Origin of the sequence: Mycobacteroides saopaulense, from assembly GCF_001456355.1 — a bacterium.
Taxonomy (GTDB): Bacteria; Actinomycetota; Actinomycetes; order Mycobacteriales; family Mycobacteriaceae; genus Mycobacterium; species Mycobacterium saopaulense.
The window spans coordinates 3,460,913-3,573,584 of record NZ_CP010271.1; the positions used below are offsets into that span (position 1 = coordinate 3,460,913).

Consider the following 112,672-nt stretch of genomic DNA (forward strand, 5'->3'; position numbering starts at 1 on the left):
GAGCTACTCAGAACCTGCCTCAACATAGAGTGTCGGACGTGAGGGCGCCGGATCCCGAGTTCTATGTGGCCTTGATGGCGGCGGTGAGCGGAGGCATCTGCATATTCGCAGAACCACGCGAGAGCGTTCTCCAGAAATGGCTCTATTGGGCGGTCGCCCCGCTAGTCGCCATCGTATGTATCTCACTAGCCCTCAAGAGCGTGGTCGCAGGATTGGGGCTTGGAGTCTTCGTGGTGTTGTTTCTTGCCATGGGGTACTTCCGATACAAGCTGTAGCACCCCGTCGCGTCGAACACTGCACGCCTTGCCGCAAGATAGTGGGGTGTTTCGCGTGATATTCCATGAGCCACGGATCGCTCCCAACACCGGGAACGCGATCCGGATGGTGGCGGGCACCGGGTGCGAGCTGCATCTGGTGCAGCCGCTGTTCGATCTGTCGGAGGCCAAGGTCCGGCGCGCCGGCCTGGACTATCACGACATGGCGTCGGTGACGGTCCACGAGAGTCTTTCCGCTGCTTGGGAATCACTGAGACCACAGCGGGTGTATGCCTTCACCGCGCATGCCGACGTCAGCTACACCGATATCGCCTATCAGCCGGGCGATGTGCTGCTGTTCGGTCCCGAGCCCACCGGCCTGGACCCCGAGGTCCTGGCCGATCCACACGTCACCGAGAAGGTACGCATCCCGCTGCTGCCCGGGCGTAGATCACTCAACCTGTCCAATGCCGCGGCCATCGCGGCGTACGAGGCTTGGCGTCAGCACGGATTCGCAGGGCAGGCGGTTTCCACGCCGCCGAGATGACATCCATGCTGGTCGCTACCCGCAATTCACCAGCGCCAATGTCATCTCGGCAGGGGGTCAACGGAAGTCCCGCGAGGTGGACCGAATCCGAAGATCCAATGGCCGCAGCTGGTCGGCCACCACGGAAATGGCGCCGCTGGCGTTCTGGACCTGGCCGCGGATGATCAACGCCTGCGCGCTCACCGCCAGCTTGCGGTGGCGCGCCCACAGGCCCACCGAGCACACCACGTTCACCATGCCCGTCTCATCCTCAAGGTTGATGAACGTTACCCCGGCAGCCGTGGCCGGTCGTTGACGGTGGGTGACCGCCCCCGCCACCAACACCCGCGACCCGTCCGGAACGTCGAAGAGCCCCTTGGCCGGAACAACACCCAACTCGTCGAGCCGCTCCCGAAGGAACTGGGTGGGGTACGCGTCGGGGGTGACCCCGGTGGCCCACACGTCGGCGGCAGCCTGTGTCACCTCACCCATCGCCGGAAGTTCCGGAATCCGTGAGGACACCCCGACTCCGGGCAGTCGATCAGGGCGTTGCGCGGCCGCAGCGCCCGCCACCCACAGCGCCTCACGCCGCGACATGCCGAAGCAGCTCAGCGCCCCTCCGGTGGCCAGAGCCTCGACCTGTGCCGTGGTCAGCTGGATGCGGCCGGTCAGGTCGAGCAGGGAGGCGAAGGGACCATGCATTTTTCGTTCCTCGACAATCGCCTTCGCCAGATCGTCTCCGATATGGCGAACGGCGCCCAGGCCGATCCGCACCTCCAGCCCTGCGTTCTCCAACGTCGCATACGACAGGCTGGCGTTCACATCGGGGCCGTGCACGGTGACACCGTGCCGACGCGCATCGGCCACCAGGGACTGCGGCGAGTAGAAGCCCATGGGCTGTGCGCGTAGCAGGGCCGCGCAGAACGCGGCAGGATGATGCAGCTTGAACCAGGACGAATAGAACACCAGCGAGGCGAAGCTCTGCGCGTGACTCTCCGGGAAACCGAAATTGGCAAAGGCGTAGAGCTTTTCGTAGATCCGATCGGCCAGCTCACCGGTGATGCCGTGCAGGTCCCGCATGCCCTCGTAGAACCTGGCCCGAAGGCGCTCCATCCGTTCCGGTGAGCGTTTGGACCCCATGGCCCGGCGCAGCTGATCGGATTCGGCGGGACTGAAGCCGGCCACATCCACCGCGAGCTGCATCAGCTGCTCCTGAAACAGCGGCACCCCCAGGGTCTTGTCCAGCGCGGCCGCCATGGAGGGATGGTCGTGCTTCCAGTCTTTGTCGATCTTGTTGTACCGCCGTATGTATGGATGCACCGATCCGCCCTGGATGGGCCCGGGCCGGATCAACGCCACCTCCACCACCAAGTCGTAGAAACACTTGGGCTTCAACCGGGGCAGCGTGGCCATCTGAGCGCGCGACTCCACCTGGAACACCCCCACCGAATCGGCACGGGCCAGCATCTCGTAGACCGCCTCCTCCTTCAGGTCGATGTGAGCCAGGTCTACCGCGATGCCCTTGTGCTCGCGGACCAGGTCGATGCAATAGTGCAGTGCCGAGAGCATGCCGAGCCCGAGCAGATCGAACTTGACCAAACCCACTGCCGCGCAATCGTCCTTGTCCCATTGCAGCACGCTACGGTTCTCCTTGCGCGCCCATTCGACAGGCACCACATCGGCCAGCGGGCGATCACAGATGACCATGCCACCCGAATGGATGCCCATGTGCCGGGGAAAATTCTTGATCTGCTGAGCCAGGTCGATCACCTGCGGCGGAATGCCGTCGACCTCCGCCGCATCGGCCGTACCGCCCCAGTGCCCGAGCTGCTTGCTCCAAGCGTCCTGTTGCCCCTGCGCGAACCCCAGGGCTTTGGCCATGTCTCGCACGGCCATTCGCCCACGGTAGGTGATCACGTTGGCCACCTGCGCCGCGTACTCACGGCCGTACTTGTTGTAGACGTACTGGATGGCCTGTTCCCGCTCGTCCGATTCGATATCGATGTCGATGTCCGGCGGCCCATCGCGAGCCGACGACAAGAACCGCTCGAACAACAGCCCGTTGGCCACCGGGTCCACATTGGTGACACCGAGCGCGTAGCAGACCGCCGAGTTGGCGGCGGAGCCACGCCCCTGGCACAGGATGTCGCTGCGACGGCAGAACTGGGTGATGTCGTGCACCACCAGGAAGTAGCCCGGAAAATTCAGCTGCGCAATGATTTCCAGCTCGCGCTCGATTTGAGCGTAGGCTTTCTCCGCGCCCACCCGGGGACCGTATCGGCGTGCGGCACCTTCCAGAGCCAGGTGCCGCAACCAGCTGTCCTCGGTGTGACCGGGCGGAACATCGAACGGCGGCAACTGCGGAGCGATGAGCCGCAGGTCGAAGGCGCACGCCTCTCCCAGCTCAGCGGCTGCCGTCACCACCTCTGGGCAGTGAGAAAACAACCGCGCCATCTCATCGCCGGAACGCAGATGTGCCCCTCCCATCGGAGCCAGCCAGCCCGCCGCGTCATCGAGGCTCTTGCGTGCCCGCACCGCCGCCATCGCCATGGCCAGGCGGCCGCTCTCGGGTGTGGCGAAATGCGCTGCCGTGGTGGCGATGACGCCGAGACCGAACCCCGGAGCCAGCACGGCAAGCTCTGCGTTGCGCTCATCCTCGTCCGGGTGGCCATGTCTGCTGAGCTCGACGCTGACGCGATCGGCACCAAATCGGTCGACCAGATCCGCCAGCGCCCGCTTGGCCGCGACGGGCCCGCCGTGGGCAAGCGCCCGTCGCACGTGCCCCTTGCGGCATCCCGTCAAAACGTGCCAATGCCCTCCTGCCGCCTCGGCGAGCACATCAAGGTCGTAGCGCGGCTTGCCCTTTCGATCTTTGGCGGTTCCGCCCGACAGGTGCGCGGCCGCCATTTGTCGCGACAACCTCCGATACCCCTCCTGGCCGCGCGCCAACACCAGCAGATGTACCGAGTCCTCCGTGTTGCCTTGCCCGCCAAGGGATAGCTCCGCCCCGAACACGGTAGGCAGGCCGAGTTCCTTGGCGGCTTCCGCGAAACGGACCACCCCGTAGAAACCGTTGTGGTCGGTGATGGCCAGCCCCCTGAGATCCAGGCGCGCGGCCTCCTGCGCCATCTCCTCCGGCAGGCTGGCACCGTCGAGAAAACTGAACGCCGAATGCGCGTGTAACTCCGCATAGGGCACCGTCGACCGTCCGCGTTCCCGAGTGGGTGGCTCATAGGGCAGGCGCTTTCGACTCCACGCCGGACCGTCCCCACCGTCGCCCGGCGGGGCATGAGGATTGAGGCGCCCATCGAGCACCCGCTCCATTTCCGCCCATGTCGGGGGACCATGCGACCAACCCACCCCGCCAGTGTATCGAACATTTGTTCGATTATCTGCCGTGCGAAATTTTGAGTCAGCAAGGTAACTAACTAGATACATACTATGTATGCTGGTGTCGTCAGAACACGCCCGATAGGCGACAAGCACCTCGCCCGAGAACCCGGAGAAGCGAATGCCACACCACGGCAACTACACACCCGAAAAGGTCACCTTCCCCTCGCATGGCGAGGACATCGTCGGTGTCGTCCACCGCCCTCACGGCGACGGCCCCTTCCCTGCCGTTGTCCTGCTCGGCCCCTATTCGTTCGAGAAGGAACAAGCTCCGATCCACTACGCCACCCGGCTGGCCGACGAAGGCTTCCTGGCTCTGGCGTTCGACCCACGCACCGTGGGTGAGAGCGGCGGCACCCCACGGCGCCTCGAGAACCCGAAGATGAAGAACGAAGATGCCGTCGCCGCCATCGACTACCTACTGACGCGCGACGACGTCGACGCATCGCGCGTCTTCGGCGCAGGCATCTGCCAGGGCGGGCCCGAGATGTTGGACATCGCCTCGTACGACGACCGGATCAAGGCTGTCGCAGCGGTAACCGGCTACTACCGCGATCGCGAAACCGACCTGTTCATGATTGCCGCCGGTGTCAGCGAGAACCCGTTCGACCCGGCAACCGCGCCCACCACCGAACAGCTGGAAGCACTCCTGGAGGCCAGGCTTGAACGGGCCCGCGATGCCAAGGCACGCTATGAGGACACCGGCGAGGTCATCTACGCACCCTTGGTTTCCCCCGACCTCGGTGACCCGGTCGCCGGGTCCGACGCCGGGCTACCCGGACCGTTGGTGTGGAGCTGGTACGGATCCTGGACGCTCAAGGGCTGGGAAAACCGCTACGCCATCATGAGCGACCTGGACCATTTCGACTACACCACCGTGCCCGGCGCCGCCGCGCTGCACAAGCCCGCGCTGGTCGTCCACTCCGACACCTGCATGAACCCGGCAGCGGCACGACGGCACTTCGAATCGATTCCCACCGCCGACAAGAAGCTCATCTGGGAGAACGGCACCAACCACTTCCAGTACTACGACCAGCCCGACATCGTCGACCGCACCGTCGGCCATATCGCCGACTGGTTCAACAGCCACCTGGCCTGACGGGGGGCGCACCGGCAGGGATCAGCCGCTGCCCTGGCCGGTGCGCTGCCGAAATGATGTGGAGGGCTACCTCTACGCTCATGACATGCCGCCCGATGCCTCCGCGACCAAGAAGCGGCTGCTCGATGCCGCGTTCGCGGAGTTCGCCGAGCACGGGCTGGCCGGGGCGCGCGTCGACCGGATCGGAGCGGCCGCGGAGGCCAACAAGCGTCTGCTGTACGTCTACTACACCAACAAGGAAACGCTGTTCGACACCGTCGTCGCGCATTCCATACAGCGAATGTCGGACGCCGTTCCGTTCACTCCCGACGATCTACCGGGATACGCGGGCGCCCTGTTCGACCACCTGATCAAGCATCCCGAACACCTGAGACTCGCCACCTGGGCCCAGCTGGAACGGCCCCTCGCAGGCCCCGCCGAGACCGCCGCCTACGCCGCCAAAGTCGAAGCCATCGCCCAGACCGTGCCGGCGGCCGATGTGGAGCCGGCCGATATTTTGGCCCTCACCCTCGGGCTGACCACCGCCTGGCTGGGCGCATCTCCGGCCCTGCGCGGCCTCGCCGACTCCGAGCCCTTCTCTCCCGAACGGCTGTCCGCTCATCGCGCCGCGCTCATCGCAACCGTCGAGGCCCTGGTCGGCGTCGCCGCACGATGACCACCTCTGACGCCGCATTCCTCGGTTCCGTCGCCGATCATCTGGCGGCGCTTCCCTCGGTCGAAGCGGTGACTCTGGGCGGCTCCCGCGCACAGGGAACCCACCGCCCGGACAGCGACTGGGACCTGGCGATCTACTACCGTGGCACGTTCAATCCCGAGAACCTGCGCCAGATCGGGTGGGAGGGCGAGGTCTCCGAAACCGGCGCATGGGGCAGCGGAGTATTCAACGGCGGCGCCTGGCTACACATCGAAGGCCGCGGTGTCGATGTGCATTACCGCGACCTGGCGGACGTCAAGGAACAACTGGTGCGCGCGGAGCGCGGCGAGTTCCACATTGAGCCGCTGATGTTTCACCTCGCGGGAATCCCCAGCTACCTGGTGGTGGGCGAGCTCGCCATCAACAAGGTGCTACACGGCATCCTTCCGTGTCCGGATTATCCTGCGGCGCTTCGTGAATCAGCACCCGATGTGTGGTCGGCACGCGCCGCACTGAACCTGCACTACGCCCAGGAGAACCATGCACCGCTCGGCCGGGTGGCCCAGTGCGCCGGGCTGCTGGCGGTGGCAGCCTTGGAGTACGCCCATGCGGTGCTGGCCGCGCGCGGCGAATGGGTGACCAACGAGAAGAGCCTGCTCGACCGCGCCGGATTGTCCGGCGTGCACACGATTCTCGCCGGCCTGTCACCCGACCCGGAAACGTTGATCCGAGCCGTCCGCGAAGTTCGCGACCTTGGTGAAAGCAGCGATTAGCCGACGATCTTCGCGCGGAACGGACCGCCCACGCTGTTGAAGAGCAGATCCCCGTTGGGCATGCCTTCGATCAGCGCATAAGCACCGTTACCCAGGTTTGATTGACCGAATATGGTGCGGTGCACGGTTTCTCCCGTCTTCCAATCCAAGCCGGTGACTTCCCAGCCGTCGGCCTTGGTGTAGCCGTTGAGGAAGACAACGCCCGAGCTGGTGGAGACCGCCGGCACCATGGACGTCGACACCACGTCTCCCCTGGCCCACGCCGAGGCCCAATGATGCTCCTTCGGGTCCCATTCGAATCGTTGCACACCTTGTGGCGCCGGGGATACCGGGCCGTTGGCCAACACATCGACCAGCCGGTCCGGAGCTCCGCCGGCGCCGATGTTCTGCACCACGAAGGCCCCATAGCCGTTCACCACCACCGACTGCTCACTCTGGATGAACTCCGGCAGTGGATCCTTGAGTCCTGCGGTGACCTGGATCTGGTCGGCGATCCGGTTGGACTTGGCTCCCGGCTTCTGCTGGAACCCATCCGGGATCTTGTTGCGCCAGAAGGCAACCAACTTCATCCTGTCGGCACCATCGGTGATGACCACCAGCTCGTCGGAGTCTTTTCCGAAGCCCATCAGGGTCGGCGTGGACCCCGTGCCGATACCGAACTTGACCGCCGGGGGCTGCCGCCCGAAGTCGTAGGGGGACGACCACGCGCCATCTGCCTCGTCGGTCGACAGCTTCGATCCCGTCCAGACGATCTTGCGCATCAGCTTGTCCGAGGCCACGTAGACGCCATTCTTGTCGTCCACGGCAATCGAATTCGACACGGTCTCGTCGTCGCCCAACCGGACCTGTTGGATGGGCGGAGCATCGAGGTCACGGTCGAGAACCGCTAACGACCGGTTTGACTGCACCAGCAGATGTCCGTCATAGGTCATCGATACCCCGACGATGCTCTCCGGGATGCCGAGTGTCGTCATACCGGTGCCCAGATAGGGCTTGAAGTCGTAGGTCTTCTCGACCTTGATGCCCGCGGCCGGATTGTCCTTGTCCTCAAGTCCGAACTTGAGGATCTCAGCGTTCTGCGTCACGTAGTAGAGCTCATTGTCCTTGTCGACCGCGCCGTATACGCCGTTGGTGAGCCGCTTCCAGGTGGCCCCACCCCAATGATCCCGGATGGCGCCTTCGATCTGCTCGACGCTGTCGAACTTCTGATTGAGCACCAGATCGAGGTCCTGCGCCGAGATAAGTGGCACCCCTGGGGTCTCCAGCGCAGCCACCTGACGGAAACCACCGTTGGACACATCCACGTACCGAACCCCCGAGGACGAGCTCACCCACATGTACTGCGGTGACGTGGAGGCCATGGTGATGATGTTGACCGGGCCACCGGGCACGCGGGGCATCACAGACGGGTCGACGTGGAAGGTCCCCCGCGGGATGGGATCGGCGAAGCTGTCAGTCTGCGCGGAGTCGATGTGGGTGATGCCGTACTTGTCCGCCGAGAGATACGGGTTACGTGCCGGCCCGTCAGCGCGGGTGCTCTCGGGTACCGCACCCGGTCCCGAATCGTGTGCGGTCTCGGTGCCGCAGCCCGCCAGGACAAGTAGCGCCGAACAAGCGATGGCCGCCCGGCCCCGTGTCCAGCCCTGTTTCCGCTTCATCAGCCCGCTCCCATGCTGAGCCCAGTTAACACCAGAATTATTGTCGGAGAACATATTTAGTCGGCGACAGCGATGCGATGCTAACACTCAGGACCACGCGACGGACATGGAACCGTCACATCATTGATAGAGCGAAGCCTCGTCCACCAGGCCGAACAGTCTCTCGACGACATCCCGCGCGGCCTCGGTATCCAGCCCCACGATCCGCAGCTCGCCTTGATCGGCCCGCACCACGACCGTCGCCAGCCCCAGCGATCGCGACAGCGGGTCTTGTCGTAGTTCCACGGTCCGCACCAGCGCACACGGGATGACCCAGAAAGACCTGAGCCACAATGTCTTCGACGCGATATACAACAGGCTGTCGTCCAGGACGCCCCACCGGTATTCCCGGTAACGCTGCAGCGGCCGAAGCACCACCCACGCCACCGCACACGCGATGCACAACAACCCCAGCGCGCCCACCACGTGCTCCAACGGGGTGCTGGCATGGGCGGGCAACGCGGTCACCGCCCACACTGCCGCGACGACGACAACCAGGGGGATGCTCGCCAGTGCGTAGTGGATGGCCCAAAGCACCGGCGCCGATCTGCTGGCACCGAGCCCCGGCGGCGCGATCGGCACCACAGGCTCGGTCGACACCGTATCGATCACCGCTACTTCCCCACCGCCGGAGCGAACCGGATCATCCACACCTGCCGTGTCGCAATGGCCGCAAGCACGAACACCAGCACCGCGGTCGGCGACCAGACGATCGTACGGTCGAGGCCACCGAACGCATAGACGATCAAGCCCAACGAAACGAACGGCATGACCACCGACACCACGGCGGTCCACCGCCGAACGACGGCCAACTCGACGACGGCCGCGATCACCACGGCACAGAAGGCGATCCATGCGATCACGCCCACCAACTGCACGGCGGCGGGCTCGAACGGCACATAGTCGGCGTACCGGCGCGGCATGCCGTCGGTCAGCGGAGTGTAGGCGGTCCACCCGTAGTCCCAGCCCTGCGGGTTCAGCCCCCGGTTCACCAAGGCGGCAACCACGAACACCCACCAGGCAGTGTTGCCTGCGGTCCGGGCAGCACTGAACACCTGGATACGCGACATTCCTGGAGTATCCCCCATGGCTAACTCTGCCCTGACGAACTTGTCACACATCGTTGACGAAATACCCCAAAACGGCAACGATGTGTCCAAACGGGCCGATAAGCGGCCTAACAGTCTCAGGGGTAGCACGTGAAATACATCGTCACCGGCGGCACCGGATTCATCGGACGGCGGATTGTGACCCGAATCCTGGAGACCCAGCGGGGGGCCGAAATCGCCGTACTGGTGCGACGCGAGTCCCTGGCCCGCTTCGAGAAACTCGCCGAGCAGTGGGACGACCGCGTGCAGCCGCTGGTGGGTGACCTCACCCAGCCCGATCTGGGCCTGCCCACCGAGGGCGATCCGGTCACCGCCGATCACATCGTGCACTGTGCTGCGATCTACGACATCACCGTCGACGACGAGGCACAGCGCGCCGCCAACGTCGAGGGGACGCGTTCGGTCATCGGTCTGGCCAAACGCACCGGCGCCACCCTGCACCACATCTCCTCCATTGCGGTCGCCGGAAGCTACGAGGGCGAGTTCACCGAGGAGGACTTCGACGTCAACCAGGATCTGCCGACGCCGTACCACCAGACCAAGTTCGAGGCCGAGTTGTTGGTGCGCTCCGAACCCGGTCTGCGCTACCGGATTTACCGACCCGCCGTCGTCGTCGGCGATTCCAAGACCGGCGAGATGGACAAGATCGACGGCCCGTACTACTTCTTCGGGGTCTTCGCCAGGCTCGCCAAGCTCCCCCGGTTCACACCAATGATGTTGCCCAAGGCCGGGCGCTCCAACATCGTTCCGGTCGACTACGTCGTCGACGCGACCGTCGAGCTGATGCACCAGGACGGACGGGACGGACAGGCCTTCCACCTGACCAATCCCGAGGTGACCTACCTGCGTGATATCTACTCCGGCATCGCCGCCGCAGCCGGTCTGCCGCCCGTGCGCGGTTCACTGCCCCACGCGGTGGCCACTCCGTTCCTGCGGGCACGCGGCACGCTCAAGGTCTGGCGCAATATGGTGGTCACCCAGTTGGGCATCCCGCCCGAGGTCATCGACATCACCGAGATCATGCCCACCTTCGTCTCCGAGGCGACGCAAGAAGCGCTGCGTCCCAGTGGAATCACCGTTCCGCCGTTCGGTAGCTACGCGGGCAAGCTGTATCAGTACTGGCGCAGAAACCTGGACCCCCAGCGGTATCGCCGCGATGATCCCGCCGGACCGCTGGTCGGCCGGCACGTCATCATCACCGGCGCCTCCAGCGGCATCGGCCGCGCCGCGGCCATCGCGGTCGCCCAGCGCGGCGGCACCGTCTTCGCCGTGGCGCGCGATGTCGCGGCCCTTGACAGTCTGGTCGCAGAGATCCGGGAGGACGGCGGCAAGGCGCATTCGTTCCCCTGCGATCTGACCGATTACTCGGCCGTCGACGACACCGTGAAGAGCATCCTCGGACAGTTCGGGCATGTCGACTACCTGGTGAACAATGCCGGACGCTCCATCCGCCGCTCAGCGGTGAACACCGTCGATCGATTCCATGACTACGAACGCGTCATGGCGATCAACTACTTTGGCGCCGTCCGGTTGGTGTTGGCGCTTCTTCCCCATTGGCGGGAAAGGAAATTCGGCCACGTGGTCAACGTGTCGACGGCCGGTGTGCAGACCCGTAACCCCAAATATGCGTCGTACATCCCGACCAAGGCGGCGCTGGACGCCTTCTCCGATGTGGTCGCGACCGAGACGGTATCGGATCACATCACCTTCACCAACATCCATATGCCACTGGTGAAGACCCCGATGATTCAGCCTTCCCACAAGCTGAACGTGGTGCCCGGGCTGACCCCCGAACATGCCGCCGCCATGGTCATTCGCGGTCTTGTCGAGAAGCCGACCCGGATCGATCACCCCATGGGGACCTACGCCGACATCGGCAGATACATGACCCCGAAATTGACTCGGCGGATCATGCACCAGATGTACCTGGCGTACCCCGATTCTCGCGCCGCCCGAGGTCTGGAGCCCGTCGACGAACGCCGGGACGTCTCGACCTCTCGCCGTCGCCCCAAGGCGGCCAAGCGCGTTGCGGCCGTGTCGAAGCTGCGCGTTCCGCGCCCCGTCAAGAAGGCGGTGCGCCTGATCCCCGGAGTGCATTGGTGACCTCCCGGGCCGCCCGGATACCCGCCTCGATCGCCCCTTCGAGATAACCCGCGTGATCGCTTGCCGTTTCGGTGCCCGCCCAGTGGATGTCGCCGACCGGCACCGACTGTAGCGGCATGAACCATTCGGGAACACCGATATCCCGGGTAGGGCGGTGCTCTACGGCTTGTCGAATCCGCCTGCGGAGCTAACTGCCGGTAGGTTGACGTCCATGGTTCCCGTTTTTGCCGACGTCGATACCGGAGTGGACGACGCACTGGGATTGATCTATCTCCTCGCTAGCGAGGGTGTGGAGATCGTCGGCATCGCCTCTACTGCGGGCAATGTCGCGGTGGACCATGTCTGCGCGAACAACCTGGGCCTGCTGGAGTTATGCAAGGCACCACAGATCCCTGTCGCCAAGGGTGTCGCCGAGCCGTTGAGCGCGGCCCTACGCACCGCGGAAGACACCCACGGCCCCACCGGGCTAGGGTATGCCACACTGCCGGACACCGCGCGCACGCTCACCGAGTACGACGCGGCCGAGGCCTGGGTGAAGGCCGCACACGCACATCCCGGTGAGTTGGTGGGCCTGGCCACCGGCCCGCTCACCAATCTGGCACTGGCCCTACGTACCGAGCCCGAGTTGCCCAGACTCCTCAAACGACTCGTGATCATGGGCGGTTCCTTCGACTACCCGGGCAACACCACACCGGTGGCCGAATGGAATGTGGTGGTGGACCCGGGTGCCACGGCGGAGGTGTACGCCGCCTGGGGAGCCGCTGGCGTACAAGAGCTTCCGATCGTGTGCGGGCTCAATCTCACCGAGACGATCGCCATGACGCCGGAGCATCTGACCAAGCTGGCCGAGACCGCAGGCGCCACCACCACCCCGCTGTCGGTCTTGGACCTTCCGTCCAGCCGCTCGGCGGCGAGCAACTCGCTGCTGCGGTTCATCGAAGACGCGGCGCGTTTCTACTTCGAGTTCCACATGAAGCAGGACGAAGGCTTCTTGGCCCACATGCACGATCCCTTTGCCGCCGCGGTGGCACTGGATCCGTCACTCGTGCAAACCCGTTCCGCAACTGTCGATGTCGAGCTGACCGGCGATCTGACGCGCGCCATGACCATCGCGGACTGGAAGGGCCAGTGGGGCCAGAAGCCCAACGCGCAGATCGCGGTGGAGACCGACCCCGAAGTGTTCTTCGGGCGGTTCATCGAGCGGGTGGGTGCGTTCGCGCGAAAACTCGACGGAGCCAGCTGACTTCCGCCCGTCATTCATATACGCCCTCCACATACCAACGCTGCCTGCGGAAGTGCAGGAGCAGCGCCCGGCCCCCGCCTTTGTCTTCCAGCAGCACCTGCGCTCGCGCCGCCACCGAAACCTCCCGCTCCTCCCACCATCTCTCGTCGATCGGCCATGGCCCGGCCCACCAACTCAATTCCCAGCGGCCATCGCCGCGACGAACCCTGGCCGGTTCCCCCGAAAACATGCCCCGCCCGGTCACCGTCACCGGCGCTCCGTCGACATCCAACAACTCCACCGGTTCATCGGATAACACCACCGGCGCCGGATCGGGAAACCGCCCGGGCCACGGGGCATCGGGGTCTGCCCGCGGCTTCAGCTCATCCCCCAAGGGCACCAAGGTGATTCGCTCGGCCGGACCGCGCCCACCGCTGATCACACCCACCTGTACCGACTCCTCTCCCAACAGATCCTGAACTCGCGTCAGCGCGCGACGTGCCCGCTGCCGTTCTTCGGCTCCCACCGCTCCCCACAACGTCAGCTGCAACGCCTCGGCGGTCACCACCTCGACCGGTTCCAGCCTCAGCATCGCCACCGGCCCATCCAGAGACCGGCGGCGGGCAAGCCAACCGTCAAGCTGCCAACGCACCCGATCGGCGGTCGCCTCCTCGGTGAGCGGTTCGGCACACCGCCACACCCGCGACAGCTCCTGGCCATCCACCGTGACGGCGTGAATGGCCAACCGGGAACAGGCCACTCCCGCCGAGGACAGCCTCTCGTGCAGATTCACCGCCAGCGTCCGCCCCGCGAAAGCCGCCGCATCCACCCGATCGACCGGCGGATCACACGACAGCTCGACCCCCAGCTCGGCCGGGACCGCGTGCCCCGCGGGCGGCCGCTGCGGTTCCGCCCGCGCATGGCGGTGTGCCTGCACCGCGTCATCGTCGAACCGCGAGGCAACATCCGAGCGCTCCAGCTCTGCGAAAGCCCCTATGGTGCGAATACCCATGCGCCACAGCAGATCCACCAGGTCTTCACGCTGCGGATGACACAGGCTGGGTTCGGCGGCCATCTCCCTGATCGACAAGGAAGCCAGGAACCGCGCGTCTTCACCGGGTGGCACCAGCGCCGCATGCCGCGCGGCATACACCGCCGTGGATATCTGATCGGCGATGCCCACCTGACATTCGGCCCCGGCCACCGATACCGCATCGGCCAGCCGCTCCGCCGCGGTCTGCTCGCTGCCGAAATACCGGGCGGCACCGGTTACCGGCAATGCCATCAATCCGGGGCGCAGGATCTCGGCCCCCGGAACCAGATCGTCCACCGCGGCGATCATCGGCTCGAAGAACCGCGCGTCGCGATCGGCGTCGGCCACCGCGACATGCAGTTGCGGACAACGTGCTTGAGACTCGCGCCGCCGCATACCTCGGCGCACTCCCAGCGCCCGGGCGGCGGCGGTGCATGCCGTCACCCTGTTGGCCAGAGTCACCGCCACCGGCCGGGTCGCAGGAAGATCAGCCATCGCCGCGGCGGCCACCGCTGGCCAGTCGGGGCACCAGATAGCCAGCACCCGTGGCGCTTTGCGCCGTCCTTTTCCCGGCCTTTCAGGCGGACCTGATCGTGCCATGGCTGCCACGCACCTCCCGCCCCCCACGCCCACGCGCCCGCACCACCGTCCGCACCCCGCGAATCCGGCCCAGACCGCAGGCCGACATCCCGTCATAGCCCGTCACCCACGCCTGCAGCCGCACCGCGGCGCCTTCCCAGTCCCCGTCGACGGCCAGCAGTGTGCATCCGTTGCTGTGCGCCCGGGCCACTATCGCGCGCGCCGACGTCGAGACCACCCTTCGGCCGCCCAGGCCCAGCACCACCAGATCCATGCCGTCCATGAGCACCGAGGCCACCTCCACCCCGCTCAGTCCCGGGTGGGGAATCAACGCCAAGCGGCTCAGGTCCGCTCCCCGCTCCACCGCGGCCAACACGCTCACATCGGGCATGCCCACGATCGCGGCGTAGCCACCCGCCGCTGTCACCGAGGCCACCACGTCCAAGGGCAGCGATCGGGCCCCGCCGGCCACCGCGACCGTGCCACGTCGCAACACGTGACCTATCGAGCTGGCCAGCGCTTCGGATCCCGGCAGCAAAGATTGTGTATCCGGCAGAGCTTCCTGAAACCGCCCTGCCGCCGACCTGTCCCCGCCTACCTTCCCCGATATCGCCGCCATCTGCTGCCGGAGCTTTCGCAGCTGGTCAGCACGGTTGACCAGCTGTTCATCGGCGGCCGCCACTGCCGTCACAACCGCACCTCCAGACACGCCCAACTAGAACATATGTTCGATGCCTGGAGTAAACACCTCGCCACCGACAACCGTCAAGGTGGCAGGTGCGGACCGGGAGGAGCGACAGCCCCATCTGCCGACACGCCGCAGTGTGGTGGATTCGTGTCGCACATGGACGCCATGAGGCGGCGTGTCGACGGACCTAGAGCGTCAGTCGAGCTGGCGGGTGTGCGCCCACCGGGTCAGCGCGTTGCGATTGGACTGCTGGGTCTTACGCAGCACATTGGAGGCGTGCGTCTCCACCGTCTTGACCGAGATCACCAGATCCTCGGCGATCTCCCGGTAGGTGTACCCGCGGGCCAGGAGCCGCAGCACCTCGAGCTCACGCGGAGTCAACGAATCCAGCTCCGGATCCAGCGCAGGCTCCGGAGCATTCGACCGTCCGGTAAACGAATCGAGCACGAATCCGGCCAACCGCGGGCTGAACACCGCATCGCCACCGGACACCCGGCGCACCGCATCGGCGAGCTCGCTGCCCGAAATCGTCTTGGTGACATAGCCTCTGGCCCCAGCCCTGATCACCGCGATGACATCCTCGGCAGCATCGGACACACTGAGCGCAAGAAATACCGGCCCAGAGCCACCGACCCCGTTGATGACGGCAACCCCGCCGCCCGCGGGCATGTGCACGTCGAGTAACACCACATCCGGCGCACTGGCGCGGATTCCGGCCACCGCCTCGGCCACCGAACCCGCCTCGCCCACGATGTCGATATCCGACTCGCCCGCCAGCTCTGCCCGCACGCCGGACCGGAACACCCCGTGATCGTCGACCAGGAATACCCGCAGCATCACTCTTCTTTCTCGTCGACGTCGTTGGTCTTGTACGGCATGATGATTCGCACCTCAGTGCCCTTGCCGATCTCCGACTTGATCTGTACCTGCCCGCCCCGGCGCATCACCCTGGCCTTGATGGAGCGCACGATGCCCTGCCGATCTTGAGGCACCTCTTCGGGATCGAACCCCTTACCCCGATCCCTGACGAAGACACTGATCTGACCGGGCTCCACCTCGGCATACAGGTTGATGTCCGATTGCCCGGAGTGCTTGGCAGCGTTGACCAATGCCTCACGGGTGGCCCCGACCAACGCGCGCCCGGTCTCCGGCTCCAGTGCCAGGTCGACATCACCGACGATCACCGAACTGACCACCACGGTGTGCGTGTCCTCCACCTCTCCGGCCACGGCGCGCAGCTCCTGCGCCAGCGACGAATCCGAGGAAGCCCCCGAGGAGAACAGCCAACTGCGCAGTTCCCGCTCCTGGCTGCGCGCCAGGCGCAACACCTCACTGGGGTTGTCGGTGCGCTTCTGGATCAGCGCCAGCGTCTGCAGCACCGAATCATGCAGATGCGAGGCGATCTCGTCGCGCTCCTCGGTGCGAATGCGAGCGGCACGCTCGATACCGAGCGCACGCCACAACCGCAGCCACAGCGGCACAGTCAACAACACCGCGCCCACCAGGGTGGCTGCGATGGCCACCAGTGAGTCACGCAAGGAAGACAGGTCCACATTGCGCAGGACCACCACCGCGATCCCACCGAAGACCAATGCCGCACCGGCGATCACCCGGACCAAGGTGAGCATCGAAGGTCTGCCGGGCGCTCCAAGCACCGCCAAACTTGGCCCCTGCGCATCGAATTCGCGCCACACCACCGCGAGTCCCGTCAGCGCGAGCACGGTCGGGAAGACCAACGACGCCGTCGAACCACTGACGGTCGACATCAAGATGATCAGCGCGGCAAGGCTTAACAGCAGCAGCCCGGTTGCCCGTCTGCGGTCGGTAGGACTGACGGCTGCGATGTCATCGCCCGGCGGCATCAGCATCCACAGCAGCCCGTACGCCACGATGCCCATTCCGCTGGCCGCGCCGAGTACCGCGAAGGCCAATCGCACCCGGAAAACCGGCACGTCGAGATGGTCCGCGAGTCCTCCGGCGACACCGGCCACCACTCGCCCACCGGTACGCCGACGCAACGGCGGGGCGGCGGTCAGCCGATTTCCGCCGGCGAACGCATTCCGGAACCTGGGACTCATCTCTGCGATACTGCCATGGCAAAGTTCCCCGTGACATCGGGCTTATCCCTGAACCCCGTATTGCAAAGATCAGGGTGAATCCTGATGGCGGACATGCCTGCGGCTGGGCAACATGGCTGTCATGGACACCGATACGACCACCCGGCGGACGCCTTCGTCCACGCTGGGAGACATGTGGCGGACTCGCCCGTTGCGACTGCCCGGACACGGCAAGCTCGCCGGTGTTGCCGCGGGAATCGGCTACCGCTACAACGTGGACCCGCTGCTTGTCCGCGTAATTTTCGTGGTCACAACGCTTTTCGGCGGTGCGGGCGCCATCATGTACGTAGCGTGCTGGCTGTTGATGCCCACCGCCCGCTACAGCACGCCGTACCACGAGTCCAAGGTCAAGATGGTCTTCTGGATCATCGTCCTGCTGCTCATCGGCGGGCCGTTCATCGACCCCGACCGCGACCCGTGGGGATTCGTCAGCGCCGCGGTGCTGCTCGGAGGCTGGTATCTGCTCTATCAACGCCAGACCGAACCGCCGTCGGCCCCGGCAGCTTCTGCCGATCAACCACCCCTGACCACGGATGACCAGTCCGACATCGCGACGGCACCTGTCGGCCCGACCAAGCCGGAGACCGACCCACTGTCGGTACCCCTGCCCCCACCCCCTCCGACCTGGAATCCGCCGGGGATGTCGCCCTTCACCTGGGATCTGCCCGAATCGACTCCGCTGCCGGCACCGCCGGCCAAGCCCAAGTCCCGCGTGACCCCGGTGACCATTGGCGCCGCGCTCATCGTCAGTGCGCTGCTCGTGGCCATCGGACTGCTCGGCGGCAGCTGGGTGACACCGGTGGTGGTCAGCGCGACGGCGCTGGTCATTCTGGGGGCGGGCATGCTGGTGGGCGCATGGCTCCGCCGCGGTTACGCGCTACTCTTGCTCGCCATTCCCCTGGCCGGATTCGTCATCGTGGCGTCCTCGATAGGACCGTTGGAGGTTTCTCTCAATGTCGGCGATCAAAGCTACCGCCCCACAGAAGCTTCCGATCTCGACGACTACTACGAGATCGGTATCGGCACCATCACCCTGGATCTGACGCAGGTCACACTCGCCGGCGACAAGACCGTGAACATCGACGCCGGGATGGGCGATATCCAGGTGCTGGTTCCAACAACCATGAACGTGCGCACCAAATGTGAGGTGAGCGTCGGCAGCTTCGACTGTTTGCCCTCACCCATCGGCGCCGGGCCGGTGCTGACCATCAACGCCACTGCCAACGTAGGAAGTATTGAGGTGCAACGTGTCTGAGAATATCAATGACCCCGCGACCGAAGTCGCCGAGACAACTGCCGAAGCGGAGAATCAGACGGAAGCCCCACTGCCCACCACTGGCGATGAGAAGAGCAGGCCATCGATCATTCTTGGCCTGTCCGGACTCATCGCAGTGCTCGTCGGAGGCTGGGCACTCACCGGCGAAGACTTCGTCGCGCTGATACACAGCGACCTGCTCGGCTGGGTTGCGATCACCATCGCGATCGCCATCGGTGTTGCGCTAGTGGCGGTTCCGACCCGGCGCAACCGCAGCTAGCGGATCACTCCCATTCGATGGTGCCGGGTGGCTTGCTGGTGATGTCCAGCACCACCCGGTTCACCTCGGGGACCTCGTTGGTGATCCGAGTCGAGATTCGCTCCAGCACTTCGTAGGGCAAGCGAGTCCAATCCGCAGTCATCGCGTCCTCACTGGACACCGGCCGCAGCACGATGGGATGCCCGTACGTGCGTCCGTCACCCTGCACCCCGACCGAACGCACGTCGGCCAACAGCACCACCGGGCACTGCCAGATGTTGCGATCCTGGCCGGCGGCGGTAAGTTCCTCGCGCGCAATGGCATCGGCACGGCGCAGGGTGTCCAACCGGTCGGGAGTGACCTCGCCAACGATCCTGATGGCCAGACCCGGCCCCGGGAAAGGCTGGCGGCCAACGATTTCCTCGGGCAGGCCCAATTCCCGACCCACCGCGCGGACCTCGTCCTTGAAGAGCAGCCGCAACGGTTCCACGAGGGTGAAGGTCAGATCCTCGGGAAGCCCACCCACGTTGTGGTGACTCTTGATGTTGGCAGTACCGCTGCCACCACCCGACTCGACGACATCCGGATACAGCGTGCCCTGCACCAGGAACTCGATTCCCGCAGTGTCGTCGCGCCGCGAATCACCGACGACATCGGAGACGGCTCCCTCGAACGACCGGATGAACTCGCGGCCAATGATTTTGCGCTTGGTCTCCGGGTCCGTCACCCCGGCCAGCTCGCCCAGGAAGGTCTCCGAGGCGTCGACGGTCACCAGCTTGGCGCCGGTCGCCGCGACGAAATCGTGCTCCACCTGCGCCCGCTCGCCGCTGCGCAGCAGACCGTGATCGACGAAGACACAGGTGAGCCTGTCCCCGATCGCGCGTTGCACCAGCGCGGCCGCCACCGCGGAATCCACGCCACCCGACAGTGCGCACAGCGCGCGTCCGTCGCCGATTTGCTTGCGGACCTGCTCGATCAGCGTCTCGGCGATATTGGCCGCCGTCCAGGCGGATTCGATGCCCGCGAACTCGTGCAGAAAACGGCTGAGTATCTGCTGACCATGCGGCGAATGCAGCACCTCGGGGTGATACTGAACCCCGGCCAGGCGCCGCGCGCGGTTCTCGAACGCCGCCACGGGAGCGCCCTCGCTGCTGGCGACAACGGTAAAGCCCTGCGGCGCTTCGGTAACCGCATCGCCGTGGCTCATCCACACCGGCTGAACGCTGGGCAGACCCTCGTGCAGATCCCCACCCGCAACCTTCAGCTCGGTGCGACCGTACTCGCTGGTACCGGTATGCGCGACGGTTCCGCCCAGCACCTGCGCCATGGCCTGGAAGCCGTAGCAGATGCCGAAGACCGGAACATCCAGATCGAAAACGGCGGGGTCGAGCTGGGGGGCGCCCTCTTCGTAGACACTCGACGGACCACCGGACAGCACGATGGCCCGGGGGTTGCGCTCCTTGATCTCGTCGATGCTCGCCGAGTGCGGGATCACCTCCGAGAACACCCGCGCCTCTCGCACCCGACGCGCGATCAGCTGCGCGTACTGTGCCCCGAAATCGATGACCAGTACCGGTCGGTCGCCATGCTGCTCCGTTTGCGCCACCGGCCTAGTTTAGTGGCGATGGGGGCGCGCCCCCACACGTGGGAGGTACCCCCCACTCGCGTGCGGGAACTAGCTGACCGACCGCACCGGTTCGATCGGCAGACTCCGCAATGCGCCGGGTGCACCTGCCGGCACCACCGGGTGCGCCGGCGGCACCGGCGCCATCCGCTGATACGGCAGCCCCTGTTCCGGGCGCAGATCCGTCTCGCCCTTGTTGGGCCACAACGACGCCGCCCGCTCAGCCTGTGCGGTGATGCTCAGTGACGGGTTGACACCCAGATTCGCCGAGATGGCCGCACCATCCACGACGTACATGGTCGGGTAGCCGTACACCCGGTGATAGGGATCGATGACACCGTCCTCCGGGCTCGTCCCGATGACGGCTCCACCCAGGAAATGCGCGGTGAGCGGAATGTTGAACAGCTCACCCCAGGTGCCACCGGCCACCCCGTCGATCTTGGCGGCAAGTCGCCGGGTGGCCTCATTACCCGCCGGGATCCACGTGGGGTTGGGCTCGCCATGGCCCTGCTTGCTGTCCAGACGCCGCCAGAACAGCGTCTTCTTGGTGAAGGTGGTGATCGAGTTGTCCAGGTGCTGCATGACCAGTGCGATGACGGTCCGCTCGCTCCACTGCGTCACGTTCAGCATGCGCAGGGTGCCCCGCGGATCTGCACGCGCGGCCTCGACGAGCTGGCGCCACCGAGACTTCTCGCCGTCGCCGTCGGTCATCAGGGTTTGCAGCAGACCCATCGCGTTGGAGCCCTTGCCGTACCGCACCGGCTCGATATGCGTATCGCTGGTCGGGTGGAACGAAGACGTGATGGCCACACCATGGGTGAGGTCCAGATCGTCCTTGTATTCCAATCGGCCCGCACCGACGATGGATTCTGAATTGGTGCGGGTCAATACGCCCAGGCGCTGTGACAGCTTGGGCAGCAGACCCTTGTCCTTCATCTTGAATAACAGGTTCTGGGTGCCCCACGTGCCGGCTGCCAGCACCACGTGCTTGGCCGTGTAGGTCTTCCGACGCTTACGCACCCAGCGGCCGGTGGTCTTGGTCGACACCCGCCATATCCCGTCGGCGCCCTCTTCGATCGCGGTAACGGTGGTGAGCGGAATGACCTGGGCTCCACGGGATTCCGCCAGCCCCAGGTAGTTCTTGACGAGAGTGTTCTTGGCGCCGACCCGGCAACCGGTCATGCAGGAACCGCACTCGGTGCAGCCCACCCGGTCGGGGCCGGCACCGCCGAAGTAGGGGTCGGCCACCTTGACTCCGGGGGCCTTGGTGCCGTCGGGCCCGAAGTACACGCCCACGGGCGTCGCGACGAAGGTGTCGCCGGCACCCATATCGTCGGCCACCTCCTTGATGAGCCGGTCCGCGTCGGTGAAGGTGGGGTTCTTCACCACACCGAGCATCCGTTGCGCCTGCTCGTAGTGGGGCGCGAGCTCGGAACGCCAGTCGGTGATGCCCTTCCACTGGGGGTCGTTGAAGAAGGGGTCCGGCGGCACGTACAGGGTGTTGGCGTAGTTCAGCGAACCACCGCCAACCCCGGCACCCGCCAAGATCATGCAGTTGCTCAGCAGATGGATCCGCTGAATCCCGAAGCACTTGAACATGGGCGCCCACAGGAATTTGCGCAGATTCCACGATGTTTCGGCGAATTCCTCGTCCGAGAACCGGCGGCCGGCCTCTAGGACGCCCACGCGGTAACCCTTTTCGGTCAACCGCATGGCGGTGACGCTTCCGCCGAATCCGGATCCGACGATGAGGACGTCGAAGTCGGTATCTGCTTCGTGCTTCACAGGGACTGCTACCGGTGATGACATCGTTGGCCTACCTCCGCATGGTCACGTTACCGACCAGTATGGAATACAACGAGGGGGGTAATGTAAATTAGGTCACCCTAAGTAGACACACGTCTAAGAGTTGACGGTCAGCCCGACCTTCTGGAATTCCTTGAGATCGCAATACCCGGACTTGGCCATCGAACGACGGAGCCCACCAACAAGATTCAACGTGCCGAACGGGTCGTCGGACGGCCCGGCGAGCACCTCGCTCAACGGCGGCCGCTCCCCCACCGCGACCTGCAACAGCGCACCACGGGGTAGCGAGGGATGCGCGGCGGCATTCGGCCAGAACCATCCGTCACCGGCGGCCTCCTGCGCCGCCGCCAGCGGTGTACCCAGCACGACGGCGTCGGCACCGCAGGCGATGGCCTTCGCCAGATCTCCCGAGGTGTGGATGTCGCCGTCGGCCAGCACGTGCACATACCGGCCGCCGGTCTCGTCGAGATACTCGCGACGGGCGGCGGCGGCATCGGCGATGGCCGTAGCCATGGCGACGCTCACGCCCAGCACCTCACCGCTGGTCGTCGCACCCGCCGTCTGCCCGTATCCGACGATGACACCCGCGGCCCCGGTGCGCATCAGATGCAACGCGGTGCGGTGATCGATCACGCCACCGGCGACAACCGGGATATCCAGCTCGGAGATAAAGGTTTTCAGGTTGAGTGGCTCCCCGTCGCGGGCCACTCGCTCGGCCGAGACGATGGTGCCGTGGATGACCAGCAGGTCGATACCGGCGGCGATCAGATGCGGGGTGAGCAGTTGCGCGTTCTGGGGACTCACACGGACCGCGGTGGTGACACCGGCCCCACGAACCTCGGCGATGGCCGCCGCCAACAGCTCGGGATCGATTGGCGCTGAATGCAATTGCTGCAGCAAACGAATCGCGGAGGAAGGCTCCGGTTCCTTCTGGGCCACCTCCACCACCTCGGCGATGCGGGCCTCGACATCAGCGTGCCGGCCCCACAACCCCTCGCCGTTGATGACGCCGAGCCCACCGGCCCGCCCCAGTTCGATGGCGAATCGCGGCGAAACCAGCGCATCGGTCGGATGCGCCACCACCGGGATCTCGAAGCGGTAGGCATCGAGCTGCCATGCGGTCGACACATCCTGCGAGGAACGCGTACGACGGGACGGAACGATGTTCACATCATCGAGCTCATAGGTGCGGCGGGCGGTTCTGCCCATGCCGATTTCGACGAGGTCACGCATGTTGACTTCCTTTGCCGTGCAGACTGTTAACGCACGTAGTAGTTCGGCGCTTCGGCCGTCATGGTGATGTCGTGCGGATGGCTTTCCTTGAGCCCCGCCGCCGTGATCTGTACGAACTGAGCGCGCTGCAGCTCCTCGATGCTCGACGCCCCGGTGTACCCCATGGCGGCACGCAGGCCGCCCGTCAGCTGATGCATGACCGTCGACAAGGGACCACGGAAAGGAACCCGGCCCTCGATGCCCTCGGGCACCAGCTTGTCCTCCGACAACACATCGTCCTGGAAGTAGCGGTCCTTCGAGTAGGACTTGGCCGCGCCGCGTCCCTGCATGGCCCCCATGGACCCCATACCCCGGTAGCTCTTGAACTGCTTGCCGTTGACGAAGATCAGCTCACCCGGCGACTCGGCGGTACCGGCCAGCAGCGAGCCCAGCATCGCCGTCGACGCACCGGCTGCCAGCGCCTTGGCGATATCGCCCGAGTACTGCATGCCGCCGTCGGCGATGACAGGCACACCCGCCAGATGGCAGACCGCCGATGCCTCCAGAATCGCGGTGATCTGCGGCGCTCCCACACCGGCCACCACACGGGTGGTGCAGATGGACCCTGGGCCCACACCGACCTTCACCGCGTCGGCACCGGCCTCGATGAGCGCGGCAGCACCCGACCGGGTCGCCACGTTGCCGCCGACCACGTCGACGCGCTCGCCCACCTCGGCCTTGAGCTTGCCGACCATGTCCAGCACCTTGCGGTTGTGCGCGTGCGCCGTGTCCACGATCAGCACATCGACACCCGCGTCTACGAGCGCCATGGCCCGCGTCCAGGAGTCATCGCCCACACCCACCGCCGCGCCGACCAAAAGGCGTCCGTCGCTGTCCTTGGTGGCATTGGGATGCTGCTCGGTCTTGGCGAAGTCCTTCACCGTGATCAATCCGGTGAGCCGTCCCTCACCGTCGACGATGGGCAGCTTCTCGATCTTGTTGCGCCGCAACAGTCCCAACGCGGCATCGGCGGTGACGCCCTGGCGCGCGGTGATCAGCGGCGCCTTGGTCATCACCTCGGCAACCGGCTTGGAAAGGTCGGCCTCGAACCGCATGTCCCGGTTGGTGATGATGCCCACGAGCGCGCCGCCCTTGTCCACGACGGGCAGACCCGAGATGCGGAACCGCGCACACAACGCGTCCACCTCGGCCAGGGTGTTCTCGGGCGAGCAGGTCACCGGGTTGGTCACCATCCCGGCTTCGGATCGCTTGACGGTCTCGACCTGACCGGCCTGGTCTTCCAGCGAGAGGTTGCGGTGCAGCACACCCATGCCACCGGCACGCGCCATCGCGATGGCCATCCGCGCCTCGGTCACCGTGTCCATCGCCGAACTGACCAGCGGGACGTTCAGTCTGATCCGCTTGGTGAGCTGAGACGAGGTGTCCGCGCCCGCGGGCAGCACATCCGATGCCGCAGGCAGCAACAACACGTCGTCGAACGTCAACCCGAGCATGGCGACCTTGTGCGGGTCGTCGCCGCCGGTGTGGACGGACCCTGCCGCAATGGTCATTCAAGCCTCCATGCCAGATAGCCGTCGTATACATCCCAGGGGTGGAATGGAAAGGAGTAGATCCATCCTATCGGCTCGCTTCGGTCCCGATATCCCCGGACATGCCCCAGGTGAGCTGGCGCGCGAAGCCGCGAATTGCGTACTCTAAGGGTGTGCGCGACCACTTTCCGCCGGGATTGCCACCAGACCCCTTCGCCGACGATCCCCATGATCCGTCGGCCGCGCTCGATGCGATCGAGCCGGGTCAGCCCCTCGACCAGCAGGAGCGGATCGCGGTCGAGGAGGATCTGGCCGACCTCGCGGTCTACGAGGCGTTGCTCGCCCACAAGGGAATCCGCGGGTTGGTCGTTTGCTGTGACGAATGCCAGCAGGATCACTACCACGACTGGGACATGCTGCGCGCGAACCTGCTACAGCTGCTGGTCGACGGGACCGTCCGTCCGCACGAGCCTGCCTTCGATCCCGAGCCCGAAGCGTATGTGACCTGGGATTATTGCCGCGGGTACGCCGATGCCTCACTCAACGAGGCAGCGACCGACCGCGACGGTTTCCGCTGATCTGCTTGTTCTCGGCCTACTCGCCGGAGTGGGTGCCCGTTCCGCTTCCCTGACTCGACGACCCGCCTCCGGGGTTGGCCGGTGCCACCGGCACCGAGGTCATCGCCGGCATGTGTCGCGACGGACCATCGGATCCCGAACCCGCGCTTCCACCGATGCCCGGCGAGCCGTTGATGGTCCCAGCCCCTGGGACGTTGACCGGTGCCTGATAGTTCGGCACCGGGTTGTCGGGGGTGCGGGTAATCGGTGACGGCGCCTGGATTGTCGTCGGCGCGGTGATGACGGGGGTGTCGACGGCTCCGGGGCGGGTGGTGACGATGGTCACCCCCTCGGGGGTTGTGGGGACGGTCACGATCGCCGCCGTGGAGGGCGCCGTGGTGACGATGGTCGCCGTCGGCGCGGACGTGGTCACCCCTGGCACAGCAGTGGACGTCGCGGGTGCCGTCGATGTTTCCGTCGCTACGGACGACGTGGCCGTCGATGCCGAGCTCGGCGGTGTCGACGTGGCCGTCGCAGAGGTCGATGCGGACGTGGACGTCGAAACAGATGTGGAGCTCGTCGACGTCGAGCCGGACGTGCTCGGCGGCACGGAGGTCGAATTCGTGGTCTCCGTCGTCGAAAGAGAGGGAACCGTCGTCGTCTCGGACCCGCCGGTCGTGACGGACGTAGGGGAAACCGTCGGAGCTGTCGGCGACGTCGAATTCCCCAAAGGTGGAATCACGGGCGGCGACAACATGATTCGCGGAGTCTCGGTCACCATTTCCGGCGGCACCGTCGCCTCAGGGTTCTTGGCGTCGATCCTGACCTCGGCTTGCTGCACGCGGCTGGCCAATTCGGCCTTCTGCTGCGCGTCGCCGACCTCGTTGACGCGCGCGGCGGCCACACCGAGCTGCTCCTGCGCGCCCTCCCAATCTCCTTGGGAAATAAGCTTTTCCACCTGTGCGAGTTCGGTCTGCGCCGACAGCACCACCGGATCGGTCCGCACCGGCGGGGGCGCGCCGAACAACGAGGTACGCAGCCCATACAAGGCGTCACCGGGATGCGACTGGTACACCGCCGCGCCGAATCCGCCGAACAACAGTGTCACCGCGGCGGCCGAACCCACCGTCGTAGCCAGCAGCCGTGAACGGCCACCGCGCTCACGCAGCGCGTTACGCGCCTGCCCGAGCGTGGGTTTCGCAGGCATCGGCTCGCGGCCGACATCCTCACGCCACGCCGCCAACATCATCGCCACGGCGTACTCGTCGGAATCGGAGGTGGCCACCGGCAGATCCGCCGCGATGGCATCGATCATCCGGTTGGTGCGCCGCAGCGCCGCCAGATCCTCCGGGCCCTCGTTCTCCTGCCAGCCCTGCCCGCCGGGGAACCATCCACGTCCATCAGCCACGGTGATCACCCGCCCGGGTCATCTCAGCCTTGAGTCTCTGCAACGCCCGGTGCTGCGCCACCCGTACCGCACCCGCGCTACTGCCGACCGCATCGGCGGTCTCTTCTGCCGACAGACCGACGACGACGCGCAAGATGAGGATTTCGCGCTGCTTCTCGGGCAGCACCTCCAACAGGGCCTGCATCCGCCGCGCCGATTCGGAGTTCAGCGCCTCCTGCTCGGGACCGGCATGGCGGTCGAACTGCTCAGGGAGAGTCTCGGCCGGATCGGACTTGTCCCTGGCCATCGCACGATGCGCATCGGCCACCTTGTGCGCGGCGATGCCGTACACAAATGCCAGGAACGGGCGTCCCTGATCTTGGTAGCGAGGCAGCGCTGCGATCACCGCGAGACACACCTCCTGCGCTACGTCGTCTGCGGAGAGACCACTTCTTTCCGCCGTCCCGACCCGCGCGCGGCAATATCGCACCACGACGGGCCGGATGGCACTAAGTACCTCGGAAAGCGCGTCGCGATCGCCTTTGACGGCAGCAGCAACGACGTCGTCGAGCCCGCTCTCCGTACTTGTCATCGACTGCGCATTCCCCAGTGTTACGTGTGGTGCACCGTGGTGGTGCTGTTACCTAGGACAATAGCGTTGGACGCAGACGGGCAGCGCATTTAGTCCGCCACCTCCAGACGCCAGCGCCCGCCCGCATGGGCTATCCACGCGGCACATTCGCGGCGAATAGCAACGAGGTCTTCACGACGTTGCCCCGCCTCCTCAGAGGCGGGCAAGCTCTCCAGCATCGCCGCCAGCGCCCAGCGCAGCGGCACCAGTCCGTTCGCCCCCGCCGCCTGCAGGCCGCGTGCCGCGACGAGGGCGGATTCATCGAAATCGCCGGCACTACTGAGCGCCGCGGCGAGCACCATCGAGGTCTTGACCTGGTGCCTTACCGATGGCACGTCACGGGCGAGCTGTTCGGCGGTGCGGGCGTACCGCAGCGATCGCCCACCATCACCGGACACCATCGCCAGCTCGGCGTGCACCCAGGCCAGCCGCAGCGGTAGGCGCCACGGCCAACGAACATCGCCGCGCTCCGACAGCGGTTCGGCCCGTTCCAGTAACGCGTGAGCAAGCGGGAATCGCGCCAGCCCCAGTGCATCCGCCGCCAGCCCGATGAGCGCATCAGCGCGCGCCTCAGCGTCAGTACCGGCCATCGCCAGCGCCCGGCCGTCCAACCCACGTGCCTGCGCATGCCACCCGAGCTGACGCACGTGCGATGCGCGAGTACTCAGCACCAGCGAGGCCAGTCTGCCGGGACGCGAGACCGCGATGGCATTCAATTCGGCGTGCGCGGCGCCGTAGCGCCCCGCTCCACCGAGCGCCACGGCGCGCAACCAGGCATCCTCAGGTGTCGAGGCGGACACCAGCGGCCAAGTAGCTGAGCGCGGACCGAAGGCGGCATCGGTGAGCGCGGTCACTGCGGAGGTTCGGAAAGTCACCATGGGAGCGGCCACGGTATCAATTCCGTCAAATATGGCGTTAACAGTTGATGCTCCGCACGTTAAATCGGCGTCAACCAGAGCTGTGAACACTTCACCAACACAGCGTTAAGGAAACGGAAAACCCACGGCCAAAACCCGCTGACCACGCAGCTGAGCGAGCGTTACGTACCAGGCATGAGCAAAGGCGATGAACGTGATGTTAATTCTGGACCTAATGGTGTGATGTTGCCATGATCATCGCCTATTGACTGGATTTCTACCGCGCACCTACGTTGTTTACACCGCTTGTCATTGGCGACACGTCTGGTGCTACTTACTCACGCGCAGGTCGAATGCGCGCGCAGCGAGAGGGTTAACCACATGCCGCAGCCACAGCAATTGCCTGGGCCCAACGCAGATATTTGGGATTGGCAGATGAAGGGTGTTTGCCGAGGAGTCGATTCGTCGGTGTTCTTCCATCCCGACGGTGAACGCGGCCGTGCCCGCGCACAGCGCGAGATGAAGGCCAAGGAGATGTGCCGGGCATGCCCGGTGCTGGTGCAGTGCCGCGCACACGCGCTTGCCGTCGCCGAGCCTTACGGAATCTGGGGTGGACTCTCCGAGTCCGAACGCGAACTGATTCTGCGCCGCGGAGTACGCCGCTCCGCCTAATACGTGCAGCGAACATCGGGCCCCCGCACCCAGTTGGTGGCGGGGGCCCGATGTTTGCCCGGGGCCTTATGTGGTGGAGCTCGGCTGGTCGTCGACCTTCCAGTTGAAGGAGATCTTCGTCCCCTCAACACCGGTGGCCGTCACGGTGACACCGATCGTCTTACCCTCGCCGTCGACGACCGCACAGCGCTGTGTGGCCCCCTTCTCCCCCTTCAACGGCCCGTCGCAGCGGACTCCGGTGAGCGCGACACCGGTCTTCTCCGTGATCGCATCCTTGAGCCCGGTCTCCAGCTTCGCCTTGGCCAGTTCCGGGGACGATGACCCGAGGCTGAAATGCGCCTCGCAGCCCGAAAGCAGCAGCCCCACCAGGACAAGCGCCGCCAGCCGCGGCATGTGAATAGCCATCTGCTCAGTAAACCCCGTAGAGACGGAAACACCCCCGGCTTCGCAGGCCGGGGGTGTTGTCGTAGCGCTGTCTAGTGGGCGTGACCGTGGTGGCCGTGCCCGTGGTCGGCTTCTTCGGCCGGCTTGTCCACGATGGAGGTTTCCGTCGTCAGGATCATGCGAGCCGCCGAGGCCGCGTTGATGACGGCCGAGCGGGTCACCTTCACCGGGTCGATGACGCCCTCGGCGATCAGGTCGCCGTACTCCAGCGTCGCCGCGTTGAAGCCGTGCCCGGCATCCAGCTCGGCCACCTTGCTCACCACGACGGCTCCGTCCAGCCCGGCGTTGGTGGCGATCCAGAACAGCGGCGCGGACAGCGCGGCCTCGAACACGTCGACGCCCTTGGCCTCGTCACCCTTGAGCTCTGCACGCAAACGGTCCAGCGCCGAACGGGCCTGCACGAGGGCGCTACCGCCGCCCGCGACGATGCCCTCTTCCACGGCGGCCTTGGCCGCCGAGACGGCGTCCTCGACGCGGTGCTTGCGCTCCTTGAGCGCGGTGTCGGTGGCGGCACCCACCTTGATCACCGCCACACCGCCGGCCAGCTTGGCCAGACGCTCCTGCAGCTTCTCGCGGTCCCAGTCCGAGTCGGTGGTCTCGATCTCGGCCTTCAGCTGCGCGACGCGCGCCTTGATGGCCTCCTCCGAGCCGCCGCCCTCGACGATGACCGTCTCGTCCTTGCTCACCACGATGCGGCGGGCGGTGCCAAGCACCTCGATGCCGACCTCACGCAGCGACAGACCCACGTCGGGGTTGACCACCTGGGCGTTGGTCACGATGGCCAGGTCCTCCAGGAACGCCTTGCGGCGGTCGCCGAAGAACGGCGCCTTGACCGCGACGGCCTTGAGGGTCTTGCGGATCGCGTTGACGACCAGGGTGGACAGCGGCTCGCCCTCCACGTCCTCGGCCACGATCAGCAGCGGCTTGCCCTCCTTGGCCACCAGCTCCAGCAGCGGCAGCAGGTCGGGCAGCGAGCTGATCTTGTCGCGGTGCAGCAGCACCAGTGCGTCTTCCAGGATCGCCTTCTGCTCGTCGAAGTCGGTCACGAAGTACTGCGACAGATAGCCCTTGTCGAACTGCACACCATCGGTGATCACCAGTTCGGTGTTGATGGTCGAGGACTCCTCGACGCTGACCACGCCGTCGCCGCCGACCTTGGTCATGGCCTCGCCGACCAGCTCGCCGATCTCGGGATCGCGCGAGGAGACCGTGGCCACCTGGGCGATGGCGTGCTCGCCGGACACCGGCGCGGCCACCGTCAGCAGCCGCTCGGACACCGCGTCGGCGGCGCGGGCGATGCCGGCGCCGAGCGCGATGGGGTTGGCACCGGCGGCCACGTTGCGCAGGCCGGCCTTGACCAGCGCCTGGGCCAGCACGGTGGCGGTGGTGGTGCCGTCACCGGCAACGTCGTTGGTCTTGGTGGCCACCGACTTGACCAGCTGGGCACCCAGGTTCTCGAACGGGTCCTCTAGGTCGATGTCGCGAGCGATGGTGACGCCGTCATTGGTCACGGCGGGACCGCCGAATGCCTTGGCCAGCACCACGTGCCGTCCACGGGGACCGAGCGTGACCTTGACCGCGTCGGCCAGCTTGTTGACCCCGGCTTCCAGGGCGCGGCGCGCGGTCTCGTTGAATTCGATCAGCTTGCTCATGTGTTCTCTCTATTCGGCTGTTTCAGCACCGGACAGGAATGGGTAAAAACGCGTGCCGCCCCGGACATCGCCTGCAAAGCAGGTCGATTCCGGGGCGGTCACACGGTTCTGCTTGCTCGGTTATTTGCTAACGACAGCCAGCACGTCGCGAGCCGACAGGATCAGGTACTCCTCGCCGTTGTACTTGATCTCGGTGCCGCCGTACTTGCTGTAGATGACGACGTCGCCTTCGGACACGTCCAGGGGGATCCGCTTCTCGCCATCCTCATCCCAGCGGCCGGGGCCAACTGCGACGACGGTGCCTTCTTGCGGCTTCTCCTTGGCGGTGTCCGGGATGACCAGACCGGAAGCGGTCGTGGTCTCGGCCTCATTGGCCTGAACGAGGATCTTGTCCTCGAGTGGCTTGATGTTCACGGCCACAGTGATCCCTTTCCCTCTCAGGGTGGCTCGGTGGGCCTGCTGCCCATGAGCCTGGATTGTCAATGAATATTTCGGCGGCCGGATGAGTGTCGCGCCGTCGTCGCGGGTGCCGACACGACGTCAACCGATCGCCATCTAGCACTCTATACATGAGAGTGCTAGTGCTCAAGGCTGGGCTGTCACCTAACTGTCCAACGCCCCCGGATCCATGAGCAGATGAGCTGACACATCGCCGATCATCTCGACATCTACCCGCCGCGAGCTGAAGTACCAGCCCTGCTCGTCGCGGCCGAACGTGTCCCGATACCGGCCCACGACAATCGGCTGCAACGGCAACCTTTCGGTGGCCTGCACCACACAGAACGTCGAGCGGGCCGAGGCCGTGCCATCCCCGGTGACCTCGACGATCGGATTGAGCACCAGATGTCGGGTGCGCGGGGTGCCACCGGTCTCCCGATAACGGCGCGTGGTGGTGAAGAAGAGTTTGGTGATGCCGAGGCGCCGGACACGCTCCCCTGCTGCCCACCGAAGGTGCTACGGCCAAGCAACTCCCCAACCCCGTCGAAGTCCCCCGCGTCCATCAACTCGGCGTAGCGATACAGCAGATCGGTGATGGCCAGCCGGTCCGCGACGCTCATCAGCGCACCTGCCCCTTCACCACGGGCAGCCCCGGGTCGGCGGCGGCCTGCAGCGAGGACGGTTGCGCACCCGCAGCCACCAGATGCGCCGCGAAGGAGGCGATCATCGCGCCGTTGTCCGTGCACAGCCGCAGCGGTGGCACCCGCAGTGTCACGCCGGCCTGGGCGCACCGCTGCTCGGCCAATTCCCGCACCCGCGAGTTGGCAGCCACCCCACCGGCGATCAGCAGAGTCGACACCCCGAGGTCCGTCGCCGCGCGCACCGCCTTCATGGTCAGCACGTCGGCCACCGATTCCTGAAAGCCCGCCGCCACGTCGGCCGGCACGAAGTCGGGGTTCTTTTCCACATAGCGCGCCACAGCCGTCTTCAAGCCCGAGAAGCTGAAGCTGTGCCGATCATCGCGCGGACCCGTCATCCCGCGCGGAAATGGAACCGCTGACGAATCGCCTTGTTGCGCAAGCTCGTCGAGCACCTTGCCGCCCGGGTAACCCAACCCGAGCAGCCGCGCCACCTTGTCGTAGGCCTCGCCCGCGGCATCGTCGACGGTGGCACCGAGCTCCTCGATGGGCTCGGCCAGCGACCTCACGTGCAGCAGGCTGGTGTGCCCGCCCGAGACTAGCAGCGCCACGCACTCGGGCAGCGGCCCGTTTTCGAAGACGTCGGCGGCGATGTGCCCGCCCAAATGGTTCACCCCGTAGAAGGGCACACCCCAGGCCAACGCCAGACCCTTGGCGGCCGAGACCCCGACCAGGAGCGCACCGGCCAGGCCGGGACCGATGGTCGCGGCGACCACATCCGGCTTCTGCACGCCGGCGATGTCCAGCGCACGCCGCGCGGTGACTCCGAGCGCCTCCAGATGTGCGCGAGAGGCGATCTCGGGCACCACCCCGCCGAAACGGGCATGTTCGTCGACGCTGGACGCCACCTCGTCGGCCAACAGCACCACCGACCCGTCGGGGGTCAGCTCGGCGATACCCACTCCGGTTTCATCGCAGGAGCTTTCGATGGCAAGGATGACTGTCATGGCCGCATCAGCCTATTTCACGGAGCCCTGTGCAGGGCGTTTCATGGTGAAGGCGTCGGCTCCGCTGCCCGGGTAGTAGCGCTTACGCACGCCGACCGTCTCGAATCCGGTGCCGTGGTACAGCGCGATCGCCGCCTCGTTGTCGGTGCGCACCTCCAGGAACACCGGCCCCGGATCGCTGTCTGCGTGCGCGAGCAACGCATCCAGCAGGCGCCGTCCGATGCCCTGTTTCTGATATGCGGGATCCACGCCGATGGTGTGGATCTCGTACTCCGGTTCGTGACGCCCCAACCGGGAGATGCCGCCGTACCCCACGAGCGTGTGTCCGTCCCTCGCCGACAGGTAGAAGATGTGCGCCGACGCCAGCTCGGCGCGAAAGGCCGACTCGGGCCACGGATCGTCACCGGCGAACAGGATCGCCTCGAGTTCGGCGCACCGACCGGCATCGCGCCGTCGAAGCGGCTTCAGCGCGATCGTCATCGGCGGGGTTCTTTGGCGTCGGGACGACGCAGATACAGCGGCGTCAGAGTCCCCGGGGGCTGATCCCAGTCGACCACGCGCACCAACCGGGATGGGGACGGGTACTGGCGATCGAGCGCCGGCAAATCGAAAAGAGTTGTGTGGTCCGGCGATCCGGCCACATAGGAGTAACCCGAGACCGACACGTCCGCGGGTGCGTCGACGGCGGGGCCGCCGATGCGCGCACCGTCGCGATAGCCCGCCCAATACACCTCACGCCGGCGGGCGTCGGTGACGACGAGGACACTGCCCGTGGTGTCGTAGCCGATGGCGTCGAGGGTGCACACCGGGTACACCGGAACGTCGAGTGCCAGTCCCATGGCCGACGCGGTCGCCATCCCGACCCGCAGCCCGGTGAACGGGCCGGGGCCACAGCCGACCACGATCGCACCAAGCTCACCAACCGTGACGCCCGCCTCGGCACATGCCGCTGCGATATTGGGCGTGAGAGCCTCGGCATGCCCCTTGGCGCCCATGGTGATTCGTTCAGACAGTGTCTGCACCGATCCATCCGGCGCACGCCTCACCAAACCCGCGGTGATGGCGGGTGTAGCCGTGTCCAGGGCAAGTATCACGCTCACGGCTTACGACTCCAATGCCAGGTTGCGGTGCGTTCGTCGGAGTCGGGTGCACGTTGCAGCCGGATGTCCAGATGGTGTTCCGACAACCGCTCCGCCAACCCCTCGCCCCACTCCACGACCACCACCGAATCGTCCAGGTCGGTATCGAGATCCAGCGAGTCGAGCTCGCCGAGCAGGTCGGCACCGTGATGTTCCAGCAGCCGGTAGACGTCCACATGCACCAGTGCCGGTGCACCCGGGCGCCGTGCCTCGTGGACGCGCGCCAGCACGTACGACGGCGAGGTGATGGGGCCGTCGACATCCATGCCCAACGCAATTCCCTTGGTCAATGCGGTCTTTCCTGCCCCCAGCGGACCATCGAGCACGACGACGTCGCCCGCGGCGAGGTCATGCCCGATCCGCGCCCCGAAATCCAGTGTGTCCTGCAGCGTGGGCAATGCGATGCGTCCCGACTCATCGATCACAGTCCGGTCCGATCACGCAGACGCTGTTTGATGGCAGCGAAAAGTGTTGGGGTCGAGCGCCTGACAAGACGATCGATGCCGTCGTTGACGATTCCGGGATGTTCCAGTTGCACCAGATGCCCCGATTCGCGCACCAGGATCAGCTCGTCCAGTCCGCTGAGTCCCAATTGCGCTGCCATGGACTCCGATTGAGCCTGCGGGGTCAGCATGTCGGTGTCACCGCACACCACCAGGCTGGGCAGTGGCGCGATGGTCTGCAGCGCCGCGGTCTCGTCGTGCTCCTCCAGCGCACGAAGGAAATCCACGATAGTGGTGACGGGAGTCTGGTGAATCATCCGCTCGCTGAACCGCACCAGCGTGGGGCTCACCCGGTTACCCCCGTACGACGCGGCCTGCAACACCGGGCCCACCAGCGATTTGACCGCGCCGCGGCCATGGTGGGCCGGGCCAGGCGCGTAATGTACCGCCGCGCGCAGCACGCGCAGTGCGGGGTTGCGCAGGCCCTCGCCGATCGCGGTATGCGAAAGGCCCTCGGCCGCACTGGCGATCAACCCGACTCCGACAATTCTGCGGCCATACTGTTCGGGATGACGTCCGGCGTGCGCAAGGATGGTCATGCCGCCCATCGAATGCCCCACGAGGACCGCGTTGCCGCGGGGCACCAACACACGCAACACCGATTCGAGGTCGTCGCCGAGCTGCCTGATGGTGCACGACTTCGGGGACGGCCTGCCCGAACGTCCGTGTCCGCGTTGGTCATAGAAAACCATGCGGACGTTGTCGCCCCAACGGCTCGCGAGTTCACGACGCTGGAAGTGAAAGGACGCCATCTGCAGACAGAAGCCGTGCACGAATACGACGGTCAGCGGCGCTTTCGACGGACCTACCTCGCGAACCGCCAGCGGCACACCGTCATCTGTCATCACAATGCTGCCGCGATCGGTCTCCAGCAGGTCGAAGTCCTCGTCGCGATAGGGGTCATCGAGTCTGCGCCTGCCGATCGAACGCGCGGTACCGACACCGGCCACCGTGACCACAGCGCCCAGCCCCGCCACGCCCGCCAGCCAGGCGTTCGACTTATTGCTCAACGGCCCTGGAATCCCGATACGTCCGCACCACCCTGCCGCGTGGGCCGGTGACCACCTCATAGGCGATGGTGTCGAGCAGCTCGGCCCAGTCCTGCGCGGTGGGCTCGCCCGCTGTGCCCGGACCGAAAAGCGTTGCGACATCGCCCGCCCGCACCCCGGCCTCGTTGTCACCCAGGTCGACCACGAACTGGTCCATGCACACCCGCCCGACGTTCGGGTAGCGGCGTCCATTGATCGAGACCTCAAAGCGATTCCCCAATGCGCGGGTCACTCCATCGGCGTACCCGATTCCGATGAGTGCCGCGTTGGTATCGCACGGCGCCGTCCAGATATGGCCGTAGGACACACCTTCACCGGCACGGACCGGTTTGACCGAGGACACCGCGCACGTCAGCGACATCGCCGGGATGAGATCGGTTTCGACCTCCCCCGGCATCGGATTGACGCCGTACACCGCGATACCCGGACGCACCATGTCGTACCGCACATCGGGACGGGTCAAGGTGGCTGCTGAATTCGACAGGTGCGCAAGCTCATAACGCAATCCGAAGCTGCGCGCCGTCTCCAGCGCCTCGTTGAACCGGCCGATCTGCATATCGATGGTGGGGTTACCCGGCTGATCCGCATACGCGAAGTGGGACATGATGCCGCGCACCCGGATCGACTCCTCGGCCTGCGCCTTGGCCAACACCTCGAAGAGGTCGCGGGTGTACTCGGCCGGCACGCCGTTGCGATTGAGCCCGGTGTCCACCTTGACGGACGTGATCGCCTGCCTGCCGGTGGATCGCGCCGCATCCAATAACTCACCGAACTGCTCGCGCGAGGACACCGCCACCTCGACATCCGCGTTGAGCGCGGCGGCGTAGTCGGCTCCCGGCGCGTGCAACCAGGCGAGCAGCGGCGCGTCGATACCGGCGGCGCGAATCCGTAGCGCCTCGGTCAATGTGGTAACCCCGAGCTCGTCGGCTCCCGCGGCGAGCGCGGCACGCGCGACCGGCACCGCGCCGTGCCCATAGCCGTCGGCCTTGACGACCACCATCAGCCGCGCCGAGCCGGCGTGCCCACGAAGCAATTGAACGTTGTGCGCGATGGCACCGAGGTCGACGACCGCCTGCGCGGTCGCCTCACCCGTGTTCGGCGGGAGGCCGCCTGTTGCCGTCGAAGTTGTGGTCACCGGCCCCATTGTCCCATCCGCCTCAGTGGGCGAACGGCTGCACCGCGTCGAAGTGCCCATTCGGCTTCAGTTCGTCAAGACCCTTCAGCACGGTGACAAGGTCATCGCGCAGCGCCCTGGCCAGATCGGTCGAAAAACCTTCGCGCACCACCACACGCAGCACTGCGATATCGGTCACGTCATCGGGCATGGTGTAGGCCGGAACCTGCCAGCCGAAGGCTCGCAGCGAATGCGAGATGTCGAACTCGGTGTACGGGCGTTCGCCCTTCAGCCGGAACGACACCACCGGGATCTCCGAGCCATCGGTGATCACCTCGAAATGCTCACTCTTGTTCAGCTCATCGCCGAACCAGCGGGCGGTCTCCGATAGACAACGCATCACCTGCGCGTATCCGGCTCGGCCCAGTCGCAGGAAGTTGTAGTACTGACCGACGACCTGGTTACCCGGCCGGGAGAAGTTCAGCGTGAACGTCGGCATGTCACCGCCGAGGTAGTTCACCCGGAACACCAGGTCTTCGGGCAGGTGTTCCTTACTGCGCCACACCACGAAACCGATGCCCGGATAGGTCAGCCCGTATTTGTGCCCGCTGACGTTGATCGACACCACCCGTGGCAGCCGGAAATCCCAATGCAGTTCGGGATGCAGGAACGGCACCACGAATCCCCCGCTGGCCGCATCGACGTGCACCGGGACGTCGGGCTTGCCAGGCGTGGCCGCCAACGCGTCCAGGGCGGCGCAGATCTCGGCGATCGGCTCCAGCTCACCGGTGAAGGTGGTGCCCAGGATGCCGACAACCCCGATGGTGTCCTCGTCCACGGCGCCGAGCACCTGCTCGGGGGTGATGACATACCGATCCCTGGCCATCGGCAGGTAACGCGGCTCGACATCGAAGTACCGGCAGAACTTCTCCCAGACCACCTGCACGTTGGACCCCATCACCAGATTGGGTGTGCGCCCCTTCCAGCCGTCACCCACCTTGGCGCGCCAGCGCCACTTGAGGGCCAACCCGGCAAGCATCACCGCCTCGCTGGATCCGATGGTCGACACCCCGACTGCCGACGAAGGGTCCTCGGCAGACAGGTCGTCGGCGTGGAACAGGTCGGCCACTATGGCCACGCACCGCGATTCGATCGCGGCCGTCGCCGGATACTCGTCCTTGTCGATCATGTTCTTGTCGAACGTCTCGGCCATCAGCTTTTCGGCCTCGGGATCCATCCACGTGGTGACGAAGGTGGCCAGGTTCAGCCGCGAACTGCCGTCGAGCATGAGCTCGTCGTGAATGAACCGGTAGGCGGCCTGCGGGTCCATCGGCTCATCGGGGAGACGCAACGCCGGGACAGGGGCCGTCGACAACCGGCCGGTATAGGCGGGACTGAAAGACGAGGCGTTGATCTTGCCGGCGTGCGCCGAGAGCCTGAACTGATCGCGGGAATTCGACATAAACCGATTCTCACCCTATTTCGGCGATCGCCCACCGCAGATGTCCAAGAAGACGGGAAGCCGAAATGGGGGCTTTACCCGGACCGGGATCAGCCGCCGCGGCTGCGGCCGCGCGGGCGTGCACGTAAGCGCCCATGGCCGCGGCCCGGTCCGAAGGAATGCCGGTCGCCAACAGAGCACCGATCACACCCGAGAGCACGTCGCCAGAACCCGCGGTCGCGGCCCACGATCCATGTGCCCGATTCACATACGCGGTTCCGTCCGGCTGCGCGATGACGGTGACGTTGCCCTTGAGGAGCACCGTGGCGTTCAACCGAGCGGCCAGCGACCGCGCGGCACCGATCCGGTCGGAACCCGGCGCAGTGCCCGCCAGTCGCGCGTACTCACCGGCGTGCGGCGTCAAGACCGTCGGTGCGTCGCGCGTTGCCACCAGGTCGGTCAGATCGGGATGCTCGGCCAGAATCGTCAGGGCATCGGCGTCGACGAGAACAGGCAGGCCGCCGGAGAGCACCCGCCGCAGAGTTCGCGTCTGGCGCTCGGCGGTTCCGTACCCGGGACCGATCACCCAGGCCTGCACCCGACCGGCGGCCTCTTCCGTCTGTGTGGCAATGGTCTCCGGCCAGTGCGAAACCACCTCCGCGGCAGCAGTTCCGGCATAGCGCACCATCCCCGAGGTGGCGGCTACGGCGGCGCCGGAGCACAACACCGCCGCGCCCGGGTAGGTGCTCGATCCGGCCAGCACACCGGTGACGCCCTGGGTGTACTTGTCGTCGGCTGGTCCGGGGACGGGCCAAGCGGCCGTCACGTCGGCGGCCTCGAGTTCCCGGATCGTCGCCGCGGGTAGGTCCAGTCCGATGTCGATCAGCCTGACGTCACCGCAGTCGCCCAGAGCGTGTACCGGTTTGTACCCGCCGAATGTCACCGTGACCTCGGCACGAAACGCCGGACCGTCCACCGCTCCGGTGTGAACGTCGACGCCGCTGGGAATGTCCACCGCGATCACGGGGATGCCCTCGGCGGTGATCTGCTTGGCGATCTCGGCGGCTCCCGGGCGCAAGGGCCCGATGCCCGAAATGCCCACGACTCCATCCAGGACGAGGTCGATGTCGTCCGGCACGGCGGACACCACCCGGCCGCCGGCCTTACGGAAGGCCCGTAGACCCGAATGGTGCGCGCGATCGGGATTCAACAACACGGCGCTCACCGAGACTCCGCGGCGACGCAGGAATGTCAAGGCCCACAGGGCGTCTCCCCCGTTGTCTCCCGAACCCACGATGGCACAGACGCCCCGCCCGGACACCACGCCGGCCCGGCGCGACAGCTCATCGGCGACAACCGTGGCCAATCCGTACGCCGCGCGCCGCATCAACGCCCCATCCGGCAGCGAGGCCAGCAACGGCGCCTCGGCCTCCCGGATCTGTTCGGCGCTGTAGTAATAGCGCATCAGGCCGCCTCCACCGCATCCAGGAATTCATGGGTCACCACTGAAATCCTTTCCGGGAATTCACCGTTGAGCGCGTGCGACGCATCGCTCCATGTCTCGACCCGCGCCTGCGGCACGAGGGCTCGCGCCCGCGCGGCCGCCCGCCCGGGGTGATAGACGATGCTGCGCCCGGCGATCACGACGAGTACCGGTACCCGCAGCCCGCGCAACTGCGCATCGTCGAACGGACGCGGTGTGGGCAGAAACATCGCAAAATCCCGCATACCGGAGGAGATCAGTGCGGCCTCGGGCGCGCAGCCATCGACCGGCGCACCCCCCGATATCCAGCCCAACAAGCGATTCCGGATCCACTGCGGCATGGCGGGAATCACCGAGCCCAGCGACACCACAATCATCTTCCAGGTGATCCGCGCGAACGTCATCGCCGGATCGAGCAAGGTCACCGAGGCGAGCCGGTCCGGATAGCGGATGGCGTAGTTCACGGCATTCCAACCACCGATCGACAAGCCGAGTAGGTGCACGCGATCGAGCCCAAGCCCATCTAGGGCGTCCTCAAGCCAGGCGGCTTGATCCGCAGCATCGGCGATCACCTTGTGCTGCACACTCATCCCGGCCTCCCCGAGCAGGTCCAAGGTATAGACGCTACGCCGCGCGATCAGCGATACCAGGTTGGCGCGCCACATCGGAGTGGAGGCGTTCCGACCGGGAAGCAGCACCAACGGAGTCCCCGGCGCCGACCCGAATCTGTACGCCCGCACGGTGCCGAGTCGCGTGTCGACATCGGCGATCGAGCCCACCGCGGGTAGCTCGTCCATGCCGCGCAGATATGCCCGCACGAACCTGCCGAACGCCGCATCGTCGGTGAAATACCCCAGCCTCTCAGCAGCCCAGCGCTTTCCGACGCGATGCTCAGGTATCGCCACGGAGTTCATGCGGAGGGCCTGCGGCTGCCGCTATTCGACGGTTACCGACTTGGCCAGGTTCCGCGGCTTGTCCACGTCATACCCACGGGCCTGCGCCACCGCCGCGGCGAAAACCTGCATGGGAATGGTGGACAGCAGCGGTTGGTACAGCGTCGACACGGCCGGAATCTCGATGAGATGGTCCGCGTAGGGCCGGATCGTCTCATCGCCCTCTTCGGCGATCACGATCGTCCGTGCCCCACGAGCCTGAATCTCCCGAATATTGCTGAGCAGCTTCGAGTGCAGCAGTCCCATGCCCTTGGGCGAGGGCATCACCACGATGACCGGCAGGCCCTCTTCGATCAAGGCGATGGGCCCGTGCTTGAGCTCTCCGGCCGCGAAGCCCTCGGCGTGCATGTACGCCAATTCCTTGAGCTTGAGCGCGCCTTCGAGTGCTACCGGATAGCCGACATGTCGTCCCAGGAACAGGATGCTGGAGGACTGCGCGTACTGGCGGGCAAGGTCGGCCACCGGATCCATCACCGAGATGACTCGCTCGATCTGCTCCGGCATCGCCTCCAGCTCGCGATACTCACGGGCCACCTCGTCGGGGTACTTGGTACCGCGAGCCTGGGCCAGGGCAAGGCCCACAATGTAGTTGGCGGTCACCTGGGCCAGGAAGGTCTTCGTGGCGGCGACACCGATCTCCGGCCCCGCACGCGTGTACAGCACCGCGTCGCATTCCCGGGGAATCTGCGAGCCGTTGGTGTTGCAAACCGCCAGCACCTTGGCCTTCTGCTCCTTGGCGTGCCGCACCGCTTCCAGGGTGTCAGCGGTCTCGCCCGACTGCGAGATGGCGACGACCAGCGTGCTGCGATCCAAAACCGGGTCCCGGTAACGGAATTCGCTTGCCAGCTCGATCTCCACCGGCAGCCGAGTCCAGTGTTCGATGGCGTACTTGGCCAGCAGACCGGAATGGAACGCCGTGCCACAGGCCACCACGAACACCTTGTCGATATCGCGCAGCTCCTGATCGGAGAGCCGCTGCTCGTCGAGCACGATCCGACCAAGGTCGAAGTGCCCCAACAAGGTGTCGGAAACCGCTGCAGGCTGCTCGGCGATCTCCTTGAGCATGAAGTACTCGTAACCGCCCTTTTCCGCGGCCGACAGGTCCCAGTCGATGGTGAATACCCGTGCGTTGTCGGTGTCGTCATTACCGGCGAAGTCGGTGATCTGGTAGCCGTCGGCGGTGATGACGACTATCTGGTCCTGCCCCAATTCGACGGCGTTCCTGGTGTATTCGATGAACGCGGCGACGTCCGACCCGAGGAACATCTCGCCGTCGCCGATGCCGACCACCAGCGGGGTGGACCGACGTGCGGCCACAATCGTGCCCGGATCGTCACCGTGCGAGAAGACCAAGGTGAAGTGTCCCTCGAGCCGGCGCACCACGGCCTGCACCGAGGCCACGAAGTCACCGGCGGTGTCTCCCGACTCGTATTGGCGCGCCACCAAGTGCACGGCCACCTCGGAATCGGTATCGCTCGCGAACTCGACGCCAGCAGCCTCCAGCTCGGCGCGCAGCACCGCGAAGTTCTCGATGATCCCGTTGTGAACCACCGCCACCTTGCCGGTGGCATCCCGGTGGGGGTGTGCATTGCGGTCAGTGGGTGCACCGTGGGTCGCCCAGCGGGTGTGTCCCATCCCGGTGGTCGCGGCGAACGATTCGCCGGATTCCGCGATCGCGGCCTCCAGGTTCGCCAGCCGGCCCGCTTTCCGCTGCACCAGGAGTCCACCGCTGCCATCGGCCAGCGCAACACCGGCAGAGTCATAGCCCCGGTATTCGAGCCGCCGCAGCGCCTCGAGGACGACACCAAGGGCGTCCCGGTGGCCGACGTACCCGACGATTCCGCACATAGCCCACCAGGGTAGTTCAGTTCCCGCTGCGGTCCGCAGGCGCCAACGATCCGCTACGGTCATGCAATGGCGAGTACCCGCACGCTATTCAAAGCCCTGACCCGCCGTGGTCCGCACAAAGTGCTGCGCGGCAACCTGGCCTTCGCGGGGGTGACCGGCGTCGTCTACACACCGGATTCCGGCTTCAATCTGCCCGCGGTGGCGTTCGGACACGACTGGCTGACCGGCACGGACAAGTATCGCGCGACCCTCGAACACCTCGCGTCCTGGGGAATCGTCGCCGCTGCCCCCGATACCGAGAAGGGGTTGATCCCGTCACACCTGAATCTGGCCGCCGACTTGGCCACAACACTCGAGATCGTGACTCGAGTACGTCTGGGCGACGGCAAGATCAGCGTGCATCCCACCAAGCTCGCGCTCGTCGGTCACGGCCTGGGTGCCTCCGCGGCGGTTTTCGCGGCGACGCGTACCCCTGCTCTCGTGGACAAGAAGAATCGGCCCGTAGGCGCCAAGGCCGTGGCGGCGCTGTTTCCCAGCGCAACTCAGCCGCCGGTAGAAGACGGAGCCGCCGGCTTGACCATCCCCGGCCTGGTGCTGACGAGCGGCGATGACGCGCACTCGCTGCGATCCAATGCCGTCGCGCTCACCCGCGCCTGGCCGGGTGCCGAGTTGCGGTATATCGCCAAAGCGAAGTCCAGTGGACTGCCCGAGCACAGCTGGCTTCGTAGGTTCGTCGGCCTCGGCGGATCCAACCGGGCCACCCAGCGCAACACCCGCGCCCTGTTGACCGGATATCTGCTGTTCCAGCTTGCGGGTGACAAGCGCTACCGGGATTTCGCGGACCCGGCGGCCGAACTGCCGAACAGCTCGCCACCGGAAGCCGTCGAGCAGGAGATCAGCCAGCTCGATCGCGTGCAATCGCTGCTGAGATAGTCAGCGCCGCCACCGCTGCCAGCGGTAGACGTCGTCCTCGTCGAAATCTGATTCGGTCAGGTAGATCTGCGCTGGTACGCGCAGTTCGGCGCCCTGCCCGGAGGTCTGTTCTTCGACTTCTTCCCGAGCCGCATCCGCCTCGTCTCGCAGCTCGTCGAGCATGCTCTCGAAGTCCGAGACGATGCCTGCCAGTGCATCGGTGATATCGATCATCGTCCGGCCTTGGGCAGTTCGTCGGCAGCGATCTCACATGGCGTCTCACCGGTCTCCGTGCCTGCGGCCTGAGCCTTCGCAGACGGGCTTGCAGGTCCCGCGGACGGCAAGGGCGAGGGCTGCGGTGCGGCGGCAGGCTGTGGCTCGGGATGCGCAGTCGGGGCCGGCTGCTGAGCCTGAACCGGAGGCGGGTTCACCGGCGCGGTAGCACCGGCGGGCTGCGCCGACATACCGGGGGGCGGAACCGTGCCCGGCGGCGTGGTACCGAACGGCGCTCCAGGCGTCGTCTGGCCCGCCGGGGCGGGAGCGGCTTCCAGTCCTCCAGCGCCCGCCAATTGGACGCCCGAGGTCGGTGCGGGTTTGCCGTCCGTCGCGAACGTCGCCCCGGCATCCGTGCGTGCCTCCTGGATCGCGGCATCCTTGGCCGCCGCCATCTTGGTGTCCGGATCCTTCTTGTCGGTCTTGTCATCGACCTTGTCGGCAGCCTCGTCGGCCTTGCCGTCGATCTTGTCGTCCGGGCCCGGCTCGCCGCCCTGTCCCATCTGGTCGAATGGGATGTTGGACAGCCCCTCTGTGATTGCACTGACGATTCCGCTCGCCGCCTGACCGATCGATCCCAGCGCACCGGTCATCGCACCGGTCAGACCGCTGACGATCTGGCTCGGGTCCATACCCTGCTGCCCCTGCCCTTGCCCGGCGCCCTGCTGCTGTCCAACACCGGACATCTGCCCACCCTGGTTGCCCAGCGCAGACGCGGGGGTAGCCGTGCCTTGCATCCCGCCGCTCGCGGTGCCACCGGCCGATCCGCTGTCGCCACCGCTCTGGGCGCCACCGGTATCGCTGCCGCCGGGCGCCTCGGACTTGCCCTTGCGGTCTTTGTCCTTGGGCTTGGATTCAGAATTGTTGTCGGCGTCGTACTCCGGCCCGAACTGACCGGGCGGCGACTTGAACTCCGGAGGCAACTCCTGCTTGAGACCGTTGATCAGGGTGTCGTACGCCTCGCCGCCCTTGGCCCATGCCGTCTTCATGGCCGGCAGCCACTTGCCCTCGATGTTCTGCTGAACATGCGGACCGATCTTGGTGGCGTTGGTCTCGTCGGCGACGGATTTGTCGCCGGTCCCGGTCTTGTACGTCGCGACGGCGCTGTCGAACGATGCCCGGTCGGTCACCAAACCGTCGACCATCGTCGTGGCCTGCTTCTTCAGGTCGACGATGTTCCAGAGCGCCTCCCGCAACCCGTCCAGCCCGGTGGACACCTTCCCGAACTCTCCGGTCACGGCGTCGGCGGTGGAGTTGTGCGTCCTCAGAAACTGATTGGCGGCTTCCGAGCCCTTGCCTTCCCACATCCCCATGAGCTGCTGCAGCTGTCCGTGCTGCCGCTCGGCCGCGGACTTCATGGTGGTCACCGCACCCTTGAACAACTCAAGGTCCGCACCGAGCGCATTTAGGTCCATGCCGGCATCCATGTCGTACCAATCGAACAGCTGGCGCTCGTTGGCGGTCAGATCCGGGTTGGTGATCGTGACAGGCGACTTACCGTTCCCCCGGATCGCGGCCGTCGTGTAGTTCTGGGAGTTCGCGACCGCCTGGATTCCCTCGCTGCGGAGCGACTCGATGTCGTATCTACCGGCCATCGGCTGCCGCCATCCGTGCGGCGTTCTTGGCTTCCCGATCGGCATACCGCTGCGCCGTGGCCCGAAGTTGCTCGGCGATCACGGTGTTGGTGCGCTGCCAGTTCTCGAGATGAGCGACCACCTCGCGCAGCCCGGTCCTGACCGCATCGCCCTTGGCCGTGTGCCAACGCCCGGCCGACGCCCCGCCAAAAGACAAACCACGCAGCTGCTCTACTGCCTTTTGCAGCTCGTTGGCCACGTTGTCGAACTCTCCAGCGACCCCCCGGACACCAGCGACATTGATCGAGGTTTCTCCCATATTGACTACGACGGGTCCCTACCGATTCCGGTTCCATCTTTTTTCACCGATCTACCGCCCGATGCATCTTCCCGTTCAACCGCTTGGTCGGGTAGGGTCGCCGCATGCGCATTGGAACCACGCTGAGCTATGCCGGCGGATTCACCGAAGTTGTCGACGAGCTCGCTGAGCTGGAGAAAGTCGGACTGGATATCGCGTTCGTCGCCGAAGCGTACTCGTATGACGCCGCGAGCCAACTCGGGTACCTCGCCGCCAAGACGTCCACGGTGAAGCTCGCCTCGGGCATCTTCCAGCTCTACACCCGTACCCCCACCCTGCTGGCGATGACGGCGGCCGGTCTGGACTACGTCTCCAACGGCCGCTTCGTCCTCGGCATCGGAGCCTCCGGCCCGCAGGTCATCGAAGGATTCCACGGCGTGAAGTACGACGCCCCGCTGGGCCGCACCCGCGAAACCGTCGAGATCTGCCGCAAGGTCTGGCGCCGCGAACGCCTCGAATTCGAGGGCAAGTACTTCACCGTGCCGCTGCCCCCGGAGCAGGGCACCGGCCTGGGCAAGGCACTGAAGCTGATCAATCACCCTGTGCGTGACCGTATTCCGGTGCTCATCGCTGCGCTCGGCCCCAAAAACGTGGCGCTCACCGCCGAGATCGCCGAGGGCTGGCAGCCCATCTTCTTCCTGCCCGAGAAGGCCAACGACGTATGGGGCGCGGCCCTGGCCGAGGGCAAGGCCAAGCGCGATCCGTCGCTCGGAGATCTCGAGGTTTACGCCGGGCCCGCTCTGGCGATCGGTGACGACGTCGAGGCGCTGTACGGATTCGTGAAGCCAAGCCTGGCGCTGTACATCGGCGGTATGGGCGCCAAGGGCAAGAACTTCTACCACAACCTCGCGACCGCCTACGGGTTCGGCAAGGAAGCCGACACCATCCAGGAGCTCTACCTGGCGGGCAAGAAGGCCGAAGCCACCGACGCGGTGCCGGACGAGCTCGTCAGGAACGTCTCGCTCATCGGACCCAAGAGCTTTGTGGCCGAACGCGTTGCGGCCTTCAAGGAGGCCGGTGTGACCACCCTCAACGTGGCGCCGCTGGCAGCCGATGCGGCCGGTCGTATCAAGCATGTCGAGGCACTGCGCGAGCTGCTCTGATTCGCGCGTCGTTCGCATTGCGTTCGACGTGTGTTCGTCCTGCGCCCCGAAGGTAGAGGGATGACAGCCATCCCGCGCCGTACCGTCCTGCGCGCCGCCCTACTCGGGCTTGCGATAGCTCCGGCCACCGCGGCGTGCGGACCGGCACTGGTGACAACGCGTCCCAAGCTGACGCACGGGATCGCGAGCGGATTTCCTCGCCCCGACGGCGCGGTGATCTGGGCACGCTCGGATCGACCGGCCACCATGATTGTCGAAACGGCGGCCACCGAAAGCTTCTCGGATGCACGACGTTTCAGCGGTCCGGCGCTCACGCCGGACACGGACGGCACCGGGCGGTTTCGCCTCACCGGGCTGCCTGCCGACACCGAGGTGCACTACCGAGTGACCCTCGATTCGGACGGAACGCTGAGCGAGCCCGTCACCGGCGTCTTCCGAACGGCACCGGCATCCGCGCGAAATGTGCGGCTGATCTGGTCCGGCGACGTGGCGGGACAGGGGTTCGGCATCAATCCAGACCTGGGTGGGATGAAGATCTTCCGCACCATGGCGGACCGGAATCCGCAGTTCTTCATCCACAGCGGGGACACCGTCTACGCGGATGTGCCGATTCCGGAAACACTGACACTGCCCGACGGGAGGGTCTGGCGCAACGAGACATCGGAGGCGAAAAGCGCTGTCGCACAAACCCTCGACCAGTATCGAGGACAACACGCGTACAACCTCACCGACGCCAACTATCGGTACTTCAATGCGCGCGTGCCGCAGCTGGTGCAGTGGGATGACCACGAGGTGCTCAACAACTGGTACCCCGGCGAGATTCTCGACAGCGACAAGTACACCGAAAAGCGCGTCGACGTGCTCGCCGGGTACGGGCACCGGGCATTCCACGAATGGCAGCCGATCGAACCCCGCGAAACCGTGGACGGCCGCGTGTACCAACGAGTCTCCTACGGTCCACTGCTAGACGTATTCCTTCTCGACATGCGCAGCTACAAGGACCCCAACTCCCCCAACCGGCAACCGCGCGGCGCCATCTTGGGTGCCGCCCAGACAGAATGGCTGATCGACGCGCTGGCCTCGTCGAAGGCGGTGTGGAAGATCGTCGCCAACGACCTGCCACTGGCACTGGTGGTACCCGACGGAAAGACCGACTTCGAGGCCGTCGCGAACGGCGACGACGGCCAACCCCTCGGGCGGGAAACCGAGCTGGCGCATATCCTCTCACAACTCAAGGCACGACAGGTCCACAACGTCGTGTGGTTGACGGCCGATGTGCATTACACCGCGGCACATGAATACTCACCGACTCGGGCCGCATTCACCGATTTCGATCCGTTCTGGGAGTTCGTGTCGGGTCCGCTCAATGCGGGTGCCGGACAAGAGAAGCCACTGGACGCAACCTTCGGCCCGCGAGCCGATTTCGTCCACGCCGCCCCGGCCGATCAGTCGTCACCGCTGGACGGTTACCAACACTTCGGACAGATCGACATCGATGGCGGCAGCGGTGACCTGACGGTCACCCTGTGCGACGCCGTGGGCTCGGCGCTGTACACACGCACCCTGGCGCGCACCTAGACCGCGCCGACCACCTGAGCCACACGTTCGGCAAGACGCTGGGCGGTCGACTGCTCGTCGGCTTCCACCATGACCCGCACGAGCTGTTCGGTTCCGGAGGGACGCAACAGGATTCGACCATTGCCGGCAAGCTCGGATTCCACTGCGGCGACCGCGGCCAGCACCTCGGGCGCCTGTGCCACGGTGTGCTTGTTCGAGACCGGCACATTGATGAGCGTTTGCGGCAGGCTGCGCATGGCGGACGCGAGCTCGGCCAGCGACTTACCCGTCTGCGCCATGCGCGACATGAGACGCAGACCGGTGACGATGCCGTCGCCGGTGGTGGCCAGGGAAGGCAGCACGATGTGGCCGGATTGTTCACCGCCTAAAGCGAATTGGCCCGCGCGCAATTCTTCCAGCACATACCGGTCGCCGACACCGGTCACCTTGACGTCGATGCCCGCGGCGCGCATGGCGATATGCAGACCCTGATTGCTCATCACCGTGGTGACCAGGGTGTTGGCGGTCAGCTCGCCGGCTTCGGCCATTGCCTCGGCAAGCACGACCATGATGGCGTCACCATCGATGACGTTCCCATCGGCATCCACGGCGAGACACCTGTCGGCATCTCCGTCGTGCGCGAGCCCGAGATGCGCACCATGGGCGCGAACCGCCTCCTGCAGTGGACCGAGATGCGTTGACCCACAGCCATCGTTGATGTTGAGCCCGTCGGGGTCGGCATTGATGTCGACCACGAGAGCACCCGCCGCCCGGTAGGCCAGCGGCGCCGCGTCCGAGGCCGCCCCGTGCGCACAATCGACCACGACGGTGACTCCGCCGAGCGGGTGGGTGGAGGCGTTCTCGACGTGATGCAGATACCGGTCGAGGGCGTCCACCGCATCGCGCACCCGCCCGATCCCGCCGCCGGTAGGACGTATGGAAAGGGCTTCCAGCTGCGCCTCGATGGCCGCCTCTGCGTCATCGTCGAGTTTGTGGCCGCCGGCGCCGAAAATCTTTATTCCGTTGTCTGGCATGGGGTTATGCGAAGCCGAGATCATGACACCGAAGGCCGCGTCATACGCGCCCGTCAGGTACGCCACCGCCGGGGTGGGCAGCACACCCACGCGCAGCACGTCGACACCTTCTGCCGCGATACCCGCGACCACGGCTGCCTCCAGCATCTCACCGCTGGCACGTGGATCGCGGCCCACCACGGCCACGGCGTGCGCACGCCCGAGGGACCGTGCCGCAGCGGCGCCGAGGGCCATCGCAAGCTCAGCCGTCAGATCGGCATTCGCGACACCCCGCACGCCGTCGGTGCCAAACAAACCCATGCACTTAACCTCTCACACCCAATTGGGCCCAATAACGCGATTGCGCCGACACACAGGTGTGTGCCGGCGCAATACGCGGACGAACAGAATCGATCAGCGCTTCGAGTACTGAGGCGCCTTGCGGGCCTTCTTGAGACCGTACTTCTTGCGCTCGATCGCACGGGGGTCACGAGTCAGGAAGCCGGCCTTCTTCAGCACCGGGCGGTCCTCGGGCTCCACGATGATGAGTGCACGGGCGATGGCCAGGCGCAGCGCGCCGGCCTGGCCCGAGGGGCCGCCACCGGTCAGGTGGGCGTAGATGTCCACGCTGTCGAGGCGGTTCACCGAGACCAGCGGGGCCTTGATGAGCTGCTGGTGCACCTTGTTCGGGAAGTACTCCTCCAAGCTGCGGCCGTCCAAGTGGAACTTGCCGGTGCCGGGGACGAGACGAACCCGGACAACGGCTTCCTTGCGGCGGCCGACGGTCTGGATGGGCTTGTCGATGATGACCGGTCCGCGAGGAGCGGCCTTGACCTCGGTCTCGGCGGTCTCTTCAACCACGACCTCGACGAGCTCCTGGTCACCGCTTTCCACGGTGTTCTCGGCGTCTTCTGCGGGAGTCTGCTCTTCGGCGATATCGGTCACTGAGCCACCTGCTTAATCTCGAACGGGATCGGCTGCTGTGCGGCGTGCGGGTGCTCGGCACCGGCGTACACCTTCAGCTTGCGCTCGATCTGACGGCCGAGCTTGTTCTTGGGCAGCATGCCGATGATTGCCTTCTCCACCGTGCGAGTGGGGAACTTCTCCAGCTGCTCGCCGATGCTGCGCTTGCGCAGACCGCCCGGGAAACCCGAGTGACGGTAGGCGAACTTGTCGGTGAGCTTCTTGCCGCTCAGGGCAATCTTCTCGGCATTGATGATGACGACGAAATCGCCACCATCGGCATGGGGGGCGTAGGTCGGCTTGTGCTTGCCGCGCAGCAGAGTGGCTGCTTGAACGGCAAGACGGCCGAGCACCACATCCGTGGCGTCGATGACATACCAGCTCGTGGTGATGTCACCCGCCTTCGGCGTGTAGGTAGGCACAGTCTTTCCTTGTCTACTCGGGTGGATCCCCGGACGGTTTGAGCCGTTCAGGGGGCTGGTCGTGGCGAACGGTGGAGGTTGATCTCGGCGACCAGTGGTGACCCGAGCCTCGTGTGCATGACATACCGCACGCCAGCGGAGGAGTTTACCGGGACACGTCGCCGCAGGTCAAAACGCGGCCAAGCCCCTTGCATGGGACAGGACATCCAGTGGTCCCACAAACAAAACCGTGGGGCCTTGGTGGCTCTCCTCCACCAAGGCCCCACAGGGTCTTCAAACAACCGTCGGCGATTTAGCCGTGCCAGGCACCCGCGGCGCTCTGGTCGGTGTGCTGCGCGTCCTGGTTGCCCTGGTCAACCTTCGAGTTGAGCTGGGTCAGGATCTGGTTGAGGTCCTCAGCGGACTGGTGCCAGGCCTTCTGGTACTCCTGGTACGCAGTCGCTTCCTGACCCTCGGCCTGCTGGACCAAGGGCTGGATGTCGTGCTGCAGTTCCTCGAGACCGGCCTGGAACTTGTTGATGATGCCCTTGACATCCGCAACCAACGCGTCAATCTCGCCGTGGTTATAAGTAATCTGCATGGTCAATCCCCTTTGCTTGTGATGTCTTTGATGACTGGTACGAGACGCTTAGAAGGTCTGGCTCTCGTCCATCTCCTGGATCCGACGCTTGTTCGACTCCATGGTGTCGTGAATCCCGATCAGCACCTTCTGGATGTCGCCCATCTCCTGATCGAAACGAGCCATCGCCTCGTCAAAGGCGTGCCGCGCCTGACCCTGCCACGTGCTGGTGCCCACGGCTACGCGGTCCCGCAGCTGGGACTGCATCGCGGTGAACTCCTGGTACTTGCCGTCGATCTTCTTGGCAGTGGAATCGAGCAACGCCAGGTCATTCTGAAAAACAGCCACTTCAGTTCCTCCCTTGTCCCCAGGCCCGGCCAGTCACGGGTGTGACGTCCGGTTTCTGGCCGGTTTTGTCCTTACAACTAGATACGATGGCCCGACCGTCAGATCGGTTCCATCTTTTTCAAAGTTTTTTTCAGCAATCTTTCTAGCTACCCGACTTTACCGCACGAGCAGTACGAATTGCTAGTTCACAGGCCTGATTGACGTCAGAATAGCTACCTTTCTTGTATTGACAGCCAACGCCTATCCGCAGGTCGTTGTCGAGAAGAACCGTCCACGCGATGTCATGGCCTTCCCGAACCTCGGTATAGGTGACCGCCGGCCGCTCCATCTTGGTGTCGTCGGCCTTGAAATCCGTGAACACCCCCGGTGGCTCCTTCTGCATGGCGGCTCGCAATGTGTCGGCCGTGGCAGCCAAGGTCTCGCTGGACTTCACCCGCACCTGGGTCACATGCACCATCGCCTCGGGGTCCTTGGGCGAGATCACCTCGACCCGAGCCGATCCGGCGCCGCCCGCGGGTATCCGGCGCACCGCCCACTCGGCGGGCACCATGAGCTGCACACGACCCTCCACCAGCAGCGAGGTCGCCACCACGGGAGTCGTCGGTGCCGGCCGCTCCCGCGTGGACGCCACCGTCAGCACGACACCCGTCACCACGATCGCCGCGGCCAGCCCGATCGCGGCGGCCGGCCACCACCTGGGAAACCGCGGGGCAGATCTGGGAGGGCTTGCCGGTGTCCACTCGGAGGTCCTCGCAGCGGCAGGCTCCTCGGCGGCCTCGTCGGTGAACGCCGAGATGCGGGGAACCTGGCCGATATCGCGGAACACCGAATCCTCGGCCACCTGCGAAACCCCGGGAGTCAGTCCGATCCGGTCGATCGCGTCCACGATCGCCTCGCCCATCTCGGTGTCGGACGAGTCGACGAGGATCGCGGCGACGCCGGTGGGTTCGTTGCGAACCACTTCCTCGACCGCACGTCCCACCGCCCGTGCGACCTCGCCCGCGCTCTTGGTCTCCCAGGACCGATCTTCGAGATGACGAACCGTGGCGGCCGGCTCGCCATCGGACCCGTGTCCGACGACGGTGATGGCGACCTCGGCAGCTGCCACCTCGACCACGACAAATGAGCGGCCGGACAGATCGGCCCGCACGCCTCGCTCGGCGAGCGCAAAGGCCCGTGACCGGACCGTCAACGTCGCCGCCATCATCCGCGCGGCACTCGACAACAAGGTGCGCCGCCCGGAACTCCACGTCGTGGGGTGGATCAGCACCATGGAATCGAGGCTGACGGGCGCATTCCGGTCGGTGAGTAATGACTCGAACAACGCCGCCCACAGTGCGCGGGACGGAACCACACGACCGGGCAACAGAGCCATCTCGTCGTCGAGTGCGGCTACCGCCGACCGCACATCGGAACGACCGGCTTCTCGGACACCGTCATCGGTTCGCGCCCGGACGGCGGTCTCGGTCACCTCGATCGCTACCCGCGCCCCTGCCAGCGGGTCGCGATCGAGAATCACTGCGGATCGCTCCAAGCCACCTGGATCAGTTGTTGACCGCCCGAGCGCATGACCAGGGTGCCGCGGCCCGGTGGCTGCTCGCTCGGCCGAACCGTACCGAGCAGGACACCTTCATCCTTGTTACCGCTCATCTGCAGACCGATGCAGGAGAGGTCCTTCATCCGGGCCATCATCGGCTCGAACATGGCACGCGAAGCACCGCTGGTGCGGCGGGCGATGACGACGTGCAGGCCGATGTCCTTCGAGTGCGGCAGGTACTCGGCCAGCGGCAGCAGCGGGTTTCCGCTCGCCAGCGCCACCAAGTCGTAGTCGTCGACCAAGATGTAGATCTCGGGGCCCGACCACCAGGAGCGGTCACGCAGCTCTTGTTGCGTGACATCGGGTCCGGGCATCCGCGACTTGAGCAGCTCGATCAGTGCCGGTACCTCGTCCACCAGCGTGTTGCTCGACATCGCGTACTTGGCCAGATGCTCGGTCTCGACGACACCGAGCAAGGTGCGGCGATAGTCCACGATGAACAGCTGCACCTGCTGCGGGGTGGTGGTGCGGACGATCTCGCGGCACATGGTGCGCAACAGGCCTGTCTTGCCGCACTCGCTGTCGCCGAAGATCATCATGTGCGGCTGCTCGCCGAACTCCAGGTACGTCGGTGCCAACTCGGTCTCGTTGATGCCGACGAGGATGCGCAGGTTCGGTTGATCGTTTTGCGGCGCTTGTGGAACCAACGCGGCGTAGTCGATCTTGTGCGGCAGCATGCGCACCTGCGGGGCTTCCGCCGAGCTGCGCTGCCGCATGCTCGCCGCGGCCGCACCGATCGCTTCACCCAGGTCCTGATTGGACGACACACTGTCGACACGTGGCAGACCGATGAGCATGTGCCGACGGTCGCGGGTGATACCGCGTCCGGGCCTGCCATCCGGAACAAGTTGCGCCAACTTGCGATCGAAGTCCGAGTCCAGCGGATCACCGAGGCGAAGCTCGACGCGCGTGCCGATCTGGTCCTTCAGGGCGGGCCGGATCTCGGCCCAGCGTGAGGCCGTCACCACCGTGTGCACGCCGAAGCCGAGGCCCTGGGCCGCGAGTGCAGTGACCTGTGGCTCAAGAGCCTCGAACTCCTGACGCACGGTGGACCATCCGTCGATGATGAAGAACACGTCACCGAACGGGTCGCTCGCGAGCTGGGGGTCGCCGGCACCCTTGCGCCGCCGGTACTCGGCCATCGAGTCGATGCCGTAGGCGCGGAAGGCGTTCTCGCGAGACCTGACAATCGTCAGCATCTCGGCGAAGGTGCGCCGGATCAGGTCCGATTCCAACCGGCTCGCCACCGAACCGACGTGCGGTAGTTGCGACAGTGAGGTGAGCGTTCCACCACCGAAGTCCAGGCAGTAGAACTGCACCTGCGCCGGACTATGTGTCACCGCAAGCGAAGTCACCAACGTACGGACCGCCATCGACTTACCCGACTGGGGCGCTCCCACGATGGCGACGTTGCCCGCGGCAGCGGAAAGATCGACGATGTACGGGTCGCGCCGCTGCTCGTATGGCCGGTCCACGATCCCGATCGGAACGGTCAGGCTGCCGACAGCATCGAAGCCGGCGCGGCCGTGACGGGGAATCAGATCACCGAGAGTGGGCGAGTCGTCCAACGGCGGCAGCCACACCTCATGTGCGGGATTGCCGTGTCCCTCAACACGATCGAGAATTGTGTCGATGACCGATTTGCCGGTCGCCTCGGTGGTGGCGGCCGAATCGTCTTCGACCACTTCCGTGGGACGCATCTGCAACGCCACCGGCGCCGCGGTGAAAAGGCGCGGGGCGACACCCGCTCCCCCTGAGGAGACTGCTCGACGCGCCGGCCCGTAGGGCACATATGGACCGGACACGTACGAGGTTTGAAACCGGGTCAGCTCTCCCGAATCGTCCTTGAGATAGCAGGACCCCGGGGTGTTGGGCAGATGGTAGGCATCGGGCACACCGATGGCGGCACGGGATTCATTGGCAGAGAAGGTCTTCAGGCACAGCCGGTAGGAAAGATGCGATTCCAGTCCGCGCAGGCGACCCTCGTCCAGACGCTGCGAAGCAAGCAGCAGATGGACGTGGAGCGACCGACCCAGGCGGCCGATCGCCACGAACAGCTCCGCGAAATCCGGGTGCTGGCTCAGCAGTTCGGAGAACTCGTCGACGATGATGAACAGTGCGGGCAACGGGGCGAGAGACGCACCGGCGGCGCGGGCACGCTCGTACTCGGTGACATTCGCGAAGTTGCCCGCGGCGCGCAGCAGCTCCTGGCGCCGATTCATCTCACCGGCGAGGGCGTCCTTCATACGGGACACCAGGTTTGCCTCTTCGGCAAGGTTGGTGATGATGGCCGCGACATGCTGTGCCCGGTCCAGGCCCAGGAACGTCGCACCACCCTTGAAGTCCACCAGCACCAGGTTGAGCGCATCCGGAGAGTGGGTCGCGATCATGCCGAGCGTCAACGTGCGCAGGAACTCCGACTTACCCGAACCGGTCGCACCGATGCAGAGCCCGTGTGGACCCATGCCATTCTCGGCCGCTTCCTTGATATCCAGCTCCATCGGAGTGCCGTCGACGGCGATACCGATCGGAACACGTAGCCTGTCACGACCAACCCGATTGCGCCACACCACTTCCGGGTTGAGCAGCCCGGGATCGCCGATCCCCACGATGTCGGACCAGCGCGTGCTGACCTCGGTCTGGATCTGGACCTCATCGCCACTGCCGGTGAGTACCCGGTAGGGCGCCAGCCGGCGCGCACAGGCCATCGCCTCGGTGATGGTCAGATGGTCGGGGTGCGCGAAAACCTCGGACCCGACATTGCCCTTGGCGCCCAGGCCACGTTCGGTCAGCTCCAGTTGCATACCCCGACGGGCGGCCAGCGGATCCACCCTGGTACCGATCTCGACGAGGGTCACCGAGTCGATGCCGTGGTCGACGATGAGGCGTTCTGAACCGATCAGGGTGCCGCTGTCCACGATGATGAGGATCTGCGGCCGATCGGGTGAGGGCTGAGCGGTGCGCGAGAATCGCTCACGCTCGGTGATCAGTGATGCCAGCGATTCCTCGACCTCACCGAGCGAGTGGTAGACCAGTCGAGACGAGCCGACACCGTCGAATGCGCTCGGATGCTGGGCGTGCGGAAGCCATTTGAGCCAATCCCAGTGCGGTGCCGCGTGTCGGTTGACCACTGCCGCGACCAGGAACTGGTCCGGGCCGTGGAACATCGCCAGCTGGCAGATCATGGCGCGCAACATCCCTCGCGCCACCTCGGGCGAGCCATCGATGGTGACGGCGGCAAAACCTCTCAGGTTCAACGCGATCGGCAGCTCCGGCACCAGCGAGTGCGTCCGCACGAATCGCCGCAGCGCGACGGATGCAACCGGCTCGAGTTCCTCGACGGGCCCGATCTCCGGCGCCACCAGCTGGGCGGCCAGCCGCTGATCGCCGACTCCGACGCGCACATGGCAGTAGTCGCTGTCGCCGGGGCGCCGCTCCCACATCCGGCGGCCGCCTGCCAACGTCCACAGCGCGGACGGGTCCGGGTTGTTCCACAACAGTGCCTTGCGTTGCGCACCGCCGGTATCGGTGACGTTCTTGCGCACCACTTCGAGATACCGCAGGTAATCCTTGCGGTCCTCGTTGATTTCGCTGGTCTTGGCGCCCTTGCCGCCGCTGTTGGACACCATGCTGACCATCGAGACCATCATCATGATGGGGAACAACATGAACATCGGGCTGCGCATCATGCCACCGCCTGCGCCGCCACCGAAACTTCCCGAGGTGACGAAGAAGGCGATCATGCCCACCATTGCCACGACCATCACCAGCGGCATGATCTTGGCGATGATCGGCGAGGGCACCGGCCGCGGAATCTCCGGCGGTGGCTGCACGTTGACCTCGCCACCCGGTACACGTGGGACCGCAAGCCGGGGCCGACGAATAAAGATTGTGGTGTTCACTCGGCGCTCACCCCTGGCCCTCCGGTTCCCCCGCGTCACATCTCGTGGCAATTTGCTTTGCCCCACGCTACCGCCCCGCCCACGGCGGGCTACAGAATAGGGCCGTTATATCCGGTGCCGCAACGAATTCGCTCACAGGATCGCCGCAGTCGCTGGTAGCGGGGCCGGCGAGCACCCGGATGCGGCGAACCGCTGGCGGCGTTCTGCCGCGTTCGGCTAGTGTGCATGCGCAAAGATCAATGACGCAGGGGCCAGGCCGGGGGCCAGCTAGGGGGCACAGCATGACACATGCGCAGTCGGGCGCCGAGCAACGTTCGGCGGTACTCGAACTGTGCCGCGTTTCCATTCAGGCTGAGCGCACCCAGGTCGACCTGGCGCTGCCGACGAGTGTCCCGCTGGCCCTCTTGGTCGGTTCGATCGTCGACATCATCAACCAGCACGTCGGTGTCCCCGAGCTGACCAGCCCGGAGGATGCCGTGGAAACGCATTGGCGTTTGTCCCGGCCCGGTCAGCCACCGCTGCAGATGTCCAGCACCCTTGGGGAGTTGGAAGTCCGCGATGGCGATCAACTGATTCTTACCCGATCCGACGTCGCCGCACCCGATCCGCTGTTCGACGACGTCTTCCTCGCGGTGTCGACATTCCGCACCGTGTCTGCTCATCCATGGAGCCGAAACGCCGCCCGGATACTCGGCGCCGCGGTCTGCGGGCTGGCCGCCCTGCTCGGCGCGACGGCGCTGTTACGTGCCGGCGCCACGAATCCCGGCCTGCTGCTTCCCATCATCGCCGTGGCGATCGCCCTGGTGGCGATCACCGCCGCGGTGTTCGCGAACAGGGTCTACGACGATCCCCTGGCCTCGGTGATGCTGAGTCACTGCGCCGTCGGCTTTTCGGCGGTTGCGGGCGCCCTCTTCGTACCCGGCAAGTACGGCGCCCCACACGTCATGTTGGCGCTCATGGTGGCGATGGTGGTGTCCATCCTGGCCATGCGTGCCACCGGTACCGGAACGATGTCCCTGGTCGCGGTCGCCTCGGCGTCGTTTCTCGGGTTCGCAGCCGCGCTCGGTTACGTGCTGTTCGAGCCGCCGATTTACAGCCTGGGAGCCGTGCTGGGCGCGGTAGGAATCTGCTCGGTGGCACTTTCACCCCGGGTGGCGATGGTCCTCGCCCGGCTGCCCCTTCCCCCGGTGCCCACGCAGGGCGCTCCCTCTCGCCCCGAACATTCCACGGCGCCAATCGAAGCCATCGAGGGTCTGGATGGACTCGACACCGAGGGCGATGACGTCGAGGACGCTACGGCGCTGCCGCCGCTGCCCGACCTTCGCGAGAAGGCGCTGCGTGCGCACGCCGTGCTGACCGGGTTGGTGTGTGGAACGTCCTCCGTAACCGCGGTGGGCGCCATGCTCGCGGCGTTGACCTTCCCCGGCGCGGGTGAGCATCACCCCACCGGCGCGCACCGGTTCAGCGGTGTGCTGCTGGCCGGATTGATCGCGCTGGCGATGATGCTGCGCGCTCGCTCGCACGCAGATCTCGCGCAGACGGTGGCCATCAACCTGGGCGGCATAGCCATTCCCGCCGCGGGATTCGCCTTCATCGCGGTCGCCTACCCGGCAGCCGCGGTGTACACCACCGTGCTTGCGGCGATCGCGGCCGGATCGGCCATCGCGCTGGGCTTCTTGGTCTCGGCGCGCAAGTACTCACCCGTCGCCCGCCGCACGGTGGAGATCATCGAATACATCGCACTGTCTCTGATCGTTCCGATCGCCGTCTGGGTGTGTGGCGTCTACAGCGCCGTGCGGGGATTGAACCTGCCATGAGCCTCGGCGTGGTCCGCCGTAGCGCCACCGCTGCAGCCGTTGTGATGTTGGCGATGTCGTCGCAGCTGGCGACCGGTTCGATGCATGTGCTGGCGACGGCACACGCCTTCGCGCCCCTGCCGGTGGACCCGAGCATGCTCCCCGGCCCGCGTCCCGCGGCCCCGATCGAGCCCACCGAACAGAAGGAACTGTGCCGATTTCCCGGCATCGATCCCAAGCGCGACCTCAACAAGGTGCCCACGCAACAGCGCGGACTCGATCTGCCACTGGTGTGGCAGCTGTCGCGCGGCAGCGGCCAGACGGTCGCCGTGATCGACACCGGCGTGGCACGTAGCCCGAGACTGCCACCCCTGATTCCCGGCGGGGACTACGTCTTCGAGGGTGGTAACGGGACTCAGGACTGCGATGCGCATGGCACGATCGTCGCCGGAATCATCGCGGCCGCACCGGATCCCACTGGAGCAAGCGCCTTCAGCGGTATCGCGCCGGACGTCAGCCTCATCACCATCCGCCAATCCAGCGCGAAGTTCGCGGTGAAGGATAAGGGCGGCAACGACCGCGACGATCCCTCCAAGATCAGCGGCGTCGGAAATGTGGACACCCTTGCGATGGCGGTGCGTACCGCTGCCGACATGGGCGCGACGGTCATCAATATTTCCGAGGTGGCCTGCGCCTCCGCCAAACAATTCCTCGATGATCGGCCTTTGGGGGCGGCGCTGCAGTACGCCGTCGACGTCAAGAACGTCGTCGTGGTCGTCGCGGCCGGAAACGTCGGCGACGGGCAGTGCAAGAGTCAAAATCCGCCACCGGATCCTGCCCGCCCCAACACTCCCGACTGGGATTCCGTCCTGGAGACGGTGAGTCCGGCCTGGTACAACGACCTGGTCCTCACGGTGGGCTCGATCGGGCCCGACGGGCAGCCCTCCAAGTTCAGCCTCGGCGGTCCGTGGGTCGACGTATCCGCGCCGGGTGAAGACATCGTCTCTCTGGACCCGAACCGCGACGCGCTGACCAACGCCTACATGGGTGATCAGGGTCCGGTCCCCATCCAGGGCACCAGCTTCTCCGCACCGGTGGTCAGTGGCGTTGTGGCGCTGGTGCGTTCACGCTTCCCTCAGCTGAGCGCGCGCGAGGTGATGGATCGCATCAAGAACACGGCGCATCGCCCGCCCGGCGGCTGGGACCCATATCTGGGCTTCGGCGTGGTGGACGCGCTCGCTGCCGTCAGCGACGACCTCGGCACCACCAGCGACCTCGCACGGGCCAATGCGGCCAAGAAGCTGGTGTTGCCACCCGCTCCTGCGCCGCCGGACCCACGACCGCGACGCGTCGCGCTCATCGGAATAGCGATCTGCGCGGCATTTCTCGCGGCGGCGCTAGCGATGCTGGCGCCGGTTCGCCGGCTCCGGCAGGGCCGGGACAACCCCGAGGCGTAGCGCCGGTCCTCGATGTCGTCCTGACGTTCTCTAGGACGGCGCCTGGGTGGCCGATGTCGACGGATTGATCGCCAAACCGGTCTTGTCCGGCGGCATCCCGTCGTGCACGACGAGCGCGTCTTCCTTGCTCAGCCGGGGCCCCGGCGGCAGCAGTCCCACCACCGGCCATGGCGCGGGAACGGGATCGACGGTGAGCCCCAGGGCCTTGGCGGCCTCCAGATTGCCGATGCCGAAACGCACGCCGGTGTCGAGGATGAGATACAGAGACTCGGCCCGTCCGGTGTCCCCACCCAGGCCGGTGGAGCGGACGAAGGCGCTGTGGGCAGGCGGGATGTAGGCCGTGTCGACATTGGGGCCTTCCTTGTCGGCCTGCGCCAACACCACCGGCACCTGGTCGGTCTTCAACGGCAACGAGTTGCCCATCAAGAGCTTGGTGGAGGCGTGCTCCTGCGTCTTCTCCTGACCGGGCTTCCAGCTACTGCACAGCACCGACTTCTCGGGAACATCCACGATCTTTCCGGCACGGTCTGGAAATGTCTGCACCGCAAGCAGGTTCAGGCTAGGGTGCCCGGAGATGACATCCGGCGCAACGGTGACGATGTCCTGCGCGCCCTGCGAATCGGAGAACCTGATGAGGTCCGCGGTGACCTCGTTGACACGCTGCACCCCACCCGCGAGCACCACGTAGTACTCCGCGGAGTCCGCGCGGCTCATCTTGATGACCGACCCCACACGAACACCCGCAGTCGTAATCGGCGCCGCCGCACCGGCGTCCGGGATGGGCGGCGGAGCAATGGCCGGCACCTCGGGGATGGCGTTGAGCACCGACATCGAAATCGGCCGGGGCGTCACACCTTCCAGGCGCAGCGCACGGGTCACGGCGGGGTTCGTCAGGTCTACCGCGGCGCGCTTGCCGTCGTAGAGCAGGTACATCTGGCTGTTCACCGTCACCAGGGCATACCTGTCCTTCGGCATTTCCTGGTTGCCGTTCTCGAGGGTCACCTTGCCCGCGATCACGGTGGTGGTGACGGTGGAACTGGGCGGCGGCGTCGAGACGTCGCACACCGTCCAGATGATGTCGTCACCCGACAGCGTCCCGGGAATCGACGCCGGCGCGCCGGGAATCCCGACCAGCGGACCGCGGCGCGCCTTCGCCAGCTCCGAGTCCTTGACCGGCTTGGGGTTCTCGTTGTTCCCCGAGATCAACCGGGCCGACGCCAGGTTGAGCGCGGGATGAAGGGTGTCCTGAATCCGGACGTACACCGCACCGGTGTCCTTGCCCATCACGATGGGCTGATCGCCCAGCGGCATGTTGGGCCGAAAGAAGGCCAAGATCGCGCAGCCGGCAACCACGACGGTGGCCAGCACGATGCCGACCATGAGTGAGCTCGACTGCGACCGCATCGGGTCGTGGATCATGCGGACGTCACGGCGAACCAGGGCGTGCTCCATGCGCCGCACCAGGAACCGGTACCCGCTGACCTGCAGCCGGGTTGTCGGTTGTCGCGCCATCGTCCCCCCTCCAGGAAATCTACGACCTAGCCATAGCTTTAGGCCGGCCCCCAGATCTTGTTAGATCCTACGTACGGGCCACACGGCCATGCAGCCTATTGCAATACTGGGCAACCACGATAGGTTGCGGGTGGTAGCCACAAGGATCGGACGGGTCGCGCGGCGGTAACCACCGACGCTACGGCGTGACAGAGGGCGGGATGGAAGGGGAAACGTGACGTCGAGCGGGGCGGCTCCGGAACAGGTTCGTCGGGCGACGATGCCGATCCAGATCATGGTGATCTCACAGCTGCTGATTCTCGCCGCGGTCCTCATCTCGTTGTTGTTCAGCTGGCCGTGGTGGGCCGCGCTGTTGATTGCGATCGTGTCACTGGCACTCGTCCTGGGCCGGTGGGGCGGCCAGACGGTCAGGCACTGGGCGGTGACCGGGTTCAAGTACCTGACGGGCCGCACCTATCGCAGCTCGGGCAGCATTGCCGACACTCCCAGCAGCCAAGACAGCTGGACCGGAACTCGTTGGGAAAACGGCAAACTCATCACAGTGCTGGAAATCAGCGCCACCCAACAACATCCCTCGGTCATCACTCCGGATCACTGCGCCACAGATTCATTGGTGCCCTTGCGCGTTCTGCGGGAGTGCATGCATCAGAACGACATCGAACTGGAAAGCATCGACGTCATCAGCAACGGCCAGCGCACCGCTCAGGGCACGGTGCTGCGCGGTGGATACGACCGACTGGTGGGGCCCCTGCCCGCCGTCGCCATTCGCACCGTCTGGGTGGTGCTGAGGTTCGACCCCGGCGTGAACGTCGACGCGGTGTTCCGCCGCGGCGGCGGCCGACGCGGTGCGGAGAGATGCGCCGTCATCGCCACGGCTCGAGTAAGGCGTGCACTGGCCGCGGCCCACTGCGCCAGCACCATCCTGCAGGCCGGACAGATTCACCGAATCAGCGCCGAGATGCTGCGCCAGTACGCGGGCGCACCCATGCACGAGGAGTGGAGCGGGCTGATGCTCATCGACTCCTACAACGTCGCCATGGGCATCGACCCGTGGTACATCACCGACGCCACCCTGACGGGGCTGTGGGCTCGGCCGACGCTGGAGACCACGGTGACGGTGCGGCTGCGCCCCTCCACGAAGGGCCGCACGTCAGTCGGCGCACTGGTTCGGTGGGCCACCGACGAACAACTTCCGGTGCGCCGCTCCACCGGAATGACCTCGCTCAACGGGAGTCAGCGCGACGCGTTCTTCGCCGGACTCCCCGTGGGCGCCATCGGGCTGGAATACCTGACCCGCAGCATCGAGATGAGCAACGAGGAGCTCGACGGCATTCATCTGCCGACATCGGGCTGCGGACAGTTGATCGGATCGGACATGTCCGGGCGCGCCATCGCCGCGCGCCTGTCCGGGCAGGGCGTGCACACAGTGGTGGTGCGCGCCGAGCTCTACGTCTGCCAGCAGGTGGTGCTCAGAGCGGTCGCGATCGGAGCACTCGTGGTCGTCTACACCGACCGCCCCCACATGTGGGATGTCATGGTGACCTCGATCGGTGACGCCAACCGCATCCAATTTGCCAGTGGCCCAGGGTTTATCGATCCCCGATGCACCCTGGCCGTGGTGGACGGGATGCAGCCGACCGCGCTGCCCAGCAACTGCACGGCCCTGCACATCATCAGCAGCGAGTACGACGCCCTGCCCGCGCATCCGGATGTCATCATCGATCAGCCCAACGGCTATGGCGATCAGATTCTCCTGACGGCAGGCGGTGAGACCATCCAGGTCCGCCTGGTGACGGTGAGCGATGAGCTCGCCTACCTGGGCCGGCCCATACAGGCCTACGCGCAGTAGCACTTTCACACCGCTAGGGCTCGTCGCGCATGCGCTCGCGGTAGGCGGCCACGTGCTGCCGGTTGCCGCAGTTCCCGGTGTCGCAGAACATCCGGGACCTGTTGCGTGACAAGTCGACCAGCACAGCATCGCAGTCCGGGGCAGCGCAGGTCTTCAGGCGGCGCTGCTCGCCGGTGCGCACCAGATCCGCCAACACCATGGCCGTCTCCGCGCCAAGCCGATCCGCCAAGGGCGCATCACTGGCTGCCATGTGCAGATGCCAGTCGGGCTCCTCGGCGTGCCGAGTGAGCCACGGCGAGGCATGGGTATCGGCCAGCAGCGCGTTGACCTGGCGGACCACGTATTCCTCGTCGTTGATGCGTGCCCAGATATCGCCCAGCCGGGTGCGTAGGGCCTTGACGGCTCGTAGCTCGGCGTCGTCCCCATCCCGCCGGCCCGTCCAGCCGTACCGGTCCAGAAGCGGCGGCAACGCCGCCGGGTCCGGGAGCAGCTCCCGGTCATTACGCGAGGTGTTGATCAGCTCCGCGGCCGATCGCAGCCCCTGCTCAGTGTCATGAGTGAAAATCATTTGACACCTGACATCCTCCGCTTATACCGTCATGACCGTATTGAATTTTACTCATGACATGCGGGAGGTGCGGTGAACGACAAGGCCAATTTCCGGGCTGGCGTGATACTCGCCATCGCCTCGGCCGCCACCTTCGGGTTCTCCGGCCCCTTCGCCAAGTCGCTCATGGCGGCGGGCTGGTCGCTGACGGCCGTGGTGACCGCTCGCCTGGCCGCCGGTGCCGCAGTCATGGTGGTGGCCGCCTGCATCGTGGCACCCGGCTGGTTCTCCGAAGCTCGCCGCCACGCCAGGGTGGTCGTGCTCTACGGCATCATCCCCGTGGCCGGAGCCCAGTTCTGCTACTTCGGCGCGGTCAGACACATGTCCGTGGGCGTGGCGATGCTCCTGGAGTTCCTGAGCCCCATTCTGGTGATCGCCTGGACCTGGCTGTCCACACGGCAGCGCCCACACACCCGGGTACTGGCCGGTGCGGCCCTCGCCTTGGCGGGAATGCTGTTGGTGCTCAACATCTTCAGCGGATCCCGCGTTGAACCCGTGGGGGTGCTGTGGGGGCTGGGGGCAGCGGTATGCGCCGCGTACTACTTCATCTCGTCGCACCGCGCGGGCGGCAAGGCTCAAGGGCTGCAACCCATCACGCTGACCACAAGCGGACTGCTCGTCGGAACCGTCGCGGTGGGCGGCTTCGGCCTCACCGGGATCATGCCCCTGGCCTTCTCCACGCAGGACGTAGAGGTCGCGGGCTGGCACGCGCCGGTGTACGTGCCCATCCTCGTCCTCGGGGTGGTCACCACCGCGATCGCCTACCTCACCGGAATCGCCGCCATTGCCCGGCTCAAGCCGAGCTACGCGTCCCTCATCGCCCTCACCGAAGTGCTGTGCGCGGTGATCGCGGGGTGGGTGCTGCTCGGGGAAACCATCGCACCCATCCAATACGCGGGGGCAGCGGTCATTCTCGCCGGACTGGTTTTGGCACACCGGGGTGCGGATACCGCCTCGGAACCCGAATCCAGCACCGCGGGACTCCCAGCTGCTCTACCTGCGGGATTGAAATCACATGGCAGTGACAGCGAATTATCCGTAACCTCAGTGTGTGACGCTACAACCGAATCCACGCCCAGCCAGTAAATTGCTCACCGCCGCCGCTCGCGCGGCGGTCGTCTCGGTTGCGGCAATCATGTTGACCACTGGCCTGGCGGTCGTCATCCCGGCCACCGCCTCCGCCGCCTGTCCCAATGTCGAAGTGTCCTTCGCTCGCGGACGCAGTCAGCCGCCCGGCCTCGGCAACATCGGAGACGCGTTCGTCGGTGCGCTGCGCAATCGCGTGAAGAACGTCAGCGTCTACGCGGTGCGCTACGACGCCAACACCGACGTGGGCGGCGGCGCCAACGACCTGAGCGCACACCTGCAGCAGACCGCCAACAACTGCCCCGACACCAAGCTGGTCGTCGGCGGCTACTCGCTGGGGGCAGGCGTGGTCGACACCGCCCTCGGAGTGCCCGGCCCCGTGCAGATCGGCAACTTCTTCTCCTTCGACAACCCGGTGCCGCCGGAGGTGGGCGACCACATCCGCGCAATCGTGACGTTCGGCAATATCGTGAATCGCTTTGCGCCGGTGCAGAATCTGGCCGGTGCATACGGCGACAGGGTGCTGGATCTCTGCAACGACGGCGACCCGGTGTGCATGGATGGAAACCAGGACACCTGGAAGTCCCACACCACGTATCCGCCCGCGCTGATCAACCAGGCTGCGGACTTCGCCGCCGCCCGGGTGAACTAGCCTCCCCTGGGTGACTGTCTCCCAGATCACCCATCGTCAGCTGCCGGTCAATGGAATCGACATGCATGTCGCCGAGCAGGGTAAAGGCCCGGCGGTGGTGTTGTGCCACGGTTTTCCGGGTCTCTGGTACACCTGGCGTCATCAACTGGCAGCCCTGTCGGCGGCCGGATTCCGGGTCATCGCACCGGATATGCGCGGATACGGGCGCACCACGGCGCCACGTGAGGCTTCCGCGTACGACCGCAGCACCACGGTCGCCGATCTCGTCGGCCTGCTGGACGCGTTGGAATTACCGGATGCAGTGTTCTGTGGGCACGATTTCGGCGCACATCTGGTGTGGGATATGCCCACCTGGGCTCACGATAGGGTCCGCGCGCTGTTCCAGCTGTCGGTGCCACGCACTCGGCGCCTTCCGGTGAAGCCCAGTGTGGGATTCGAATACCTTGCCTCTCAACACTTCACACATCTGGAGTACTTTCAGGAACCGGGCGTGGCGGAAGCCGAGCTGGACGCGCAGCCAGAGGCATTCCTGGCCGCGCTGTTTCACTCACTCAGTGGCGCCAACCGATACTTGGATTGCTGGGACCATCCAGCGCAAGTAGACGGCAAACGCAACGGCTATCTGGACGTACTTCCGAGCCCCCCTGCCCTGCCGTGGAATTGGCTGTCCGAGGAAGATCTCGGCTACTACGCAGCCGAATTCACACGGACGGGATTCACCGGTGGCCTGAACTGGTACCGGGCGGAAGACCTGGTATGGGCGCAGAACGAGCACCTACACAACACCCCAATCGACGTACCGGTGGCCTTCGTCGCCGGTTCGGCCGACCCGGTCCTGGAAATGCTCGGCAGCGATCCGATGACCGTGATGGCCGACCTCGTCCCGGGCCTGAAGTCGGCCGTGATCGTCGAAGGAGCCGGGCACTTCGTACAGATGGAGCGCCCGGACGCGGTCAACAACGCGATGATCGAGTTCCTGAACACGCTTCCGCCCAGGTGACGAGGCCCATAGCGCACCGATATGACAACCAGGTTGACTTACCCGTAGCATTCGCCTGTGACGACGTACAGTGCTGTTTCACCTGCAATCTCGGACGTCCGGCGGCCCGTATACCTGCTCGCCGCCCTCCTCATGTTTACCGGCCTGGTGGCCCTCTCACAGCCCGCACCCGCCGCCGCGGATCCGTGCGCAGCCGTGGACGTCTCCTTTGCCCGCGGCCGTGACGAGCCTCCCGGTCTCGGTCGTGTGGGCCAGGCGTTCGTCGACGCCCTGGGGCCCAAGATCGGCAGCATGAACGTCTATGCCGTGAACTACAGCGCCGGCCTGCTCTCCACCGGAGAAGGTGCGGATGACCTTCGTGGTCACCTCAGTGACGTCGCGGCATCGTGCCCCAACACCAAGTTCGTGATCGGCGGGTACTCGATGGGCGCAACTGTCGTCGACGACGTCGCCAACAACCCGCCGCCGGACGTCGCCGGGCGGATTCGTGGGATCGCGACCTTCGGGAACATCGACCGCCGCGGAGGCGGCATGACCGGGCCTCTCGCCGGACGGTGGATCGACCAGTGCAATCCCGGTGACCCCGTCTGCCAGGAGGGCGGCCGCTCGTGGACGGCACATCAGACCTACGAGCAGACCAACCTGCCCGCGCAAGCGGCGTCGTTCGTGGCCGGCAAGCTGTAAAGCCCGGCAGACTTCGAAGAAACGGCGCGCGGTGGAACCCGCCGAGCCGTAGCATCGTGGGGTGACCACGCATCCGCGGGGCACGAGGGTCGGCGTTGTCCTGAGTTATCTTGTCGCCCTGACGGTGTTCGCGCTGTCAGCGGTGAATGTTGTAGGGCTTATCTATGCGGTGCCTCACGCATCGGCAGATCCGTGTTCGGATATCGACGTTTCGTTTGCACGGGGACGCAAGGAGCCGGTCGGTTTGGGCCGGGTCGGCGACGAATTCGTCGATTCCCTGACTCCGCGAATCCAAGCCACCGGGGCCACCATGAACGTCTATCCCGTCAACTACGACGCGGGCATCTTCTCGGCCGGCGGCGGCGCCAATGACCTCAGTAATCATCTGCAATCGGTCGCTGGGAGCTGTCCGCGAACCAAGCTCGTCATCGGCGGGTACTCGATGGGCGCCGAGGTGATCGACACGATCATCGGTGTGCCGAATGTGGGCATCGGGTTCAACAAGCCCCTCCCGCCCGCGGTGGGCGATCGCATTGTCGCGATCGCGACGTTCGGCAACGCCACGCACCGTACGGGCGGGCCGCTGAGCGGCATCGCCGGTGTGTACGGTTCGCGCGCAATCGATCTCTGCAATCAGGGAGATCCGATCTGCATGGCCGGGCCCAACAACAGTTGGGATGCCCATACCTCCTACGAGCGCACCGGATTGCCCGCCGAGGCGGCCGCTTTCGTCGCTTCGAAACTCAACCGGCACGGCGAGCAAGAAGCCGAGTAGGCGGAACCTCCCACGTGGAGAAAGGCTAGTCCCCCGTCGGCCGGACACGGATGTCACGAGTGATCAGCACGCGGGCAGCCATCTCCTCGTCCGGCGGGTAGTCGACCCCGACCAGCGTCAGCCCACGCGCCGGTGCCGCCGCGAAATCACTTGAACGCCTTTCCTTCTTCAGCAGGTCCGCACACCACCGCACCGGCCGCCTACCCTCGCCCACCGTCAACACCGCGCCGACCAGAGAACGCACCATCGACCAGCAGAAGGCGTCGGCGCTCACATGTGCGGTCAGTCGATACCCGTCCAGATCCCAATCGAATCGCTGCAACTCGCGGATCGTGGTGGCACCCTCGCGATGTCGGCAGAAGGCAGCGAAATCGCGCAACCCCAACAGATTCCGCGAAGCCTCGTTCATGGCACCAACGTCCAGCGGCCGGTGCCACCCGACGATGTCATGGCGCTGCAACGGCAGCACCCCGAAAGGTGCTGTAGACAACCGGTATTCATAGTGCCGACGCAGCGCGGAGAATCGCGCGTCGAAATGTGCCGGAGCACGGACTACCTGGAGCACGCGCACGTCGTTGGGCAGGAAGCGCGACAACCGCCGGGTCAGCCTGTCGAACTCCGGCGCGCCTTCGGGGCGGTACCGGCCCCGCAACTCGGGTAGGCACTCCGCCGGTACATCCAGATGGGCGACCTGGCCCGTCGCATGCACCCCGGCATCGGTGCGCCCGGCGGCATACAGCGCCATCGGCCCGCCCACGATGGTCGTGAATGCCTCGCCCAGCACTCCCGCAACGGTGCGCTGGCCTACTTGAGTAGCCCACCCCGCGAAATCGGTTCCGTCGTAGGCGATATCGAGCCGTAAACGAACCAGCCCGCCATCAGAGATGGCGGGCTGGTTGTCAGATGTGACCAACGGTCAGTCCTACTTGTCTGCATCCTCAGCAGCAGGAGCCTCGGCGGCATCGGCCGCGCCTTCGGCCTCGGCAGCCGCGTCATCGGTCGTGTCGGTCTCGACCTCGACGGCCTCTTCGGCGGGAGCCTCGTCAGCCTTTGCCTCTTCCGCAGGAGCCTCGGCCTTCTTCGTCGACGCGACCCGGCGAGCCCGGTCGGCCTCGGACGTGACGGTCTTCTCCTTCACCAGCTCGATGATCGCCATGGGCGCGTTGTCGCCCTTGCGGTTCTCGACCTTGATGATGCGGGTGTAGCCACCATTGCGATCGGCGTAGAACGGGCCGATCTCCTCGAACAAGGCGTGCACGACGTCCTTGTCACGGATCTTCTTGAGCACCTCGCGCCGGTTGTGCAGATCGCCCTTCTTGGCGTGGGTGATCAGCTTTTCGGCGTAGGGCCGCAGCACGCGGGCCTTGGTCTCGGTGGTCTTGATGCGGCCGTGCTCGAACAGCGCGGTGGCCAGGTTGGCCAGAATCGCCTTCTGGTGGGAAGACGACCCACCGAGGCGGGCACCCTTAGTGGGCTTGGGCATTGCGACTATCTCCTATTCGGGGCCGGCCCCCGTATCAGGTAGGGCCGGGACGGATTGTGTTTAGAGCTGCTCGGTCTCGGCGAAGTCCTGATCGCCATCGAAGTCGTACGAGCCGGTGTCCGACCAGGTGCCGGTGGCGACGTCGTATCCGGCGACCTCGGACGGATCGAAGCTGGTCGGGCTGTCCTTGAGCGACAGACCCAGCTGATGCAGCTTGATCTTCACCTCGTCGATGGACTTCTGACCGAAGTTGCGAATGTCCAGCAGATCCGACTCGGTGCGGGCAACCAGCTCGCCGACGGTGTGCACACCCTCGCGCTTGAGGCAGTTGTACGAACGGACGGTCAGGTCCAGGTCCTCGATGGGCAGCGCAAACGAAGCGATGTGGTCTGCCTCGGCCGGCGACGGCCCGATCTCGATGCCCTCGGCCTCGACGTTGAGCTCGCGTGCCAAACCGAACAGCTCAACCAGCGTCTTACCGGCCGAGGCCAGCGCGTCACGCGGGGTGATCGAGTTCTTGGTCTCGACGTCCAGCACCAGCTTGTCGAAGTCGGTGCGCTGCTCGACGCGGGTGGCCTCGACGTTGTAGGTCACCTTGAGCACCGGCGAGTAGATCGAGTCGACCGGGATGCGGCCGATCTCGGCACCCGAGGCCTTGTTCTGCACGGCCGGAACGTAACCACGACCGCGCTCGACGACGAGTTCGATCTCCAGCTTGCCCTTGTCGTTCAGGGTCGCGATGTGCATGTCGGGGTTGTGCACGGTCACACCGGCAGGCGGCACGATGTCGCCGGCGGTGACGGCGCCCGGTCCCTGCTTGCGCAGGTACATGGTGACGGGCTCGTCCTCCTCCGAGGACACCACGAGGCTCTTGAGGTTCAGGATGATGTCGGTGACGTCTTCCTTCACCCCGGGAACGGTGGTGAACTCGTGCAGCACACCGTCGATCCGGATGCTGGTGACTGCCGCGCCCGGGATGGACGACAGCAGCGTGCGCCGCAGCGAGTTGCCCAGGGTGTAGCCGAATCCCGGCTCCAGGGGCTCGATGACGAAGCGCGACCGGTTCTCGGCCAGCGTCTCTTCGGACAGGGTGGGTCGCTGAGAAATCAGCATTCTTTTCTATCTCCTTCTCGGCACCCGCTATTTGATGCCGGTCAGTGTTGGACCAGCCGGGCAGGCCGGTCCGCCTTCATCTCTTACTTCGAGTAGAACTCGACGATCAGCTGCTCGGCGAGCGGAACGTCGATCTGCGCGCGCTCGGGCAGCTGGTGCACCAGGATGCGCTGACGCTCGCCGACGACCTGCAACCAGCCCGGGATGGGCCGCTCGCCCGCGGTCTCACGTGCAACCTCGAACGGCAGGGTGTTCAGCGACTTCGGCTTGATGTCGATGATGTCGTACTGCGACACCCGGTAGCTGGGCACGTCCACCTTCACGTTGTTGACGGTGAAGTGGCCGTGGCTCACCAGCTGGCGGGCCATGCGGCGGGTCCGAGCCAGGCCGGCGCGGTACACGACGTTGTCGAGACGGCTTTCCAGGATCTGCAGCAACTGCTCACCGGTCTTACCCGAGGAACGCACGGCCTCGGCGTAGTAGCGGCGGAACTGCTTCTCCATGACGCCGTAGGTGAAGCGGGCCTTCTGCTTCTCCTGCAGCTGCTGGCGGTATTCGCTTTCCTTGATCCGCGCGCGGCCGTGCTGGCCGGGAGGGTAAGGACGCTTCTCGTACGCGCTGGAGCCACCGACGAGGTCGACGCCCAGACGACGGGACTTGCGAGTGACGGGTCCGGTATAACGAGCCATTTTCTAAATCTTCCTCTCGACCCAGTCCTAGACCCGCCGCCGCTTGGGCGGACGGCAACCGTTGTGCGGCTGCGGAGTGACATCGGAAATCGCGCCCACCTCGAGGCCGGCGGCCTGCAGCGAGCGGATGGCGGTCTCGCGGCCGGAGCCGGGACCCTTGACGAACACGTCGACCTTCTTGACGCCGTGCTCCTGCGCCTTGCGGGCAGCGTTCTCGGCGGCCAGCTGTGCGGCGAACGGGGTCGACTTGCGCGAACCCTTGAAGCCGACGTGGCCGGAGGACGCCCAGGAGATCACGTTGCCCTGGGGGTCGGTGATCGAGACGATCGTGTTGTTGAAGGTGCTCTTGATGTGAGCGGCGCCGTGCGGGACGTTCTTCTTTTCCCGGCGACGGGTCTTCTGTGCCTTCTTGGGCCCTGCGGCCCCTGGTTTCTTCGGTGCCATTCGGGGTTACCTGGCCTTCTTCTTGCCGGCGATGGTGCGCTTGGGACCCTTGCGGGTACGCGCGTTGGTCTTGGTCCGCTGACCGCGCACCGGCAGGCCACGACGGTGGCGCAGGCCCTGGTAGCAGCCGATCTCGATCTTGCGGCGGATATCGGCCTGAACCTCGCGGCGCAGGTCACCCTCCACCTTGAGAGAGGCTTCGATGTATTCACGCAGTTGCGTCACCTGATCATCGGTCAGGTCCTTGCTGCGCTGCTCGGGGCTGATGCCCGTGGCGGCCAGGATCTCCTTGGAGCGGGTCCGGCCAATGCCATAGATATAGGTGAGCGCGATTTCCATACGCTTATCGCGCGGTAGGTCGACGCCTACTAGACGTGCCATGCGGCAGTTCCTCTTTCATTCAACGAAGGTCTGTTCCCAGTCCGTCCCCTCTAGGTTGGGGCCCCGGCCTCCGTTCCGGGGGTGATCCGATTTCTCGGTAGCCGGCGTGCCCGGCTATTGGATCTGGGAGGTCATCATTCAGTTATGTAGCTGGTCAGCCAGGTCCTTGCGGAAGCCCTGACTAGCCTTGTCTCTGCTTGTGGCGGGGGTCCTGGCAGATCACCATGACCCGCCCGTGCCGGCGAATGACGCGGCACTTGTCGCAGATCGGCTTGACGCTCGGGTTGACCTTCACGTTCCCAATCCTGTTCTTCTGTTACTTGTACCGGTAAACGATCCGACCGCGGGACAGGTCGTAGGGAGACAACTCCACTACCACTCTGTCCTCGGGCAGGATGCGGATGTAGTGCTGCCGCATCTTGCCGCTGATGTGAGCGAGTACCTTGTGCCCGTTCTCCAGCTCAATGCGAAACATCGCATTGGGCAGGGGCTCGACCACCCGACCCTCGACCTCGATGGCTCCGTCTTTCTTAGCCATATCCTCCGCGATTCTGATTGCCTGCTCCGGCTGTCGCCGGCTTGGACACGGCAAACGTTACCGACCCTCGAACGTGAGCCGGTGACAGGAAAATCCAGGACTGGGCACGCAGATAGTCGGCACGAAAGCCGCACCGTTGGTCAAGGATACCCGCGTAGCGCCCCTAAACCAAACCGGCGAGGGGAGCCGTCATTCCCCGGTCGCCTCAGGACCAGGTGACTCCCGACCTGCTGATATGAGGAATCGCCGTGGGTCGCACCAGACCCGCCGTCAACCATGCTCCCGCGATCCATATATGCGGTGCGGACTTGGCGGCCACCGTGCGCCTGGCGCGCATCGAAACGTCCGATCCGTCCAGGACGCGCTGCGCCCGGGCAGACAGCATCCGGTTGCGCACGCCCGAGCGACGCCGCTCCCGGGCACTGCGGTTGATCGCCAACCACGCCTGGGCCAGATCGCTGGACTCACCCAACGCCTCCGCGATGGCCTCTGCCGCCGCGACCGCGTCGGCCACACCCGAGTTGAGGCTGCGTCCGCCCAGCGGAGCGAACTGATGGGCGGCCTCTCCCGCGAGCAGCACCCGACGATTGACGTCGGTGTAGCTGGCGGCCACACCCTGAACGGTCTGATGCACCTCGACCGACCTGATGTGGTCGGCGTACCAGTCGTCGCGGGCGAGCGCGGCCACCCAGGAACGCACCTGCTCGGGCGTCGGTGTCGCCTCGTCGTCCGGCAAGAGCTGGACATCCAGGCGTAGACCGTCGCGGTAGGGCAGACGAATCGCGTGCCGTCCGCCAAGGTCCGGGTGGTGGTACTGGATCTGCACGGGCAAATCCACCGTGAGGCCGTCCGGATGCGGCTCGACGTCGATCACCACACAGGGCGGCGACGGCGGGCGCTCGGACATACCGATGTGCAATGCCTGACGAATGGCCGACTTGGTGCCGTCCGCGGCGATCACGTAGCTCGCACGCACCCTGTCGCCGCTCGCAAGGGTGAGTCGCGCGCCGGTGTGGTCGGTGCTGATATCGGTGACGGCGATTCCCCGGTGGTACTCCACGCCCAGACCCAGCGCCTCGGCCAGGGTCTCGTCTTCAATGGTGCGCTGCGACAAGCTCATTCCCCATGCCGCGGGATTCCACGGGCCGGGAATCCGCGAGGGAGCGTACGAGGACATGACGAAGACCGGCCGGCCCTGATAGAAGGTCTGAACGCCGTGGACCGCCAACGCCGATGCACGCAGCCGGGCCCCCAGCTCGGGCGCCACGCGGTCATATCGCCGCAATGTCGAATGCCCGACGAACGTGGCGCAGTTCCGGTGCCGCTGGTGTTCTTTGGAACCCGCGGCTTCCAGCACAACCACGCGAATTGCCCGGCGCGCCAGCACCGTCGCGGCCAGCAACCCGACCGGACCACCGCCGACGATCACGACGGCGTCATCGGTGATGTCCCGGTGCGCGTCCGCCGAGACTGCCGCGAGGTGAGCCACCCCATGACGGTACCGCGCAACAGCAAGGGGGCGCCTGCTCAGGCCCGCGGACCGTAGCCAGCAGGACAGATTCGTGGTACCTATGTCGGTAATGGCGAAGATCGCCAGCAGCAACGGGGACAACGGGGAGGGGGTCGAGTGGACGGTCTGACGGTCGGGTACCTGGCGGCCTTCGCGGTCGGCGGGATCGCGGTGCTCTCGGCATTGCTTCTCACCGATATCGGCCACGGCGACGGAATGCCGTTTCTCAGCCTGACCTCACTGTCTGCCGCCTTGACCGGCGCGGGCGCGGGGGGATTCGCAGCCTCTGCCCTGGGCATCACCGCCGTGCCGTCGGCAATCATTGCCGCGGTGTGCGCGGTCGCGCTGGTGTTGATCCTGCAACTTTTTCTGACGTATCTGAGAGGCCAGCAGGCGAACTCGCACTCGGGACGCGCGTCCTACGTCGGCAGGCTCGGCACGGTGACTCTTGAGGTGCCCGCCGGAGGCGGCTGGGGCGAGATCGCCTTCACCGATGCCGACGGCAACCGGGTGCGTTCACGCGCGATCACCGACGAGCCCGAAGGACTGGCCAAGAACGCCGCCGTCTACATCGCCGATGTGGACTCCGACTACCTGCGCGTCGTCAGCATTCCCGACTCACCCACCGATTCGTACCGATAGTTCAACCACTAGGCCAACCACTAAGCCAACCACTAAGGAAGCCCGCATGAGCTCGCTCGTCATCATCGTCATCGTCGCCGTCGCGGCTCTGGTGCTCTTTGTCGCACTGCCGCTCATCTACGTGCGCAACTACGTCAAGGTGCCGCCGAACGAAGTTGCCGTGTTCACCGGCCGCGGGACGCCGAAGGTGGTCCGCGGTGGAGCGCGCTTCAAGATGCCGGGCATCGAGCGGGTGGACATCATGTCGCTCGAACCGTTCAACGTGAACATCAATCTGCAGAATGCATTGTCCAACAACGGCGTTCCTGTGAACGTCGAGGCCGTCGGGCTGGTGCGTATCGGCTCGAACGACGAGGCCGTCCAGACCGCCGTGCAACGCTTCCTGACCTCTGACCTGTCGGAGTTGCAGCGCCAGATCAACGAGATCCTGGCCGGTAGCCTGCGCGGCATCACCGCAACCATGACCGTCGAAGACCTGAACTCCAACCGCGATTCACTGGCGCGCAGCGTGGTCGAGGAAGCCGGCGGCGATCTCGCCCGAATCGGCATGGAGGTCGACGTCCTCAAGATCGCGGGCATCTCCGACCGCAATGGCTACCTGGAGTCCCTCGGCCAGCGCCGCATCGCCGAGGTGCGCCGTGACGCGACCGTCGGCACCGCCGAAGCCGAGCGGGATGCGCAGATCCAGTCCGCCCAGGCCCGCCAGGCCGGTGCCATCGCCCAGGCCGAGGCCGATACCGCCATCGCCACCGCGACCCAGAAGCGCGACGTGGAGCTCGCGCGGCTGCGTGCGCAGACGGAGGCGGAGAACGCTCAGGCAGACCAGGCCGGGCCGCTCGCGCAGGCCCGCGCCGAGAAGGATGTCGGCATCGCTCGTGAGCAGGCCGAGGCCGCGCGCGTACAGGCCCGTACCGAGGTGGAGCAGCGTCGTACCGAGCAGGCCCAGGCCGCATTGCAGGCAGATGTCATCGCCCCCGCCGAGGCGCGTCGCCAAGCCGACATCGCCCTCGCGGAGGGTGCCCGGCAGGCCGCCATCCTCAAGGCTCAATCCGATGCCGAGGCCGAGCGCCAAAAGGGTGCCGCCGAAGCCGACGCGCGCAAGGCGGCCGCCGACGCCTACCGGATCGAGCAGCAGGCCGCCGCCGACGGCGCCAAGGCCAAGCTCATCGCCGAGGCCGACGGCACGAAGGCCAAACTGCTCGCCGACGCCGAGGGCATCAAGGCCAAGCTGCTGGCCGAGGCCGACGGTAAGAAGGAGGTCGCTGCCGCGCTCAATGCCTACACCCCGGAGGCCGCGCGCCTGCTCACCTTGCCGGACATCCTCAGCTCGGTGGTGCAGGCCACCGAGGCCGCGTCCAAACCGATCGGCGAGATTGAAAATCTGTCCATCATCGGCGGCGCGGGCGACACCAAGGACGCGTTGGGCACCTTGTTCGGGGTAAGCCCGCAGGCAGTGGCGAAAGTGATTGAGAGTCTCAGGGTTTCCGGGATCGATGTGCCCGAGCTTCTCAATCGCACCCAGCAAGCCAAGGATTCCGCATCGCCCGTCTCCGCACCCGCGGCGCGTCCGGAAGGATGGGTCGAGGAATAGCGACACCTGCTACGAAGTTGGGACGCGGCATGGGCGAATCGAATCTCAACCGGTATGGAGTGTGGAAGGGCGGCCCGGTCACCCCGGAGCAGGCCAAGGCGATCGAGGATCTCGGCTACGGCTCGGTGTGGATCGGGGGCGTGTTCACCTCGGACCTCGCGTACGTAGAGCCGTTGCTCGAAGCGACCGAGAATCTCACGGTCGCCAGCGGCATCGTGAACATCTGGACCTCCCCGGTCGACGAGATAGCTGCCGCGTTCCACCGCATCGAGGCGGCCTACCCCGGCCGGTTCCTCCTCGGGGTGGGCGCCGGGCATCCCGAGGCCTCGGCCGAATACCGCAAGCCCTACGACGCCCTCGTCGAATACCTGGATGGACTGGACGCCGCGGGAGTTCCCAAGGAACGCCGCGCGCTGGCCGCCCTGGGTCCCAAGGTGCTGAAACTGTCCGCGGATCGCACCGCAGGCGCACACCCGTATCTGACGACTCCCGAACACACCCGACAGGCGCGGGAAGTCATCGGTCCCGACGCCCTGCTGGTCCCCGAGCACAAGGTGGTGCTGAGCACCGACGCGCCCCGTGCACGTGAGGTCGGCCGACGCACCGTCGACTTCTACCTCCGGTTGAGCAACTACGTAAACAACTGGAAGAGGCTCGGTTTCAGCGATGAGGATGTCACTTCGCCCGGTAGCGACGCCTTCATCGACGCCGTGGTGGCGCACGGAACCGCAACGGAGATCGCCGCGCGACTGAACGAGCACCTTGACGCCGGCGCCGACCAGGTGCTGATTCAGGTCCTGGGCGACAAGGGTTTGGTCGACACATTGACCTCGTTGGCGGACACGCTGAGGTAGTCGCCCACTAGGGTTAGATCATGCGAATCTTGGTGACCGGCGGCGCCGGTTTCATCGGAGCCAACTTCGTACACGCAACGGTCCGCGAGCGCCCTGACGTCTCGGTAACGGTTCTCGACGCGCTGACCTATGCGGGTAGCCGCGAATCATTGACTCCGGTCGCCGCGTCGGTCGAGCTGGTCCAGGGCGATATCTGCGATGCGGACACGGTCGATCGGCTGGTATCGGACAGCGATGTGGTGGTGCACTTCGCCGCCGAGACCCACAACGACAACTCGCTCGCCGACCCGTCACCATTCCTACGCAGCAACATCATTGGCACCTACATGCTGCTGGAGGCGGTGCGTCGCCATGACGCTCGGCTGCACCACATCTCCACCGATGAGGTGTTCGGCGACTTGGAGCTCGACGACCCGAACCGATTCACCGAGACCACCCCGTACAACCCGTCCAGCCCGTATTCGGCAACCAAGGCCTCGGCCGACCTGCTGGTGCGGGCCTGGATGAGGTCGTTCGGAATCCGCGCGACAATCTCCAACTGCTCCAACAACTATGGACCGTATCAGCACGTGGAGAAGTTCATTCCACGGCAGATCACCAATATCCTGACGGGCCGCCGACCACGCCTGTACGGGGCCGGCGCCAATGTCCGAGACTGGATTCACGTCGACGACCACAACAGCGCGGTGTGGCGCATCATCGAGGCCGGCGCCATCGGACGCACGTATCTCATTGGCGCGGACGGAGAACAAGACAACCTGTCGGTGTTGCGGACCATCCTGGAGCTCATGGGCAAGGCACCCGACGACTTCGACCATGTCACCGACCGCGCCGGTCACGACCTGCGCTACGCGATTGATCCGACACCGCTGCGCGATGAACTGGGTTGGAAGCCAACGCATAGCGACTTCACCGGCGGCCTGACTGCCACCATCGACTGGTATCGCAACAACGAGGATTGGTGGCGACCCATCAAGGACTCGGTGGAATCGCAGTACGCCGCGAGGGGGCAGTGACGTGAAGATTCGCGAACTCTCGGTACCCGGTTCCTTCGAGATCACTCCGGTACAGCATCACGACAGCCGCGGGGTGTTCCTCGAATTGTTCAAGGGCCCAGCGCTGGCCGAGGCCATCGGGCATCCCTTCGACCTGCAACAGGCCAATTGCTCGGTATCGGCGGCCGGGTCGCTGCGCGGCATCCACTTCGCCGACGTACCCCCCGGACAAGCCAAGTACGTGACCTGCCTGACCGGAGCCGTGTACGACGTCGTGGTCGATATCCGCGTCGGCTCACCGACGTTCGGCGCTTGGGACGCAGTGCTTCTCGATCCCCAAGACCGGCGCGCCGTATACGTTCCGGAGGGGGTCGGTCACGGGTTCCTCGCTCTCGAGGACGACTCGACGGTGGTCTATCTGTGCTCGGCCGGATATGCCCCGGGACGTGAGCACGGTATCGACCCGCTGGATGCGACCGTTGGGATCCAATGGCCGACCCGCAGGCCCGACGGCACCGAGCTGTCCTTGCTGATCTCCGAAAAGGATGGTGCCGCACCGTCATTGCTCGACGCCAAGGATTCGGGTCTGCTCCCCGACGCCGCCGGCGTACAGGCCTACCTGAACGGCCTATCCGGCTAATCGATGTACCCACCTAGAGCGCGGCGTGTTTGCTAAAGTCCCTACATGACGCAACCGCCTGCTGGACCGCCGCCCTCGGATCCCGGGCCACCGGAGTTCCCGCCGTACCCGACGCCGACGGGCTCGGGGTACCCGCCGGTCGAGCCGCCGCCGGTAGGTGGGTATCCCCCCATTCCCCCGACCGGTCCTGCGGGCGTCGAGCCGTATCCGCCCTACCCCCAGACCAATCCACCGGCTTACCCGCCGCCACCCGGGTATCCCCCGCCACCGGCGTCGCCGTACGGTTACCCCGTTGCGGGCACCTACCCGCCCGTGGAAAGCGCACGCGGCACCAACGGATTCGCCATCACGGCACTGATCCTCGGCATCATCCCGATCTGCGCCGGCATCTTCGGTGTCATCTTCGGCTTCATCAGCCTGAACCAGATCAAGAGAACCGGTCAGAACGGCCGCGGCATGGCGATCGCCGGCATCGTGCTCGGCTTCATCTGGATCGCCGTCATCGCCGTCATCGCCGTGGTGAGCGCCGGCAGCTCGGCGAAGCGCGACGATTCAGGGCACGTCACCCAGTCCGGCGACATGGATGTCACCAAGCTGCGGGTGGGCGATTGCATCGCCGATCTGGGCGACAAGAGCTACTACACCACGACCAAGGCCATTCCCTGCGGGCAACCGCACAAGGCCGAGGTGTACGCGGTGTTGCCGCTCTCGGGTAGCTCGCTTCCCGGCCAGTCGGTGCTGGACGAAAAGGGCAACGAAGAGTGCGGTGCGGAGCTGGAGAGCTACTCGCCCAGCGCATTCGACGACGACGCCGTCGAGATCACCTACCTGTATCCGACGAAACGCTCATGGGCTCAAGGCGATCGAGCGATCGCGTGCGTGGCCACCTTCTCCACCGAGCGCACGGCATCGATCAAGGGCAAGTAACACTAAGAACGCAGGGTAAGGATGCGGGGGCCGTCCTCGGTGACGGCCACCGTGTGTTCCCAGTGCGCGGCCCGGGATCCGTCGGTGGTGACGACGGTCCAGTCGTCGGCGAGCACCCGGGTCTGGGTGGTGCCCAGGGTGAGCATCGGTTCGATCGCGAGCACCGACCCCACCGCGAGCAGCGGCCCCTTGCCGGGCGCTCCCTCGTTGGGCAGGAACGGATCCAGATGCATCGAGCGACCGATGCCGTGGCCGCCGTAGCCGTCCACGATCCCGAATGCCCGATCGAATTTCTTCTCGGCCGCCCGCGTACCCAACTCGATGGCATGGGAAACATCGGTGAGCCGGTTCCCGGGGATCATCGCCGCGATGCCGGCCTCCATCGACAGCCGAGTGGCCTCCGAGAGTGCCTCGTCGATGGGGATGACGGTGCCCACCGCGAACGTCCAGGCGGAATCCCCGTGCCAGCCGTCCAGGATCGCCCCGCAATCGATGGACACCAAATCGCCGTCGGCCAGAATCGCTGTTGCCGAAGGTATTCCGTGAACCACCTGGTCGTTCACCGAGGAGCAGATGGATGCCGGGAATCCGTGATAACCCAGGAACGACGGCACCGCACCGGCACCCCGGATCACCGATTCGGCGACCTGGTCCAGTTCGAGCGTCGACACGCCCGCCTTGGCCGCATCACGCACCGCGACCAACGCGGCGCCCACGATCGAGCCCGCGGCAGCCATGGCATCGAGCTCGCCGGCGGTGCGCTGCTCCACCGTCTTCTTGCGGCCGAAGAGACCCACTAACGACCCACTACTGACTCGCCTGCTACCGGACCAAGGCCTGCGAGGTGCGCGCGAACACCTCGTCCACCGTGCCGACGGCATCGATGGTCTGCAGCACGCTCTGGTAGTACTCCAGCAACGGCGCGGTCTCGTCGCGGTACACGTTGAGCCGGTTGCGAATGATGTCCTCGGTGTCGTCCGCGCGGCCACGGCCCAGCAGCCGCTGCACCAGCTCTTCGACCGGTACCCGGAACTCCAGCACGGCGTCGATCTTCACGCCGCGAGCCTCTTCCATCGCGGCCAGCGCATCCGCCTGGTCCACGGTGCGCGGGAAGCCGTCGAGAATGAAGCCGTCGGCAGCATCGGCCTCGTCGAGGCGCGCTTCGACCATCTTGTTGGTGACCTCGCTGGGCACCAGGTCTCCGGCGTCCAGGTACTGCTTGGCCTGGATTCCCAGCTCGGTGCCCTCGCTGATGTTCGATCTGAACAGGTCGCCGGTGGAGATCTGCGGAATGCCGAACTTCTCCGAAATCAGTTGCGCCTGCGTACCTTTGCCTGCCCCTGGCGGGCCGAGTAACACCACTCTCACTTGAGGAACCCTTCGTAGTTACGCTGCATCAACTGGCTTTCGATCTGCTTCACAGTATCGAGGCCGACGCCGATCATGATCAGTACCGCGGTGCCGCCGAACGGCAGGTTCTGCAGGCCGCCCGAGTTGCCGATCTGCAAGAACAGGTTGGGCAGGATGGCAATGATGCCCAAGTAGATCGAGCCCGGCCACGTGATGCGGTTCAGCACGTAGCGCAGATAGTCGGCGGTCGCCCGTCCGGGACGGATACCGGGGATGAAGCCACCGAACTTGTTCATCTCGTCGGCACGCTCGTCGGGGTTGAACGTGATCGACACGTAGAAGAACGTGAAGAACACGATGAGCGTGAAGTAGATCAGGATGTACCAGTAGTTGCTGGGGTCGGTCAGGTAGGTGCTGACGAATCGGTCCCACCAGCCGGTCTTCTCCTTGCCACCGCTGCGCACCAGCTGGGTGATCAGACCCGGGATGTACAGCAACGAGGAAGCGAAGATCACCGGGATAACACCGGCCTGGTTGACCTTCAACGGCAGATAGGTGGACGTACCGCCGTACATGCGACGGCCCACCATGCGCTTGGCGTACTGGACGGGGATGCGGCGCTGGCCCTGTTCGACGAACACCACACCGACCACGATGAGCAGCGCGGCCACACACACCGCGGCGAAGGTGACGCCACCGCGGCTGTCGAGGATGGTCTTGCCCTCGGCCGGGATGCGTGCGGCGATACCGGCGAAGATCAGCAGCGACATGCCGTTGCCGATTCCGCGTTCGGTGACCATTTCACCGAGCCACATCACCAAGGTGGATCCCGCGGTCATGACCAGGACCATCACGGTCAGCGAGAAGATCGACTGGTCCGAGACGATCTCGTCCTTGCGGTCGCAGCCCTGCAGCAGGTTTCCGCTGGCACCCAGCGCGACGATCGAGGTGGACTGCAGCAGTGCCAGCGCGACCGAGAGGTAGCGGGTGTACTGCGTCATCTTGGCCTGCCCGGACTGGCCTTCCTTGCGCAGCTGCTCGAACCGGGGAATCACCACGGTGAGCAGCTGAACGATGATGCTGGCGGTGATGTACGGCATGACGCCGACCGCGAAGACCGACAGCTGCAGCAGCGCACCACCCGAGAAGAGGTTGATCAGCGAGTAGATCTGCGCGGAGTCGCCGCTGCTGACCTGCTCGACGCAGTACTTCACGTTGGCGTAGTTCACGCCGGGAGATGGGAGCGTCGCACCCATCCGGTACAGGACCACGACCCCGATCGTGAAGAGGATCTTCCGCCTCAGGTCAGCTGTCCTGAGAGCAGAGACAAAAGCGGAAAGCACACATCCTCCTGCGCATCCTGCAGCTCGCCATGTGATCTGCTAGATGAATCAGCTGGTGATCCCAGCGTTGGGTAACCGTTTCGGCGGCCGTCAGGGCACGCCCGGGCCGCGTACGAGACTAACAGTTCGCTACATACCCGTGGAAAAGACGGTGTCCTTCTGGTCGGGGATGACGGTGCCGTCGGAGCGCAGCAGCGGTCCGGTGCTGCCGTCGGGGTTGGTCCGGCCGTCGGTCGCGCACAGGTACGGATCCATGTGCTGCGGATAGGGGTCGATGAACATCGGGTTGATCAGCCATTTGCCATCGGCGTTGTCGTAGGCGCGGCACATGAGTTCGGTTTTGTTGCGGTTGATGACGAGGTGCGCCGCGGTGGCGTCGTCGACGAAGGTGACATCGGTGGTCGAGTCTCCGGCGCCGAGAATCTGCCGCTTGTTCACGTCGTAGGGGTCGAACGCGGCGGGCCCCTGCACACCGAAGACCACCTGGTTGGCCCAGCATCGTTTGCCGTCCACATACGTGATGACGGTGTCGGCACCGTCGGGCTGTCCGCCGCAGCCCTTCACGTGCGGGGTCTGGCGCCCCGTGGCGTCGTAGACGCTGCGCACTCCGATCACCTGGTTCGTCGGGATTCCGATTTCTGGTGACCACACCTTGGCGATCACCTCCGAGGAAGCCGAGATCACCCAGGTGCGCACGCCGTGCGCCTGCAGCGTCGCGATGAGGTCCTTGATCTGCGGGTACACCCGCACGTACGCCGGCACGGTGGTGCTGCCGATGGTCTGGGTGGCTCCGACGGGCGCGTCCAGGTTCTCGCGCTTGGCCGCCTGCGCGAACTGCGCCACCTCCTCTGCGGTGTATCCGGCGGTCAGCGCGACGGTCCACACGTACGCGCCATTGCTCCAGCGCTGGTTGTATCCGGCGAAAGCCTCCTGCTCGTCGTGCGTCTTGCCTTCGCGGATGGCCAGGATCTCGTCGGCGCAGGCGCCGTTGGTCGATGTGGGAAGCGGCCGCCCGGCGGGCGTCGTGGTGCCGCATGCCGCGCGCAATGCGCTGACCGCGGTCTCGGTGATGTGCCGGCTGGTGGCATGCCAGTCACCCGGTTGACGGATCTTGTCGTGCCGCAGCATCCACGCCAGGGTGGCATCGGAGATGTCGTTCTTGACTTCGGTGTTGTCCCAGTCGAACAGCGCCACCGCCGGCGTGGGTCGCTTCCACGTCCCGGTACAGGTGCTGTTGGCATCGATCGCGGCTTGTAGCCGTTCCCGGACGTCGCCGTACCAGGGCAGTGTGGGATCCAGCTGGCGGCAGCCGGGCGCCGCCTGTGCGACCGGAGCGCTCGCGTTCCCGGCCAGTGGCGCAAGAGCTACGGACAGTACAACGGCAGCGATCCACGCGATGGCCTTCACCAGGGCAAGCTAACACTGTGAGCTCGCTGTGCGCGGCCTGTCATCGGGTGTTCACCAGCAGTACCCCCACCACCCACCCCAAACCCGTTCTGGCAGTAGCTGACTGTCCACTGGGCGCCGGACAATCGCATTTGCGCAGGCCACAGGCTCAGGGGTGCGTAATCGTGAACGGCAGCGCACTATGGTCGGGGCACTGGCGATCCGCTACCACTAAGGAGCCTCGATGACGCGGACCGATGACGACAGCTGGGATCTGGCCTCAAGCGTCGGGGCAACGGCGACGATGGTGGCCGCGCAGCGTGCGCTGGCCAGCCGCGTACCCGATGCCCTGATCAACGACCCCTATGCGGAACCGCTGGTGCGGGCAGTCGGCATCGAGTACTTCACCCGGCTGGCCTCGGGTGATTTCGATCCCGAGCAGATGGCGGGCCTGGTGCAGTTGGGCATCACCGCGGACGGCATGGCCAACGGGATGGCAAGTCGCACCTGGTATTACGACACCGCCTTCGAATCGTCGGCCGCCGCGGGTGTGCGCCAAGCGGTCATCCTCGCGTCGGGGCTCGACACCCGCGCCTACCGCCTGAAGTGGCCCGAGGGCACCACGGTGTACGAGCTCGACCAACCGGACGTGATCGCGTTCAAGACCGACACGCTCGCCGAGTTGGGGGCCGCCCCGAGCGCCGAGCGGCGCGCCGTGGCGATCGATCTACGCGACGACTGGCCCGCCGCGTTGAAGGCGGCCGGCTTCGACCCCAGCCAGCCGACGGTGTGGTCCGCGGAGGGACTGCTGATCTATCTGCCGCCGGAGGCACAGGACCGCCTGTTCGCATCGGTCACCGAGCTGAGCGCACCCGGCAGCCGCCTCGTCTGCGAGCAGGTGCCCGGATTGGAAACCGCCGACTTCTCCAAGGCGCGCGAGCTCACCCGCCAATTCGCGGGCGACACACTCGATTTGGATATGGAATCGCTTGTCTACACCGAAGAGCGCCAAATGGCGGCGGACTGGCTGGCCGAGCACGGTTGGACGGTGGTCACCGAGGAGAATGACGCGCTCTACGCGCGGCTCAATCTGGAGCCGGCGAGCCCCTTGCTGCGCACCATATTTCCCAACATCGTGTACGTCGACGCAACCCTCGGCTAGCCCGCAGCGCGCGAACGCTCCCGCTTCCACCAGCGACGCTTCGACGGCTCCGGTTCGTCGGTATCCGTGTTGCCGAACGGAACCCCTTTGTAGACCGCGAGATACACGTCGATGGTCGTCACGATGACGATCATCAAGACCGGTCCCAGCACGACTCCCCAGAACCCGAACGCCGCGATCCCCGAGAAGACCGCCAGCAGCATCAGTGCGGGATCCAGCCGTGCACCGCGCGGTACGAGGAAGGGGCGCAGCACATTGTCGATGTTGGAGACCACCAGCAGGTGCCAGGCGATGACGAACAGGCCTCCGACAGGATGACCGAAGAGAATCATGCCGATGCCGAACGGAATCGTCACGATGCCGCCCCCCAACGGAATGATCGACAGCGCGGTCAGCAGTATCGCGAAGAAGAAGAAACCCTGCCGAAAACCTGCGACGTAGATGGATGCGGCACCCGCGACCCCCTGCGCCATCGCGATCACGAACTGCCCCTTGACTGTTCCGCGCACCATCGCACCGATCTTGTCGAGGTACAGATCGGTGATCTCCTCCCCTAGCGGATTCAGCTGGCGCAGCAGAGTGAGCACCTTGTCCTGCTTGACCAGGAGCGAGACGAACACGTACAGGAAGATGATGCAGGCGGCCACTGCCGACGCGACGCTGCCGACGGCGCTCTGCAGCACCTGCAACAGCCCGTGGCCCACGTTCTCCGTCACCGACGCGATCGACTGCCGCAACGTGTCGGGAGTCAACTGGATATGCACGAACGGGATCTGGGCCAGAACTCTGTTGGCCACGTCGAACGCCTTCTGCCCGAGTGTGGTCATGTCGGTGTCGCCCACCCAGGTCGAGACACTGTCGATCATGCGCGCGATCTGGATGGTCGAAAAGTAGACCAGGGCGCCCACCGGAACCACCACCGCAACCAATGCGCACAGCAGCGTCAACGTGGCCGATACGCCTGAGCTGAACCGCCGGCCCAGCCTGGCGTATAGCGGGGTGAACAGATATGCGGCCACCGCGGCGACCACGATCAGGATGAAGTAGCCGCGTAGGAAGTAGATGCCGAACGCGATGCCCACCGCGGTGAGGACCGCCAGCACACGCCGTTGAAATACGGTCAGTTCGGTGTTCATGGCACGCCCCTTCCGCCGGCAACCGCACTCGACACGTTAGTCGGTGTCGGCGCTGGTCCCGGCGAAATATGCTGGTGCGGCGCGACTAAAAGCGATAGTCGCCCGACATCAGCGCCTGTGCGCTGCCGATCGATCGCTGCGCGCGCTGCACCGTTTCCAGCGCCAGCTGCGCGACCCGTCCCAGCACCGCATCGGTGACGGCCGCGGCGGCGGGTTGCGACGATGCCCGCTGTCGCAGCATCGAAGCCAACGGCGAGCTCGGGAAGTTGACGACCCGCACGTCGTCGTCGGCATCGATGTCCGCGAGTTTCTTGGCCTTGGTCACGGCATCGCGGAACCCGCCGAGCTCATCGACAAGTCCGTGCTCCAACGCGTCCCTGCCCGACCAGATCCTGCCCTGGGCAACAGCTTTCACCGCGTCCACGCTGAGGTTCCGCCCTTCGGCGACCCGCTGCACGAAATCGTCGTAATGCATGTCGATCTCGGCCTCGACCAGCTCGCGCTGCTCGTCGGTGAACGGTTCGTTACTCGACCACGCGTCGGCGTTGGCGTTGGTACGCAAGGTGTCCGACGCGACACCGAGCTTCTCCTTGAGTTCGCGGGTGATGAACTTTCCGGTGATCACGCCGATCGACCCGGTGATGGTTCCCGGATTGGCGATGATCGCATCGGCAGCCATGGCCACGTAGTAGCCACCCGACCCCGCGACCGCGCCCATGGACACCACCACCGGCTTACCCGCCTCGCGCGCCCGAACCACTTCCCGCCAAATGGTTTCCGAACCGTTGACCGATCCGCCGGGGCTGTCCACGCGCAGCACGATGGCGGCCACCGAGTCGTCGGCGACGGCATCGCGCAGCGCCTCGGCGATCACGTCACCGCCGCTGGCGGGGCCCGGCGGGAAGAGCCGGGGACCGCTGCGCCCGCTCACGATGGGCCCGGCCAGGGTGACCACGCCGATGGTCGGCCGCGACGAACGTCCGGGCAGGGCAGGCAGGCTGGGCACCTGCGGCCGGGTGGCCCGTGCGTAGCGCGCCAGATACAGCAGCGGCGGTTCGTTTCCGTTCCGCACACCCGTCAGCTCGCCGATCCGCGCATATGCCTCGTCGCGGTAGCCGATGCGGTCCACCAATCCCCCGGCCACCGCGTCGGTGCGTCGCAACGGCGCCCGGTCCGCCAGCGCGTCCACCTCGTCGGGGTCGAGCTTTCGCGACGCCACCACGGCGTCACGCACCTGTTCGGACAGGCTTTCCAGCAGACGGCCGTCCGCTTCCCGCTGCGCCTCGGTGTAGCCGTCTTCGGTGAAAAGGTTTGCCGCCGACTTGTATTGGCCGCGGGTCAGGAATTGTGCCTCCACCCCGGCCTTGTCGAGGGCGCCACGCAGGAAGGTTCCGCTGGCCGCGAAGCCGATCAGCCCCACCGTGCCGGAGGGCTGCATCCAGACCTCACCGAAGGCCGACGCCAGGTAGTAGGAAAGCGTGCCCGGGTAGGTCTCGGCCCACGCCACGCTCGGCTTCACCGCACTGAAAGCCTCGATCGCGGCCCGCAGCTCTTGGACTGCTCCGGCCGCGGCGGGCGGGATCTGCACACGGGCGATGAGGCCGGCCACCCGTGGATCGTCGATCGCGCGATGGATGGCGGCGATGGTGTGCCGCAGCGACAGCGGTCGGCTGGCCCCCGAGAACACCAGTCCCAGCGGATCGAAGCTGACGGTTTCCGGAGGAACCTCCAGCAGGTCGAGCTCCAGGATGCAGTCCCGCGGTACGCCCCGGTGACGTGCGGTATCGACCTTGGCCAGCAGGTCGTGAACATCCGTGGGCGCGGTGAAAGCGAACATGTCTTGAGCGTACCGACGAATGCGGCGATCCTCCCGGCCATAAATCCGTGCTGCCGTACCAGTCGACGCGTAGGGTCGGAACCATTCGCTGGCGGAGGGGCAACGATGACACGTGTACGGACGACGACGGCCCGGAAGGCCATGGCTCAGGTCGCTGCGTTACTGGCGGTGACCTCGGTGTCCGGATGTATCGATACGTCCGGATCGCGTGAGCTGACACCGTCACAATCCACGTCGTCGACGGCAGCAGCACCCACCCGCAGTTATCCCGGGCTGTTCCCGGAGTATCGAGGCAAATTCCACCCCAACCACGCGGATCTGGGTGGTCGCAACAACGCCGAGCTCGCCGCTCTGTTGCCCACGGCTGCCGACTTTCCCCCACAAGGGCAGACGCGCGCACCCGACATCGCCTCCGACGACGGCTCCGGGCTGGGCATGCACGGTCAGACCGACGGTGAAACTCGACCGCCTGAATGCCTGTACACACCCTTCGGCAAGTCTTTTTCGCGAGCACCCGATGGTTCGGACTGGAATCTGTACTACGCGGCCTCGACGCTTCACGAGGTGGATCCTGCCGGTGGCCGCATCGTCGTCACGGTGAACCGTGAACGCGAGAACACCGATGTGTTCGCGCTGACCACCAACTGGATCAAGAAATGCGGGCAGTACGACAAGGCGTTCCCCACGTTCGCCAAGCCGGAGGTGCGCAATCGGCATGTCACCGATACCTTCGCCCCTGGCCCGATCGTGGACGGAGTGCCGACCTACGTCTACACCAGCGCCGGCACCGATCTCGACGACACCTCCGCCGACAAGCAGTCGTCGGGGGTGCGCGCACAGCGCGTCGTGTTGGCCAGGGTGCGCTCGGTCGTCTTCGAAGTGGAAGGCACCGAACCGGTGGACACCGGTCTGCTGGACCAGCTGATGGCCACCACCATCGCCAATGCCAAACATGCTCCGCCACCCCCGGAACAGAACGCCGGGCGATTGGCCGGCCTGCCCACCTGCGACACCGTCGCGGCCCAACCCGGAAACCCACAACCCGATCCGGCGCTGGACTGCACAATTCGCACGTCGGATGGCAGCGGTGTGATCTTCGAGGTGTTGGGCACCCCGGCGGGCACCATTCGGGTGTTCAACGGCAGTGGCGCACAGTTGCAATCGATTCGCGTACCCGATCCGATTTTCCAGCAGCGCGTGCCCTTCCTGCAGGACCTGGACCAGGACAAGCGCGAGGAGCTGCTGGTGGTCAGGGCGACGGGTGACCCGGCCGGCGACCTCATGGACGTGTGGCGCTCGCGGCCCAATTCCGATCAATTCGATATGACCGGAACGATTTTCGGTGTCCCTCGGTTCTGGATGACCTCCGATCGATTCATCGGGCTCTTCTCGCGCAACGGTGCCGACGCCGGGGTGGCAGCGCTGTTCCGGTTCGTGGACAACAAGCTGTCGGTGCTGGCACTGCTGGACACCGAAAGACGGGTCGACAACAAGCCGCTCGACGATCCGAAGTGGCGCCTCAACGCCAACGTCAAATGCGCGATGAACCTGTCCGATGATCCACCGGGCGCCTTGGGGGCACGCATGGACGCGCTACGCGCGGCGGGCGTCGACCCTGCGACCGCCCAGGAGCACTTCTGTCTGCAGCCGTGGGTGCCAACGCTGTACAGACAGGGCACACGGTGAGGCACTTGTGAAAACGTGTTACGCGACAGCACTTTTCGTCATGGGGATCGCCCTGACGGCATGTACGAATGGCGGCATCCATCGCACCAACACGTCAACGAGCCCACCGCCCAGCCGCTTGGACTCGTTGCCCGCGTGTTCTTCGATCAAGCCGCAGGCAGTCGAGCCGGATCCGGATCCGGCGCTGGACTGCGTGCTGCGGTCCAACGATTCGGCCAAACTCAGGTTCGAGGTGCTGGGCACCCCGCCCCTCACCATCAAGGTGTACGAGCCCAACGGGAATCTGACCCAGACCTTTACCGTCCCGGTCGACAAGCCGGAACGAACGCCACCGCTTCTTACCGACCTCGATCGCGACGGCAGGGAAGAGCTGGTGGTGATCGACAACGTCGGCTCGGACGGCGACACCCTGGATGTGTGGCGGGTGGGCAAGGATTCGGGCAAGTACGCCCGCGCGGGACAGGTCTTCGGATATCCGGATTTCCGGATTACCGATGAGGGTTTCACCGCGTTCTACGCCAGCACCGGCGCCGGGTCGGGACGGGTTTCCGTCTACCGGTTCGTCGACGACAAGATCGTCGAAGTGGGCAACATGTTCGTGCAGGCCGCCGACTGGCCGGACCCGCCCGATCCTGCCCGCGCCTGGTACACCAACGACAACACGTTGTGCTCCTTCAATTTCGACGATGACCCCCCAGGACGCGTCGCGGCGAGGAATCAGGCGTTGACGGACGCCGGTATCGATCCGCCGACGGCACAGGACCGATTCTGCAAGCAGTCGTGGGTGGCCGAGATCTACCGGCAGCGCTAGCCGGGCGCACCATGGAGCTGAATCGCCGTCCGCCCTGCGCGCCCGATGGTATGACTATCGGATGACGCTCAAGATGACGGTCTCACCCGCTCTGATCGGCGGCGATGTCGACGAGGGGTACGGCAGGATCGCCGACGCGTTCCGCGCCAACTTCGCGCGCGGAGACGAGATCGGTGCCGCCCTCTCGGTGTATCGCGACGGTGTGAAGGTCGTCGACCTGTGGGGCGGCTACCGCAACGGGCTCACCAAGGACCCGTGGCGCGAAGACACCATAGTCAACATGTTTTCCACGACTAAAGGTGTTGCATCCCTTGCCGTTTCCGTTGCGGCATCGCGCAGTCTGCTCGACTACGACGCAAAGGTCGCGGACTACTGGCCGGAGTTCGCGCAGGCAGGCAAGGCCGAGGTCACGGTGCGGCAGCTGCTGTCGCACCAGGCCGGGTTGCCCGCGCTCGACGCACCGCTGAAGCTGGCAGACCTGAACGACCCTGCCAAGGTCTCCGCGGTGCTCGCCGCCCAAAAACCGGCGTGGACACCGGGCACCCGACACGGCTACCACGCTCTCACCCTGGGTTGGTACGAATCCGAGCTCATCCGTCGCACCGACCCCGCCGGCCGCACCATCGGACAGTTCTTCGCCGACGAGGTCGCCGCTCCTCTCGGCCTGGACCTGCACATCGGACTGCCCGCATCGGTGGACCGCGGCCGGGTGGCCGAACTGCACGGCTGGAAGCGTCAGGAGGCGCTGCTGCACCTCAACACCATGCCGCCCCGATTTGTGCTGGCGCTACTGAATCCGCGGGGTCTGACCGGCCGAAGTGCCAACCTGCCCAACGATATCGACGCGATGACCGACTTCAACCAGGAGAAGGTGCGCACCGTCGAGATGCCCGCCGCCAATGGGATCGGCTCGGCACGCTCAGTAGCTCGCGCATACGGCTGCGCGGCAACCGGTGGGGCCGAACTCGGGCTCACACCGGCGACTCTCGAAACGGTGACCGAGCCCGCCGTGCCTCCTACCGGAGGCATCCGAGACAAGGTGCTGCACGTCGACTCGGTGTTCTCACTGGGGTACTGCAAACCGTTCCGCGACTGTGTCTTCGGGTCGTCCGGGAAGGCGTTCGGGACACCTGGCCTCGGCGGATCGTTCGGCTTTGCCGACCCTGACACCGGTGTCGGATTCGCCTATGTGATGAACCGATTGGGCTTTCACCTGTTCAGCGATCCCCGTGAACTCGCGTTGCGTCAGGCACTGTTTCGAGATGTGCTGGGCACACGCCCGCAGACATGAGCCCCGTGTTTCGCCGAGCGCATACCGCACGCGGGCGATTCCCGCGATGGCCCTGCACCTGGTATGCACTCGGCGAAAGAGAAAGGGCGCCCATCCGAAGATGGACGCCCTTTCCGGAAAGCGGTTACTAGGCCTCGTTGACCGATCCGCCTGCGGCGGTGATCTTCTCGCGGGCCGAGTCGCTGAACTTGTTGGCAGTCACCGACACCTTGACCTTGAGGTCGCCGTTGCCGAGCACCTTCACCAGCTCGTTCTTGCGCACCGCACCCTTGGCAACCAGGGCCTCGATGGTGACGTCGCCACCCTCGGGGAACAGCCGCTCGATGTCGGCCACGTTCACCACCTGGTATTCGGTGCGGAAGCGGTTCTTGAAGCCCTTGAGCTTCGGGAGCCGCATGTGGATGGGCATCTGCCCACCCTCGAAGGTCACCGGCACGTTCTTGCGTGCCTTGGTGCCCTTGGTACCGCGACCCGCGGTCTTACCCTTGGACCCCTCACCACGACCGACGCGGGTGCGCTCGGTCTTGGAGCCCGGGGCCGGGCGTAGGTGATGCAATTTGATGGTCATTGCTTACTTCACATCCTCGACGGTGACCAGGTGGCGAACCACCTGGAGCAGGCCGCGGGTCTGCGCGTTGTCCTCACGGACAACGGTCTGACGAATCTTGCGCAGACCCAGTGTCTTCAGACTTTCGCGCTGCTTCCATCGGGCTCCGATGGTGCTGCGCACCTGGGTGATCTTCACGTCAGCCATGGCTGCCTCCCTGTGCTGCCGCAGCTGCGAACTCGGCACGGGCCCGGAGCATGCCGGCCGGTGCCACGTCCTCGATGGGCAGACCGCGCCGGGCCGCAACCTCTTCGGGGCGCTGCAGCTGCTTGAGCGCCGCGACGGTTGCGTGCACCACGTTGATGGCGTTGTCGCTACCCAGCGACTTGGCCAGGATGTCGTGCACGCCGGCGCATTCCAGCACCGCGCGGGCAGCGCCACCGGCGATCACACCGGTACCGGCCGAGGCCGGACGCAGCATGACGACACCGGCGGAGTCCTCGCCCTGAACCGGGTGGGTGATGGTGCCGCCGATGAGCGGAACGCGGAAGAAGTTCTTGCGAGCCTCGTCCACACCCTTGGCGATGGCGGCCGGAACTTCCTTGGCCTTGCCGTAGCCGACGCCCACCAGACCGTTGCCGTCGCCGACGATCACCAGCGCGGTGAAGCTGAACCGGCGACCACCCTTGACGACCTTGGAGACGCGGTTGATGGTGACCACGCGCTCCAGGTAGTTGCTCTTCTCGGCGTTGTCACGCCCACCACGACGGTCGTCGCGGTTGTCACGGCGTCCACGGCCGCCCTCGCGACCGTCGTTGGAGCCGCCTGCATTGTCGGGAGCGCCCGAATTGCGCTGCGCCATCATGCTGTCCCTTCTTGGAAAATCCGAGCAAGTCCGAACATCAGAACACCAGCCCGTTCTCGCGGGCGGCGTCGGCAAGTGCGGCGATCCGGCCACCGTAGGTGTAGCCACCACGGTCGAACACCACGGTGTCCACGCCGGCAGCCTTCGCACGCTCGGCGATCAGCTGACCGACCCGGGCACTGCGTGCCTTCTTGTCGCCGTCCACTGCCTGCACATCGGGCTCGATGGACGAGGCCGCCGCCAGGGTGGTACCGGTGAGATCGTTGACCAGCTGCACGTGGATGTGGCGAGCCGAACGGTTGACGACCAGACGCGGCCGCTCGTCGGTGCCGGACACCTTCTTGCGCAGACGTGCGTGACGACGCAGACGCGAGGCGCGACGCACCTCCGAGACGCTCTTGCCGACGGGCTCGTGCTGCTTCGATTCTGTCTTGGTTTGAGCCATGGTCACTTACCTGTCTTTCCGACCTTGCGGCGGATCTGCTCACCCTCGTAGCGAATGCCCTTGCCCTTGTAGGGGTCCGGACGACGCAGGCGGCGGATGTTGGCCGAAATCTGGCCAACCTTCTGCTTGTCGATTCCGCTGATCGAGAACTTGGTGGGGGTCTCGACCGCGAACGTGATGCCCTCGGGCGCCTCGATCAGCACCGGGTGGCTGTAACCGAGCGCGAACTCCAGGTTCGAGCCCTTGGCCACCACGCGGTAACCGACGCCGAAGATCTCCATCTTGGTGGTGTAACCCTGGGTCACACCGGTCACCAGGTTGGCGATCAGGGTGCGGGACAGGCCGTGCAGCGAGCGGTTGCGCCGCTCGTCGTCCGGGCGGGTCACCACGATGGCGCCATCGTCATTGCGCGACACCGAGATCGGCTCGCTCACTGTCAGCTCAAGGGTGCCCTTGGAGCCCTTCACGGAGATGTTCTGGCCGTCGATGTTGACGTCCACTCCCGAAGGAACCGGCACCGGCTGCTTACCAATACGCGACATGTTTTTAGTCCTCCCCTACCAGACGTACGCGAGGACTTCGCCGCCCACGCCCTGTCGGGCTGCCTGGCGGTCGGTGAGCAGGCCAGTGGACGTGGAGATGATCGCCACGCCCAGGCCACCGAGAACCTTGGGCAGATTGGTGGATTTTGCGTACACACGCAGACCGGGCTTCGACACGCGGCGCAGACCGGCGATGCTGCGCTCACGGCTGGGGCCGTACTTGAGCGAGACAACCAGGTTCTTGCCCACGCGGGCGTCCTCGGTGCGGTAATCGGTGATGTAGCCCTCGCGCTTGAGGATCTCGGCGATGTTGGCCTTGATCTTCGAGTGCGGAAGGGTCACCTCATCGTGGTATGCCGAATTGGCATTGCGCAGACGTGTCAGAAAGTCTGCGATCGGATCAGTCATGGTCATGACAGAGTCCATCAACCTTTCTCGCCGCGGTTCCCATGCAGCATGCTCGTACCGGTTCCCGTAAAGGGCCTGGTACATCACATCGTGGGCCTACTGCGAAGTGATCTTCCGTATCTGACCGGGTTCGGTCAGGGGTCGTACATCGGCAGTGCTGTTCCTGGAACCCGAAAGCACATGTCGACCGGCCATGGGCGAAACACAGCCCAGGCAACCGGTCAAGTGTAGGTGAGCTGGACGTACGGACCAAATCGGCGACGATCGAGCTCAGCTCGTCGGCGTCAACGTGAACGGCAGCCAGTAGGTGCCCGGGCCGTCGCCCGGACATCCGGGCGCACCCACCGCGAATGTCCGCTCACCGGAGAAGCTGCCGTCGCCGTTCGGCACCAGGAAGTCGGACCTGGCCGCGGTCACCGCGCCGCCGTCGTCGCAGTGGAACGGATAGTTCGCGGCCGATTCCCATCGATCGCCGTTCCATCGATAGTCGAAGAGGGCGGGCGCATTGGGGTTGTCGGCCAGCTCGGCCAACCGCAGCCAGTGCGCGACGCATCCCTGCGCGGTGCACGTGGTGGTGAAGCTGGCGGCCTGCGTCGACGGGTCCGAAGGGTCCGGCCTGCCCTCGAAGGTCTGCCGCGAATGGTCCAGATAGGTGTCGTAGGTGCCGTACAGCGGCACCGGCTCGGGCCGGTCGGCGCGCGCCACCGCGGCACCGGAGGATGCCGTGACGACCGCGAGCGCCAACGCGCCCCAGCTGCGCATATGTCACTGATAACACAGCTGATGCGCGTCCGAAGCCGAACGATCGAACAAGATCCTCAGATAACGCCGAGCGCGACCATGGCGTCGGCGACGCGCGTGTATCCGGCAAGGTTGGCACCCGTCACGTAGTTTCCGGGGTCGCCGTAGTGCTCGGCGGTTTCGACGCACGTGGTGTGGATCGACCGCATGATCGACTGCAGGCGAGTCTCGGTCTGCGCGAACGACCACGAATCCCGGCTGGCGTTCTGTTGCATCTCCAGCGCGCTGGTCGCCACCCCGCCGGCGTTGGATGCCTTGCCCGGCGCGTAGAGCACCTCCGCGTCCTGGAAGTACTTCACCGCCTCGGGAGTGCACGGCATGTTGGCGCCCTCGGCGACGAGCTGCACACCGTTGTCGATGAGCCTGCGGGCATCCTTGCCGTCGAGCTCGTTCTGAGTGGCGCACGGCAAGGCGACCTGGCAGGGCACCTCCCAGATGCTTCCGTCGGTGACCTGACGCGCTCCGCCGCCGTGTTCTGCGACGTACTCCGACAGGCGACCGCGGCGAATCTCCTTGATCTCCTTGAGGAGTTCGAGATTCAGCCCACGTTCGTCGACGAGATAGCCGTCGCTGTCCGAGCAGGCGATGACCTTCGCGCCCAGCTGCTGAGCCTTCTCCACGGCGTAGATGGCGACGTTGCCTGCGCCCGACACCACCACCGTTTTCCCGTCCAGCGATTGAGCGCGCATCGCGAGCATCTCCTGGGCGAAGAGCACGACGCCGTAGCCGGTGGCTTCGGTACGCACCTGGGATCCACCCCAGGGCAGCCCCTTCCCCGTCAACACACCGGATTCATAGCGATTGGTGATGCGCTTGTACTGCCCGAAGAGATATCCGATCTCGCGCTGTCCTACGCCGATGTCGCCGGCAGGCACATCGGTGTATTCGCCGATGTGCCGGTAGAGCTCGGTCATGAAGGACTGACAGAAGCGCATGATCTCCGCGTCCGAGCGGCCCTTGGGATCGAAGTCCGATCCGCCCTTGCCGCCACCGATCGGGAGCCCGGTGAGGGCGTTCTTGAACATCTGCTCGAAGCCCAGGAACTTCACGATCGACAAGTTCACGCTCGGATGGAAGCGCAGACCACCCTTGTACGGGCCCAACGCGGAGTTGAACTCCACCCGGTAGCCGCGGTTGATCTCGACGGCACCGTCATCCCTGATCCACGGGACGCGAAAGATGATCTGCCGCTCGGGCTCACAGATCCGTTCCAGGATCGACCAGCGGTCGTAGTCCGGCGTCTTGCCCACCAGCGGAGTCAAACTGGCCATCACCTCGAAGACGGCCTGCTGAAATTCCGCCTCTCCTGGGTTACGTGCGAGAACGGTCTCGAAACGTGGCTGGAAGACGGGGTGCAAAGCCTCTGGCATACCTAATAGGGTGCACCACAGCACATTTGGCTAACAACGCGGCATAAGACCCAGTGGTCAGGCAGCAGGTGCGGGCGCCGTGGCCAGCGCGTTGCCCTTGATGGTGTAGAAGAACGTGCCCTCTTCGGTCTCGGTCCGGATCAGGCCCGGTCCGGCGCTCTCAGGATGCCCGTCGACCACACCGACGCGCGACAACTTGGGGTTGGTGCCCACCGCGTGCCAGATGGCCCATTTCCCGTCCTTCACACGCGCATCGACCTGAACCAGCAGATCGTCGCGTCCGTCCTGATCGATATCGAGCAACTCGACCTTGGCGTTGCCGAGCCAGCCCTTGAACGGCTCGGAGATCGTCTGCACAACCTTGCCGTCGCCGGTGCGCACCGTCACGGTGGTGGTCGCTCCTTCGGGCTGGGGCGTGCTGCTCTTCTCGAAGCGCAAGCCGAACTGATCACTGGACTGCAGCACCTCGGAGTCGGCACTGGCCACACCCGGAAGTGCCACTAGAGCCAACGCTGCAAGCGCTGCCACTCCGGTTGCGCGCAACCGCGCCTTGGTAATTTCTCGTCGACCCTGCGAGACCTGCATCGGTGTGTGTCCATTCGTCATAATTTGCTCAGACATGATTTCTTCAACATCTCTCGCCACCCAACCCTCCAGATCAGCGAGTGTGTCGAGCCACTGCCGGACTATCAGCAATGCGGCATCACCAAGGTATACCAGCGCCACACCTACCGCTAACTCAGCCAACTATTACGCGATGCACAACACACTGCACAATCAACTCCCACACCTACCGCGCCTCTAGCAAAGTGTCTAATCATGCTGGCGAGAATCGCAATGGCCGCGCGCACGGGGCTGCAGAAGCCCCCCGGCACAGCATTGATGGTTGCTGATCACGGACTGTCAGCGTCACTCCGGAGTCACCCGGGCAGGGGGCGCACACCCTGCCGGCCCGACTCATGGGCGGGCGTGCTCAGCGATGAGGCGCGTGAATTCCGGCTGCAGCCGTTGCGATTCGCCGACGGTGATGTGCCCACCGTCGCGCGCCACCCATCGGGATCCGATATTCGTGCGGCATACGCCATCGGGACAGATCACCGGACTCAGGTCGACCGTGGACACGCCGCGGAGGCGGCCAGCGGCGCGCTGTTCGGCCTCGGCGACCGGTTGTTGGTGCCGCCTAATTTCCGCCAATGCCGCGGAGCGACCGCATCGGGACGGCGACATCCAGACCCGATAACCCGGGCATTTGTACAGGTCCCAGTTCACGAAGTGCGGCAGGGTGTGCACGACGACAACCGGAACTCCCGCGGCCGCCAACTTCTGGAGCACCGCACCCATCCCCTGTTCCCACACGCGAGCCTTGCCGGCGTCGTCGCCAACCCAGGACTCGCTCTGCGGCAGGCGGAACCTGACGTGTTGATCGGCCAAGAAATAGTCGCTCGATGCCGAGGCGATCACCACCAAACCTGGCCGGATATCGGCAAGAGCACGCGTCCAGCGCTGCACGAAGTCAAGGCAGCCGGGCGGCGAGGGCTCGAGCACCAGCTCGACGAACGGGCAGGCGGCATTGGTCGCGAGGATCATCGTCCGGTTTTGCTGTGCGGCCGCCGGGACAAGCGCCTCGGCGAACTGTCCGGCATTGGAATCGCCGAGCAGAACGACTGACCGCGCGTCGACTTCTGCGCCTTCGGGCCACAGGCAGTCCCGGCGGGTCTTGTCGTCGTCGGGCATGTTGCCGATGCACCCTCGATCCACATCCAGGTGGGCCACTCGTTGTGCGCGCGCGTCACGGATCTCCGGCGTGGCTATCTGCGCGGCACCAAAGGTCACCGCGGAAACGAGCACCGCCAGGCCGACGGACGTCTTCGCGAGCCGCGGCGCGCGAAGATCGGCGAGCACGCGCCCGGTGCGAATGGGATCCTCGACGTAGCGTTTCGACAGCCAGGCCGGGAGCAGCGACAGCACGCCCGCGCAGGGCAGCACCCACCGATACCGGGCGTCGACCGTGTTGTTGACGAAGACGATCACCGGCCAATGCCACAGATACCAGCTGTAGGACAGATCGCCGATCCACTGCATCGGCGCCGACGACAACGCCCGGCCGACCGGCTGCTGCGAGGACGTCGTCCCCGCGACGATCAGCAGCCCGGACCCCAGCACAGGAATCAGCGCATTGAATCCCGGGAAGGGGTCGGCAGCGGAGATCGCGAACGCACCCCAGACGACACCGGCAGCGCCGAGGACCGCCAGTGGCAGCGCCGTGCGCGCACCCCATCGGCGTATCCGGTTCTCACCCAGCGCGATCAGCGCACCGACCCCGAATTCCCATGCGCGCGTGGGCGAGCTGTAGAACGAGAAGGCCGCGTTGTGCGCGTGAAATGGGAAACCGGTGCTCGCCGTCAGGTAGATCGCGAGCAGGAACGACACGAGCGACAGCACCAGAAGCAGCACGAAGGTGACAGCCGGGCGACTGGCCCGCCGACGCGCCGCCACACAGGCGGCCAGCACCATCACACCCGGAAAGATCAGATAGAACTGCTCTTCCACCGCAAGCGACCAGGTGTGCAGAAAAGGATTCATGGCTGCCGGGGCTGCGAAGTATCCAGAGGGCTCCAGGAACAGCACCGCGTTCGAGATGAACAAGGCCGCCGCGGCCGCTGTCCGGGCCGCCACCTGCATGGATCCCAGGGGGCTTTGAATGACCGCCGTCATCGGGAGCACTACCACGATCAGCAGGGCAAGTGCGGGCAGCAGCCGGCGGACTCTGCGCGCGTAGAAGCGGCGCAAGTCGATGCTCCCGGCTCGCTCGGTCTCGCGCAGCAGCAGTCGGGTGATCACGAATCCGGAGATGACGAAAAAGACGTCGACGCCCACGAATCCACCGGGGACAGGCAAGCCGCTGTGATACGCGACGACCAGGAGAACGGCGACCGCTCGCAAACCTTGAATATCCCGACGGCGGTCAACCACCGGCCGAGTCTAGATTACGAGCGTTTCCAGATTGATCGTGACCAGCGGCTAGCGCCAGTACCCGCACTGATGGGTTCCGGCGAAGCCTTCCGCCGGTTTCGGCATCGGTGGCGCCAGACGCTGAAACACCCCTCCGGGTGCATATTTGGGCCACTCGGGCTGGCCTTCGACGTTGGGATCCCCGGTCTTCACGAACTGCGCCCAGTACGCGATCATCTGCGCGGACAACGCTGCCGATTCCTGGTTCAGCGGCTTGGACATATCGAACAGGTATCCCAACTCGGAGCCGTGCGAGGCCCCGAGTGGCAATGGCGCGCCTTGATACTGCTGTTCCACCGGTGCCGCGGGATCGGCGAATTCGTACGCGTACACCGCCGACCTACGGGCTAACGCTTCGGCCATGCCCAGGGTCGGGCACGCGTAGCTGTTGTCGGTGTCGATGGCCGCGAGTGCGGCGAGCACGTTCCCGCCGAACGCCGGTAGCGGGTATCGCCGCCCAAGTTCGGCGGCCCGCTCCCCGTACTTGCTCTCGAGCACGCTCCGATAGTCCTCGGCGGTGCCAGGCGCGGGCTTGCCCTGATACTGCTGGGCCTCAAATACCGTGGCCTCGTTGGCATTACTGCCGATGAGCACGGGCACGGCGGACGAAAAGCCACTGGTGAACGCATCCAACGGCGGCATCGGCAGCTCGGGTGTGCCCGTCACCGGGCTTACCGGCAGGCCGATGCCGGAGAATTGCGGAGAATCCCGCAGTGCGTCAACCGGTAACGCGCGCAAGCAGGCGGCGTTGCCGCTTCCGGCGAGGCAACCTACATCGGCGGCGTAGGCCGCACTGTCGCGCGCGGCCGAGGAGACGGCGGCCTGCGCCTGGCAGGGAGCGCTCTCCAGGATGGCGGAGCGGAACAGTCCAGCGGCCTTGGGCGCCGTCATCAGATCGCATACCGAAACCCCACCGGCCGATTGGCCACCGATGGTGACCCGCTCGGGATCGCCACCGAAATCGGCGATGTTGTCGCGCACCCAGCGCAGCGCCGCCTCCTGATCCAGCAATCCGTAGTTGCCGATCACATCGGACAGGCCCAAGGAGGCCAGGAACCCCAAGGTCCCCAGCCGATAGTTGATGGTGACGACGGCAATTCCGCCCTGCTCGGCCAGCTTTCGCGCGTCGTAGCCCGAACCGTTCCCCGCGATGAAGGCACCGCCGTGGATCCACACCAACACCGGTACCTTCCCCTGGGTGTGGCGGGGCACGGTCACGTTGAGAACCAGGCAGTCCTCCGTCTGCGTCAGATCGCTTTCGTGTCCGGGCTGCGGGCATTCGACTCCGGGGCCCGTCGCGTCGCGGGTATCCGTCCACGGCGACACGGGCGCGGGCTCGGTGAATCGTCGCGGTCCGACCGGCGGCGCCGCGTAGGGAATGCCGGTGAAAACCCGTACCTGGTCGTCGATATGGCCGCGCACTGCGCCCGCACGGGTGTTGACGATCGTCGGATCCGCGGCCTTGGTGGTGCTGCACGACACCACGGCCGCCAGAAGCACCAGCACAGCCAATAGCAACCGCGTCATGTCACGCTTCTGGGGCACGGGCGCAAGCGTAATGGCCGTGGGCTACCGTCAGGCCCCAACGCGGTACAGAGACGACAACAGGCCGGGACTCGACGAGTCCCGGCCTGTTGTTCAGTGTCTTACCAGCTGCTCTTGTGGATGCCTGGCAGCTCGCCCGCGTGCGCCATCTCCCGCAGGCAGATTCGGCACAGGCCGAACTTGCGGAACACAGCGTGCGGACGGCCACACCGGTTGCACCGGGTGTACGCGCGCACGGCGAACTTGGGCTTCTTGGCGGCCTTGTTAACCAGAGCCTTCTTTGCCATATCAGTTCTCCTTGAAGGGGAAGCCGAGCTGGCGCAGCAGGGCCCGTCCCTCGTCGTCGTTGGTCGCCGAGGTGACGACGGTGATGTCCATGCCACGCGGGCGGTCGATGGAGTCCACGTCGATCTCGTGGAACATCGACTGCTCGGTGAGACCGAAGGTGTAGTTGCCCTTGCCGTCGAACTGCTTGGGCGACAGACCGCGGAAGTCGCGGATACGCGGCAGTGCGATGGACACGAGGCGGTCCAGGAACTCCCACATGCGGTCGCCGCGCAGCGTGACGCGAGCACCGATCGGCATGCCTTCACGCAACTTGAACTGCGCGATCGACTTGCGGGCCTTGCGGATCTCCGGCTTCTGGCCGGTGATCGCGGCCAGATCGGTGACGGCGCCGTTGATGAGCTTGGCGTCGCGCGCTGCGTCGCCGACACCCATGTTGACGACAACCTTCACGACGCCCGGGATCTGCATCACGTTGGCGTACTTGAACTCGTCGTTCAGCGCGGTCTTGATCTCCTCGCGGTAGCGAGTCTTCAGACGGGGCTGAGCGTTTTCAGTAGTGGTCATCAGATGTCCTTCCCGTTGCGGCGGGAGATTCGGACCTTCTTGCCGGTCTCTTCGTCGACGCGGTAGCCGATGCGGGTCGGCTTGCCGTCGGAGTCGATCACCATCACGTTCGAGACGTGGATGGGGGCCTCCTGCGTCACGATGCCGCCGGAGGATGCGCCGCGCTCATTGGCCGACTGGGGGGTGTGCTTCTTGATCCGGTTGACGCCCTCGACGAGGACACGGCTGCGCTCGGGGTAGGCCGCGATGACCTTGCCCTTGGCGCCCTTGTCCTTACCGGCGATGACGAGAACGGTGTCGCCCTTGTGCACCTTCATTTACAGCACCTCCGGGGCGAGCGAAACGATCTTCATGAACTTCTTGTCGCGAAGCTCGCGACCGACGGGCCCGAAGATGCGGGTACCACGCGGGTCGTTGTCGGCCTTGATGATGACGGCGGCGTTCTCGTCGAACTTGATGTAGCTGCCATCCGGGCGGCGACGCTCTTTGACGGTGCGGACTACGACGGCCTTGACGACGTCACCACGCTTGACGGTGCCTCCGGGGATGGCGTCCTTGACGGTCGCCACAATGATGTCCCCGATCCCGGCATAGCGTCGCGACGAGCCACCGAGCACGCGGATGCACAAGATCTCCTTGGCACCGGTGTTGTCGGCGACCTTCAGCCGTGACTCCTGCTGAATCACTGGTCTCTCCTACGTGACCTGGAAGTGGATGTGCGGCGGATTCCGACCCGACGCACGCGGTCATGTTGTCTGCAGGGCACGCGTCATCCCCGGGTTTTCACCTGGTGGGAATGCCTACCTGCCCCGGGGCGCCAAACACCCACAAGACAACCGCCCTAGTGTAGGTGAACCCGCAGGTGAAACCCAAATCGCACCTCCGGGCGGCCCCCTCCCCGCCGACACGCCGCCTCGGGGCGGTTTCGTATCGCACATGTCCGCCACGAACGGGCGTGTCGACGAGGGTTATCGGTTGAACGCCGAGCCCTGTTCGCGGTCCAGGTAGGTGTCCGACTTGTTCTTCAGGAAGAACAGGTACACCACCAGCGAGATCCCGATGCACACCGTGACGTACGCGATGAACAGCGGCACCTGACCGTGCTCCTTGAGGGCCTGGTAGATCAGCGGCGCGGTCCCACCGAACACCGAGTTCGCCAGTGCGTAGCCCACGCCGACGCCGAGTGCGCGCACATGCGACGGGAACAGCTCGGACTTCACCAGCGCGTTGATCGAGGTGTATCCGGTCAAGATTACGTAGGCACCCGCCACCAAGAGAAACGACGCGATCGGCGAATGCGTCTGGGGCAGATAGGTGATGAGGAAGTACGTGTAGACCAGTCCCCCGAAGCCGAACCACAGCAGCAGCGGCTTGCGACCCACCTTGTCACTGATGATCCCGCCGATGGGCTGCAGCAGCATCAGGAAGACGAGCCCCGCCAAGTTGATCCAGGTGGCCGTCATCGCCTGGTCCTTATAGGCGGACTTCACCATCGCCGGTGCGTTGACGCTGTAGGTGTAGAACGCCAGGGTGCCGCCCATCGTGATGAGGAAGCACAGCAGCAGCGGTTTCCAGTATCGGGTGAGCAGCTCGCGCATCGATCCGGAGCTGGTGTCGTCGCCCGCCCTGATGGCCGCCAGCTGCTCATCGCTGAGCGATTCATCCATAGTGCGCCGCAGCCAGTACACGACGATCGCGGCCACACCGCCGATGGCAAAGGCTATGCGCCAGCCGAATTGGTGCACCTGCTCGGTGTCGAAGATCGTGAGGATGATCAGCAGCGTGAACTGGGCGAGCACATGGCCGCCCACCAGGGTCACGTACTGGAACGAGGAGAAGAATCCGCGGCGCTCACGCGTGGCGGCCTCGGACATGTAGGTGGCCGAGGTGCCATACTCTCCGCCCGTCGCGAAGCCCTGCACGAGCCGGCACAGGATCAGCACGATCGGAGCGGCCATCCCGATGCTGGAGCGCGAGGGCACCAGGGCGATCACCATCGAGCAGGCCGCCATCAGCGAGACGCTGAGGGTCAGCGCGGCGCGGCGACCGTTCCGGTCGGCGAACCGCCCGAAGAACCACGATCCGAGCGGCCGGGTGATGAAGGTGACCGCGAAGATCGCGTACACATAGACCGTCGAATTCTGGTCGGCCTGATCGAAGAATTGCTTCTCGAAGTACATCGCGAAGACGGTGTAGACGTAGACGTCGTACCACTCGACAAGGTTGCCGGACGAGCCTCGGATGGTGTTCCAGATGGCGCGACGAGTCTCGGCCCGACCCGAGGGAGTTGCGGTGCCAGCAGCAGAAACGGCCATGCAGGCTTACTGATCGCCCGCGACCGGGCCCGGCAGCGGCCCGTGCCTGGCCGGGTCGGGGGCGGGAACGGTACTCGTCGAGGCCACCGCGGCCGGAGCGTCGGCGGCCGGCGCACCGCCGGGCATCATCCACGCGGGCGCCTTTCGGGACGTCGAAGCCGCTACCGGCTTAGGCGTGGACGAGGACGGTGCGGCCGTCGAGGTGGGTGCCGGGGTGGTGGCGGGAGGCGTTGTCGTCCCGCTCAACGGATTGGCACTCTTGGATGTCGAGGCCGGGGCACCCGAGGCGCTGGTGGACGTGCTCGACGCGGCCGCGGCGCTGCTGCTCGCGGCAACCGCGGTCAGTCGGTTGACGACGAAGTCGGCGGCCCGATCGGCCGACCCGTCCGATTTGTACTGCATGTGGGGGCCCAGACCACCACCGTTCGGATCGCAGATGCCGTCACCGGGATTGCAGATATCGATGATCCTGCTGCGCAGGTCGTCCCTGATCGCCAGGTCGAGATTCATCCCGGCGACCTGCCAATTCTTCGGGTTTCCGATCAAAACGATTGCCGCGACACGCTTTTCGAGATCGGCCGGTAGCGGGTTGTTGAAGGTGAGCCCCGTCCCGTTCTTGCCGAACAGGACATCTACGACGGCAGCGCCCTGAGAGAACCCACCGAGCACGAACTGGGTGTTCGGGCAGTTTCGCGCCACCTCTTGCACGTGGTAGCTCATGTCGTTGGCACCGTCACCGGCGCGGACCCAGTCGAAGCTGGCCGGATAGTTGACCGCGTAAACGTCCACGGCCTTGCCCGCGAGCCGGCCGGTGAGCTCGTCGGTGAACACCTGGCCCACATCTCCCAGGCCCGGCGAGTCGTTGGTGCCGCGCGCGAAGGACACATCCACATCCGGACAGCCCGCCGCCCGGGCCACTGCCGAGTTCTCCGTTTGGGTGGCGAGCACTGCGGCGGTCGCCGCCGCGACCGCGAAAATCGAAACCCCGACCGATCCACGCTTGACGTATCGGTTCATTCATCCAGCGTAGACAGGTGGGCGTCCACATTCACAGTCTTGAGGCGATCCGAAACGACTCTTACCGGGCCCTTACTCCTACCTAATGCGCGCCCGCTCAGCGGACACCGCCGTCGCCCGAAACTGAAACACGTTCTACTCTTGTCTGGTGGACGTGACATACGAGGGCACCAAGAAGGAACTGGCCACCGACGAGGGTGTGCTGCGCTACCACGAAGCGGGCACAGCCGGCGAGGGCGAGCCGCTGATCCTGCTGCACGGCTCCGGCCCCGGCGTGACGGGATGGCGGAACTACCGCGGGAACCTCGGGGTTTTCGCCGAGCACTTCCACACCTACGTCTTGGAATTCCCTGGCTTCGGGGTCAGTGACGCGGTCCAGGGGCACCCCGTGCTGACCGCGGGCGCCTCGGTGATCCGCTTCATGGACGGACTGGGTATCGAGTCCGCGGCCATCGTCGGGAACTCGATGGGCGGTGTCGTCGGCATCAACCTGGCGATCAAGCACCCCGACCGCATCACCAAGCTCGTCACCATCGGCGGCGTCGGCCCCAACATCTTCAGCCCGAGCCCCAGCGAGGGCCTGCGCCTGCTGCAGGAGTTCACCGACGCACCCGATCGCGACAAGCTGATCCGCTGGCTCAACTCCATGGTGTGGGATCCCGCCGTCGTCACCGACGAACTCATCGAGGAACGTTGGGAAGCCGCGATCAATCCGGATGCGCACAAGACCGCACAGCTCATGTACGGCTCCAAAGCCTTTGCGATGCAACAACAGTTCCTCGCCAACGCCGACATCGCGCCGTACTGGGCGATGATGCACAAGATCAAGTGTCCGACGCTGCTCACCTGGGGTCGCGATGATCGGGTCAGCCCGCCGGACATGGCCATCGTGCCGATGCGACTCATCCCCAACGCCGAGCTGCACATCTTCCCGAACAGCGGCCACTGGGTGATGATCGAGGCCAAGGCGGCCTTCGAGCAGACGGTCGTGGACTTCCTGCGGCGCTAGTCGCCGAACGCATACCGCACGCAGCTCGATCGCCGGGATCGCCTGCGTGCGGTATGCACTCGGCGCAAGCCCACCCAACGCAAAAGCGCGCCGCCCCTTTCGGGAACGGCGCGCTTCATGCGTATCTGACTACTTGGCCTTCTCGAGAACCTCGACCAGGCGCCACCGCTTGGTGGCCGAGGTCGGGCGGGTCTCCATCAGCGAAACGCGGTCGCCGACACCGGCGTCACCGTTCTCGTCGTGGGCCTTGACCTTCGACGTGGTGCGAATGATCTTGCCGTACAGCGAGTGCCGGTTGCGGGACTCGAGCTCGACCACGATGGTCTTCTGCATCTTGTCCGACACGACGTAGCCGATGGCGGTCTTACGACGGCCGCGCGGCTGCTCGGTGGCCGGGGTGTGCCGCGGTCCAGGCACAGTGCCGGTGTCCTTCTTTTTCTCGCTCACTTGCTGTCCTCGCTATCGGGTCCTGCGGCCAATCCGAGCTCGCGCTCACGCATCACCGTGTAGATGCGCGCGATCTCCTGGCGCACCGCACGCAGCCGACGGTTGTTGGCGAGCTGACCGGTGGCCATCTGGAAGCGCAGGTTGAACAGCTCTTCCTTGGACTCACGCAGCTTGGTGACCAGCTCTTCCTCGGTGCTTTCCCGCAGTTCGCCAGCGGAAATTCCCACTGCCATCAGAACTGCTCCTCTCGTGTGATGATGCGCGCCTTGATCGGCAGCTTGTGGATCGCGCGCGTCAGGGCCTGACGGGCGGTCTCCTCGTTCGGGTAGCTCAACTCGAACAGCACACGACCGGGCTTGACGTTCGCAACCCACCACTCGGGCGAACCCTTACCGGAACCCATACGGGTTTCGGCGGGCTTCTTGGTCAACGGGCGGTCCGGGAAGATGTTGATCCACACCTTGCCGCCACGCTTGATGTGCCGGTTGATGGCGATACGAGCGGACTCGATCTGTCGGTTCGTGATGTATGCGTGGCCCAGCGCCTGAATGCCGTAGTCACCGAAAGCGACGGTGGTACCGCCCGAGGCGGTGCCCTTCTTCTTCGGGTGATGCTGCTTGCGGTGCTTGACCTTACGGGGAATCAGCATGTTCAGCTCTCCGTGGTTTCTGCGGACGGTGCGCTCGCACCGTCCGAGGCAGGGGTCTCTGCGGCGGCACGGCCGGCCTCGGTGCTCGTCGCGGTGGTACCCGAGGCGCCGCTACGACGCGGACGGGCACCGGCCGGACGCTCACGGCGCGGACGGTCGGGAGCGCCGCGGCCAGCCTCAACTCCGGCGGCGGCGAGCTCGCGCTTGCCACCGACGATGTCGCCCTTGTAGATCCAGACCTTCACGCCGATCCGGCCGAAGGTGGTCTTGGCCTCGTACAGGCCGTAGTCGATATCGGCGCGCAGCGTGTGCAGCGGCACCCGACCTTCGCGGTAGAACTCCGAGCGGCTCATCTCAGCACCGCCGAGGCGGCCCGAGCACTGCACCCGGATGCCCTTGACGTTCGGCTGACGCATGGCCGACTGGATGGCCTTGCGCATCGCGCGACGGAACGCCACACGATTCGAGAGCTGCTCGGCGACGCCCTGGGCAACCAGCTGCGCCTCGGCCTCGGGGTTCTTCACCTCGAGGATGTTCAGCTGAACCTGCTTGCCGGTCAGCTTCTCCAGGTCGGCGCGGATGCGGTCGGCCTCGGTGCCACGACGGCCGATGACGATGCCGGGACGCGCGGTGTGGATATCGACGCGAACCCGGTCACGGGTACGCTCGATCTCCACCTTGGCGATACCGGCACGCTCCAGGCCAGTGGCCAGCAGGCGGCGGATCGCCACGTCTTCCTTGACATAGTCCGCGTACTGCTTGTCGGCGTACCAGCGGGACTTCCAGTCGGTGGTGATACCGAGCCGGAAACCGTGCGGATTGATCTTCTGGCCCACTAGCGCGAGCCTCCCTTCGCCTCAGCGGTGGTCTTGTTGGCGGCAGCCTTCGAGCCCTCGGCCCGACGGGCGCGAGAAGCGGCAGCCGACTTGCCGGCCTTGCCGTCCTGCTTCGGACGGCTCTCCACCACCACGGTGATGTGGCTGGTGCGCTTGCGGATCCGGAACGCACGACCCTGCGCGCGGGGACGGATGCGCTTGGCGGTCGGGCCCTCGTCGGCGAAGATCTCCGAGACCACCAGGGTGGAGGGATCCAGGCCGTCGTTGTTCTGCGCGTTGGCTGCAGCGCTGGCGATGACCTTCGACACCGGCTCGCTGGCGGCCTGCGGGGCCCAGCGGAGGATGTCGATGGCGTCGGTCACCGACTTGCCGCGCACCAGGTCGATGACCCGGCGTGCCTTGGTCGGCGAGACCCGCACGAACCGTGCAACGGCCTTGGCCGATGGGTATTCAGTCGTTGTAGTCATTAGCGCCGCTTGCTCTTTCGGTCGTCCTTGATGTGACCCTTGAAGGTCCGCGTCGGGGCGAACTCACCCAGCTTGTGACCGACCATCGCCTCGGTGACGAAGACGGGAACATGCTTGCGTCCGTCGTGCACCGCGAAGGTGTGGCCGATGAAGTCGGGGATGATGGTCGACCGACGCGACCAGGTCTTGATGACCTGCTTGGTGTTCTTCTCGTTCTGAACGTCGACCTTCTTGAGCAGATGGTCGTCGATGAACGGGCCCTTCTTGAGGCTGCGTGGCATCGCTTACTCCTAGCGCTTCTTGCCGGTGCGCCGGCGACGGACGATGAGCTTGTCGCTCGCCTTGTTCGGCTTGCGGGTGCGGCCTTCCGGCTTGCCCCAAGGGCTCACCGGGTGACGACCACCGGAGGTCTTACCTTCACCACCACCGTGCGGGTGGTCGACCGGGTTCATCACGACACCACGGACGGTGGGGCGCTTGCCCTTCCACCGCATACGGCCGGCTTTACCCCAGTTGATGTTGGCCTGCTCGGCGTTACCGACCTCGCCGACGGTGGCGCGGCAGCGCACGTCGACACGGCGGATCTCACCGCTGGGCATACGCAGGGAGGCGTAGGCGCCTTCCTTGCCCAGCAGCTGGATGCCGGAACCGGCCGAGCGGGCCAACTTGGCTCCACCACCGGGGCGCAGCTCGACGGCGTGCACAGTGGTACCCGTCGGGATGTTGCGCAGCGGCAGGTTGTTGCCCGGCTTGATGTCGGCGTTGGCGCCCGACTCCACCACGTCACCCTGCGACAGCCCGACCGGCGCGATGATGTAACGCTTCTCGCCGTCCAGGAAGTGCAGCAGCGCGATGCGTGCGGTGCGGTTGGGGTCGTACTCGATGTGCGCGACCTTGGCGTTGACGCCGTCCTTGTCGTGGCGACGGAAATCAATCAGCCGGTAGGCACGCTTGTGGCCGCCACCCTTGTGACGAGTAGTGATGCGGCCGTGGGCGTTACGGCCACCGGTGCCGTGCAGCGGGCGAATCAGCGACTTCTCGGGAGTCGAGCGAGTGATCTCCGAGAAATCGGCGACGCTCGAGCCGCGGCGACCGGGGGTCGTCGGCTTGTACTTGCGAATAGCCATGTCTTCTCTAGTCCTCTACTCCCCGACTACGCGGGGGCTCCAAACAGGTCGATCGGCTTGCTGCCCGGTGCCAGGGTGACGATGGCGCGCTTGGTGCTCTTGCGCTGTCCGAAACCGGTGCGGGTGCGCTTGCGCTTGCCCTGCCGGTTCGCGGTGTTCACCGAGGAGACCTTGACGCTGAAGATCTGCTCGATGGCGATCTTGATCTGCGTCTTGTTCGAGTCCGGGTGGACGACGAAGGTGTACACGTTGTCTTCGATCAACGAGTACGACTTCTCCGAGATCACCGGGGCCAGGATGATGTCGCGGGGGTCAGCGATGGTTGCCATCAGGCCGACACCTCCTCTTTCTTCTTGGCGTTGATGAAGCCGTTGAGTGCCTCGACGCTGAACACCACGTCATCGGCCTTCAACACGTCATAGGTGTTGAGCTGGTCGTAGGCCAGCACATGCACGTTCGGCAGGTTCCGGACGCTCTTGACCGAAGCCAGGTCGTCGCGGCCCAGCACCACCAGCAGCTGCTTGCGGTCGGTGATCTCGGCCAGGAACGACTTGGCGCTCTTGGTCGAGGGCTCCTGCCCGGCAACCAGTTCGGTGATGGCGTGGATCCGGCCATTGCGGGCCCGGTCCGACAGCGCACCGCGCAGAGCGGCGGCGATCATCTTCTTGGGTGTCCGCTGGCTGTAGTCACGCGGCTGCGGGCCGTGGACGATGCCACCACCGGTGAACTGCGGGGCGCGGGTCGAACCCTGACGGGCACGGCCGGTTCCCTTCTGCCGGTACGGCTTCTTGCCACCACCGGACACCAGACCACGCGTCTTGGTGGAGTGGGTGCCCTGACGGCCTGCGGCCAGCTGAGCGGTCACCACCTGGTGCAGCAGCGCGATATTGGCTGGGGCGTCGAACAATTCGGCCGGCAGCTCGATGGAGCCGTCCGTCTTGCCGCCCGGAGCCTTGACTGCGATCTTCAAAAAATCCTCAGACACTACTTCTCACCTCGCTTGACAGCGGTGCGGACCACAACCAGGCCACCCTTGCGTCCGGGGATGGCACCCTTGATCAGCAGTACGCCGTTCTCGGCATCAACCTTGTGCACCACCAGGTTCTGAGTGGTGACGCGATCGCTACCCATACGTCCGGACATCCGGGTGCCCTTGAAGACACGACCCGGGGTGGCGCAACCACCGATCGAACCGGGACGACGGTGCACGGCCTGCGCACCGTGGCTGGCGCCCTGGCCGCGGAAGCCGTGACGCTTCATGGTTCCGGCGAAGCCCTTGCCCTTGGAGGTCCCGGTGACGTCGACATAGGCGCCGTCACTGAAGATCTCGGCGGTCAGCTCCTGGCCGACCTCGTATTCGGCGGCAGCGGTTTCGTCGTCCAGACGCAGCTCGGCCAGGTGGCGACGCGGGTTGATGCCCGCGGCGGCGAACTGACCGGTGACCGGCTTGGTCACCTTGCGGGGGCTGATCTCGCCGTACGCCAACTGAACGGCGCTGTAGCCGTCCTGCTCGGGGGTGCGGATGCGGGTCACCACATTGGGGCCGGCCTTGACGACGGTCACCGGGACAACCCGGTTGTTGTCGTCGAACACCTGCGTCATACCCAGCTTGGTGCCCAGAATTCCTTTTCTTGCCATGGTTTCTGGTTCTCCTACTGGATGTTCACGTCGACGCTGGCCGGCAGGTCGATGCGCATGAGCGCGTCAACCGTCTTCGGCGTCGGGTCGAGGATGTCGATGAGCCGCTTGTGGGTGCGCATCTCGAAGTGCTCGCGCGAATCCTTGTACTTGTGCGGCGACCGGATAACGCAGTACACGTTCTTCTCAGTCGGCAGCGGCACAGGTCCGACGACACTCGCGCCGGTAC

Annotated in this window: 117 protein-coding genes and 1 pseudogene (1 of these 118 only partly in view); 33 read left to right on the forward strand and 85 right to left on the reverse strand. The window is 65.6% G+C overall.

The window, feature by feature from the left end:
• Nucleotides 1-74 precede the first annotated feature (74 nt).
• Together MYCSP_RS17325 and MYCSP_RS17330 are read left to right on the forward strand one after the other, a co-directional pair.
• Nucleotides 75-275, forward strand: a complete 201-nt coding sequence (locus MYCSP_RS17325) for a hypothetical protein (protein WP_070910037.1) — start codon at nt 75-77, stop codon at nt 273-275.
• A 46-nt stretch (nt 276-321) separates the two neighbouring features.
• Complete coding sequence (locus tag MYCSP_RS17330) at nt 322-801, forward strand: tRNA (cytidine(34)-2'-O)-methyltransferase (protein WP_088414499.1); 480 nt, start codon at nt 322-324, stop codon at nt 799-801.
• A gap of 57 nt (nt 802-858) precedes the next feature.
• Here MYCSP_RS17330 and MYCSP_RS17335 read toward each other — a convergent pair whose 3' ends face one another.
• Nucleotides 859-4,140 (reverse strand): error-prone DNA polymerase, encoded by a 3,282-nt coding sequence (locus MYCSP_RS17335; protein ID WP_162266254.1) that lies wholly within the window; start codon nt 4,138-4,140, stop codon nt 859-861.
• A 151-nt stretch (nt 4,141-4,291) separates the two neighbouring features.
• On the opposite strand from MYCSP_RS17335, the gene MYCSP_RS17340 reads away from it, so the two are divergent.
• The 3 genes from MYCSP_RS17340 to MYCSP_RS17350 are packed head-to-tail and all read left to right on the forward strand — an operon-like array spanning nt 4,292 to nt 6,676.
• On the forward strand, nt 4,292-5,269 hold the full coding sequence (locus MYCSP_RS17340; protein ID WP_070910036.1) for an alpha/beta hydrolase: 978 nt from the start codon (nt 4,292-4,294) through the stop codon (nt 5,267-5,269).
• A 58-nt stretch (nt 5,270-5,327) separates the two neighbouring features.
• Nucleotides 5,328-5,924: a TetR family transcriptional regulator gene (locus tag MYCSP_RS17345; protein WP_162266255.1), complete on the forward strand. Its 597-nt coding sequence runs from the start codon at nt 5,328-5,330 to the stop codon at nt 5,922-5,924.
• On the forward strand, nt 5,921-6,676 hold the full coding sequence (locus MYCSP_RS17350) for a nucleotidyltransferase domain-containing protein (RefSeq protein ID WP_083016378.1): 756 nt from the start codon (nt 5,921-5,923) through the stop codon (nt 6,674-6,676). Before MYCSP_RS17345 ends, MYCSP_RS17350 begins: the two co-directional genes overlap by 4 nt.
• Here the strand turns inward: MYCSP_RS17350 and MYCSP_RS17355 are convergent.
• The 3 genes from MYCSP_RS17355 to MYCSP_RS17365 form a co-directional block, all read right to left on the reverse strand.
• Complete coding sequence (locus MYCSP_RS17355) at nt 6,673-8,334, reverse strand: hypothetical protein (protein ID WP_083016381.1); 1,662 nt, start codon at nt 8,332-8,334, stop codon at nt 6,673-6,675. The genes MYCSP_RS17350 and MYCSP_RS17355 overlap by 4 nt on opposite strands.
• 120 nt (nt 8,335-8,454) lie before the next feature.
• Complete coding sequence (locus MYCSP_RS17360; RefSeq protein ID WP_088415654.1) at nt 8,455-8,958, reverse strand: PH domain-containing protein; 504 nt, start codon at nt 8,956-8,958, stop codon at nt 8,455-8,457.
• Between the two features lie 29 nt (nt 8,959-8,987).
• Nucleotides 8,988-9,443: a hypothetical protein gene (locus MYCSP_RS17365; RefSeq protein WP_088414501.1), complete on the reverse strand. Its 456-nt coding sequence runs from the start codon at nt 9,441-9,443 to the stop codon at nt 8,988-8,990.
• Nucleotides 9,444-9,572: 129 nt separating this feature from the next.
• On the opposite strand from MYCSP_RS17365, the gene MYCSP_RS17370 reads away from it, so the two are divergent.
• A complete protein-coding gene (locus MYCSP_RS17370; protein WP_083016386.1) occupies nt 9,573-11,585 on the forward strand; it encodes an SDR family oxidoreductase in 2,013 nt (670 codons plus the stop codon).
• On the opposite strand, the gene MYCSP_RS23175 is transcribed toward MYCSP_RS17370, so the two are convergent.
• Nucleotides 11,545-11,703, reverse strand: coding sequence for an FAD-dependent oxidoreductase (locus MYCSP_RS23175; protein ID WP_109559164.1), 159 nt, complete (start codon nt 11,701-11,703; stop codon nt 11,545-11,547). The genes MYCSP_RS17370 and MYCSP_RS23175 overlap by 41 nt on opposite strands.
• Nucleotides 11,704-11,796: 93 nt before the next feature.
• Between MYCSP_RS23175 and MYCSP_RS17375 the strand changes: the two genes are divergently transcribed.
• Nucleotides 11,797-12,828 (forward strand): nucleoside hydrolase, encoded by a 1,032-nt coding sequence (locus MYCSP_RS17375; protein ID WP_083016390.1) that lies wholly within the window; start codon nt 11,797-11,799, stop codon nt 12,826-12,828.
• Nucleotides 12,829-12,838: 10 nt separating this feature from the next.
• Here the strand turns inward: MYCSP_RS17375 and MYCSP_RS17380 are convergent, their stop codons facing one another.
• The 4 genes from MYCSP_RS17380 to MYCSP_RS17395 form a co-directional block, all read right to left on the reverse strand.
• The gene (locus tag MYCSP_RS17380) at nt 12,839-14,440 is read right to left on the reverse strand and encodes a DNA polymerase Y family protein (protein ID WP_209435416.1); all 1,602 of its coding nucleotides are present in this window, start codon (nt 14,438-14,440) and stop codon (nt 12,839-12,841) included.
• Entirely contained in the window at nt 14,418-15,110 is a 693-nt protein-coding gene (locus MYCSP_RS17385; RefSeq protein ID WP_088415656.1) for a hypothetical protein, read from the reverse strand. Before MYCSP_RS17385 ends, MYCSP_RS17380 begins: the two co-directional genes overlap by 23 nt.
• A gap of 192 nt (nt 15,111-15,302) precedes the next feature.
• Nucleotides 15,303-15,944 carry a response regulator gene (locus tag MYCSP_RS17390; protein ID WP_083016393.1) on the reverse strand — a complete coding sequence of 214 codons (642 nt, stop codon included), beginning with the start codon at nt 15,942-15,944 and terminating at the stop codon, nt 15,303-15,305.
• Nucleotides 15,944-17,185, reverse strand: a complete 1,242-nt coding sequence (locus tag MYCSP_RS17395) for an ATP-binding protein (protein WP_268873094.1) — start codon at nt 17,183-17,185, stop codon at nt 15,944-15,946. The genes MYCSP_RS17390 and MYCSP_RS17395 overlap by 1 nt, the downstream gene beginning before the upstream one ends.
• A gap of 121 nt (nt 17,186-17,306) precedes the next feature.
• Here MYCSP_RS17395 and MYCSP_RS17400 point away from each other — a divergent pair, with 121 nt between their 5' ends.
• Nucleotides 17,307-18,479 (forward strand): PspC domain-containing protein, encoded by a 1,173-nt coding sequence (locus tag MYCSP_RS17400; RefSeq protein ID WP_083016496.1) that lies wholly within the window; start codon nt 17,307-17,309, stop codon nt 18,477-18,479.
• Nucleotides 18,472-18,759, forward strand: a complete 288-nt coding sequence (locus tag MYCSP_RS17405) for an LPXTG cell wall anchor domain-containing protein (RefSeq protein ID WP_070909463.1) — start codon at nt 18,472-18,474, stop codon at nt 18,757-18,759. Before MYCSP_RS17400 ends, MYCSP_RS17405 begins: the two co-directional genes overlap by 8 nt.
• A 4-nt stretch (nt 18,760-18,763) precedes the next feature.
• Here MYCSP_RS17405 and guaA read toward each other — a convergent pair whose 3' ends face one another.
• The 4 genes from guaA to guaB form a co-directional block, all read right to left on the reverse strand.
• On the reverse strand, nt 18,764-20,344 hold the full coding sequence (guaA, locus tag MYCSP_RS17410) for a glutamine-hydrolyzing GMP synthase (RefSeq protein ID WP_088414505.1): 1,581 nt from the start codon (nt 20,342-20,344) through the stop codon (nt 18,764-18,766).
• A gap of 69 nt (nt 20,345-20,413) precedes the next feature.
• Nucleotides 20,414-22,171: an FAD-dependent oxidoreductase gene (locus MYCSP_RS17415; protein ID WP_083016401.1), complete on the reverse strand. Its 1,758-nt coding sequence runs from the start codon at nt 22,169-22,171 to the stop codon at nt 20,414-20,416.
• A 93-nt stretch (nt 22,172-22,264) separates the two neighbouring features.
• The gene (locus MYCSP_RS17420; protein WP_070909460.1) at nt 22,265-23,401 is read right to left on the reverse strand and encodes a GuaB3 family IMP dehydrogenase-related protein; all 1,137 of its coding nucleotides are present in this window, start codon (nt 23,399-23,401) and stop codon (nt 22,265-22,267) included.
• A gap of 26 nt (nt 23,402-23,427) precedes the next feature.
• The gene (gene guaB / locus MYCSP_RS17425) at nt 23,428-24,951 is read right to left on the reverse strand and encodes an IMP dehydrogenase (RefSeq protein ID WP_083016404.1); all 1,524 of its coding nucleotides are present in this window, start codon (nt 24,949-24,951) and stop codon (nt 23,428-23,430) included.
• Nucleotides 24,952-25,103: 152 nt separating this feature from the next.
• Between guaB and MYCSP_RS17430 the strand changes: the two genes are divergently transcribed.
• Nucleotides 25,104-25,508, forward strand: a complete 405-nt coding sequence (locus tag MYCSP_RS17430) for a DUF5319 domain-containing protein (RefSeq protein WP_070910029.1) — start codon at nt 25,104-25,106, stop codon at nt 25,506-25,508.
• A 16-nt stretch (nt 25,509-25,524) separates the two neighbouring features.
• Here MYCSP_RS17430 and MYCSP_RS17435 read toward each other — a convergent pair whose 3' ends face one another.
• The 3 genes from MYCSP_RS17435 to MYCSP_RS17445 form a co-directional block, all read right to left on the reverse strand.
• Entirely contained in the window at nt 25,525-26,895 is a 1,371-nt protein-coding gene (locus MYCSP_RS17435; RefSeq protein WP_083016499.1) for an anti-sigma-D factor RsdA, read from the reverse strand.
• Nucleotides 26,888-27,466, reverse strand: coding sequence for a sigma-70 family RNA polymerase sigma factor (locus tag MYCSP_RS17440; protein ID WP_070909458.1), 579 nt, complete (start codon nt 27,464-27,466; stop codon nt 26,888-26,890). The genes MYCSP_RS17435 and MYCSP_RS17440 overlap by 8 nt, the downstream gene beginning before the upstream one ends.
• Before the next feature lie 89 nt (nt 27,467-27,555).
• On the reverse strand, nt 27,556-28,383 hold the full coding sequence (locus MYCSP_RS17445; RefSeq protein ID WP_088414507.1) for a hypothetical protein: 828 nt from the start codon (nt 28,381-28,383) through the stop codon (nt 27,556-27,558).
• Between the two features lie 360 nt (nt 28,384-28,743).
• Here MYCSP_RS17445 and MYCSP_RS17450 point away from each other — a divergent pair, with 360 nt between their 5' ends.
• Entirely contained in the window at nt 28,744-29,034 is a 291-nt protein-coding gene (locus tag MYCSP_RS17450) for a WhiB family transcriptional regulator (protein ID WP_070909456.1), read from the forward strand.
• A gap of 66 nt (nt 29,035-29,100) precedes the next feature.
• Here MYCSP_RS17450 and MYCSP_RS17455 read toward each other — a convergent pair whose 3' ends face one another.
• The 14 genes and pseudogenes from MYCSP_RS17455 to glmS form a co-directional block, all read right to left on the reverse strand.
• A complete protein-coding gene (locus MYCSP_RS17455; RefSeq protein WP_070909455.1) occupies nt 29,101-29,427 on the reverse strand; it encodes a DUF4333 domain-containing protein in 327 nt (108 codons plus the stop codon).
• Between the two features lie 83 nt (nt 29,428-29,510).
• Nucleotides 29,511-31,130: a chaperonin GroEL gene (gene groL, locus MYCSP_RS17460; RefSeq protein ID WP_070909454.1), complete on the reverse strand. Its 1,620-nt coding sequence runs from the start codon at nt 31,128-31,130 to the stop codon at nt 29,511-29,513.
• Between the two features lie 120 nt (nt 31,131-31,250).
• Complete coding sequence (groES, locus tag MYCSP_RS17465) at nt 31,251-31,550, reverse strand: co-chaperone GroES (RefSeq protein WP_005056050.1); 300 nt, start codon at nt 31,548-31,550, stop codon at nt 31,251-31,253.
• Nucleotides 31,551-31,733: 183 nt separating this feature from the next.
• Nucleotides 31,734-32,188 (reverse strand): annotated as a pseudogene (locus MYCSP_RS17470) (nuclear transport factor 2 family protein).
• On the reverse strand, nt 32,188-33,213 hold the full coding sequence (gene tsaD, locus MYCSP_RS17475) for a tRNA (adenosine(37)-N6)-threonylcarbamoyltransferase complex transferase subunit TsaD (RefSeq protein WP_070909452.1): 1,026 nt from the start codon (nt 33,211-33,213) through the stop codon (nt 32,188-32,190). The pseudogene MYCSP_RS17470 and the gene tsaD overlap by 1 nt, the downstream one beginning before the upstream one ends.
• Nucleotides 33,214-33,225: 12 nt before the next feature.
• Nucleotides 33,226-33,693: a ribosomal protein S18-alanine N-acetyltransferase gene (gene rimI / locus MYCSP_RS17480; protein ID WP_083016411.1), complete on the reverse strand. Its 468-nt coding sequence runs from the start codon at nt 33,691-33,693 to the stop codon at nt 33,226-33,228.
• Nucleotides 33,690-34,313, reverse strand: a complete 624-nt coding sequence (gene tsaB, locus MYCSP_RS17485; protein WP_088414511.1) for a tRNA (adenosine(37)-N6)-threonylcarbamoyltransferase complex dimerization subunit type 1 TsaB — start codon at nt 34,311-34,313, stop codon at nt 33,690-33,692. The genes rimI and tsaB overlap by 4 nt, the downstream gene beginning before the upstream one ends.
• A complete protein-coding gene (gene tsaE, locus MYCSP_RS17490) occupies nt 34,310-34,777 on the reverse strand; it encodes a tRNA (adenosine(37)-N6)-threonylcarbamoyltransferase complex ATPase subunit type 1 TsaE (protein WP_070909449.1) in 468 nt (155 codons plus the stop codon). Before tsaE ends, tsaB begins: the two co-directional genes overlap by 4 nt.
• Entirely contained in the window at nt 34,774-35,865 is a 1,092-nt protein-coding gene (locus MYCSP_RS17495) for an alpha/beta fold hydrolase (RefSeq protein WP_070909448.1), read from the reverse strand. The genes tsaE and MYCSP_RS17495 overlap by 4 nt, the downstream gene beginning before the upstream one ends.
• Nucleotides 35,855-37,048 (reverse strand): alanine racemase, encoded by a 1,194-nt coding sequence (gene alr, locus MYCSP_RS17500; RefSeq protein ID WP_088414513.1) that lies wholly within the window; start codon nt 37,046-37,048, stop codon nt 35,855-35,857. The genes MYCSP_RS17495 and alr overlap by 11 nt, the downstream gene beginning before the upstream one ends.
• Before the next feature lie 13 nt (nt 37,049-37,061).
• Complete coding sequence (locus MYCSP_RS17505; protein WP_083016418.1) at nt 37,062-38,480, reverse strand: glutamate decarboxylase; 1,419 nt, start codon at nt 38,478-38,480, stop codon at nt 37,062-37,064.
• Between the two features lie 10 nt (nt 38,481-38,490).
• The gene (locus MYCSP_RS17510; protein WP_070909445.1) at nt 38,491-39,924 is read right to left on the reverse strand and encodes an NAD(P)H-hydrate dehydratase; all 1,434 of its coding nucleotides are present in this window, start codon (nt 39,922-39,924) and stop codon (nt 38,491-38,493) included.
• Nucleotides 39,924-40,856 carry an alpha/beta fold hydrolase gene (locus tag MYCSP_RS17515; RefSeq protein ID WP_088414515.1) on the reverse strand — a complete coding sequence of 311 codons (933 nt, stop codon included), beginning with the start codon at nt 40,854-40,856 and terminating at the stop codon, nt 39,924-39,926. The genes MYCSP_RS17510 and MYCSP_RS17515 overlap by 1 nt, the downstream gene beginning before the upstream one ends.
• Before the next feature lie 21 nt (nt 40,857-40,877).
• Nucleotides 40,878-42,743 carry a glutamine--fructose-6-phosphate transaminase (isomerizing) gene (gene glmS, locus MYCSP_RS17520; protein WP_070909443.1) on the reverse strand — a complete coding sequence of 622 codons (1,866 nt, stop codon included), beginning with the start codon at nt 42,741-42,743 and terminating at the stop codon, nt 40,878-40,880.
• 66 nt (nt 42,744-42,809) lie between these two features.
• On the opposite strand from glmS, the gene MYCSP_RS17525 reads away from it, so the two are divergent.
• Nucleotides 42,810-43,676, forward strand: coding sequence for a dienelactone hydrolase family protein (locus MYCSP_RS17525; protein ID WP_083016426.1), 867 nt, complete (start codon nt 42,810-42,812; stop codon nt 43,674-43,676).
• Here MYCSP_RS17525 and MYCSP_RS17530 read toward each other — a convergent pair whose 3' ends face one another.
• Genes MYCSP_RS17530 through MYCSP_RS17540 form a run of 3 tightly spaced genes read right to left on the reverse strand, consistent with a single transcriptional unit; the run spans nt 43,677 to nt 45,821 of the window.
• Entirely contained in the window at nt 43,677-43,889 is a 213-nt protein-coding gene (locus MYCSP_RS17530) for a hypothetical protein (protein ID WP_083016429.1), read from the reverse strand.
• The gene (locus MYCSP_RS17535) at nt 43,886-45,523 is read right to left on the reverse strand and encodes a hypothetical protein (RefSeq protein WP_088414517.1); all 1,638 of its coding nucleotides are present in this window, start codon (nt 45,521-45,523) and stop codon (nt 43,886-43,888) included. The genes MYCSP_RS17530 and MYCSP_RS17535 overlap by 4 nt, the downstream gene beginning before the upstream one ends.
• A complete protein-coding gene (locus MYCSP_RS17540; protein ID WP_070909439.1) occupies nt 45,513-45,821 on the reverse strand; it encodes a type VII secretion target in 309 nt (102 codons plus the stop codon). The genes MYCSP_RS17535 and MYCSP_RS17540 overlap by 11 nt, the downstream gene beginning before the upstream one ends.
• Nucleotides 45,822-45,925: 104 nt before the next feature.
• Between MYCSP_RS17540 and MYCSP_RS17545 the strand changes: the two genes are divergently transcribed.
• Both MYCSP_RS17545 and MYCSP_RS17550 read left to right on the forward strand, forming a co-directional pair.
• Entirely contained in the window at nt 45,926-46,963 is a 1,038-nt protein-coding gene (locus tag MYCSP_RS17545) for an LLM class F420-dependent oxidoreductase (RefSeq protein ID WP_070909438.1), read from the forward strand.
• 60 nt (nt 46,964-47,023) lie between these two features.
• Nucleotides 47,024-48,541 carry an alkaline phosphatase D family protein gene (locus MYCSP_RS17550; RefSeq protein WP_088414520.1) on the forward strand — a complete coding sequence of 506 codons (1,518 nt, stop codon included), beginning with the start codon at nt 47,024-47,026 and terminating at the stop codon, nt 48,539-48,541.
• Here the strand turns inward: MYCSP_RS17550 and glmM are convergent.
• The 7 genes from glmM to eccCa form a co-directional block, all read right to left on the reverse strand.
• A complete protein-coding gene (gene glmM, locus MYCSP_RS17555) occupies nt 48,538-49,854 on the reverse strand; it encodes a phosphoglucosamine mutase (protein WP_083016440.1) in 1,317 nt (438 codons plus the stop codon). The genes MYCSP_RS17550 and glmM overlap by 4 nt on opposite strands.
• Before the next feature lie 93 nt (nt 49,855-49,947).
• Nucleotides 49,948-50,478, reverse strand: coding sequence for a 30S ribosomal protein S9 (gene rpsI / locus MYCSP_RS17560; protein WP_088414522.1), 531 nt, complete (start codon nt 50,476-50,478; stop codon nt 49,948-49,950).
• Entirely contained in the window at nt 50,475-50,918 is a 444-nt protein-coding gene (gene rplM, locus MYCSP_RS17565) for a 50S ribosomal protein L13 (RefSeq protein WP_070909435.1), read from the reverse strand. Before rplM ends, rpsI begins: the two co-directional genes overlap by 4 nt.
• Before the next feature lie 292 nt (nt 50,919-51,210).
• Nucleotides 51,211-51,498 carry a WXG100 family type VII secretion target gene (locus MYCSP_RS17570; RefSeq protein ID WP_030096755.1) on the reverse strand — a complete coding sequence of 96 codons (288 nt, stop codon included), beginning with the start codon at nt 51,496-51,498 and terminating at the stop codon, nt 51,211-51,213.
• A 48-nt stretch (nt 51,499-51,546) separates the two neighbouring features.
• Nucleotides 51,547-51,825, reverse strand: coding sequence for a WXG100 family type VII secretion target (locus MYCSP_RS17575; RefSeq protein WP_005055995.1), 279 nt, complete (start codon nt 51,823-51,825; stop codon nt 51,547-51,549).
• A gap of 142 nt (nt 51,826-51,967) precedes the next feature.
• A complete protein-coding gene (locus tag MYCSP_RS17580; RefSeq protein ID WP_088414524.1) occupies nt 51,968-53,344 on the reverse strand; it encodes a type VII secretion-associated protein in 1,377 nt (458 codons plus the stop codon).
• Entirely contained in the window at nt 53,341-57,324 is a 3,984-nt protein-coding gene (gene eccCa, locus MYCSP_RS17585; RefSeq protein ID WP_088414526.1) for a type VII secretion protein EccCa, read from the reverse strand. The genes MYCSP_RS17580 and eccCa overlap by 4 nt, the downstream gene beginning before the upstream one ends.
• Nucleotides 57,325-57,605: 281 nt before the next feature.
• On the opposite strand from eccCa, the gene eccD reads away from it, so the two are divergent.
• Both eccD and mycP read left to right on the forward strand, forming a co-directional pair.
• Nucleotides 57,606-59,141, forward strand: coding sequence for a type VII secretion integral membrane protein EccD (eccD, locus tag MYCSP_RS17590; protein ID WP_088414528.1), 1,536 nt, complete (start codon nt 57,606-57,608; stop codon nt 59,139-59,141).
• The gene (mycP, locus tag MYCSP_RS17595) at nt 59,138-60,577 is read left to right on the forward strand and encodes a type VII secretion-associated serine protease mycosin (RefSeq protein WP_088414530.1); all 1,440 of its coding nucleotides are present in this window, start codon (nt 59,138-59,140) and stop codon (nt 60,575-60,577) included. The genes eccD and mycP overlap by 4 nt, the downstream gene beginning before the upstream one ends.
• Before the next feature lie 30 nt (nt 60,578-60,607).
• Here the strand turns inward: mycP and eccB are convergent, their stop codons facing one another.
• Entirely contained in the window at nt 60,608-62,089 is a 1,482-nt protein-coding gene (eccB, locus tag MYCSP_RS17600) for a type VII secretion protein EccB (RefSeq protein WP_088414532.1), read from the reverse strand.
• A gap of 214 nt (nt 62,090-62,303) precedes the next feature.
• Here eccB and eccE point away from each other — a divergent pair, with 214 nt between their 5' ends.
• On the forward strand, nt 62,304-63,938 hold the full coding sequence (eccE, locus tag MYCSP_RS17605) for a type VII secretion protein EccE (RefSeq protein ID WP_088414534.1): 1,635 nt from the start codon (nt 62,304-62,306) through the stop codon (nt 63,936-63,938).
• A gap of 13 nt (nt 63,939-63,951) precedes the next feature.
• Here the strand turns inward: eccE and MYCSP_RS17610 are convergent, their stop codons facing one another.
• Nucleotides 63,952-64,506 (reverse strand): CGNR zinc finger domain-containing protein, encoded by a 555-nt coding sequence (locus tag MYCSP_RS17610; protein WP_162266257.1) that lies wholly within the window; start codon nt 64,504-64,506, stop codon nt 63,952-63,954.
• Nucleotides 64,507-64,578: 72 nt separating this feature from the next.
• Here MYCSP_RS17610 and MYCSP_RS17615 point away from each other — a divergent pair, with 72 nt between their 5' ends.
• The 5 genes from MYCSP_RS17615 to MYCSP_RS17635 all read left to right on the forward strand — a co-directional run bounded on the left by MYCSP_RS17615 (nt 64,579) and on the right by MYCSP_RS17635 (nt 68,742).
• Nucleotides 64,579-65,631: an EamA family transporter gene (locus MYCSP_RS17615; RefSeq protein WP_088414536.1), complete on the forward strand. Its 1,053-nt coding sequence runs from the start codon at nt 64,579-64,581 to the stop codon at nt 65,629-65,631.
• Nucleotide 65,632: 1 nt separating this feature from the next.
• The gene (locus MYCSP_RS17620; RefSeq protein ID WP_070909424.1) at nt 65,633-66,283 is read left to right on the forward strand and encodes a cutinase family protein; all 651 of its coding nucleotides are present in this window, start codon (nt 65,633-65,635) and stop codon (nt 66,281-66,283) included.
• Nucleotides 66,284-66,293: 10 nt separating this feature from the next.
• On the forward strand, nt 66,294-67,283 hold the full coding sequence (locus MYCSP_RS17625) for an alpha/beta fold hydrolase (protein ID WP_088414538.1): 990 nt from the start codon (nt 66,294-66,296) through the stop codon (nt 67,281-67,283).
• A 132-nt stretch (nt 67,284-67,415) separates the two neighbouring features.
• On the forward strand, nt 67,416-67,967 hold the full coding sequence (locus tag MYCSP_RS17630) for a cutinase family protein (protein WP_083013514.1): 552 nt from the start codon (nt 67,416-67,418) through the stop codon (nt 67,965-67,967).
• A 61-nt stretch (nt 67,968-68,028) separates the two neighbouring features.
• Complete coding sequence (locus tag MYCSP_RS17635) at nt 68,029-68,742, forward strand: cutinase family protein (protein WP_088414543.1); 714 nt, start codon at nt 68,029-68,031, stop codon at nt 68,740-68,742.
• Nucleotides 68,743-68,767: 25 nt separating this feature from the next.
• On the opposite strand, the gene truA is transcribed toward MYCSP_RS17635, so the two are convergent.
• The 9 genes from truA to MYCSP_RS17680 form a co-directional block, all read right to left on the reverse strand.
• Nucleotides 68,768-69,655 (reverse strand): tRNA pseudouridine(38-40) synthase TruA, encoded by an 888-nt coding sequence (gene truA, locus MYCSP_RS17640; protein ID WP_088414545.1) that lies wholly within the window; start codon nt 69,653-69,655, stop codon nt 68,768-68,770.
• A gap of 9 nt (nt 69,656-69,664) precedes the next feature.
• Nucleotides 69,665-70,225 carry a 50S ribosomal protein L17 gene (gene rplQ / locus MYCSP_RS17645; RefSeq protein WP_083013511.1) on the reverse strand — a complete coding sequence of 187 codons (561 nt, stop codon included), beginning with the start codon at nt 70,223-70,225 and terminating at the stop codon, nt 69,665-69,667.
• 60 nt (nt 70,226-70,285) lie between these two features.
• The gene (locus MYCSP_RS17650; protein ID WP_070909418.1) at nt 70,286-71,338 is read right to left on the reverse strand and encodes a DNA-directed RNA polymerase subunit alpha; all 1,053 of its coding nucleotides are present in this window, start codon (nt 71,336-71,338) and stop codon (nt 70,286-70,288) included.
• Between the two features lie 83 nt (nt 71,339-71,421).
• A complete protein-coding gene (gene rpsD, locus MYCSP_RS17655) occupies nt 71,422-72,027 on the reverse strand; it encodes a 30S ribosomal protein S4 (RefSeq protein WP_005080548.1) in 606 nt (201 codons plus the stop codon).
• Between the two features lie 27 nt (nt 72,028-72,054).
• Nucleotides 72,055-72,471 (reverse strand): 30S ribosomal protein S11, encoded by a 417-nt coding sequence (gene rpsK / locus MYCSP_RS17660; RefSeq protein ID WP_005055956.1) that lies wholly within the window; start codon nt 72,469-72,471, stop codon nt 72,055-72,057.
• 6 nt (nt 72,472-72,477) lie between these two features.
• Nucleotides 72,478-72,852: a 30S ribosomal protein S13 gene (rpsM, locus tag MYCSP_RS17665; RefSeq protein WP_030096736.1), complete on the reverse strand. Its 375-nt coding sequence runs from the start codon at nt 72,850-72,852 to the stop codon at nt 72,478-72,480.
• A 181-nt stretch (nt 72,853-73,033) separates the two neighbouring features.
• Nucleotides 73,034-73,147, reverse strand: a complete 114-nt coding sequence (gene rpmJ / locus MYCSP_RS17670) for a 50S ribosomal protein L36 (RefSeq protein ID WP_003886927.1) — start codon at nt 73,145-73,147, stop codon at nt 73,034-73,036.
• A 21-nt stretch (nt 73,148-73,168) separates the two neighbouring features.
• Complete coding sequence (infA, locus tag MYCSP_RS17675; protein ID WP_003418601.1) at nt 73,169-73,390, reverse strand: translation initiation factor IF-1; 222 nt, start codon at nt 73,388-73,390, stop codon at nt 73,169-73,171.
• A 205-nt stretch (nt 73,391-73,595) separates the two neighbouring features.
• Nucleotides 73,596-74,879, reverse strand: coding sequence for an FAD-dependent oxidoreductase (locus tag MYCSP_RS17680; protein WP_083013509.1), 1,284 nt, complete (start codon nt 74,877-74,879; stop codon nt 73,596-73,598).
• Nucleotides 74,880-75,017: 138 nt separating this feature from the next.
• Between MYCSP_RS17680 and MYCSP_RS17685 the strand changes: the two genes are divergently transcribed.
• From MYCSP_RS17685 to MYCSP_RS17710, 6 genes are read left to right on the forward strand one after another with little or no spacing between them, the layout of a single operon-like run.
• Nucleotides 75,018-75,542 carry a hypothetical protein gene (locus MYCSP_RS17685; RefSeq protein WP_088414547.1) on the forward strand — a complete coding sequence of 175 codons (525 nt, stop codon included), beginning with the start codon at nt 75,018-75,020 and terminating at the stop codon, nt 75,540-75,542.
• A 46-nt stretch (nt 75,543-75,588) separates the two neighbouring features.
• Nucleotides 75,589-77,133 carry a flotillin family protein gene (locus MYCSP_RS17690; protein ID WP_070909415.1) on the forward strand — a complete coding sequence of 515 codons (1,545 nt, stop codon included), beginning with the start codon at nt 75,589-75,591 and terminating at the stop codon, nt 77,131-77,133.
• A 29-nt stretch (nt 77,134-77,162) separates the two neighbouring features.
• Nucleotides 77,163-77,987 (forward strand): LLM class F420-dependent oxidoreductase, encoded by an 825-nt coding sequence (locus tag MYCSP_RS17695; protein ID WP_088414549.1) that lies wholly within the window; start codon nt 77,163-77,165, stop codon nt 77,985-77,987.
• A gap of 20 nt (nt 77,988-78,007) precedes the next feature.
• Nucleotides 78,008-79,003: a dTDP-glucose 4,6-dehydratase gene (gene rfbB, locus MYCSP_RS17700; protein WP_088414551.1), complete on the forward strand. Its 996-nt coding sequence runs from the start codon at nt 78,008-78,010 to the stop codon at nt 79,001-79,003.
• Between the two features lies 1 nt (nt 79,004).
• A complete protein-coding gene (locus MYCSP_RS17705) occupies nt 79,005-79,622 on the forward strand; it encodes a dTDP-4-dehydrorhamnose 3,5-epimerase family protein (protein ID WP_088414553.1) in 618 nt (205 codons plus the stop codon).
• A 45-nt stretch (nt 79,623-79,667) separates the two neighbouring features.
• Nucleotides 79,668-80,549 (forward strand): DUF4190 domain-containing protein, encoded by an 882-nt coding sequence (locus MYCSP_RS17710; RefSeq protein WP_083013506.1) that lies wholly within the window; start codon nt 79,668-79,670, stop codon nt 80,547-80,549.
• 2 nt (nt 80,550-80,551) lie between these two features.
• Here MYCSP_RS17710 and map read toward each other — a convergent pair whose 3' ends face one another.
• The 4 genes from map to MYCSP_RS17730 all read right to left on the reverse strand — a co-directional run bounded on the left by map (nt 80,552) and on the right by MYCSP_RS17730 (nt 84,652).
• Nucleotides 80,552-81,346 carry a type I methionyl aminopeptidase gene (gene map, locus MYCSP_RS17715; RefSeq protein WP_083013505.1) on the reverse strand — a complete coding sequence of 265 codons (795 nt, stop codon included), beginning with the start codon at nt 81,344-81,346 and terminating at the stop codon, nt 80,552-80,554.
• 25 nt (nt 81,347-81,371) lie between these two features.
• On the reverse strand, nt 81,372-81,917 hold the full coding sequence (locus MYCSP_RS17720; RefSeq protein ID WP_083013504.1) for an adenylate kinase: 546 nt from the start codon (nt 81,915-81,917) through the stop codon (nt 81,372-81,374).
• The gene (secY, locus tag MYCSP_RS17725; protein WP_070909408.1) at nt 81,914-83,242 is read right to left on the reverse strand and encodes a preprotein translocase subunit SecY; all 1,329 of its coding nucleotides are present in this window, start codon (nt 83,240-83,242) and stop codon (nt 81,914-81,916) included. The genes MYCSP_RS17720 and secY overlap by 4 nt, the downstream gene beginning before the upstream one ends.
• Before the next feature lie 129 nt (nt 83,243-83,371).
• Nucleotides 83,372-84,652, reverse strand: coding sequence for an HAD family hydrolase (locus MYCSP_RS17730; RefSeq protein ID WP_407661708.1), 1,281 nt, complete (start codon nt 84,650-84,652; stop codon nt 83,372-83,374).
• Between the two features lie 220 nt (nt 84,653-84,872).
• Here MYCSP_RS17730 and MYCSP_RS17735 point away from each other — a divergent pair, with 220 nt between their 5' ends.
• Nucleotides 84,873-85,790 (forward strand): class I SAM-dependent methyltransferase, encoded by a 918-nt coding sequence (locus tag MYCSP_RS17735; RefSeq protein ID WP_083013502.1) that lies wholly within the window; start codon nt 84,873-84,875, stop codon nt 85,788-85,790.
• On the opposite strand, the gene MYCSP_RS17740 is transcribed toward MYCSP_RS17735, so the two are convergent.
• Together MYCSP_RS17740 and sppA are read right to left on the reverse strand one after the other, a co-directional pair.
• A complete protein-coding gene (locus tag MYCSP_RS17740) occupies nt 85,787-86,926 on the reverse strand; it encodes an AI-2E family transporter (RefSeq protein WP_083013501.1) in 1,140 nt (379 codons plus the stop codon). The genes MYCSP_RS17735 and MYCSP_RS17740 overlap by 4 nt on opposite strands.
• Nucleotides 86,927-87,011: 85 nt before the next feature.
• Nucleotides 87,012-88,763 (reverse strand): signal peptide peptidase SppA, encoded by a 1,752-nt coding sequence (gene sppA, locus MYCSP_RS17745; RefSeq protein WP_070909404.1) that lies wholly within the window; start codon nt 88,761-88,763, stop codon nt 87,012-87,014.
• Between the two features lie 105 nt (nt 88,764-88,868).
• On the opposite strand from sppA, the gene MYCSP_RS17750 reads away from it, so the two are divergent.
• From MYCSP_RS17750 to MYCSP_RS17760, 3 genes are all read left to right on the forward strand, one after another.
• Nucleotides 88,869-90,449 carry a sensor domain-containing protein gene (locus tag MYCSP_RS17750; RefSeq protein ID WP_083013500.1) on the forward strand — a complete coding sequence of 527 codons (1,581 nt, stop codon included), beginning with the start codon at nt 88,869-88,871 and terminating at the stop codon, nt 90,447-90,449.
• A 7-nt stretch (nt 90,450-90,456) separates the two neighbouring features.
• Nucleotides 90,457-91,260: a hypothetical protein gene (locus MYCSP_RS17755; RefSeq protein ID WP_083013499.1), complete on the forward strand. Its 804-nt coding sequence runs from the start codon at nt 90,457-90,459 to the stop codon at nt 91,258-91,260.
• 61 nt (nt 91,261-91,321) lie between these two features.
• Nucleotides 91,322-92,551, forward strand: a complete 1,230-nt coding sequence (locus MYCSP_RS17760; RefSeq protein WP_088414556.1) for a serine hydrolase domain-containing protein — start codon at nt 91,322-91,324, stop codon at nt 92,549-92,551.
• 127 nt (nt 92,552-92,678) lie between these two features.
• On the opposite strand, the gene rplO is transcribed toward MYCSP_RS17760, so the two are convergent.
• The 17 genes from rplO to MYCSP_RS17850 all read right to left on the reverse strand — a co-directional run bounded on the left by rplO (nt 92,679) and on the right by MYCSP_RS17850 (nt 106,270).
• Nucleotides 92,679-93,119: a 50S ribosomal protein L15 gene (gene rplO / locus MYCSP_RS17765; protein ID WP_030096716.1), complete on the reverse strand. Its 441-nt coding sequence runs from the start codon at nt 93,117-93,119 to the stop codon at nt 92,679-92,681.
• Nucleotides 93,120-93,122: 3 nt separating this feature from the next.
• A complete protein-coding gene (gene rpmD, locus MYCSP_RS17770) occupies nt 93,123-93,305 on the reverse strand; it encodes a 50S ribosomal protein L30 (protein ID WP_005055719.1) in 183 nt (60 codons plus the stop codon).
• Entirely contained in the window at nt 93,298-93,963 is a 666-nt protein-coding gene (rpsE, locus tag MYCSP_RS17775; RefSeq protein WP_043076465.1) for a 30S ribosomal protein S5, read from the reverse strand. Before rpsE ends, rpmD begins: the two co-directional genes overlap by 8 nt.
• A 37-nt stretch (nt 93,964-94,000) precedes the next feature.
• Nucleotides 94,001-94,408 carry a 50S ribosomal protein L18 gene (gene rplR, locus MYCSP_RS17780; RefSeq protein WP_083013497.1) on the reverse strand — a complete coding sequence of 136 codons (408 nt, stop codon included), beginning with the start codon at nt 94,406-94,408 and terminating at the stop codon, nt 94,001-94,003.
• Nucleotides 94,409-94,410: 2 nt separating this feature from the next.
• A complete protein-coding gene (gene rplF, locus MYCSP_RS17785) occupies nt 94,411-94,950 on the reverse strand; it encodes a 50S ribosomal protein L6 (protein WP_070909399.1) in 540 nt (179 codons plus the stop codon).
• Nucleotides 94,951-94,965: 15 nt separating this feature from the next.
• Entirely contained in the window at nt 94,966-95,364 is a 399-nt protein-coding gene (rpsH, locus tag MYCSP_RS17790; RefSeq protein WP_005055710.1) for a 30S ribosomal protein S8, read from the reverse strand.
• Between the two features lie 264 nt (nt 95,365-95,628).
• Entirely contained in the window at nt 95,629-96,120 is a 492-nt protein-coding gene (locus MYCSP_RS17800) for an MBOE_33420 family protein (protein ID WP_070909398.1), read from the reverse strand.
• A gap of 56 nt (nt 96,121-96,176) precedes the next feature.
• Nucleotides 96,177-97,529 carry an NADP-specific glutamate dehydrogenase gene (gdhA, locus tag MYCSP_RS17805; RefSeq protein ID WP_083013495.1) on the reverse strand — a complete coding sequence of 451 codons (1,353 nt, stop codon included), beginning with the start codon at nt 97,527-97,529 and terminating at the stop codon, nt 96,177-96,179.
• A gap of 57 nt (nt 97,530-97,586) precedes the next feature.
• The gene (locus MYCSP_RS17810) at nt 97,587-98,114 is read right to left on the reverse strand and encodes a hypothetical protein (RefSeq protein WP_088415659.1); all 528 of its coding nucleotides are present in this window, start codon (nt 98,112-98,114) and stop codon (nt 97,587-97,589) included.
• A 372-nt stretch (nt 98,115-98,486) separates the two neighbouring features.
• The gene (locus MYCSP_RS17815) at nt 98,487-100,502 is read right to left on the reverse strand and encodes an acyltransferase family protein (protein ID WP_083013494.1); all 2,016 of its coding nucleotides are present in this window, start codon (nt 100,500-100,502) and stop codon (nt 98,487-98,489) included.
• A 48-nt stretch (nt 100,503-100,550) separates the two neighbouring features.
• A complete protein-coding gene (locus tag MYCSP_RS17820; RefSeq protein WP_083013493.1) occupies nt 100,551-102,068 on the reverse strand; it encodes a carboxylesterase/lipase family protein in 1,518 nt (505 codons plus the stop codon).
• A 119-nt stretch (nt 102,069-102,187) separates the two neighbouring features.
• The gene (locus MYCSP_RS17825) at nt 102,188-102,373 is read right to left on the reverse strand and encodes a type Z 30S ribosomal protein S14 (RefSeq protein ID WP_005055692.1); all 186 of its coding nucleotides are present in this window, start codon (nt 102,371-102,373) and stop codon (nt 102,188-102,190) included.
• A gap of 1 nt (nt 102,374) precedes the next feature.
• On the reverse strand, nt 102,375-102,938 hold the full coding sequence (gene rplE, locus MYCSP_RS17830; protein WP_030096706.1) for a 50S ribosomal protein L5: 564 nt from the start codon (nt 102,936-102,938) through the stop codon (nt 102,375-102,377).
• Nucleotides 102,938-103,255: a 50S ribosomal protein L24 gene (rplX, locus tag MYCSP_RS17835; RefSeq protein ID WP_070909394.1), complete on the reverse strand. Its 318-nt coding sequence runs from the start codon at nt 103,253-103,255 to the stop codon at nt 102,938-102,940. Before rplX ends, rplE begins: the two co-directional genes overlap by 1 nt.
• Nucleotides 103,256-103,624, reverse strand: a complete 369-nt coding sequence (rplN, locus tag MYCSP_RS17840; protein WP_005055680.1) for a 50S ribosomal protein L14 — start codon at nt 103,622-103,624, stop codon at nt 103,256-103,258.
• Between the two features lie 282 nt (nt 103,625-103,906).
• Entirely contained in the window at nt 103,907-105,253 is a 1,347-nt protein-coding gene (locus MYCSP_RS17845; RefSeq protein WP_083013492.1) for an MFS transporter, read from the reverse strand.
• A 6-nt stretch (nt 105,254-105,259) separates the two neighbouring features.
• Complete coding sequence (locus tag MYCSP_RS17850) at nt 105,260-106,270, reverse strand: cutinase family protein (protein ID WP_088414558.1); 1,011 nt, start codon at nt 106,268-106,270, stop codon at nt 105,260-105,262.
• A gap of 148 nt (nt 106,271-106,418) precedes the next feature.
• Between MYCSP_RS17850 and MYCSP_RS17855 the strand changes: the two genes are divergently transcribed.
• Nucleotides 106,419-107,279, forward strand: coding sequence for an alpha/beta fold hydrolase (locus tag MYCSP_RS17855; RefSeq protein WP_070909391.1), 861 nt, complete (start codon nt 106,419-106,421; stop codon nt 107,277-107,279).
• Nucleotides 107,280-107,408: 129 nt separating this feature from the next.
• Here MYCSP_RS17855 and rpsQ read toward each other — a convergent pair whose 3' ends face one another.
• The 11 genes in view from rpsQ to rpsJ are tightly spaced (at most 26 nt apart) and all read right to left on the reverse strand, a layout consistent with a single transcriptional unit that may run on beyond the window.
• Nucleotides 107,409-107,726 carry a 30S ribosomal protein S17 gene (gene rpsQ / locus MYCSP_RS17860; RefSeq protein ID WP_070909390.1) on the reverse strand — a complete coding sequence of 106 codons (318 nt, stop codon included), beginning with the start codon at nt 107,724-107,726 and terminating at the stop codon, nt 107,409-107,411.
• Nucleotides 107,723-107,959 carry a 50S ribosomal protein L29 gene (gene rpmC, locus MYCSP_RS17865; RefSeq protein ID WP_043076453.1) on the reverse strand — a complete coding sequence of 79 codons (237 nt, stop codon included), beginning with the start codon at nt 107,957-107,959 and terminating at the stop codon, nt 107,723-107,725. The genes rpsQ and rpmC overlap by 4 nt, the downstream gene beginning before the upstream one ends.
• Nucleotides 107,959-108,375, reverse strand: a complete 417-nt coding sequence (gene rplP / locus MYCSP_RS17870; RefSeq protein ID WP_005055656.1) for a 50S ribosomal protein L16 — start codon at nt 108,373-108,375, stop codon at nt 107,959-107,961. Before rplP ends, rpmC begins: the two co-directional genes overlap by 1 nt.
• Before the next feature lie 2 nt (nt 108,376-108,377).
• Nucleotides 108,378-109,211 (reverse strand): 30S ribosomal protein S3, encoded by an 834-nt coding sequence (gene rpsC, locus MYCSP_RS17875; RefSeq protein ID WP_070909389.1) that lies wholly within the window; start codon nt 109,209-109,211, stop codon nt 108,378-108,380.
• Complete coding sequence (rplV, locus tag MYCSP_RS17880) at nt 109,211-109,678, reverse strand: 50S ribosomal protein L22 (RefSeq protein ID WP_070909388.1); 468 nt, start codon at nt 109,676-109,678, stop codon at nt 109,211-109,213. The genes rpsC and rplV overlap by 1 nt, the downstream gene beginning before the upstream one ends.
• Complete coding sequence (gene rpsS / locus MYCSP_RS17885) at nt 109,678-109,959, reverse strand: 30S ribosomal protein S19 (RefSeq protein ID WP_030096696.1); 282 nt, start codon at nt 109,957-109,959, stop codon at nt 109,678-109,680. The genes rplV and rpsS overlap by 1 nt, the downstream gene beginning before the upstream one ends.
• A gap of 9 nt (nt 109,960-109,968) precedes the next feature.
• Nucleotides 109,969-110,805, reverse strand: coding sequence for a 50S ribosomal protein L2 (gene rplB / locus MYCSP_RS17890; RefSeq protein WP_005055646.1), 837 nt, complete (start codon nt 110,803-110,805; stop codon nt 109,969-109,971).
• A 26-nt stretch (nt 110,806-110,831) separates the two neighbouring features.
• Nucleotides 110,832-111,134, reverse strand: coding sequence for a 50S ribosomal protein L23 (gene rplW, locus MYCSP_RS17895; RefSeq protein ID WP_070909387.1), 303 nt, complete (start codon nt 111,132-111,134; stop codon nt 110,832-110,834).
• Nucleotides 111,134-111,775, reverse strand: coding sequence for a 50S ribosomal protein L4 (rplD, locus tag MYCSP_RS17900; protein ID WP_070910025.1), 642 nt, complete (start codon nt 111,773-111,775; stop codon nt 111,134-111,136). The genes rplW and rplD overlap by 1 nt, the downstream gene beginning before the upstream one ends.
• Nucleotides 111,776-111,789: 14 nt before the next feature.
• On the reverse strand, nt 111,790-112,443 hold the full coding sequence (rplC, locus tag MYCSP_RS17905) for a 50S ribosomal protein L3 (RefSeq protein WP_070909386.1): 654 nt from the start codon (nt 112,441-112,443) through the stop codon (nt 111,790-111,792).
• Nucleotides 112,444-112,457: 14 nt separating this feature from the next.
• Nucleotides 112,458-112,672: the 3' portion of a 30S ribosomal protein S10 gene (rpsJ, locus tag MYCSP_RS17910; protein WP_003883485.1), read on the reverse strand. Its footprint extends 91 nt past the window's final position; only the last 215 of its 306 coding nucleotides appear in the window; the start codon falls outside the window, past its right edge; the stop codon is at nt 112,458-112,460.

Excerpts from the sequence above, each read along its gene's own strand:
- MYCSP_RS17750 (WP_083013500.1), top strand. The coding sequence starts at position 88,869 with ATGACACGTGTACGGACGACGACGGCCCGGAAGGCCATGGCTCAGGTC.
- MYCSP_RS17390 (WP_083016393.1), bottom strand. The coding sequence starts at position 15,944 with ATGCTGCGGGTATTCCTGGTCGACGATCACGGGGTGTTCCGGTCCGGC.
- eccD (WP_088414528.1), top strand. The coding sequence starts at position 57,606 with ATGACACATGCGCAGTCGGGCGCCGAGCAACGTTCGGCGGTACTCGAA.
- MYCSP_RS17400 (WP_083016496.1), top strand. The coding sequence starts at position 17,307 with ATGGACACCGATACGACCACCCGGCGGACGCCTTCGTCCACGCTGGGA.
- MYCSP_RS17440 (WP_070909458.1), bottom strand. The coding sequence starts at position 27,466 with ATGACAAGTACGGAGAGCGGGCTCGACGACGTCGTTGCTGCTGCCGTC.
- MYCSP_RS17540 (WP_070909439.1), bottom strand. The coding sequence starts at position 45,821 with ATGGGAGAAACCTCGATCAATGTCGCTGGTGTCCGGGGGGTCGCTGGA.
- rpsM (WP_030096736.1), bottom strand. The coding sequence starts at position 72,852 with ATGGCACGTCTAGTAGGCGTCGACCTACCGCGCGATAAGCGTATGGAA.
- gdhA (WP_083013495.1), bottom strand. The coding sequence starts at position 97,529 with ATGCCAGAGGCTTTGCACCCCGTCTTCCAGCCACGTTTCGAGACCGTT.
- rplQ (WP_083013511.1), bottom strand. The coding sequence starts at position 70,225 with ATGCCCAAGCCCACTAAGGGTGCCCGCCTCGGTGGGTCGTCTTCCCAC.
- MYCSP_RS17530 (WP_083016429.1), bottom strand. The coding sequence starts at position 43,889 with ATGATCGATATCACCGATGCACTGGCAGGCATCGTCTCGGACTTCGAG.
- MYCSP_RS17825 (WP_005055692.1), bottom strand. The coding sequence starts at position 102,373 with ATGGCAAAGAAGGCTCTGGTTAACAAGGCCGCCAAGAAGCCCAAGTTC.
- MYCSP_RS17650 (WP_070909418.1), bottom strand. The coding sequence starts at position 71,338 with ATGCTGATTTCTCAGCGACCCACCCTGTCCGAAGAGACGCTGGCCGAG.
- sppA (WP_070909404.1), bottom strand. The coding sequence starts at position 88,763 with ATGTTCGCTTTCACCGCGCCCACGGATGTTCACGACCTGCTGGCCAAG.
- infA (WP_003418601.1), bottom strand. The coding sequence starts at position 73,390 with ATGGCTAAGAAAGACGGAGCCATCGAGGTCGAGGGTCGGGTGGTCGAG.
- MYCSP_RS17850 (WP_088414558.1), bottom strand. The coding sequence starts at position 106,270 with ATGAACCGATACGTCAAGCGTGGATCGGTCGGGGTTTCGATTTTCGCG.
- MYCSP_RS17375 (WP_083016390.1), top strand. The coding sequence starts at position 11,797 with ATGGTTCCCGTTTTTGCCGACGTCGATACCGGAGTGGACGACGCACTG.
- MYCSP_RS17350 (WP_083016378.1), top strand. The coding sequence starts at position 5,921 with ATGACCACCTCTGACGCCGCATTCCTCGGTTCCGTCGCCGATCATCTG.
- MYCSP_RS17450 (WP_070909456.1), top strand. The coding sequence starts at position 28,744 with ATGCCGCAGCCACAGCAATTGCCTGGGCCCAACGCAGATATTTGGGAT.
- MYCSP_RS17380 (WP_209435416.1), bottom strand. The coding sequence starts at position 14,440 with ATGGCACGATCAGGTCCGCCTGAAAGGCCGGGAAAAGGACGGCGCAAA.
- rplF (WP_070909399.1), bottom strand. The coding sequence starts at position 94,950 with ATGTCGCGTATTGGTAAGCAGCCGGTGCCGGTTCCTTCGGGAGTGGAC.
- MYCSP_RS17420 (WP_070909460.1), bottom strand. The coding sequence starts at position 23,401 with ATGCGTGACCTCGTCGAAATCGGCATGGGCAGAACCGCCCGCCGCACC.
- rpmD (WP_005055719.1), bottom strand. The coding sequence starts at position 93,305 with ATGGCTGACGTGAAGATCACCCAGGTGCGCAGCACCATCGGAGCCCGA.
- MYCSP_RS17365 (WP_088414501.1), bottom strand. The coding sequence starts at position 9,443 with ATGTCGCGTATCCAGGTGTTCAGTGCTGCCCGGACCGCAGGCAACACT.
- MYCSP_RS17735 (WP_083013502.1), top strand. The coding sequence starts at position 84,873 with ATGACGCGGACCGATGACGACAGCTGGGATCTGGCCTCAAGCGTCGGG.
- rplP (WP_005055656.1), bottom strand. The coding sequence starts at position 108,375 with ATGCTGATTCCCCGTAAGGTCAAGCACCGCAAGCAGCATCACCCGAAG.
- rpsK (WP_005055956.1), bottom strand. The coding sequence starts at position 72,471 with ATGGCACCGAAGAAACCAGGGGCCGCAGGGCCCAAGAAGGCACAGAAG.
- guaB (WP_083016404.1), bottom strand. The coding sequence starts at position 24,951 with ATGACCATTGCGGCAGGGTCCGTCCACACCGGCGGCGACGACCCGCAC.
- rpsS (WP_030096696.1), bottom strand. The coding sequence starts at position 109,959 with ATGCCACGCAGCCTCAAGAAGGGCCCGTTCATCGACGACCATCTGCTC.
- MYCSP_RS17710 (WP_083013506.1), top strand. The coding sequence starts at position 79,668 with ATGACGCAACCGCCTGCTGGACCGCCGCCCTCGGATCCCGGGCCACCG.
- MYCSP_RS17550 (WP_088414520.1), top strand. The coding sequence starts at position 47,024 with ATGACAGCCATCCCGCGCCGTACCGTCCTGCGCGCCGCCCTACTCGGG.
- mycP (WP_088414530.1), top strand. The coding sequence starts at position 59,138 with ATGAGCCTCGGCGTGGTCCGCCGTAGCGCCACCGCTGCAGCCGTTGTG.
- MYCSP_RS17810 (WP_088415659.1), bottom strand. The coding sequence starts at position 98,114 with ATGCAGGTCTCGCAGGGTCGACGAGAAATTACCAAGGCGCGGTTGCGC.
- MYCSP_RS17325 (WP_070910037.1), top strand. The coding sequence starts at position 75 with ATGGCGGCGGTGAGCGGAGGCATCTGCATATTCGCAGAACCACGCGAG.
- rpsE (WP_043076465.1), bottom strand. The coding sequence starts at position 93,963 with ATGATGGCGCAGCGCAATTCGGGCGCTCCCGACAATGCAGGCGGCTCC.
- eccB (WP_088414532.1), bottom strand. The coding sequence starts at position 62,089 with ATGGCGCGACAACCGACAACCCGGCTGCAGGTCAGCGGGTACCGGTTC.
- MYCSP_RS17760 (WP_088414556.1), top strand. The coding sequence starts at position 91,322 with ATGACGCTCAAGATGACGGTCTCACCCGCTCTGATCGGCGGCGATGTC.
- MYCSP_RS17820 (WP_083013493.1), bottom strand. The coding sequence starts at position 102,068 with ATGACGCGGTTGCTATTGGCTGTGCTGGTGCTTCTGGCGGCCGTGGTG.
- MYCSP_RS17445 (WP_088414507.1), bottom strand. The coding sequence starts at position 28,383 with ATGGTGACTTTCCGAACCTCCGCAGTGACCGCGCTCACCGATGCCGCC.
- tsaD (WP_070909452.1), bottom strand. The coding sequence starts at position 33,213 with ATGACAGTCATCCTTGCCATCGAAAGCTCCTGCGATGAAACCGGAGTG.
- MYCSP_RS17395 (WP_268873094.1), bottom strand. The coding sequence starts at position 17,185 with ATGAGTCCCAGGTTCCGGAATGCGTTCGCCGGCGGAAATCGGCTGACC.
- groL (WP_070909454.1), bottom strand. The coding sequence starts at position 31,130 with ATGAGCAAGCTGATCGAATTCAACGAGACCGCGCGCCGCGCCCTGGAA.
- MYCSP_RS17340 (WP_070910036.1), top strand. The coding sequence starts at position 4,292 with ATGCCACACCACGGCAACTACACACCCGAAAAGGTCACCTTCCCCTCG.
- MYCSP_RS17740 (WP_083013501.1), bottom strand. The coding sequence starts at position 86,926 with ATGAACACCGAACTGACCGTATTTCAACGGCGTGTGCTGGCGGTCCTC.
- rplC (WP_070909386.1), bottom strand. The coding sequence starts at position 112,443 with ATGGCAAGAAAAGGAATTCTGGGCACCAAGCTGGGTATGACGCAGGTG.
- rplB (WP_005055646.1), bottom strand. The coding sequence starts at position 110,805 with ATGGCTATTCGCAAGTACAAGCCGACGACCCCCGGTCGCCGCGGCTCG.
- MYCSP_RS17455 (WP_070909455.1), bottom strand. The coding sequence starts at position 29,427 with ATGCCGCGGCTGGCGGCGCTTGTCCTGGTGGGGCTGCTGCTTTCGGGC.
- MYCSP_RS17355 (WP_083016381.1), bottom strand. The coding sequence starts at position 8,334 with ATGAAGCGGAAACAGGGCTGGACACGGGGCCGGGCGGCCATCGCTTGT.
- alr (WP_088414513.1), bottom strand. The coding sequence starts at position 37,048 with ATGGGGCCGGTGACCACAACTTCGACGGCAACAGGCGGCCTCCCGCCG.
- rplV (WP_070909388.1), bottom strand. The coding sequence starts at position 109,678 with ATGACTACAACGACTGAATACCCATCGGCCAAGGCCGTTGCACGGTTC.
- MYCSP_RS17690 (WP_070909415.1), top strand. The coding sequence starts at position 75,589 with ATGAGCTCGCTCGTCATCATCGTCATCGTCGCCGTCGCGGCTCTGGTG.
- rfbB (WP_088414551.1), top strand. The coding sequence starts at position 78,008 with ATGCGAATCTTGGTGACCGGCGGCGCCGGTTTCATCGGAGCCAACTTC.
- glmM (WP_083016440.1), bottom strand. The coding sequence starts at position 49,854 with ATGGGTTTGTTTGGCACCGACGGCGTGCGGGGTGTCGCGAATGCCGAT.
- rplE (WP_030096706.1), bottom strand. The coding sequence starts at position 102,938 with ATGACCACTACTGAAAACGCTCAGCCCCGTCTGAAGACTCGCTACCGC.
- MYCSP_RS17415 (WP_083016401.1), bottom strand. The coding sequence starts at position 22,171 with ATGTCATCACCGGTAGCAGTCCCTGTGAAGCACGAAGCAGATACCGAC.
- rpsH (WP_005055710.1), bottom strand. The coding sequence starts at position 95,364 with ATGACCATGACTGATCCGATCGCAGACTTTCTGACACGTCTGCGCAAT.
- rplX (WP_070909394.1), bottom strand. The coding sequence starts at position 103,255 with ATGAAGGTGCACAAGGGCGACACCGTTCTCGTCATCGCCGGTAAGGAC.
- rplR (WP_083013497.1), bottom strand. The coding sequence starts at position 94,408 with ATGGCTCAAACCAAGACAGAATCGAAGCAGCACGAGCCCGTCGGCAAG.
- MYCSP_RS17510 (WP_070909445.1), bottom strand. The coding sequence starts at position 39,924 with ATGCGCTATTACTACAGCGCCGAACAGATCCGGGAGGCCGAGGCGCCG.
- MYCSP_RS17800 (WP_070909398.1), bottom strand. The coding sequence starts at position 96,120 with ATGCGCAGCTGGGGCGCGTTGGCGCTCGCGGTCGTCACGGCATCCTCC.
- MYCSP_RS17545 (WP_070909438.1), top strand. The coding sequence starts at position 45,926 with ATGCGCATTGGAACCACGCTGAGCTATGCCGGCGGATTCACCGAAGTT.
- MYCSP_RS17630 (WP_083013514.1), top strand. The coding sequence starts at position 67,416 with ATGTTTACCGGCCTGGTGGCCCTCTCACAGCCCGCACCCGCCGCCGCG.
- rimI (WP_083016411.1), bottom strand. The coding sequence starts at position 33,693 with ATGACGATCGCGCTGAAGCCGCTTCGACGGCGCGATGCCGGTCGGTGC.
- MYCSP_RS17525 (WP_083016426.1), top strand. The coding sequence starts at position 42,810 with ATGGCGAGTACCCGCACGCTATTCAAAGCCCTGACCCGCCGTGGTCCG.
- MYCSP_RS17695 (WP_088414549.1), top strand. The coding sequence starts at position 77,163 with ATGGGCGAATCGAATCTCAACCGGTATGGAGTGTGGAAGGGCGGCCCG.
- MYCSP_RS17505 (WP_083016418.1), bottom strand. The coding sequence starts at position 38,480 with ATGTCGAATTCCCGCGATCAGTTCAGGCTCTCGGCGCACGCCGGCAAG.
- MYCSP_RS17515 (WP_088414515.1), bottom strand. The coding sequence starts at position 40,856 with ATGAACTCCGTGGCGATACCTGAGCATCGCGTCGGAAAGCGCTGGGCT.
- MYCSP_RS17535 (WP_088414517.1), bottom strand. The coding sequence starts at position 45,523 with ATGGCCGGTAGATACGACATCGAGTCGCTCCGCAGCGAGGGAATCCAG.
- MYCSP_RS17570 (WP_030096755.1), bottom strand. The coding sequence starts at position 51,498 with ATGCAGATTACTTATAACCACGGCGAGATTGACGCGTTGGTTGCGGAT.
- rpsD (WP_005080548.1), bottom strand. The coding sequence starts at position 72,027 with ATGGCTCGTTATACCGGACCCGTCACTCGCAAGTCCCGTCGTCTGGGC.
- MYCSP_RS17845 (WP_083013492.1), bottom strand. The coding sequence starts at position 105,253 with ATGGCCGTTTCTGCTGCTGGCACCGCAACTCCCTCGGGTCGGGCCGAG.
- MYCSP_RS17610 (WP_162266257.1), bottom strand. The coding sequence starts at position 64,506 with ATGATTTTCACTCATGACACTGAGCAGGGGCTGCGATCGGCCGCGGAG.
- rplW (WP_070909387.1), bottom strand. The coding sequence starts at position 111,134 with ATGGCAACCATCGCTGACCCCCGCGACATCATCCTGGCCCCGGTGATC.
- MYCSP_RS23175 (WP_109559164.1), bottom strand. The coding sequence starts at position 11,703 with ATGCCGCTACAGTCGGTGCCGGTCGGCGACATCCACTGGGCGGGCACC.
- rpmC (WP_043076453.1), bottom strand. The coding sequence starts at position 107,959 with ATGGCAGTGGGAATTTCCGCTGGCGAACTGCGGGAAAGCACCGAGGAA.
- glmS (WP_070909443.1), bottom strand. The coding sequence starts at position 42,743 with ATGTGCGGAATCGTCGGGTACGTCGGCCACCGGGACGCCCTTGGTGTC.
- rplO (WP_030096716.1), bottom strand. The coding sequence starts at position 93,119 with ATGACCATCAAATTGCATCACCTACGCCCGGCCCCGGGCTCCAAGACC.